The sequence below is a fragment of the Algoriphagus sp. SE2 genome (genome assembly GCF_039563885.1).
Taxonomy (GTDB): Bacteria; Bacteroidota; Bacteroidia; order Cytophagales; family Cyclobacteriaceae; genus Algoriphagus.
The window spans coordinates 1-115,343 of sequence record NZ_JBCLWJ010000008.1 but is presented as its reverse complement, the minus strand read 5'-3'; the positions used below and the strand labels follow the sequence as shown (position 1 = coordinate 115,343).

101 protein-coding genes and 1 pseudogene (1 of these 102 running past the window's edge) are annotated in these 115,343 nt (G+C 36.1%); 52 read left to right on the top strand and 50 right to left on the bottom strand.

Going from position 1 to position 115,343, the window contains the following annotated elements; translation table 11 throughout:
* Window positions 1–863, top strand: partial view of a glycoside hydrolase family 16 protein gene (locus tag AAGF08_RS11490; protein WP_343511311.1) — the 3' portion only. Its footprint begins 256 nt before the window's first position; the window shows 863 of its 1,119 coding nt (coding positions 257–1,119); its start codon lies beyond the left edge, outside the window; it ends in the stop codon at window positions 861–863.
* 6 nt (window positions 864–869) lie between these two features.
* Here the strand turns inward: AAGF08_RS11490 and menD are convergent, their stop codons facing one another.
* The 3 genes from menD to AAGF08_RS11475 are packed head-to-tail and all read right to left on the bottom strand — an operon-like array spanning window position 870 to window position 4,195.
* The gene (menD, locus tag AAGF08_RS11485) at window positions 870–2,558 is read right to left on the bottom strand and encodes a 2-succinyl-5-enolpyruvyl-6-hydroxy-3-cyclohexene-1-carboxylic-acid synthase (RefSeq protein ID WP_343511310.1); all 1,689 of its coding nucleotides are present in this window, start codon (window positions 2,556–2,558) and stop codon (window positions 870–872) included.
* Window positions 2,555–3,772, bottom strand: a complete 1,218-nt coding sequence (locus tag AAGF08_RS11480; protein ID WP_343511309.1) for a chorismate-binding protein — start codon at window positions 3,770–3,772, stop codon at window positions 2,555–2,557. The genes menD and AAGF08_RS11480 overlap by 4 nt, the downstream gene beginning before the upstream one ends.
* The gene (locus AAGF08_RS11475; protein ID WP_343511308.1) at window positions 3,773–4,195 is read right to left on the bottom strand and encodes a hotdog fold thioesterase; all 423 of its coding nucleotides are present in this window, start codon (window positions 4,193–4,195) and stop codon (window positions 3,773–3,775) included. It lies immediately after the preceding gene.
* 52 nt (window positions 4,196–4,247) lie between these two features.
* On the opposite strand from AAGF08_RS11475, the gene AAGF08_RS11470 reads away from it, so the two are divergent.
* Window positions 4,248–4,877 (top strand): histidine phosphatase family protein, encoded by a 630-nt coding sequence (locus AAGF08_RS11470; RefSeq protein WP_343511307.1) that lies wholly within the window; start codon window positions 4,248–4,250, stop codon window positions 4,875–4,877.
* On the opposite strand, the gene AAGF08_RS11465 is transcribed toward AAGF08_RS11470, so the two are convergent.
* The 3 genes from AAGF08_RS11465 to AAGF08_RS11455 form a co-directional block, all read right to left on the bottom strand.
* Entirely contained in the window at window positions 4,855–5,160 is a 306-nt protein-coding gene (locus tag AAGF08_RS11465) for a hypothetical protein (RefSeq protein WP_343511306.1), read from the bottom strand. The two genes, AAGF08_RS11470 and AAGF08_RS11465, sit on opposite strands and share 23 nt — an antisense overlap.
* A gap of 225 nt (window positions 5,161–5,385) precedes the next feature.
* Window positions 5,386–6,156, bottom strand: coding sequence for a C4-type zinc ribbon domain-containing protein (locus AAGF08_RS11460; RefSeq protein WP_343511305.1), 771 nt, complete (start codon window positions 6,154–6,156; stop codon window positions 5,386–5,388).
* A gap of 3 nt (window positions 6,157–6,159) precedes the next feature.
* Window positions 6,160–7,260: a Nif3-like dinuclear metal center hexameric protein gene (locus AAGF08_RS11455; RefSeq protein ID WP_343511304.1), complete on the bottom strand. Its 1,101-nt coding sequence runs from the start codon at window positions 7,258–7,260 to the stop codon at window positions 6,160–6,162.
* Window positions 7,261–7,301: 41 nt separating this feature from the next.
* Between AAGF08_RS11455 and lpxK the strand changes: the two genes are divergently transcribed.
* The 7 genes from lpxK to AAGF08_RS11420 all read left to right on the top strand — a co-directional run bounded on the left by lpxK (window position 7,302) and on the right by AAGF08_RS11420 (window position 15,779).
* On the top strand, window positions 7,302–8,348 hold the full coding sequence (lpxK, locus tag AAGF08_RS11450; protein WP_343511303.1) for a tetraacyldisaccharide 4'-kinase: 1,047 nt from the start codon (window positions 7,302–7,304) through the stop codon (window positions 8,346–8,348).
* A gap of 5 nt (window positions 8,349–8,353) precedes the next feature.
* Window positions 8,354–10,285 (top strand): putative porin, encoded by a 1,932-nt coding sequence (locus tag AAGF08_RS11445; protein WP_343511302.1) that lies wholly within the window; start codon window positions 8,354–8,356, stop codon window positions 10,283–10,285.
* Between the two features lies 1 nt (window position 10,286).
* Window positions 10,287–10,898: a tRNA-(ms[2]io[6]A)-hydroxylase gene (locus AAGF08_RS11440; protein ID WP_343511301.1), complete on the top strand. Its 612-nt coding sequence runs from the start codon at window positions 10,287–10,289 to the stop codon at window positions 10,896–10,898.
* A gap of 2 nt (window positions 10,899–10,900) precedes the next feature.
* Entirely contained in the window at window positions 10,901–11,380 is a 480-nt protein-coding gene (locus tag AAGF08_RS11435; protein WP_343511300.1) for a GyrI-like domain-containing protein, read from the top strand.
* 124 nt (window positions 11,381–11,504) lie between these two features.
* Complete coding sequence (locus AAGF08_RS11430) at window positions 11,505–12,749, top strand: ABC transporter permease (RefSeq protein WP_343511299.1); 1,245 nt, start codon at window positions 11,505–11,507, stop codon at window positions 12,747–12,749.
* Window positions 12,750–12,874: 125 nt separating this feature from the next.
* Window positions 12,875–14,563 carry a GMC family oxidoreductase gene (locus AAGF08_RS11425; RefSeq protein WP_343511298.1) on the top strand — a complete coding sequence of 563 codons (1,689 nt, stop codon included), beginning with the start codon at window positions 12,875–12,877 and terminating at the stop codon, window positions 14,561–14,563.
* A gap of 142 nt (window positions 14,564–14,705) precedes the next feature.
* A complete protein-coding gene (locus AAGF08_RS11420; RefSeq protein WP_343511297.1) occupies window positions 14,706–15,779 on the top strand; it encodes an acyl-CoA dehydrogenase in 1,074 nt (357 codons plus the stop codon).
* A gap of 15 nt (window positions 15,780–15,794) precedes the next feature.
* Here AAGF08_RS11420 and AAGF08_RS11415 read toward each other — a convergent pair whose 3' ends face one another.
* From AAGF08_RS11415 to mtaB, 3 genes are all read right to left on the bottom strand, one after another.
* Window positions 15,795–17,807 carry an alpha-amylase family glycosyl hydrolase gene (locus tag AAGF08_RS11415; protein WP_343511296.1) on the bottom strand — a complete coding sequence of 671 codons (2,013 nt, stop codon included), beginning with the start codon at window positions 17,805–17,807 and terminating at the stop codon, window positions 15,795–15,797.
* Window positions 17,808–17,958: 151 nt separating this feature from the next.
* Window positions 17,959–18,303, bottom strand: a complete 345-nt coding sequence (locus AAGF08_RS11410; RefSeq protein ID WP_343511295.1) for a DUF805 domain-containing protein — start codon at window positions 18,301–18,303, stop codon at window positions 17,959–17,961.
* 70 nt (window positions 18,304–18,373) lie between these two features.
* The gene (gene mtaB / locus AAGF08_RS11405; RefSeq protein ID WP_343511294.1) at window positions 18,374–19,693 is read right to left on the bottom strand and encodes a tRNA (N(6)-L-threonylcarbamoyladenosine(37)-C(2))-methylthiotransferase MtaB; all 1,320 of its coding nucleotides are present in this window, start codon (window positions 19,691–19,693) and stop codon (window positions 18,374–18,376) included.
* A gap of 233 nt (window positions 19,694–19,926) precedes the next feature.
* Between mtaB and AAGF08_RS11400 the strand changes: the two genes are divergently transcribed.
* The 5 genes from AAGF08_RS11400 to AAGF08_RS11380 all read left to right on the top strand — a co-directional run bounded on the left by AAGF08_RS11400 (window position 19,927) and on the right by AAGF08_RS11380 (window position 29,992).
* Window positions 19,927–22,089 (top strand): glutamine synthetase III, encoded by a 2,163-nt coding sequence (locus AAGF08_RS11400; RefSeq protein WP_343511293.1) that lies wholly within the window; start codon window positions 19,927–19,929, stop codon window positions 22,087–22,089.
* Between the two features lie 408 nt (window positions 22,090–22,497).
* Window positions 22,498–25,563, top strand: a complete 3,066-nt coding sequence (locus tag AAGF08_RS11395; protein WP_343511292.1) for a SusC/RagA family TonB-linked outer membrane protein — start codon at window positions 22,498–22,500, stop codon at window positions 25,561–25,563.
* A 2-nt stretch (window positions 25,564–25,565) separates the two neighbouring features.
* Complete coding sequence (locus AAGF08_RS11390; RefSeq protein ID WP_343511291.1) at window positions 25,566–27,164, top strand: SusD/RagB family nutrient-binding outer membrane lipoprotein; 1,599 nt, start codon at window positions 25,566–25,568, stop codon at window positions 27,162–27,164.
* A gap of 110 nt (window positions 27,165–27,274) precedes the next feature.
* Window positions 27,275–28,126 carry an ROK family protein gene (locus tag AAGF08_RS11385; RefSeq protein ID WP_343511290.1) on the top strand — a complete coding sequence of 284 codons (852 nt, stop codon included), beginning with the start codon at window positions 27,275–27,277 and terminating at the stop codon, window positions 28,124–28,126.
* Between the two features lie 6 nt (window positions 28,127–28,132).
* Window positions 28,133–29,992, top strand: coding sequence for an FAD-dependent oxidoreductase (locus AAGF08_RS11380; RefSeq protein WP_343511289.1), 1,860 nt, complete (start codon window positions 28,133–28,135; stop codon window positions 29,990–29,992).
* Window positions 29,993–30,003: 11 nt separating this feature from the next.
* Here the strand turns inward: AAGF08_RS11380 and AAGF08_RS11375 are convergent, their stop codons facing one another.
* The 9 genes from AAGF08_RS11375 to AAGF08_RS11335 form a co-directional block, all read right to left on the bottom strand.
* Window positions 30,004–31,446 carry a sulfatase gene (locus tag AAGF08_RS11375; RefSeq protein WP_343511288.1) on the bottom strand — a complete coding sequence of 481 codons (1,443 nt, stop codon included), beginning with the start codon at window positions 31,444–31,446 and terminating at the stop codon, window positions 30,004–30,006.
* Window positions 31,447–31,472: 26 nt separating this feature from the next.
* Window positions 31,473–32,807, bottom strand: a complete 1,335-nt coding sequence (locus tag AAGF08_RS11370) for a vanadium-dependent haloperoxidase (RefSeq protein WP_343511287.1) — start codon at window positions 32,805–32,807, stop codon at window positions 31,473–31,475.
* Window positions 32,804–36,091, bottom strand: a complete 3,288-nt coding sequence (locus AAGF08_RS11365) for a VCBS repeat-containing protein (protein ID WP_343511286.1) — start codon at window positions 36,089–36,091, stop codon at window positions 32,804–32,806. Before AAGF08_RS11365 ends, AAGF08_RS11370 begins: the two co-directional genes overlap by 4 nt.
* 20 nt (window positions 36,092–36,111) lie before the next feature.
* The gene (locus tag AAGF08_RS11360; protein ID WP_343511285.1) at window positions 36,112–37,359 is read right to left on the bottom strand and encodes an ROK family protein; all 1,248 of its coding nucleotides are present in this window, start codon (window positions 37,357–37,359) and stop codon (window positions 36,112–36,114) included.
* A 712-nt stretch (window positions 37,360–38,071) separates the two neighbouring features.
* Window positions 38,072–39,637 (bottom strand): hypothetical protein, encoded by a 1,566-nt coding sequence (locus tag AAGF08_RS11355; RefSeq protein ID WP_343511284.1) that lies wholly within the window; start codon window positions 39,635–39,637, stop codon window positions 38,072–38,074.
* A 126-nt stretch (window positions 39,638–39,763) separates the two neighbouring features.
* Window positions 39,764–40,339, bottom strand: a complete 576-nt coding sequence (locus AAGF08_RS11350) for a hypothetical protein (protein WP_343511283.1) — start codon at window positions 40,337–40,339, stop codon at window positions 39,764–39,766.
* Between the two features lies 1 nt (window position 40,340).
* Complete coding sequence (locus tag AAGF08_RS11345) at window positions 40,341–41,339, bottom strand: beta-ketoacyl-ACP synthase III (RefSeq protein ID WP_343511282.1); 999 nt, start codon at window positions 41,337–41,339, stop codon at window positions 40,341–40,343.
* Window positions 41,340–41,429: 90 nt separating this feature from the next.
* The gene (locus AAGF08_RS11340; protein WP_343511281.1) at window positions 41,430–42,128 is read right to left on the bottom strand and encodes an SOS response-associated peptidase; all 699 of its coding nucleotides are present in this window, start codon (window positions 42,126–42,128) and stop codon (window positions 41,430–41,432) included.
* Between the two features lie 34 nt (window positions 42,129–42,162).
* Complete coding sequence (locus AAGF08_RS11335; protein ID WP_343511280.1) at window positions 42,163–43,122, bottom strand: alpha/beta fold hydrolase; 960 nt, start codon at window positions 43,120–43,122, stop codon at window positions 42,163–42,165.
* 121 nt (window positions 43,123–43,243) lie between these two features.
* Here AAGF08_RS11335 and AAGF08_RS11330 point away from each other — a divergent pair, with 121 nt between their 5' ends.
* From AAGF08_RS11330 to AAGF08_RS11315, 4 genes are all read left to right on the top strand, one after another.
* Window positions 43,244–44,875 (top strand): pyruvate dehydrogenase complex dihydrolipoamide acetyltransferase, encoded by a 1,632-nt coding sequence (locus AAGF08_RS11330; RefSeq protein WP_343511279.1) that lies wholly within the window; start codon window positions 43,244–43,246, stop codon window positions 44,873–44,875.
* A 144-nt stretch (window positions 44,876–45,019) separates the two neighbouring features.
* Entirely contained in the window at window positions 45,020–45,559 is a 540-nt protein-coding gene (gene hslV, locus AAGF08_RS11325) for an ATP-dependent protease subunit HslV (RefSeq protein ID WP_343511278.1), read from the top strand.
* Between the two features lie 112 nt (window positions 45,560–45,671).
* Window positions 45,672–46,337: a TetR family transcriptional regulator C-terminal domain-containing protein gene (locus AAGF08_RS11320; RefSeq protein WP_343511277.1), complete on the top strand. Its 666-nt coding sequence runs from the start codon at window positions 45,672–45,674 to the stop codon at window positions 46,335–46,337.
* Window positions 46,338–46,340: 3 nt separating this feature from the next.
* Window positions 46,341–47,660: an AarF/ABC1/UbiB kinase family protein gene (locus tag AAGF08_RS11315; RefSeq protein WP_343511276.1), complete on the top strand. Its 1,320-nt coding sequence runs from the start codon at window positions 46,341–46,343 to the stop codon at window positions 47,658–47,660.
* A gap of 29 nt (window positions 47,661–47,689) precedes the next feature.
* Here AAGF08_RS11315 and AAGF08_RS11310 read toward each other — a convergent pair whose 3' ends face one another.
* Complete coding sequence (locus tag AAGF08_RS11310; RefSeq protein ID WP_343511275.1) at window positions 47,690–48,895, bottom strand: PQQ-dependent sugar dehydrogenase; 1,206 nt, start codon at window positions 48,893–48,895, stop codon at window positions 47,690–47,692.
* A 93-nt stretch (window positions 48,896–48,988) separates the two neighbouring features.
* Between AAGF08_RS11310 and abc-f the strand changes: the two genes are divergently transcribed.
* Both abc-f and AAGF08_RS11300 read left to right on the top strand, forming a co-directional pair.
* On the top strand, window positions 48,989–50,911 hold the full coding sequence (gene abc-f, locus AAGF08_RS11305; RefSeq protein ID WP_343511273.1) for a ribosomal protection-like ABC-F family protein: 1,923 nt from the start codon (window positions 48,989–48,991) through the stop codon (window positions 50,909–50,911).
* Window positions 50,912–50,952: 41 nt separating this feature from the next.
* On the top strand, window positions 50,953–52,224 hold the full coding sequence (locus tag AAGF08_RS11300; RefSeq protein ID WP_343511272.1) for a DUF5103 domain-containing protein: 1,272 nt from the start codon (window positions 50,953–50,955) through the stop codon (window positions 52,222–52,224).
* A gap of 37 nt (window positions 52,225–52,261) precedes the next feature.
* Here AAGF08_RS11300 and cas6 read toward each other — a convergent pair whose 3' ends face one another.
* The 5 genes from cas6 to AAGF08_RS11275 all read right to left on the bottom strand — a co-directional run bounded on the left by cas6 (window position 52,262) and on the right by AAGF08_RS11275 (window position 56,363).
* Window positions 52,262–53,161 (bottom strand): CRISPR-associated endoribonuclease Cas6, encoded by a 900-nt coding sequence (cas6, locus tag AAGF08_RS11295; protein WP_343511271.1) that lies wholly within the window; start codon window positions 53,159–53,161, stop codon window positions 52,262–52,264.
* A 94-nt stretch (window positions 53,162–53,255) separates the two neighbouring features.
* The gene (gene ychF / locus AAGF08_RS11290; protein ID WP_343511270.1) at window positions 53,256–54,353 is read right to left on the bottom strand and encodes a redox-regulated ATPase YchF; all 1,098 of its coding nucleotides are present in this window, start codon (window positions 54,351–54,353) and stop codon (window positions 53,256–53,258) included.
* A 7-nt stretch (window positions 54,354–54,360) separates the two neighbouring features.
* Window positions 54,361–55,446 carry an AI-2E family transporter gene (locus tag AAGF08_RS11285; RefSeq protein WP_343511269.1) on the bottom strand — a complete coding sequence of 362 codons (1,086 nt, stop codon included), beginning with the start codon at window positions 55,444–55,446 and terminating at the stop codon, window positions 54,361–54,363.
* A 79-nt stretch (window positions 55,447–55,525) separates the two neighbouring features.
* Window positions 55,526–55,846, bottom strand: coding sequence for a DUF3276 family protein (locus AAGF08_RS11280; RefSeq protein WP_343511268.1), 321 nt, complete (start codon window positions 55,844–55,846; stop codon window positions 55,526–55,528).
* Window positions 55,847–56,015: 169 nt separating this feature from the next.
* On the bottom strand, window positions 56,016–56,363 hold the full coding sequence (locus AAGF08_RS11275; RefSeq protein WP_343511267.1) for a 4Fe-4S binding protein: 348 nt from the start codon (window positions 56,361–56,363) through the stop codon (window positions 56,016–56,018).
* A 138-nt stretch (window positions 56,364–56,501) separates the two neighbouring features.
* On the opposite strand from AAGF08_RS11275, the gene AAGF08_RS11270 reads away from it, so the two are divergent.
* Window positions 56,502–57,518 (top strand): acyl-CoA reductase, encoded by a 1,017-nt coding sequence (locus AAGF08_RS11270; protein WP_343511266.1) that lies wholly within the window; start codon window positions 56,502–56,504, stop codon window positions 57,516–57,518.
* 131 nt (window positions 57,519–57,649) lie between these two features.
* On the opposite strand, the gene AAGF08_RS11265 is transcribed toward AAGF08_RS11270, so the two are convergent.
* The 3 genes from AAGF08_RS11265 to AAGF08_RS11255 form a co-directional block, all read right to left on the bottom strand.
* Window positions 57,650–57,790, bottom strand: coding sequence for a hypothetical protein (locus tag AAGF08_RS11265; RefSeq protein WP_343511265.1), 141 nt, complete (start codon window positions 57,788–57,790; stop codon window positions 57,650–57,652).
* A 123-nt stretch (window positions 57,791–57,913) separates the two neighbouring features.
* Window positions 57,914–58,489: a hypothetical protein gene (locus AAGF08_RS11260; RefSeq protein WP_343511264.1), complete on the bottom strand. Its 576-nt coding sequence runs from the start codon at window positions 58,487–58,489 to the stop codon at window positions 57,914–57,916.
* A gap of 11 nt (window positions 58,490–58,500) precedes the next feature.
* Window positions 58,501–58,980, bottom strand: a complete 480-nt coding sequence (locus AAGF08_RS11255; RefSeq protein ID WP_343511378.1) for a histidine kinase N-terminal 7TM domain-containing protein — start codon at window positions 58,978–58,980, stop codon at window positions 58,501–58,503.
* A 347-nt stretch (window positions 58,981–59,327) separates the two neighbouring features.
* Here AAGF08_RS11255 and AAGF08_RS11250 point away from each other — a divergent pair, with 347 nt between their 5' ends.
* The 3 genes from AAGF08_RS11250 (at window position 59,328) to AAGF08_RS11240 (ending at window position 65,897) form a co-directional block, all read left to right on the top strand.
* A complete protein-coding gene (locus tag AAGF08_RS11250) occupies window positions 59,328–60,635 on the top strand; it encodes a TIGR00366 family protein (RefSeq protein WP_343511263.1) in 1,308 nt (435 codons plus the stop codon).
* A 141-nt stretch (window positions 60,636–60,776) separates the two neighbouring features.
* Complete coding sequence (locus tag AAGF08_RS11245) at window positions 60,777–63,038, top strand: aconitate hydratase (protein ID WP_343511262.1); 2,262 nt, start codon at window positions 60,777–60,779, stop codon at window positions 63,036–63,038.
* 285 nt (window positions 63,039–63,323) lie between these two features.
* Complete coding sequence (locus tag AAGF08_RS11240) at window positions 63,324–65,897, top strand: ATP-binding protein (RefSeq protein WP_343511261.1); 2,574 nt, start codon at window positions 63,324–63,326, stop codon at window positions 65,895–65,897.
* Here AAGF08_RS11240 and AAGF08_RS11235 read toward each other — a convergent pair.
* The 7 genes from AAGF08_RS11235 to AAGF08_RS11205 form a co-directional block, all read right to left on the bottom strand.
* Window positions 65,885–66,838, bottom strand: coding sequence for a tetratricopeptide repeat protein (locus AAGF08_RS11235; RefSeq protein ID WP_343511260.1), 954 nt, complete (start codon window positions 66,836–66,838; stop codon window positions 65,885–65,887). The genes AAGF08_RS11240 and AAGF08_RS11235 overlap by 13 nt on opposite strands.
* The gene (locus AAGF08_RS11230; protein WP_343511259.1) at window positions 66,801–67,895 is read right to left on the bottom strand and encodes an AI-2E family transporter; all 1,095 of its coding nucleotides are present in this window, start codon (window positions 67,893–67,895) and stop codon (window positions 66,801–66,803) included. The genes AAGF08_RS11235 and AAGF08_RS11230 overlap by 38 nt, the downstream gene beginning before the upstream one ends.
* 62 nt (window positions 67,896–67,957) lie before the next feature.
* Window positions 67,958–69,994, bottom strand: coding sequence for a M3 family metallopeptidase (locus AAGF08_RS11225; protein WP_343511258.1), 2,037 nt, complete (start codon window positions 69,992–69,994; stop codon window positions 67,958–67,960).
* A 316-nt stretch (window positions 69,995–70,310) separates the two neighbouring features.
* A complete protein-coding gene (locus AAGF08_RS11220) occupies window positions 70,311–72,746 on the bottom strand; it encodes a zinc-dependent metalloprotease (RefSeq protein WP_343511257.1) in 2,436 nt (811 codons plus the stop codon).
* Between the two features lie 64 nt (window positions 72,747–72,810).
* Window positions 72,811–74,823: a helix-hairpin-helix domain-containing protein gene (locus tag AAGF08_RS11215; RefSeq protein WP_343511256.1), complete on the bottom strand. Its 2,013-nt coding sequence runs from the start codon at window positions 74,821–74,823 to the stop codon at window positions 72,811–72,813.
* Between the two features lie 86 nt (window positions 74,824–74,909).
* Entirely contained in the window at window positions 74,910–75,725 is an 816-nt protein-coding gene (locus AAGF08_RS11210; RefSeq protein ID WP_343511255.1) for a hypothetical protein, read from the bottom strand.
* 79 nt (window positions 75,726–75,804) lie between these two features.
* Window positions 75,805–77,265 carry a POTRA domain-containing protein gene (locus tag AAGF08_RS11205; RefSeq protein WP_343511254.1) on the bottom strand — a complete coding sequence of 487 codons (1,461 nt, stop codon included), beginning with the start codon at window positions 77,263–77,265 and terminating at the stop codon, window positions 75,805–75,807.
* 56 nt (window positions 77,266–77,321) lie between these two features.
* Here AAGF08_RS11205 and yidD point away from each other — a divergent pair, with 56 nt between their 5' ends.
* Window positions 77,322–77,549 carry a membrane protein insertion efficiency factor YidD gene (gene yidD / locus AAGF08_RS11200; protein WP_343511253.1) on the top strand — a complete coding sequence of 76 codons (228 nt, stop codon included), beginning with the start codon at window positions 77,322–77,324 and terminating at the stop codon, window positions 77,547–77,549.
* Here the strand turns inward: yidD and AAGF08_RS11195 are convergent.
* Genes AAGF08_RS11195 through AAGF08_RS11175 form a run of 5 tightly spaced genes read right to left on the bottom strand, consistent with a single transcriptional unit; the run spans window position 77,531 to window position 82,779 of the window.
* Window positions 77,531–78,649: a prolipoprotein diacylglyceryl transferase gene (locus AAGF08_RS11195; protein ID WP_343511252.1), complete on the bottom strand. Its 1,119-nt coding sequence runs from the start codon at window positions 78,647–78,649 to the stop codon at window positions 77,531–77,533. The two genes, yidD and AAGF08_RS11195, sit on opposite strands and share 19 nt — an antisense overlap.
* Window positions 78,650–78,651: 2 nt before the next feature.
* Window positions 78,652–80,496 (bottom strand): NAD(+) synthase, encoded by a 1,845-nt coding sequence (nadE, locus tag AAGF08_RS11190; protein WP_343511251.1) that lies wholly within the window; start codon window positions 80,494–80,496, stop codon window positions 78,652–78,654.
* 28 nt (window positions 80,497–80,524) lie between these two features.
* Window positions 80,525–81,265 carry a ribonuclease III gene (rnc, locus tag AAGF08_RS11185; protein ID WP_343511250.1) on the bottom strand — a complete coding sequence of 247 codons (741 nt, stop codon included), beginning with the start codon at window positions 81,263–81,265 and terminating at the stop codon, window positions 80,525–80,527.
* A gap of 7 nt (window positions 81,266–81,272) precedes the next feature.
* Entirely contained in the window at window positions 81,273–82,523 is a 1,251-nt protein-coding gene (fabF, locus tag AAGF08_RS11180; protein ID WP_343511249.1) for a beta-ketoacyl-ACP synthase II, read from the bottom strand.
* 19 nt (window positions 82,524–82,542) lie between these two features.
* Entirely contained in the window at window positions 82,543–82,779 is a 237-nt protein-coding gene (locus tag AAGF08_RS11175) for an acyl carrier protein (RefSeq protein ID WP_057940051.1), read from the bottom strand.
* Between the two features lie 152 nt (window positions 82,780–82,931).
* On the opposite strand from AAGF08_RS11175, the gene AAGF08_RS11170 reads away from it, so the two are divergent.
* Complete coding sequence (locus tag AAGF08_RS11170) at window positions 82,932–83,360, top strand: IPExxxVDY family protein (protein WP_343511248.1); 429 nt, start codon at window positions 82,932–82,934, stop codon at window positions 83,358–83,360.
* 8 nt (window positions 83,361–83,368) lie between these two features.
* On the top strand, window positions 83,369–84,799 hold the full coding sequence (pyk, locus tag AAGF08_RS11165; RefSeq protein ID WP_343511247.1) for a pyruvate kinase: 1,431 nt from the start codon (window positions 83,369–83,371) through the stop codon (window positions 84,797–84,799).
* A gap of 102 nt (window positions 84,800–84,901) precedes the next feature.
* Here the strand turns inward: pyk and AAGF08_RS11160 are convergent, their stop codons facing one another.
* Genes AAGF08_RS11160 through AAGF08_RS11140 form a run of 5 tightly spaced genes read right to left on the bottom strand, consistent with a single transcriptional unit; the run spans window position 84,902 to window position 88,659 of the window.
* Complete coding sequence (locus tag AAGF08_RS11160; protein WP_343511246.1) at window positions 84,902–86,482, bottom strand: NFACT RNA binding domain-containing protein; 1,581 nt, start codon at window positions 86,480–86,482, stop codon at window positions 84,902–84,904.
* A complete protein-coding gene (locus tag AAGF08_RS11155) occupies window positions 86,482–87,246 on the bottom strand; it encodes an MBL fold metallo-hydrolase (protein ID WP_343511245.1) in 765 nt (254 codons plus the stop codon). Before AAGF08_RS11155 ends, AAGF08_RS11160 begins: the two co-directional genes overlap by 1 nt.
* A complete protein-coding gene (locus tag AAGF08_RS11150) occupies window positions 87,243–87,521 on the bottom strand; it encodes a hypothetical protein (protein ID WP_343511244.1) in 279 nt (92 codons plus the stop codon). The genes AAGF08_RS11155 and AAGF08_RS11150 overlap by 4 nt, the downstream gene beginning before the upstream one ends.
* 2 nt (window positions 87,522–87,523) lie before the next feature.
* The gene (locus AAGF08_RS11145; RefSeq protein WP_343511243.1) at window positions 87,524–87,901 is read right to left on the bottom strand and encodes a response regulator; all 378 of its coding nucleotides are present in this window, start codon (window positions 87,899–87,901) and stop codon (window positions 87,524–87,526) included.
* Window positions 87,898–88,659 (bottom strand): response regulator, encoded by a 762-nt coding sequence (locus AAGF08_RS11140; protein WP_343511242.1) that lies wholly within the window; start codon window positions 88,657–88,659, stop codon window positions 87,898–87,900. Before AAGF08_RS11140 ends, AAGF08_RS11145 begins: the two co-directional genes overlap by 4 nt.
* A gap of 44 nt (window positions 88,660–88,703) precedes the next feature.
* Here AAGF08_RS11140 and miaA point away from each other — a divergent pair, with 44 nt between their 5' ends.
* On the top strand, window positions 88,704–89,615 hold the full coding sequence (gene miaA, locus AAGF08_RS11135) for a tRNA (adenosine(37)-N6)-dimethylallyltransferase MiaA (RefSeq protein ID WP_343511241.1): 912 nt from the start codon (window positions 88,704–88,706) through the stop codon (window positions 89,613–89,615).
* Here miaA and AAGF08_RS11130 read toward each other — a convergent pair.
* Window positions 89,600–89,863 (bottom strand): hypothetical protein, encoded by a 264-nt coding sequence (locus AAGF08_RS11130; RefSeq protein ID WP_343511240.1) that lies wholly within the window; start codon window positions 89,861–89,863, stop codon window positions 89,600–89,602. The genes miaA and AAGF08_RS11130 overlap by 16 nt on opposite strands.
* 73 nt (window positions 89,864–89,936) lie before the next feature.
* Window positions 89,937–90,911, bottom strand: coding sequence for a 6-phosphofructokinase (pfkA, locus tag AAGF08_RS11125; protein WP_343511239.1), 975 nt, complete (start codon window positions 90,909–90,911; stop codon window positions 89,937–89,939).
* A gap of 129 nt (window positions 90,912–91,040) precedes the next feature.
* On the opposite strand from pfkA, the gene AAGF08_RS11120 reads away from it, so the two are divergent.
* From AAGF08_RS11120 to AAGF08_RS11110, 3 genes are all read left to right on the top strand, one after another.
* Entirely contained in the window at window positions 91,041–91,931 is an 891-nt protein-coding gene (locus tag AAGF08_RS11120) for an aldo/keto reductase (RefSeq protein ID WP_343511238.1), read from the top strand.
* Between the two features lie 86 nt (window positions 91,932–92,017).
* Window positions 92,018–94,207: an acylase gene (locus tag AAGF08_RS11115; protein ID WP_343511237.1), complete on the top strand. Its 2,190-nt coding sequence runs from the start codon at window positions 92,018–92,020 to the stop codon at window positions 94,205–94,207.
* A 97-nt stretch (window positions 94,208–94,304) separates the two neighbouring features.
* On the top strand, window positions 94,305–94,457 hold the full coding sequence (locus AAGF08_RS11110) for a hypothetical protein (RefSeq protein ID WP_343511236.1): 153 nt from the start codon (window positions 94,305–94,307) through the stop codon (window positions 94,455–94,457).
* 30 nt (window positions 94,458–94,487) lie between these two features.
* On the opposite strand, the gene AAGF08_RS11105 is transcribed toward AAGF08_RS11110, so the two are convergent.
* On the bottom strand, window positions 94,488–94,871 hold the full coding sequence (locus AAGF08_RS11105) for a single-stranded DNA-binding protein (protein ID WP_343511235.1): 384 nt from the start codon (window positions 94,869–94,871) through the stop codon (window positions 94,488–94,490).
* Window positions 94,872–95,160: 289 nt separating this feature from the next.
* On the opposite strand from AAGF08_RS11105, the gene AAGF08_RS11100 reads away from it, so the two are divergent.
* The 6 genes from AAGF08_RS11100 (at window position 95,161) to AAGF08_RS11075 (ending at window position 99,316) form a co-directional block, all read left to right on the top strand.
* Window positions 95,161–96,339 carry an MFS transporter gene (locus tag AAGF08_RS11100; protein ID WP_343511234.1) on the top strand — a complete coding sequence of 393 codons (1,179 nt, stop codon included), beginning with the start codon at window positions 95,161–95,163 and terminating at the stop codon, window positions 96,337–96,339.
* A gap of 227 nt (window positions 96,340–96,566) precedes the next feature.
* Window positions 96,567–96,830, top strand: coding sequence for a TIGR03643 family protein (locus tag AAGF08_RS11095; protein WP_343511233.1), 264 nt, complete (start codon window positions 96,567–96,569; stop codon window positions 96,828–96,830).
* A 91-nt stretch (window positions 96,831–96,921) separates the two neighbouring features.
* Window positions 96,922–97,551 carry a flavin reductase gene (locus AAGF08_RS11090; protein ID WP_343511232.1) on the top strand — a complete coding sequence of 210 codons (630 nt, stop codon included), beginning with the start codon at window positions 96,922–96,924 and terminating at the stop codon, window positions 97,549–97,551.
* Complete coding sequence (locus AAGF08_RS11085) at window positions 97,548–97,694, top strand: DUF2256 domain-containing protein (protein WP_343511231.1); 147 nt, start codon at window positions 97,548–97,550, stop codon at window positions 97,692–97,694. Before AAGF08_RS11090 ends, AAGF08_RS11085 begins: the two co-directional genes overlap by 4 nt.
* The gene (locus AAGF08_RS11080) at window positions 97,678–99,168 is read left to right on the top strand and encodes a cryptochrome/photolyase family protein (RefSeq protein ID WP_343511230.1); all 1,491 of its coding nucleotides are present in this window, start codon (window positions 97,678–97,680) and stop codon (window positions 99,166–99,168) included. Before AAGF08_RS11085 ends, AAGF08_RS11080 begins: the two co-directional genes overlap by 17 nt.
* 1 nt (window position 99,169) lies before the next feature.
* The gene (locus AAGF08_RS11075) at window positions 99,170–99,316 is read left to right on the top strand and encodes a hypothetical protein (RefSeq protein WP_343511229.1); all 147 of its coding nucleotides are present in this window, start codon (window positions 99,170–99,172) and stop codon (window positions 99,314–99,316) included.
* A 451-nt stretch (window positions 99,317–99,767) separates the two neighbouring features.
* Here the strand turns inward: AAGF08_RS11075 and AAGF08_RS11070 are convergent, their stop codons facing one another.
* Window positions 99,768–100,151 carry a single-stranded DNA-binding protein gene (locus tag AAGF08_RS11070; protein ID WP_343511228.1) on the bottom strand — a complete coding sequence of 128 codons (384 nt, stop codon included), beginning with the start codon at window positions 100,149–100,151 and terminating at the stop codon, window positions 99,768–99,770.
* Between the two features lie 263 nt (window positions 100,152–100,414).
* Between AAGF08_RS11070 and AAGF08_RS11065 the strand changes: the two genes are divergently transcribed.
* The 7 genes from AAGF08_RS11065 to AAGF08_RS11035 all read left to right on the top strand — a co-directional run bounded on the left by AAGF08_RS11065 (window position 100,415) and on the right by AAGF08_RS11035 (window position 106,607).
* Window positions 100,415–101,197, top strand: coding sequence for a toll/interleukin-1 receptor domain-containing protein (locus AAGF08_RS11065; protein WP_343511227.1), 783 nt, complete (start codon window positions 100,415–100,417; stop codon window positions 101,195–101,197).
* 438 nt (window positions 101,198–101,635) lie between these two features.
* Window positions 101,636–102,229: a hypothetical protein gene (locus tag AAGF08_RS11060; RefSeq protein WP_343511226.1), complete on the top strand. Its 594-nt coding sequence runs from the start codon at window positions 101,636–101,638 to the stop codon at window positions 102,227–102,229.
* Window positions 102,230–102,497: 268 nt separating this feature from the next.
* On the top strand, window positions 102,498–102,956 hold the full coding sequence (locus tag AAGF08_RS11055) for an SRPBCC family protein (RefSeq protein WP_343511225.1): 459 nt from the start codon (window positions 102,498–102,500) through the stop codon (window positions 102,954–102,956).
* 12 nt (window positions 102,957–102,968) lie between these two features.
* Entirely contained in the window at window positions 102,969–103,400 is a 432-nt protein-coding gene (locus tag AAGF08_RS11050) for a DUF1801 domain-containing protein (RefSeq protein ID WP_343511224.1), read from the top strand.
* A 22-nt stretch (window positions 103,401–103,422) separates the two neighbouring features.
* Window positions 103,423–103,788 carry a DUF2200 domain-containing protein gene (locus tag AAGF08_RS11045; protein ID WP_343511223.1) on the top strand — a complete coding sequence of 122 codons (366 nt, stop codon included), beginning with the start codon at window positions 103,423–103,425 and terminating at the stop codon, window positions 103,786–103,788.
* Window positions 103,789–104,345: 557 nt separating this feature from the next.
* Entirely contained in the window at window positions 104,346–104,939 is a 594-nt protein-coding gene (locus tag AAGF08_RS11040) for a hypothetical protein (protein ID WP_343511222.1), read from the top strand.
* Between the two features lie 525 nt (window positions 104,940–105,464).
* A complete protein-coding gene (locus AAGF08_RS11035) occupies window positions 105,465–106,607 on the top strand; it encodes an ATP-grasp domain-containing protein (RefSeq protein WP_343511221.1) in 1,143 nt (380 codons plus the stop codon).
* A gap of 209 nt (window positions 106,608–106,816) precedes the next feature.
* On the opposite strand, the gene AAGF08_RS11030 is transcribed toward AAGF08_RS11035, so the two are convergent.
* Window positions 106,817–109,036, bottom strand: coding sequence for a molybdopterin cofactor-binding domain-containing protein (locus tag AAGF08_RS11030; protein WP_343511220.1), 2,220 nt, complete (start codon window positions 109,034–109,036; stop codon window positions 106,817–106,819).
* The gene (locus tag AAGF08_RS11025) at window positions 109,033–109,506 is read right to left on the bottom strand and encodes a (2Fe-2S)-binding protein (RefSeq protein WP_343511219.1); all 474 of its coding nucleotides are present in this window, start codon (window positions 109,504–109,506) and stop codon (window positions 109,033–109,035) included. Before AAGF08_RS11025 ends, AAGF08_RS11030 begins: the two co-directional genes overlap by 4 nt.
* 191 nt (window positions 109,507–109,697) lie before the next feature.
* Between AAGF08_RS11025 and AAGF08_RS11020 the strand changes: the two genes are divergently transcribed.
* The 8 genes and pseudogenes from AAGF08_RS11020 to AAGF08_RS10985 form a co-directional block, all read left to right on the top strand.
* Window positions 109,698–110,225 (top strand): alpha-L-fucosidase, encoded by a 528-nt coding sequence (locus AAGF08_RS11020; protein WP_343511218.1) that lies wholly within the window; start codon window positions 109,698–109,700, stop codon window positions 110,223–110,225.
* A 262-nt stretch (window positions 110,226–110,487) separates the two neighbouring features.
* Entirely contained in the window at window positions 110,488–112,269 is a 1,782-nt protein-coding gene (locus AAGF08_RS11015; RefSeq protein WP_343511217.1) for an SGNH/GDSL hydrolase family protein, read from the top strand.
* A 7-nt stretch (window positions 112,270–112,276) separates the two neighbouring features.
* Complete coding sequence (locus tag AAGF08_RS11010) at window positions 112,277–112,774, top strand: GNAT family N-acetyltransferase (RefSeq protein WP_343511216.1); 498 nt, start codon at window positions 112,277–112,279, stop codon at window positions 112,772–112,774.
* Between the two features lie 26 nt (window positions 112,775–112,800).
* On the top strand, window positions 112,801–113,952 hold the full coding sequence (locus AAGF08_RS11005; protein ID WP_343511215.1) for an aminotransferase class V-fold PLP-dependent enzyme: 1,152 nt from the start codon (window positions 112,801–112,803) through the stop codon (window positions 113,950–113,952).
* Between the two features lie 67 nt (window positions 113,953–114,019).
* Complete coding sequence (locus AAGF08_RS11000) at window positions 114,020–114,385, top strand: DUF2116 family Zn-ribbon domain-containing protein (protein ID WP_343511214.1); 366 nt, start codon at window positions 114,020–114,022, stop codon at window positions 114,383–114,385.
* Window positions 114,386–114,402: 17 nt separating this feature from the next.
* On the top strand, window positions 114,403–114,822 hold the full coding sequence (locus AAGF08_RS10995) for a VOC family protein (RefSeq protein ID WP_343511213.1): 420 nt from the start codon (window positions 114,403–114,405) through the stop codon (window positions 114,820–114,822).
* An 18-nt stretch (window positions 114,823–114,840) separates the two neighbouring features.
* Window positions 114,841–115,122 carry a GNAT family N-acetyltransferase gene (locus AAGF08_RS10990; protein ID WP_343511212.1) on the top strand — a complete coding sequence of 94 codons (282 nt, stop codon included), beginning with the start codon at window positions 114,841–114,843 and terminating at the stop codon, window positions 115,120–115,122.
* 12 nt (window positions 115,123–115,134) lie between these two features.
* Window positions 115,135–115,343: pseudogene (locus tag AAGF08_RS10985) on the top strand (GNAT family N-acetyltransferase); the annotation flags it as partial.

Sequence of the window (115,343 nt, the reverse complement as noted above, 5' to 3'; positions counted from 1 at the left end):
AAGGAGATTATACCATCGTAGTTCAAGCCCATTCTACCGAATCGATCTTCGTGGTTAGCACAAAAATGGTAAATATGAATGCCGAATCTTTGGGTTTAGGTCCAAATTCGGGATATACCAGCCCTGAATCCTATGAAGGTTATAAATTGGTATGGTCGGACGAATTCAACTCTCCTACAATTTCAGAAGATTGGACTTTTGAGTTGGGTGATGGATGTCCAGAACTTTGTGGTTGGGGAAATCAAGAATTAGAATATTATAAGAAAGAGAACACTTCAATAGTTGATGGAAACCTTGTTATAACCGCCAAAAGAGAAAGTGCTGGTGGAAGGCAATATACTTCCTCAAGGTTGATTACAAAGGGAAAACAATCATTTACCTATGGTAGAATTGATATCCGGGCACTCCTCCCTAAAGGTCAAGGTCTATGGCCTGCACTTTGGATGCTTGGAGAAAATATTGATGAAGTGAGTTGGCCAAAATGCGGTGAAATAGATATCATGGAATTGGTTGGAGGATCTGTAGATGACCGTGATAGAACTATCCACGGAACAGTCCATTGGGATAATGGCGGAAGTTATGCCAACTATGGAGGAAGCACCAAGCTTTCAACTGGAATTTTTAATGACGAGTTTCACGTTTTTTCCATTGAATGGGATCCGGAAAAAATAGTTTGGCTGTTAGATGGTGAAGAATATCATGTAATTGATATCACTCCAGCAGGTTTAGATGAATTCCATAAGCCAATGTTCTTTATTTTCAATGTGGCAGTGGGGGGGATTTGGCCTGGTAGTCCTGATGGATCTACCGTTTTTCCTCAAGAAATGAAGGTGGACTATATAAGAGTTTTTCAGGAAGAATAGTCAATTTCACCTTGACTTTAATACCTCTGAAATCCTTCCTTTGATCAATTGCAAAAGTTCCAGATTGATTTTGCTGGAGGTTTCTATTTCCAAAATTTTTGGATGTACGGAATCTGAGTAGAAATCCTTTAGAGAAGCCTGTAATTCTTCTTTATTTACCACTTTAGAATAATAAAATCCATATTCGGTTGCAAGATGCTGCGCAGTGAGATTTTGCTTGGTCTCAAAATACTCAACAAATTCAGGTTGATTTTTGGGGCCATCGATTATCCTGAAAATGCCACCAGCATGGTTGTTTAAAAGAATAATTCGAAGATTTGGCATCGTATAATTGTGCCAAAAAGCATTTCTGTCATAGAAAAAAGCAAGGTCACCGGTTACTAAAGTGACTAGTTCCTTGGTGGTAAAAGTACATCCAACAGCCGTAGAATTTGACCCATCAATTCCGCTTGTGCCTCTATTGCAGATAATTTCTTGATCTCTTTTACCAAGAAAATTTAGATATCTGACGGACATACTGTTTGCGACATGAATTTTTGAAGAAATGGGAGTTTTCTCCAAGGCAGTTTGTAAGGCAGCATATTCTCCAAATCCTACAGAGTCTATGATTTCTGGAAGTTGATCTTTTATTTTTTGTTCCAAACCATGCCAAGAATTGTAGAACTCTGAATTTTGATTAGTTAGATTATTCATCATCCATCCAAGAAAATAGCTTGGAGATGTTGGAAGGATTCTAGTCAAATTTTGGAATGTATCTTTTGCTTTACCATCAGGCTGTATAAGCCAATGCGATGCATCAGTATTTCTGAGGAATAATTTTAAGCTTTTGGAAATAATCGACTTACCAAAACTGATTATTAAATCAGGTTTTAAACCGGCCCAAATTTCAGCAGAATTTAACCAATGGTCATGAAGATTGATACTATAATCAGATTGTAAATTGCTTATGGTATCAGTAACTACAACTACTTTCTTTTGGGTTGAAAGTTTTGTTAGGGTTTCCTGAATCTGATTATTTGGCCTTTGTTGCCCTGCGATGATTAGAATTCGATTAAAAGATTCCAATCTACTTTTCAACTTCATGAAAGATTCTTCAGCAAGTTGAGAATAACTGTGGGCTTGATTAAAAATCCGAGGTTTTTCAGGAAAAATGATTTCCTCTTCATCAACTGGATAAAATGGTTCTTTTAATGGGATATTAATATGCACGGGGCCAGCAGGAAACTCCTTTGCCAGATTAATAGCCTCATTACTTATTCTATTAGCGAGCCATTCGTCATCTGGCGTTCCGACAAAATTTGGGAATTGGAAGCTTTTTTTCACATGTTTTCCATAAACCCCTTCTTGAAAAATTGTTTGCCCATCGTATTGGTCAATCCATTCTTTTGGTCGGTCTGATGTCAAAACTAATAAAGGTACTTGTTGGAAATATGCTTCGGCAATAGCAGGATAATAATTTAAAGCTGCTGAGCCACTCGTACAAACCAATGCCACTGGTTCTTCCAATTGTTGGGCCATTCCCAAAGCTATGAAAGCTGCCGAGCGCTCGTCGGAAATAGTTCTTGTGTGAATTTGCGTATGCCTTGCAAAAGAAATGGTAATAGGAGCACAGCGTGAACCTGGTGATAAAATGACATTTTTAATGCCTTTTTTAGCGCAGATGGCTACTAATTCGGTAATATGATTGAGGATCAAACTTTTGGGTTTTGGATGAATTTACCAATGATCTGACATTTGAGCTCAGTTTCTTCCCATTCTTTTTCTGGATCAGAATCTTCAGTAACCCCAGCGCCTGCATACAAAATTGCTTGTTTTTCTGATAGGGATGCAGTTCTTAAGTTCACATAAATTGAAGTTTGATCCTGAATGTTAACAGGCCCGATAAAACCGGCATAAAAAGAACGGTCAAACCCTTCATAAGCTTGTAAAAACTCATGGGATTCCTTCCTGGGCATTCCGCAAACTGCTGAAGTTGGATGTAGCAAGTCCAACATGATGGATCCTAATTGAGGAAAGCCCGTGGCTTGCATATCAATTCTGAAGTCAGATCTCAAGTGCAAAAGGTTACCAGCAACTACTGTTTTTGGCCCATGTTCCTCATATTCTCTTAATCGGATTTTTTTCAGACAAGAAACGATATATCTACTGACTAATGCCTGTTCTTCAATTTCTTTTTGAGTCCAAGCAGCCGTTTTCAAAGGATTGTCTCCCTCTGCCGGTTGGGTTCCAGCCAAAGACATGGTATAGAAAATATCTCCTTTTGTTTCAATCAGCACTTCAGGTGATGCTCCAATCCAAGTACCTACTTGAGGGATATGGAAAAAATTAATGAATGCAAAAGGATAGGTTTTCATCAGACTTAATAGAGTAAGACTCAAATTGAAATCTTCAGGGATTTCAATATGTTTTGTTCTTGCCGGTACTACTTTTTCCATTTTTCCATCCAAAACAGCCTGAACTCCCATTTCTACCAATTGCATAAAATGCTTTTTGTTCTGACTTTCGTCTTTCCCAGAACCCTGAATTGTATGTGGTTGCTGGGCAAACAAAGATTTTAATTCTTGAGGAGAAAGTAACCGTTCATTTTCTAGCCTGATTTTCGCCCATTCTGGCAATTCATCCTTCTCAAATGAATCATCCAATTTGATTTTCAGGTAATTGTTGGCTTTAATAAAATAAGCTTTTTTATCTTCCTGATCCGCGAAAGGATGAATGATAAATCCAGGGTCTAGTTCTTCTAAATTAATAGTGACTTTGGAGGGAATGGTACTATCATCTAAAACCATCTCTACGGTATTGCATTTTGGCTTTCTCCAAATAGCAAATGAACCGCCAGAACCTAGTCCTAATTGAAGTAGAAGTTGAATTAATTCTGTTTGTGTATGATTCGTGGATACTTCCGTATTCATTTACTTTTTATCAATTATTGCCATTGTGATTCTACTGATACAGGAAAGTTGACCTTTGTCGTTGGTGATTTTAATTTCCCAAATTTGAGTGCTTTGGCCAATATGAATTGGAGTTGTTGTTCCAGTTACCAATCCAGATCTAACTGCTTTGATGTGATTGGCGTTGATTTCCAGACCCACACAAGCCTTCTTTCCAATATCTATCGTTAAAGAGCTTGCAATACTTCCTAATGTCTCTGCTAGAACTACATTCGCTCCTCCATGCAACAAACCCATTGGTTGTTTTGTTCTCTCATCAACAGGCATAGTGGCAGAAATTGAATTTTCTGAAATATCAATAAAAAAAATCCCTAAGTGAGAAACCATTGTGTTCAAACTTTGATTATTCAATTCCTCAAGGGAAGGCTTTCTCTTAAATACCATGAAAATTAAAGTAAATGAGTTTTCTTTGGGATGAAGACAAAAATAGAGAATCTTGAATCGAAAAAAAATTTACTTAGTAAGACACGGGCAAACAGATTTTAACCTGAAGGGAGTTGTTCAGGGCAGTGGGATCGATGCTGACATTAACGAGACTGGTAAGAAGCAAGCTCAATTATTTTTTGAAGCATATAAAGATATTCCCTTTGATCATTTATACCATACTGCTTTGATTCGGACGAAGCAGTCGATTCAAGGTTTTCTTGAATTAGGAATTCCATTTGAGGCACTTCCTGAACTTAATGAAATTTCTTGGGGCGAATATGAAGGGACTCCCATGACCCCAAATGAAAGCCAATATTACCATCATATGCTAAATCAATGGAAAATTGGCAACCTCGATTATGCGATAGCTGGGGGAGAAAGCCCAAACGTTGTGGCAGCAAGAATGATTAAAGGAATTGAAAAAATTATAAATGGTCCAGGCGAGACCATTCTTGTTTGCATGCATGGAAGAGCAATGAGAATATTTCTGAGTTTAATTATGAAGCATGACCTGAAGCACATGGATAATTATGAACATCAGAACCTTTGCTTGTATCTATTAGAAGAAAAGGGAAATGGAGCGTTTGAGATTTTAAAAAGAAATGATGTGGGCCACCTTAAGGCTTTAAATCAACTTTAGCAGTTTTGTCATTTTTTCTGGCATGTTGCAAATCTTCGTATTCAGAGATAAAACTTTGCAACTCTTCCTTTCCTTCAGTTAAATCAAAAAGTCTAAAGGCCATATCCTGAAGTTTTAATTCTTTATCATCTCCCAATTCGATAATAAAGTCTCCAATCGTAGATAAATCAAATTGATTTGATGGAACTTCAATGAGCAAGGTGAGGTCAGAATTACCGGAATAGCTTTTTGTTTTAAAAATGGTGGAAAATTGAGCTTCAATTTTTTGAATTGATGTTTTCAAAGATTTGAGCTCTTTTTGTTTAAAAATCACCATAAACGTTCTAGAATCATCATTTTTAGCAAATGATGAGAGAGAAATAAAAAAGATTATGATTGCTATTCGGAAACTTTTCATATGCATCTAAGATACTAAAATTACAACCTAAGAAGCAAGGCCAAATCTATTAAAAAATAAAAACCCCAAGAGTAATTTTACTTTTGGGGTTTTTAAATATGGTATTTTGAATTATGCTTTTGCTCTTTTCTTTTTTGGAGCTGGAGTTGGATCTTCAATCTCGTCTTCAACACCTGCGAGGATTCTTCCACAATGTTCACATACGATTAATTTTTTCTTTTCTCTTATATCAGCTTGTCGCTGAGGAGGTACCGTATTAAAACAACCTCCGCAAGCTCCTCGCTTCACAAGAACAACAGCAAGACCATTTTTTGCATTCGCTCTGATCTTTTTGTAAGATTTGATTAGCCTTTCATCTACCTTCTTTAAAGCTTTTTCTCTATCAGAGTTTAACTTTGCTTCTTCAGATTCACTTTCTGAAATGATAGTAGAAAGTTCACTGTTTTTTTGATCAAGATCCTTCTGTCGGTCTTTCATTACAGCGTTTAGTTCATCAAGATCAATTTTCTTTTGATCTATCTTAACCGCAGCTTCTGCAATTTTTTTCTTTGAAACCTGAATTTCTAAATCTTGTAATTCCAGTTCTTTTGTGATTGCATCATACTCTCGGTTGTTTCGCACATTCATCTGCTGTTCCTGATACTTCTTTATCAGTTTTTCAGAATCTTTGATGCTTTCCTTGAGTTGTTTTATTTCCTCTTCGTATGCTTCAATCTCGTTTTGGAATTTCTCCAATCGGGTTTCATAACCGGCTATTTCATCTTCTAAATCTTGAACTTCCTCGGGAAGAGCTCCTCTAACTTTAATTAGAGCGTCAAGTCTTGAATCAATTAGTTGAAGGTTATGAATGGCCTCGAGCTTTTGTGCTACTGTACTTTCCATGTACTATCGGTAGGATGTGGGATTTGTAACTACTTTCGTCAAATAGAGTGCAATATTAGGAAAATTTTGTGACAATAACTCTCCTAGTAATTCTTTTGTGAAAATTTCACTTTCATAATGACCAATATCGCAAAGTATTAGTCTGTTTTCGGCATCGAAGAATTCATGATACTTCACATCGGAGGTAATAAATATATCTGCATGGGCTCTTTTAGCATCGGGCAAAAGGAAAATCCCTGCACCCCCACAGACAGCAACTTTTTTAATTTTCTTTTTTAGAAGAGTGGTGTGTTTAATTACCTGAAGTTCCATTTTCTTTTTCATATAATCTAAAAAGTCTGTTTCCTCCAGTGGTTCGGAAAGTTCTCCTATCATCCCGGCACCGACCTCCTGATTTTCATTTTCGATATTTGTTAGATAATAAGCTACTTCTTCATATGGGTGATTGGTTTTTAGTTCGCCAAGAATTTTACCTATCTGGTGATTGGGTACCAATACCTCAATTTTTATTTCTTCCAAACTTTCTGCTTTACCTTTTTCACCAATTGCTGGATTTGCATTCTGGGAAGGGGTAAATGAACCAGTTCCTTTTGTTTGAAAGGAGCATTCAGAATACTCTCCGATTTTACCAGCACCAGCTGTATGAATAGCTTTGAGCACTTTATCTTTTCCGGAGGGAGGTACGAAAAATTCAAGTTTGCTTAAGATTTGTTTTTTGGGTTGGAGAATCTTCGTATTTACTAAACCAAGTCTATCTGAAATTCTTTTATTGACTCCGTTTGAGACGTGATCTAAATTCGTATGAATGGCAAAAATTGCGATGTCATTTTTTATGGCTTTAATAACAGTTCTTTCTACATAATTTTTGCCGGTAAAACTCTTTAATCCTCTAAAAACAATCGGATGATGTGCAACGATCAGATTGGCACCTAAAGAAATTGCTTCCTCAACAACAGCTTCCGTACAGTCTAATGAACATAAGACTCCCGTAAGGACAGTGCTTCTATCGCCAGTAATCAAAGTAGCATTATCGTAGGACTCTTGATAAGATGGCGGTGCAAATGATTCAAGCCGTGAAATCAGTTCTCCAATCTTGTATCCCATAATTTTTCCGTTTATTTGGTCAAAAATAGTAAATCTAAGGAATGCGCCCCTACGCTTTTTTGCTTTATCCTTTTGCGGTACTTTATAATCTGATCACCAAGGTTAGAAATTGGTTTTTTGATTTGGGGTGGTTAGAAAGAACTAAATCTCCTCTAAAAAGCATTTTAGTAGGGAACTTAAGTATTGGTGGAACGGGTAAAACCCCAATGGTTGAATATTTGATTAGTAAGGTTAAATCCAGGCAAAAAACCGCAACATTAAGTAGGGGATACGGAAGAAAAACAAGCGGATTTCTTAAAGCAAAAAGAGGAGTACTACCTTCAGATATTGGAGATGAACCATATCAGATTTTTTCAAAATTTGGGAAGGAGATTTCTGTATTTGTGGGCGAAAAAAGAGTGGAAGCTCTAAATTCAATCGCTTTAAACTTCCCTGAAAATGAATTGGTTATTTTGGATGATGCATTTCAACATCGATACGTTCAAGTTGATTCAACCATTTTACTGACGACTTTTGATCAACCTTTTTATTCTGATTTTTTACTACCTATGGGAAGGTTAAGGGAAAGTAGAAGAGGAGCACAAAGAGCTGATTTGATTGTGGTGACGAAGTGTCCCTTGGGAATTTTAGAATCTGAAAAGATTGAGATGATAAAAAAGATTAGGAAATATAACAAGGTAGCTCCAATTCTCTCCAGTACAATTGGATATGGGCAACCCTACCCCATAGGCAAAGAAAGTACATTTTCTCAACAAGTGATCTTGCTAAGTGGTATTGCAAATGATGAGCAACTGAAGAAATATGTTTCGGCAAACTTCAATTTATTAGAAACCCTAAAATACCCAGATCATCATGAATATAGTTTGTCCGATTTTGATAAAATAAAAGACATATACGATACCTATTCTGAGCGAAGTCCAATAATTATTACTACCGAAAAAGATGCAGTAAAAGTTAAATCTAGTAGTCCTTCGGGTTTTCTAGAAGAAATTCCGATTTTTGTGTTGCCGATTCAAGTGGTTTTTTCACAAGAAGATGAGCGATTCATGGAAAGTTTTATCGATCAGGTAATTCTTCAAAAGAAATAGATTAGGTGAAAATCAAAGTTTTAGGCTTACTTATATTTTTGTCGTTTTGGCTTTCTCAGGCTTTAATGGCACAGCGACCTGTTACAACCAATCCCAATCAGCAGAGAACGCGGGAATTGGTAAACCCAGAAGAAGAGGAAGAGTTGGAGGGCAGAAGGTCACTTTTGGATGATAGTACAAAACAAGTCTATGGACCAAAAACCAGTCTTTATTTTTTTGAAAAGGATATCAAAAGAAACAATTTGATCCTATATCCTCAAGATACCTCACTTACTAATTTTCACAGCTATGATCCGGTTTCAAAAAGTGGATGGAAGTATCAGGATTTGGGAAATATTGGAAGTGCTGCAAAACCGGTGTTTTATCAAATTCCTGAATTAATTGGTACTCGATCTGGCTATTCAGCTTATGATATTTATTATCGATCTCCCGAGAATAACAAATATTTTGATACCAAATCGCCCTTTACTGAGATGTCAGCTTTTTTTGGTGGAGGAAATCGAAATATGCTTGATTTGGCTTTTGCCAGAAATATTAATCCACGCTGGAACGTGGGATTTGAGTTTCATACCATAAAGTCTAGAAAAACCCTAAACCCAGTAGCTAGAGATGATAACATGGTTGAACAAACCGCATATTCTCTTCACACAAATTATCGCTCAGAAAATGGAAAATATTGGTTCCTTGGGAATTTTTCAAGAATGAAACATAAGGTAAATGAGATAGGAGGGATTATTCCACCTGAGGTAGACAGTACTTCCATTTATTTTACCTATGAAGATGCAAAAGTTTGGCTCAAATATTCCCAAGCAAGAGATTTAAGGCAGGATTACCATTTCTATCATGAATATAAAGTTCAAGACGGATTGCAGATTTATCATGTTTTTGATAAAAAAAGCCAGGATATGACTTTTGAAGCTGATTTGACAACTTCAGATTCCCTGTTTTTTCCGAATACGAGATATAATCAACCTGATACCACCAGGAATTTTAATGAGTTTTCTGAATGGAGAAATGAAGTCGGTTTAAAGGGGACTTTTGGAGGCTTCTTTTATAATGCTTTTGCGAAATTCAGAACAGGGAGAATGCAGAATAAATTTTTTGATGAAGATGATAAATTCAATGAGGTTTATTTGGGGGGACAGTTGGTCGGTAAAATTTCCGATAAATGGTCTTTAACTGCCGATGGCGAATATTTGCTTCCAGGAGCATATAAACTACACGGTTTATTTGTTTCACCTTGGATAGAACTAGAATATACGAAAGCTTTATATAAGCCTACATCTGTTCAGCAAATATATAGAGGGAATCACTATCAATGGGAAAATGATTTTGATAATACCGGGGTTGACCAGATTAAAGGGAAGTTGATTTTAAATTTTGATAAAGTAAGGCTTAGACCTAGCCTGACAATCAATAGGGTAAATAATTACATCTATTTTGATGAAAATAGAATAGCAACCCAGAATGATGGAGAAGCATTTATGCTGATGCCGGGATTGATTGCAAATTTCCAAATAGGCAAAAAATTCAGATGGGATAATGAGATTGTATTTACCCAGGTCACAGGAGAAGGAAGTGATGCTTTTCGGATACCAAAATTCTTCGCGAATAGTAAGTTTTATTTTGATAGTCCTGCATTTAATGAGAACGTATTTATTCAACTTGGAATAGACGTGAGGTTCAAATCCGATTATTTTGCTGATGCCTATTTCCCTTCTACGCAGCAGTTTAATCTTCAAAACACTTTTAATATCTATGCATATCCCGTAGCAGATATTTTCTTGGATTTTAGGATAAATAGAACACGTGTTTTATTTAAATACAACCATTTGAATAATGGCTTGATGAAGCAGGAAGGCTATTTTGTAACACCCGATTATACGGGATATAAATCATTTATAGATTTAGGGATTACCTGGTATTTATTCGATTAATATGGAATGGGAAGAGAGCACTAAGCAGAAAATGCTTCATTTGAAGTTACCTACCGATCCTCGTTGGGTAAACATTGCTGAAATGCAAATTGAGGATATTTTAACTGACCATGCCTACTGTGAACAAAAAGCAGCATCTTCATGTATCTCATTGATTTTAAGGTTTTTTGACCTTAAGGAATTGGTTGATACTTTAACACCGATTGTTTCAGAAGAATGGGGACATTTTGAAAGGGTAATGGATCAAATCCGAAAAAGAGAACTGAGATTTGGAGAACCAAGAAAAGATGAATACGTGATTAAACTTCAAGGATTCGTCAAAAAGGGAGGAGACAGATGGCAACAATTGACAGAAGTTTTATTGTTGAATGCTTTAATTGAAGCAAGAAGCTGTGAGCGATTTAAATTACTGTCCAAGAATATTCAGGATCAAGAGTTGCAGAATTTCTATTATGAATTAATGATTTCTGAGGCAGGGCATTACGTGACATTTATTGAGTTGGCAAGAAAATATCAAGATCCTGAAAAGGTAAATGCAAGATGGCAAGAATGGCTTTCTTTTGAAGCCGAAGTTTTAAAGGAAATTGGAGTACGAGGAGATAGAATGCATTAAAGTTGAAAATTATAATATCTGAGATACCGACTAAAACCCTTTATGGGAAAAGGATAGAAACAAGTTTTGGGAAACAGGAAACTTCGAAGCTTTGGAGGCCTTTTCGAATAGCTATTAATCATTCTAAAAATCTAAACCCTACAAAATTTTATTCCATCCAGAGGTATGGAAAGGAGTTGAAGGAAGTGGCTTTAAGTTTGGATACGCCTTTTGAAAAATGTGCGGCCATAGATTGTAAAGTAGAAGAAATTCTCCCAGATTTTGAAGAAATAGTTTTGGATGGAGGAGTTTATGCAGTTTTTGAACATAGAGGAACACCTTTAGATTTTCAGAATAAACTTCAGGATTTTATGCAGAATTGGCTTCCAAAATCAGGATATGAATTGGATACTAGAAATCATTTTGAAACCTTTGATGAAAAGTATGATCCATTTTCTGATAATTCCGTTGAACTTGTTTGGATTCCAATAATTAAGGTTTAACAAATGTTATTGAACGGAAGCACTCATAATTTTTGCTAAGCTTTAGCCAAATCAATGTGAATTGATTATTATTAAAATTAATTAATCAGGAGAATTAAAAAACCTGTTCCAATTCGGACATCTTATGAATCTGATCGAAAATATTCGCGAAGCTATAAATTCTGTAAAAGTTAATTTACTAAGGACTATTTTAACCGGTGCAATCATTGCAATTGGAATTTCTTCTTTGGTAGGAATGCTTACTGCGATTGATGGGATAAAAACTCAGATTGCGGAAAGTTTTTCTGGTTTAGGTGCTAATTCTTTTGATGTTAGGAATAAAGGGTATTCTGGAGGAAGGGCAATCCAACAGGGAGTTACAGAAAAAACTTATCCCAAAATCACTTATAAAGAAACCCAATCATTTAAGCAGGAGTACAGCGCGATTGGAATCTCAACTGTATATACTAGAGTAGCGGGAGCTGCGGAGATTAAAAATGGATCAAAAAAAACAGATCCAAATTCACGGATTACTGGTGCAGATGAGAATTATTTGAATATTAAAGCAATGAAGATCGAGAATGGAAGAAATTTCAGTAATCTCGAAGTTCAATATGGAAATAATGTTTGCATAGTAGGGACAGAAATTGTTTCCATATTATTTGAACCAAACGAAAATCCCATCAATAAAAAAATAACTGTCTTTGGGAGACCATATGTTATTATTGGCGTTTTGGAAGAACAGGGAGGGGTAGGACAAGACCAGGGTGCGGATAGACAAGTAATAATACCTATAGAAAATGCCAGTAGGTTGGATAGAAATGGAAATTTCAATTATAATATTACCGCTCTTAGTTCAGACGGAACTAAAATAGAGTATGATATGGGGCAGGCTACAGGTATTATGAGAAAAATCAGACAGGATCGGGTAACAGATGAAGATTCTTTTGATTTAACAAAAAGCCGGTCAGTAGCAGAAAGCTTAGAAGAAGTTGCAGGATATCTAAGAATGGGAGGTTTTGGAATAGGCTTTATTACCTTATTGGGAGCTTCCATCGGACTAATGAATATTATGTTAGTTTCCGTAACAGAGAGGACCAGAGAAATTGGAATTAGAAAGGCGCTAGGGGCAACTCCTCTACGAATTCGCCAGCAATTCCTTTTAGAGGCAATTATGATTTGCGTATTGGGAGGAATTATGGGAGTGATTCTTGGAATCGCAATTGGAAATTTAATTTCTTTAGTGATAGGTGTAGGTGGCTTCCTAATACCATGGTTATGGATGTTTGTGGCATTTTTGATTTGTATAATTGTGGGCCTTCTTTCGGGTTATTTCCCGGCTTTCAAGGCCAGTAAATTAGATCCAATTGAATCTTTGCGATATGAATAATTGAGTTATATAAATGAATGATAAAAAAGACCTTTAGTTTATTCTAGAGGTCTTTTTTTATGAAAAAACATTTTTAAATCTTCAGTTTTTTATGGATTTCGATTGGATAGCTTTATTTTCCGGCAATGAAATCTAATGAATATGACGCGATAGTTGTTGGTTCTGGAATCAGTGGAGGATGGGCAGCAAAGGAGCTTTGTGAAAAAGGATTAAAGACACTTGTCTTAGAGCGGGGAATGAATGTAGAGCATTTAAAAGACTACCCTACTATGACCTCTGCTCCTTGGGAAATGCCTCATAGGAATCAAATCCCAAAAGCTGATAAAATAGCTAATCCTGTAGTGAACCGTTGTTATGCTTATAAAGAGGATACCGAACATTTTTTTGTTAAAGATTCTGAACATCCTTACATACAAGAGAAGCCTTTCGATTGGGTTAGGGGATACCAAGTTGGAGGTAAGTCGCTGATTTGGGCAAGGCAAACTCAGCGTTGGAGCAAGTATGACTTTGAAGGGCCGAGAAGGGATGGTTTTGCTGTTGATTGGCCAATACGATATGAGGATATTGCACCTTGGTACAGTTACGTAGAAAAGTTTGTTGGTATAAGCGGAAGCTATGAAGGCTTAGACACTCTTCCCGATGGGGAGTTTTTGAAGGCATGGGAGATGAACTGTGTAGAGAAAGAAATTCAGAAACGTATAAAAGAGGCCTATTCAGATAGAGATGTGATTATAGGTCGTTGTGCCCATTTAACCGATCCTAAGGAAGTTCATTTGGCGCAAGGGAGAGGTCAATGCATGGCTAGAAATCAATGCTATCGAGGATGTCCTTTTGGAGGGTATTTTAGTTCGAATTCCTCTACTTTACCAACCGCTGCGAAAACTGGAAATCTTACTTTGAGGCCGGATTCAGTTGTGCATTCTCTGATCTATGACGAAAAAAAGGAGAAAGTCACAGGCGTAAAGATTGTAGATAGATTGACGAAAGAAACCACTGAATATTTTGCTAAAATTATTTTCGTCAATGCTTCTGCCTTGAATTCAAATTTAATTTTATTGAATAGTGTCTCTAAGCGCTTCCCAAATGGATTGGGGAATGATTCAGGAGTATTAGGAAAGTTTATCGCTTTTCATAACTATAGAGGTACAATTGGAGCCTCCTATGAAGGGTTTAAAGATAAATACTATTTTGGAAGAAGACCGACTGCGGTGATGATGCCAAATTTCAGGAATGTTAAAAAACAAGAAATGGACTTCTTGAGAGGATATATGACTTTTTATTCGGCAGGTCGAGCTGGATTTGGACATGCAGATGTTCCTTTTGGTCCTGATTTTAAAAAGGAAAATACAAAACCGGGTCCTTGGTCTGTCTACATGATGATGCAAGGAGAGACGATCCCTAATGAAACGAACTACGTCAGTTTAAGTAAAGACCAAGTGGATGAATGGGGGATCCCTTTACTTGAAATTGATGTTGATTATGATCCTAATGATGAATTAATTCTTAAGGATTTCCATGAACAGGGAGAGGAGATGCTTACCAAGGCAGGCTGTATCAATATCCATAAATCAGATAGCAAACAAGCTCCAGGTTTGGATATTCATGAAATGGGGGGGGTGAGAATGGGGTATGATCCCAAAACATCCCTATTAAATGGATTTAATCAAATGCACCTGGCACCAAATGTATTTGTAACAGATGGAGCTTGTATGACATCGACAGGAACTCAAAATCCCTCGATTACTTATATGGCTTTGACAGCAAGAGCGGTTGATTATGCAGTAAAAGAATTGAAAAGGGGAAATATTAAATAATCGGGATAAACTAGTTATATATCTCCAATGGCCAATCAGTTACTATTATGGAGTGGATTTCAGCCCAAAAAAAGAAATGAGAACTATAATATCTTTGATTTCGGAACCTTTCGACTTAAAATAGCAAACCCTGACTTTATTAATGATTCCTAAATCTATTTTTGACTCCGAGAACTGTGCACTCGCTGAGAAATCTGGAAGTTTGTTACCGGAATGGCTTGAAAAAATTTACGAAGAAAAATGGTTTAAGCTTTTTGTTCCTAAAGATCTTGACGGGCTTGGGTGTAACCTAATTGAGGCATTGAGAATTGAAGAAAAGCTGGCAAAATTAGATGGGAGTTTAGGCTGGACGGTAACGCTTTGTGCCGGTGCTGGTTGGTTTGTTGGATTCATGGATGAGTCTCTTAGAAAGGAGGTATTTCCGAGGAAAGATTTATGCTTGGCAGGAAGTGGATTTGTCGGAGGGAAAGCAGATTTAGTTAAAGGTGAATTTGAAATAAATGGTAGTTGGACCTATGCTTCTGGAGCACTTCATGCCACACATTTTACCGCAAATTGTGAGGTTCTTGTAGAAGGGCATCCCAAAATAGATGCAGCGGGAAACCCGATTATTAAGGCTTTTCTTTTAGAAAGAAGTGAGTTGGAAATTCTGGACAGTTGGAATTACATGGGAATGAAGGCGACTGGAAGTCATGCTTTTCGAACTGAAAAACTCAAAGTTCCAATTTCTAGAGGTTTCGAAATTGATCCACTCAAAAATCAACTAGATGACCCATTGTATCAATTTCCGTTTTTACAGTTTGCAGAAATAACTTTGACGGTAAATATATTAGGGATTTCCTTCCATATGATCGATTTGATTGAGTCGGCATTTTGGCGTCGGAATGAGTATAAAAAATATGATAAAAAACACCTTACATACTTTGAGGAATTAGTTGGTAAGAAAAAAAGAAAGCTCCAAAAGCTAAAAGTGGAATTCTACAAACAAGTAGAGAATGCTTGGAATGAATTAGAGAAAAAGGGTGATATCTCTAAAAAAACCTTAAAAAAGGTAAGTAAAATCAGCCGAAATCTTACCCAAAAATGTCGCGAAATCAATTCTTCATTATATCCTTTTTCAGGTTTAGAAGCAGCAAGGACCGATACAGAACTAAATAGAGTCTGGAGAGACTTTAATACAGTTAGTCAGCATTCCTTGCTAATTTCCCCTTTTTAATAAAAGAACCAGAATTTATTCAATCAGCTTAAATACCATCATTGTTCTGTTTGGTATATAAGCTAATATGCACTGTTTTGGGTCTGTAAAATAGGTAACTGCTGGATCAAGCCTTTCGAATCCACCAAATTCTTTATCATCAGAATTAAGTATAATCTTATAAGTCCCATGGACTGGAACATATATTGGAAAACCAAAAAAAGACTGGGTAGGGTGAAATGAAAAAACGAAAATTAATCCTGCACGCTCATAAGCCAAAATTTTCTTGTCCGGGTCTAAATGTAGTTGAACTGCAGGTTTGGAAGCTAAGATTTCGTACTCATTAGCAAGCTTGATCATCTCTTTATCCCAAGTATTCAATTGGACATATCTTAATAGGGGGTCTGAAATTAAAGACCATTGACGCCGAGCATGTTGGTAACTCCAATTGTTTCCCTCTCTCGGGAAATCAATCCACTCAGGATGACCAAATTCGTTACCAATGAAATTTAAGTATCCCTCTCCTCCTAAACTCATGGTTATCATACGGATTAGCTTATGAAGGGCAATTCCACGGTCTACGATAAGATTCTGAGCTAGCACCGTCATTGAAAAGTACATTTCCTTGTCCATAAGTCGAAAAGCAAGAGTTTTATCGCCTACAAGCGCTTGATCATGACTTTCTGCATAACAGATGGACCGTTCCTTCAATGGGCGGTTTGATAATTGATGCCAAAGCTCAAACATGTCCCATTCTTCATCTTTTTTGTGCTTTAGCATTTTTATCCAATAATCCGGTACACCCATTGCCATACGGAAATCAAAGCCAATACCTCCATCTTCAATTTTCCTTGCGAGACCTGGCATCCCGCTTACATCCTCTGCAATTGAAATGCTGAGTGGTTTAAAATCATGAATTAGTTTATTTGCCAATTGTAGATAAACAATAGCATCATCATCTACTTGAGAATCAAAATAAAGATCAACCTTGTCAAAATCCATAAAAAGGCCATGGTGCTTGTACATTATAGAGGTAACACCATCAAATCTAAATCCATCAAAATGGAACTCCTCCAGCCAATAGCGAATGTTGCTGAGTAAAAATTGCTTCACTTCCCATTTAGCGTAATCAAAAACTTTTGAATCCCAGCCTTCATGATAGCCTCTCTCTCCAGGGTGGAAATATTGATGGTCACTTCCATCAAATTCATTCAGCCCTTCATTCGTATTTTTTATCGCATGGGAATGAACAATATCCATCACCACAGCTATTCCCATTTTATGGGCTTTGTTTACCAGTGATTTTAAGTCCTCTGGAGTGCCAAACCTTGAAGTTGGGGCAAAGAAATTGGAGATATGATATCCAAAAGACCCATAATATGGATGTTCCATAATAGCCATCATTTGGATCGTATTATAACCAGCAGCTTTAATTCTAGGTAAAGTGAATTCTTCAAACTCTTTATAGGTTCCTACCCCTAGTTTTTCTTGAGCCATCCCAACGTGACATTCATAGATTAAGGGTTGATGAAGGCTTTCCTTCGCTGAAAAGGATTGATCTGACCATTGGAAACTTTCTCCAAACCAAAGTTGCCCTGCAAAATCATGACTTTTTTCATCCTGAACTGCTCGCCTGATATAAGCAGGGATTCTATCTAGTGCACCTTTTGCCCCAATTACATGTACTTTAACTTTACTTCCATGTGTAAATTTATCTTTGTATTTATCGAATGGTAAAAATATCTCCCAATCGCCTCGGGTGCTTTTTTTCATAGGGTGGGATTTTCTGTCCCAATCATTAAAATCACCAAAAAAAAATAATTTATCTGCTTCAGGTGCCCATTCTCGGTATACCCATCCATTTCTCCAGGCTTCAAAATGAATTCCGTAGAAATCATGAATTCTTGCAAATTCTAAAATATTCCCACTGAAATCTTCAATTTCTTTTAGTGCAGATTTATAATTAAAGTATCGGTTTTTTATAACCTCCGCATATTCAGAGAGCCAAGGTTCTTCTTTTACCAATGCAAATTCAGTTGAATCTTTCACGTAATATTTTTTAGCCAATTTGAATTTAGAAAAATGTAACTGAATATAAGCAAGACTAGTAATTTTCCAGTTCTAAATCTTAGGGAAAATAGAAAAGTGGTCAGAAAGTAATTTCTGACCACTTTATTAATGTGAATCTTATATCTTAAAATTAGATTAAATCTGTTTTTCTCGGATTTGGTCCATATTCATTAACAGAATTTTCACCTTGCTTTGCAGCAAGCCAAATAAATCCGATAAAATTGATTGGTGGTGGGATCAATAGATATAATGCATATTTCCAATCTAGACCAATATCATGTAGTCTTTTTATTGCTTGTATGAGCAAAACACTAATTGATGCGATAAGTATAACACCTGAGCCATAAAAAACAAGCCAAGATTGTGATTGGAAGCTATCCCACAGGATTAACAAGCAAAGTATATTGATGAAATAAAAAATAATAAACATCACTAAATATTTTCTTCTTGTAATTCTACCTTCCGGGTTAAACATTGAACTCATAACTTTATAACAGTTAAGAGGTAGTATTGTTTAAAACTATAGGTATAAAACTAAAAAATAATTAGTGCTTTTCGTATACTATTTCAGGTTCTCTTACTTCCACATTTCCTTTCTCATTTATTTGATCCAAAGTCACTAATTTTAATTCATTTACTAGCATTGGATCATATTTTGCTGCAACACGAATATAATTTTCAGTAAACCCGTGGATTTTACCATCTTCAACATCTTCTTCAAATAAAACGCTAAACGTGTTCCCTAGATTTTCTTCATAAAATTTTCTTCTCTTTTTATCAGAAAGAATCCTTAACATTTTGGACCGTTCATGTCGCTTTTTCTTTGGTACTATTCCATTCATTTCGACCGCTCTGGTATTAGCTCTTTCTGAATAGGTAAAAACATGTAAATAGGAGATATCAAGCTCATTCAAGAAATGATAAGTTTCTAAAAAGAGCTCATCGGTTTCTCCTGGGAAACCAACAATCACATCGACGCCAATGCAAGCATGAGGCATCAGGGATTTTATTTTAGAAACCCTGTCTTCGTATAATTCCCTTAAATATCTTCTTCCCATCTTACGAAGAATAGTATTTGAACCGGACTGTAAGGGGACATGAAAATGAGGTACAAACCTTTTTGACTTAGCGGCAAAGCTGATTATTCCATTGGTCAATAGATTTGGTTCTATTGAGGAGATTCTAAAACGATTGATTCCCTCAACTTCATCTAATGCATAGACTAAATCAGCAAATCTTTCATTTCTCTTACCTTCTACTATCCCAAAGTCTCCAATATTTACCCCTGTGAGTACAATCTCTTTGACACCGGAGGAGGCAATTTCTTTAGCAGAGTTAATAACACTTTCGATTGTGTTACTTCTACTTTTTCCTCTTGCCAGAGGGATCGTGCAAAACGCACATCTATAATTACATCCATCCTGAACTTTTAAGAATGTTCTGGTTCGATCATTAATAGAATAGGCATTATTGTAACTAGTAGCCTCCTGAATTTCAGAAGCCAAAACTTTTGTTTCCTGAGCTTTTGCAAAATCGCCGAGAAGCTCAATCAAACGAAACTTTTCAGCAGCGCCTAAGACAGCGTCTACTCCATCAATTTCAGATATTTCTTTTGGCTTCAATTGTGCATAACAACCAATGATTGATACGAAGGAATTTGGAGAAATCTTTTTTGCTTCCTTTACAATTTTTTTACACTTCTTATCGGCATTTTCGGTAACGGAGCAAGTATTGATAATAAAAATATCAGGATTTTCCTGAAAGTCTACCTTTAAAAAACCTTTCTCCTCAAACTGTCTACTTATCGTAGAAGTTTCCGAAAAGTTGAGTTTACAACCAAGTGTATAAAATGCTACCTTTTTCACAATTATTCTCCTTCTTTAGAAAGTTGCAAAGGTAATTATTCTGATGATGTTTTCAATTCTATAATTTCCAACCTTAAAATCAGTTTTTTGAAGGAAATGGTATCAAAAAGACCATGATTTTTTAATAAAAATGTAAATTTTTCAAAAAATGAGCTCAAAAATTGACCATTTTCATTTTCGAGTCAGTATTTTTCTATTTTTGTGTGTATAATTTTAAACCACAAATTGTAGATATGGCAACACTCAGACAACAAGCCTTGTCAATGGTGCAGGCTAGACAGCGAGTAGCTGTAAAAGCACCATCCCCTAAAATTTCTAACTATTTTGGAGATAACGTGTTTGGAACAGCACAAATGAAGGTTTCTTTAGCTCCAACTGTTTTCAAAAAAGTAATGGAAGCAATTGATAAAGGAACTAAAATTGATGTTTCAACTGCAGAAGAAATTGCATCCGCTGTAAAAACCTGGGCTCTTGCTAAAGGTGTTACACATTATACGCATTGGTTTCAACCGCTTACTGGATCAACTGCTGAAAAGCATGATTCATTTTTTGATGCATTAGGAGGCTTGGAAAAATTTAAAGGAAGTGCATTAGTTCAACAAGAGCCGGATGCTTCTTCATTTCCAAATGGTGGTATTAGATCTACATTCGAGGCAAGAGGGTATACAGCTTGGGATCCATCTTCACCAATTTTTATCTTTGAAAATACACTTTGTATTCCAACTATATTTGTTTCTTATACAGGAGAAGCTCTTGATTATAAAACTCCTCTATTAAAGTCGATGGAGGCAATCAATGAAGCTGCTATTCAAGTCTGCCAATTATTTGATAGAAATGTAAAAAAAGTATTTCCTTCATTGGGTGTCGAGCAGGAATATTTTGTTATCGACAAAGCACTATTTGCAGCAAGACCAGATTTGGTAATGGCAGGTAGAACTGTCTTTGGTCACAGTCCTGCAAGAGGCCAGCAATTAGATGATCATTATTTTGGTTCAATTCCAACCAGAGTTAAAGACTTTATGGTTGATTTTGAAATTGAAGCTCATAAATTGGGTATTCCTGTCATGACAAGGCATAATGAGGTAGCTCCAGGTCAATTCGAAGTTGCTCCATTATTCGAGGAAATCAACAAAGCAACGGATCACAATCAACTTTTAATGGATGTGATGGAAAAAGTTGCAGAAAGACATGATCTGAAAGTTCTCCTTCATGAAAAGCCATTTGCCGGTGTAAATGGTAGTGGAAAACATAATAACTGGTCTTTGATTACTGATACAGGTGTTAATTTATTCCAACCAAGTAATTCTGCTAGAGAGAATCTTCAATTCTTGACATTCTTGGTTGCGACCATTAAAGCTGTCTATGATCATTCAGACTTGCTAAGAGCTAGTATTGCCTCCGCAGGTAATGACCATAGATTGGGAGCAAATGAAGCGCCTCCAGCGATCATTTCGGTTTTCTTAGGTGCTACCTTAACAGAAGTGTTGGACGAACTTGAGAAAAATGGAAATATCAAGATTGAAAAAGGTGACAATATGTATATGAAGTTAGGGATTTCTAAAATTCCTGAAATCATATTAGATAATACAGATAGAAACAGAACTTCACCTTTTGCTTTCACTGGAAACAAATTTGAATTTAGAGCAGTGGGCTCTCAAGCCAACGTTGCAGGACCAATGACTGCTCTAAATGTGATCGTTGCAGATGTCCTAAAAACGATGACAAAAGACATTGAGAAAGAAATGTCAGCGGGGAAAGAAAAGAAAATTGCGATTGTTAATGTATTGAGAAAGTATATTAAGGATAGCAAAAAAGTTAGATTTGAAGGAGACGGTTATTCTGAAGCTTGGGCTAAAGAAGCAGAAAAAAGAGGATTGTCTAATTTGAAATCTACTCCGATCGCTCTTGATGTATATTCAAGAAAAGCTACAACTGAGCTGTTTGAGAGACATAATGTGATGAATAAGATTGAGTTACACGCTCGTCATGAAATCATGCTAGAGAATTTTATTATGAAAGTTCAAATTGAAGGACGTGTGATGGGGGACTTGGCTTTGAATCATATTATTCCAACAGCCATTATTTATCAGAACAAAATGATCGAGAATGCGAATGGTTTGAAAGGCCTAGGTTTAGATCACACAGCTGCAGTTGATACAATTAAAGAAGTTTCCAAGCATATAGAATCTTTGAAATCCAACATCAACGCTATGGTTGAGGCCAGGAAGAAACTAAATAAAGAGGAAGATATCGTGAAAATGGCAAAAGGATATCAAACAGAAGTCAAAGAAGCTTACTTCGATAAAATCAGATATGCTGTTGATAAACTGGAGTTACTAGTAGATGATGAGTCGTGGCCATTAGTGAAGTATAGAGAAATGTTGTTTTTGAGATAATAAGACTCAAACTCACTTAAAAGCCTCTCAATTAATTGAGAGGCTTTTTTAGTTTTTATGCTTAGAATGCCGAAATTATGGGGGAATAATATTTTGTAAAATTCCATTAGAACAAAATGCATATCGATTTTTAGGTAAAACTTCATTCTACTTTTTGAAAAAATTCATTTAATTACACAATATTTTAAATAAAATATTGTGTAATTGTTTTTTATCTTTTTTAAAATATTTAGATTTACTAAAGAGGTCTTCGTTTAAGTGATACTTTTCAATTCGTAATTGTAAATCGCTCATTTACAGGTTTTTTTAATTCTTCATAAGCAGACTAAAAGTTGTTTATGTATTGTTTGAAGAAGCTGTTAGGCCTAAATTAAAATTTTAATTATTTCTAACCTTTAATTACCAACTATGAGGAAAATTTTATCAATTTCTTTTACTCTGGTCTTGATGTTAGGGGCGATAGCCTTTGCTCAAGCTCAAAGTAGAGTCTTGAGAGGAGTTGTGACCGCATCCCCAGATGGGCTACCTATGCCCGGTGTCACAATCCTGGACAAGAGCAATCAGACGGGTACTACCACCAATGTGGATGGGGAGTATTCGATTTCTGTAGGACCAAATTCAGTTTTGGTGTTCTCATTTATCGGTTATGCAACACAGGAGATTGCTGTAGGCAACAGAACCGAGTTAAATGTTAATCTGGAAGAGGATGCAAGTGAACTTTCCGAAGTTGTTGTTACTGCTTTAGGTATCAGCAAAGAGAAAGAGAAACTTGGATATTCTGTTACAGAGGTAAACAGTGAATCAATAAATAAAGCACGTGAAACAAACGTGGCAAACTCACTAGCTGGCCGTGTGGCTGGTTTAGTCGTAAAAGGGACCAATAGTGGTCCAGGTGGAACTTCAAAAATTACATTAAGAGGTTTGCCAAGTATCAGTGGTACAGGTTCTCCATTATATATTATTAATGGTATCCCAATGGACAACACCCAAAGAGGAAGTGCTGGACAATGGGGTGGTAGTGATAATGGTGATGGTATAGGTAACCTAAGCCCTGATGATATCGAAACGATGACCGTATTGAAAGGTCAGGCTGCTTCCGCACTTTATGGTTCAAGAGCTTCAAACGGTGTTATTTTGATTACCACCAAGAAAGGATCAAAAGGTAGCGATTGGAGTTTGAATTATAACCTAAACTACATGGCTGAGAATCCTGTGGATTTCACAGATTTCCAACAGGAATATGGTCAAGGAGTAGGAGGAGTGAAACCTACGACTGCGACAGATGCCCAAACAACCGGTAGGTTCGCATGGGGGGAAAGAATGGACGGAAGTTCTGTTATTGGTTTTGACGGAAATCAATATCCTTATTCACCAACTAATGACGGTTATCTTGATTTTTACAGAACTGGCTCAAATTTTACAAACACGGTTTCTGTTGCAAAGGGTCTAGGCGATGATGGATCATTCAGATTATCTCTTTCCAATTTGAATTCTAAATCTATTGTTCCAAATAGTGACGTAGATAGATTAACGATCAATTTGAATGTAGAACAAAACATCACCGATAAGTTGAATGTAACCGCAATGGTTAATTACGTAGATCAACAATCTACAAATATTCCATTCTTGAGTGATGGTCCTAAAAACCCTAATAACTTCCTGTTTTTAGCTCCAAATATTAGCCAAAGCATTTTTGCTCCAGGCTTTGAAGAAGGAACAGGTGCTGAGACAGTTTTCAGTGATGATATTTATGTTACTAACCCTTATTTTATTGTTAATCAAGGGATAAATGATAGAGGAAGAAAGCGTACCATTTCAGCAATTTCAACCAAATACAGTTTTACCAAGGATATCTATGCTATGGTAAGAATGGGTAATGATGTTTCTAATGATGACTTCTATAGTATTGACCCAACAGGATTGGCATACTCTGCAAATTTGAAAGGAAACTTGAATGGTAGAGGTCAATCTACCATATCAGAATTCAACATCGACGGTATTTTAGGTGCAAGAATTGATTTGACAGAAGATTTAGAGTTAGATGCTCTTGCTGGTGTAAACATGAGAAATAACAAGTTCGAATCAGTAGGTGTAGGTGGAAGCAGATTTGTTCTTCCATACTTATATTCGCCTTTCAACGTTGAGAACTTTTCAAGATCTTACGGGTACAATGAGCGTGAGGTACAATCTGCATATTATTCATTTGGGTTTGGTTTCAAAGATTACTTAACTATTACCACAACAGGTAGATACGATGTATATAGTACTTTGCCTACGAACAATAATAGTATATTCTCACCTTCTGTCGCAGCTGCATTTGTATTTGATCAGTTGATTGATATCCCAGCACTTGATTTTGGTAAATTTAGAGCCTCTTATGCTGTAACAAGCGGAGAACCATTTAATGCTTACCAAACTACATTCTATTATAACTCTGCAAACTCTTACAACGGGGTTCCTGCTGGTTCTTCTCCTTTATCTTTGCCAAATCTTTCCTTGAAGCCATTCACGACGGACGAATATGAGTTTGGTCTTGATTTGAGTTTCTTCAATAATAGACTGGCATTTGATATTGCATATTATAAGAAGACAACAAATAACGAAATCATGAATGCTAATTATAGTATTACTTCTGGTTTCAATAGTGCAGTAGTTGCAACAGGATCTACAAGTAATAAGGGGCTTGAAGTTTTAGTTACTGGTAAGCCAATCCAAACTCCGGAATTTACTTGGACTTCTTCTTTCAACCTTTCAAGTGTCAAAAATTTGGTTGTTAGTACAGATCCAAATAATAATCCTATCAATCTTGGGCAAACAAGAGGTACTTTGGGTAATGCAATTACGGCCTATGTTGTAGGAGAAGCGGGACCTCAAATTAGAGCCTATGATTACGCCTATAACAGTGATGGAAGCATCAGGGTTGACGAAGCTGGGTTACCTGTTAGAGGTGAACTTATAAATATGGGTTCTGTATTACCAACACTTTATGGAGGTTGGAATAACGAATTCAACTACAAAGGTGTTTCATTCTCTTTCTTGATTGACTACAGTTATGGAAACAAGGTGCTTTCTGCTACTGAGTTCTATTCAATTTTCAGAGGCATGAATCAAATAACTCTTGAAGGAAGAGAGAACGGTGTAACTAATGGAGGTGTGACCGCCCCTGCTGAAGATTACTATAGAGCATTAGCTCAAAATGTAACAAGCACAAGTGTGGTAGACGGAGACTTTATTAAGCTTAGACAATTGACATTAGGTTACTCTTTACCTGCAAATTGGTTTGGCAACAATCCAGTTTTGAAAGGTTTAGACATCTCCTTGGTGGCAAGAAACCTTGCGATTTTAATGCGTAAGGCAGATAACATTGATCCAGAAGCAAGCTTTGGTTCCAATATTAATTACACAGGTATAGAAGGTACCAGTTTACCAAGTACCAGGTCTTTCGGGTTTAACCTTAATTTCAAATTGAACTAATCATGAAAAAATATATTAGCATATTTCTTACCGCTATATTTCTAGTCGTAGCAGGCTGTGATGGTGATTTTGAGGAGATTAACACAGATCCAAACCGTGCTGGTGCAAGTGTTTTTGATCCAAACTTAATTTTACCAACCGTATCTTATAATTACGGTAATATGATGACCGGTTATTCTGGCGCGATACTTTTCCAAAGTATGTGGATTCAGATTATGGCTTCCACCTCAACTGGTGGGGCAAATTATTACTCTAATGCTGACAAATATGTCGCTTCCGGAAGTACAAATAGTTACATCCAAAATGTTTGGGGGGCTGGATATTCGGCAGCATCAAGAGTGTATCAAATGCAGAGTCTTGCAGAAGAGAAAGGTTTTACAAATCTGGCAGCAGTTGGTGAAATATGGAAAGTGTTGACTCTTTCCTTTGTTTCAGATATTTATGGTGATATCCCTTATTCTGAGGCTTTGAAAGCTGAAGAAGGAATTACTCAACCAAAGTATGATTCTCAATCTGAAATGTATATGGCTATGCTTTCCGACCTTGAAACTGCTTTGGGATCAATTAGCGAATCTGCTGATCCAATCAGAAATGATGTTCTTTATGGAGGAGATCTTTCTAAGTGGAGAAAATTAGGTTATTCTATAATGCTGCGGATGGCTATGAGACTAGTAGACGTAGATCCTTCTACTGCCCAGTCTTATGTACAAAAAGCTGTGGCAGGAGGAGTTTTTACCTCAGTTGCAGATGAAGCTGTACTAGTTTCAGATCAAGGAAATGGTTATTCTAACTCAAGTGCTAATGCATTGAATGTTACGGATGATGTTTATGAAGTGCGATGGTCAGATAAGTTGATTGATTTTTTGAAATCAAATGATGATCCTAGATTACCTATCATTGCTGAGGTTCCACCAGCTGGACTTGCTGCAAATAGAGATGGTAATGTTGTGGGTAATAATGATCCAAGTGTTCAAATAGGTTTACCAAATGGGTTCGATTTAAAAGGCGGAGAAACAGATATTACTAATTCTGCAGACTATCCTGGACCTACTGGTATAGGTGGTGATTTAGCTCCTATTGGTGCCTATTCTAGACCAACTGCTATTTATAGAGATAGAAATGCTCCAGTATTTATCCTGACTTATGCTGAGGTTCAGTTCTTGCTTGCAGATGCTGCTACTAGAGGCTATTCAGTTCCTGGATCAGCATCAGCTTACTATGCTGATGGATTAACGGGTGCGATGGTTTCTATTGGTAAATTTGGCGGTAGTAGTATTTCTGCTGGAGATGCCGCAGCTTTCGCAGCTGCTAATCCTTTGGATACAAGTAGCGATGCAAGTGCATTGAAAATGATTAATGAGCAGATTTGGGCTACAACTGGCTTGTTTGCGAATTTTGTTGAGTCTTGGAACAATTGGAAGAGAACAGGTTATCCTGATTTAACGCCTGTTAACTACACAGGTAATTTCTCAGGCGGTCAAATCCCAAGAAGACAACCATACCCTGCTTCTGAAAGTACAACTAACCCTGAAGGTTTAGCAAATGCTATTTCAAATATGGGAGGAGATACTTGGGTAAATACAGTATGGTGGGATAATTAATATTTCACAAAAATTTAATTAGAAAGAATACCGAAAGAGGTTTTGATTCAATTCAAAGCCTCTTTCTTTTTATTTTAAATTAATATTATCGTTTATAAAATCTTAAATCCATGTTAATAGGTGTAGATATAGGAGGTTCCCATATTTCTGCTGCCAGAGTTCAGTTTGGGAATGGGGAGGCAGTGTTATCGGATTTTCATGAAGCTGAAGTGGACACATTTAAAGACAAGAACTCAATAATAGCAGCTTGGTCAAATGTTATTTCAGCAGTAGCTGACAAGGCAAAGGATATCAAAGTTGGCATCGCAATGCCCGGACCATATGATTATAAGAGTGGCATATCCTTAATTAAAGATCAAAGGAAAATGGCATCTCTATATCAAAAATCTGTTAAGAATTTACTTGCAGAAAAACTTGGTGTTTCACCCGTTCAATTGGAATTTACAAACGATGCAGAAGCTTTTCTTCTGGGAGAGAGTCTTGCAGGTTCAGGAAAAGAGTTCCAAAATTCCATAGGAATAACTTTGGGAACCGGACTTGGTTCTGCAATCAAAGTTTATGACGTTGTTAAAGACGGGAAGCTATGGACAGCTCCTTTTCGTGACGGAATTGCAGAAGATTACCTGGGAACTTCTTGGTTTAAAAATATTGCTCAGGAACAATTTGGAATTCAAATTTCAGGAGTAAAAGACATTTTAGAAGAAGATTTCGATTCTGAAATTTCAAGAAAAATATTTGATGAATTCGGTAAATCTTTGGGTGAATTTTTATTTCCATATTTAATTCGACTACAGGCGGAAGGAGTTGTACTTGGTGGAAAAATAAGTTTGGCATCGGAAAAATTTTTGCCTTCAACCAATTCTTATTTAAAATTGATGGGATATTCAGTCCCTTTTAAAATTTCAGCCTTGGGGGAAAAAGCAGCTTTAATTGGAGCATGTTTACCTTTCCATCTTAAATAACCTTGTATGTATTTAAAAAAACTTTCCTTTTCAATCATCTTGATCTTCCTGTGGTGTTCCCACTTTTCAATTGCCCAAGAAAAATATGATTTAATCATTGTGGGAGGTGGTGCTAGTGGAACCGCTGCTGGTATCTCTGCAGGTAGGTTAGGCGCTAAAACTCTCATTATTGAACATACAACATGGCTTGGAGGTATGTTGACTTCTGCAGGAGTTTCTGCAATTGATGGGAATCATCGACTTCCATCGGGAATCTGGGGAGAGTTTAAGGAAAAACTAGAAGAATACTACGGCGGAGCAGATAAACTAGCACCTGGGTGGGTGAGTAACACACTTTTTGAACCTAAAGTTGGAAATGAGATTTTGCAGTCTATGGCTGCATCCGTTCCTTCCTTGACGGTTACATTTGAAAGTTATTGGAAGCATGCTTCTTACAACAATAAACTTTGGACGGTCAGCTATCTCAAAAATGGGGTAGAACAGGTAGTGCAAGCGCCGGTATTAATTGATGCTACTGAACTTGGAGATGTTGCGGCCACCCAAGGGCTTGAATATAGGTTGGGAATGGACGCAAGAGATGAAATCGGAGAAAGTTTTGCACCGCAGGAAAGTAACGATATCATCCAAGATCTAACTTATGTAGTGACACTTCAAGATTATGGTAAGGGTGTCGATAAGACTATCCCAAAGCCTTTAAATTATGATCCTGCTGAGTTTGCTTGTGCCTGTGCCCATGCTGATCCAATTACAGATAAAGACCCAACTTTGGATTGTGGGAAAATGATTGACTATGGAAAGCTACCCAACGGAAAACACATGATCAACTGGCCGAATTGTGGCAATGATTACTATGTGAATATCATTGAGAAGACTCCTGAAGAACGGATAGTAGCTTTAGAGGCAGCAAAGCAGGCTAGTCTTAGATTTATTTATTACATACAGCATGAGCTTGGCTATAGGAATTTAGGTATAGCGGAGGATGAATATCCAACTGAAGATAATCTACCCATGATTCCTTACCATAGAGAGTCAAGGAGATATTATGGTTTGGTTGATTTTACATTGCCTTTTGTCAGAACACCCTACCAAGCACCTAATCCTTTGTACAGAACAGGAATTGCGGTGGGAGATTATACAATTGATCATCATCACAAAAAGAATCTAGATGCTCCTGCAATTGACTTTATTAAGATTCGTGTGCCATCTTATAATCTGCCCTTGGGAGCTTTGATACCAAAAAACCATACTGCATTGATTCTAGCTGAAAAAAGTATATCAGTTTCTAATATTGTGAACGGGGCCACCAGACTGCAACCTGTAGTTTTGGGAATTGGGCATGCTGCAGGTGTTTTGGCTGCTTTAGCAATCAAAGAAGGAAAAGAGCTAAATGAGATTTCTATTCGAGAAGTTCAGACTGTTTTATTATCTCAAAATGCCTATATCATGCCATTTCTGGATATGAATCCATCAGCGGAGCATTTTATAGCAATGCAGAAAATCGGGGCAACAGGGATTTTAAAAGGGGAGGGAGTTCCCTACCTCTGGGCAAACCAAACTTGGTTTTATCCAGATCGATTGGTGACGGAATTTGAAATGGTAGATGGAATGAGGCCTTTCTATCCTGCGCTTAAAGATTATTGGGGCGCGTCAGGAGATTACTTGACTGGGGAGAGATTCCAGAAAATACTTGAAATAGTGAAGCCAAAAACGCCTTTGTTGGAAATTGCTCAAGCTTGGAAAAGAAGAGGATTAGCGAGTGAATTTACAACAGAGATAAAATTAACTAGAGAGCAGGTTTCAGTGTTGTTGGATGAGTTATTGGATCCATTTTCAATTGACGTGGATTGGGATGGTTGGATAAAATAAGCCATGTAGGTTTATTCTATCCTCCCATGTTTTCTTAATCCAGTTCCTTCTGATTCCGTCAACGCATCTCCCATATCTTCTCTGGCAGTATCCGCATACTGTTTTAATTTAGCTGCGATTTCAGGATTATTTTCTGCTACGTCGGTTGTCTCATTCGGGTCTGTTGAAAGATCAAATAATTCAGCTTTTTCCAGTTTCAGCATGTGATATTTTACCGGAATACCATCGTTTCTCATAACAGTACCTTCAGGTATACTTCTATAAGCATGTGGAAAAACCATTTTCCATTTTCCATAAATTACCGCTTGTAATTCATTTCTATTATAGTATGCAAAATAAGGTTTCGGTTCCATTTCTTTTCCCTCCAAAATCGGAAGGATGCTTCGGCCATCAATCGGTAAATCAGGTAATTTAGATCCAGTGATTTCTGCCAAAGTCGGTAAAATATCTATGGTCATAGCGGCTTGATTTTCTACCTTGCCTGCTGGAAAATGATGCGGCCATACAAAGATTCCTGGCTCACGGATTCCACCATCCCAAGAAGTACCTTTTCCCTCTCTCAAACCACCGGTAAGGCCCGCATGACCTCCATAGGATAGCCAAGGACCATTATCAGAAGTGAAAATAATAATCGTATTATCTGCCAGTCCTAATTCTTTTAGTTTTTGCCTAACCTGACCAACCGACCAATCTACTTCCATCATCACATCTCCATACAATCCTTGCTGAGATTTCCCTTTAAATTTATCAGAAACAAAAAGCGGAACGTGAGTCATACTATGAGCCAGATACAAGAAAAATGGCTTGTCCTTACTTTTTTCTATAAATTCTAAAGCCTCCTCGGTATAATTGGTCGTGAGCATACTTTGATCATCAATCGTATCGATTACAGCTGTATTTCTATATAATGGAAGAGGAGGATAATAATCCTTGACCCCTGGATGATGCGGCCACATATCGTTGGAATAAGGAAGTCCATAATAGGAGTCAAATCCTTGTTCTGTGGGAAGAAAAGGGGAAAGATGCCCTAAATGCCATTTACCAACCATTCCTGTCTCATAACCATTAGCTTTCAGCATTTCTGCGATGGTAGTTTCTTCCGGATTTAATCCATGTTTTGCAGTATGGTCCAGAGCTCCGAAGATCTCTAACCTGTTTGCATAAGTTCCAGTTAAAAGAGCTGCCCGCGATGCGGAACAAACCGCATGGGGTACATAAAATTGAGTAAAGCGTACTCCATCTGCCGCCAACTGATCCAGATTCGGAGTTTTCCATTCCCTAGCACCATAGACTCCTAAATCTCCGTAGCCCATATCATCTGCAAAAATCAAAACGATATTGGGTTTTGAAGTAGATTCTGTTGTCACTTTCTCCTCTGTTTTTTTTTGACAAGAGGTAAAAATGATTACAATTAAAAAGGCTAAAAAAAGATAAACTGATTGGCGAAATCTCATAATTAGATATTTACTTTTTCTGTGTTTTAATCCTGACTTCCAACCTTTGACCAAATCATATCTCCGATTTTCTCTCCTTGTTTCACTCCCTCTTCAATGGCATCACGAAAGTGAATTCCACCATATAATCTCGAAATAGCAGCTTCTTCTGAGGCATAAAGAAAAGAGGGGAATGGTCTTTCTGGTAAACCAAAGTAGGTTTCAGAGCTATCGATAAATTCAAAATTATCTCCAAAATAGCCTGTTAAAACAACTGCAGATGCTCTACTGATAACCGAGTGACCAGAAGTGTATTCGGGGAAAGGAGGCGTCTGTAAAAGCGGTCTCCATCGCTGATCCATTTTTTGATTGATTACAGTTTCAGGACGGATTCTATCGGTATCGTATTTTGCTTTCCAACAGGAAATAAAGGCATCATGCAATGCCATTCCAACCAATGCGTGTACAAAAGCTGTTTCTGTAAAAGAAAGATCGGATTTTTCGGCAGCGATCCCAGTGATACCTATCCAATGTCCTCCTGGTGATATTTTTTTAACACCAATTGCCATATGTCCTGAAAATTCAACTTTGAAAGGATTACAGTCCCAGAAATTGGCTATCAGTTTTTTCTCTTCATTTAGCTCATTGGTAGTATTGTATACTTCCATCAACTGTTTGTGAAATGAGCTCCCTTCTTTCATGTCAAATGGAGCCATAGGAGCTGGCTTAAAGTCTTCCAGATTTTGAATGAAAAAAGGCTTAATAGTTTCCCACTCAGGTTCTACTGCCGCGATATATGCAGGAGGAGTGGGGTACCAATACCCTTCCCCTTTTTGAGGGGTGTATCTGGTCAAAGTAGAAAGTTGGAGATAACCATCTTTTCTTGCTACTTCCATAATTTTCTTAGCAATTAAATCTGCTAAATTAATATGCTCTTGGAGCGACTTTTTTCGAATGATTTTATCTTTTAATGCCTTTTGAATCCATTCTTTTTGTTTTTCTTCCAATAAATAACCGGATGGCATGATAGCCTGCCCTACTTTTAGCATAGCCAAGATTCCGACAAATTCGGGAGAGGACACTTGACTTGTTGGAATACCCCATTCATGATTTTTCAAGTAGGAGCTTTCAATTAAGTCCCCATGTCTAAATGATTTTCCTTGACTTTTGACAACTAGATATGGGGCCAAGTTGGAATAGGCGTAAATTCTAGCTGCCACAGGAGGGCTTGCTACATCGGTGACCATAACTTCTGTTATATGGAATAGCTCCTCAGCATAAATTTTAGGCCAGTTTGGGTCTTTAGGACTACTTAAGACGGTATTAATATAGAGGCCACCAATTAAGAAAAGACCCGAACATATTTTGAATAAAAAACTCATTTGATTTGAAAGCTTTGCAAAGGCTGCTGGTTAATGCCAAATAGGATTTGGGTCGTACCGAGAGTTTTTACAGGAATGATTGATTTGATATCCCCCTTGATAGCCAGTCCGGATTCATTTGGTGAAATGGTTTGAAAGTTTCCTTTACCGTCTCCCAGCATGACTAATCCTAAACCAGCATCTATTTTTCCAATACGTATTCTAGCATACGTTTGATTTCCTCCAAGAATTAAATCCAAGTTTCCATCTCCATTAATATCAAAAGGCAGGATAGCATAAATCGGAAAAGATTGTGCCAGTTTCGGAAGTTTTTTAACAATGAATCCACTTTGAGTATTTTCTAAATAAACGGATTCGAGGATGTTTGCTTCGAGAACTTGGGCATTTTCAAGCTCCTTTTCTGTGAAAAGGTCCTGCATAGTTGCTGTAGAATAGGAAGCATAATCTGTAAATTTACTTCTCATACTGACCATTTGATCCAACAATTCATCCCTGCTTGGGAATGGGTACATTTTATCCCCAACAAAGCATTCTAAAATAGGATCTATCGAGCCATTTTTATCGAAATCAGAAGCATATAAACGCAGTACTTTGTTTTCATTTGCCTCAAATTGAGAGTTTAGTCCAAAATTACCTGCCACTAAATCCATATCTCCATCTCCATCAAAATCCCCTTTAGCAAGACTTCCCCACCATCCTGATAAACCAGATTGAAAATACTTTTGAGTTTGATTTTCAAAACCTGAGCCTGTATTAATCAAAATAGTAATTGGTAAAAACTCTCCGGCGAGAATTAAATCCATTTTACCATCGCGATTTAGATCAATTTTTTCAGAGCTGGTTATTAAACCTATTTTCCCTTCTTCAGGCAAATAATCTAACGTTTGATCCTTGAAATTTCCTGTTCCGTCATTGATAAGAATTTTACTTTCCGGAATTATTGGGTATTTGCCAGGGATTAATTTTGCACCAACAAATAGATCCAAATTCCCATCTGAATTGACATCGATTGCTTGAGCTGTACCTGTGCTAAATTTATAATCTGGAAAAAAATTTTGTTTGGACAGGTTACCATTGCCATCATTTAAATATAATCGATCTTGAAGGGCTTCATCAGAACCGATATAATCATGGTATCCACCACTTCCTATAAATAAATCTTGAAATCCATCCCCGTTGAAATCCTCGAAAAGAGCCACTGCATCTGTATATTCTGGCGTACTTCGAAAACCTGAATTCACTACCCAGCTATCGTTTTTGATGGAGTAGATTTCACCGGCTTGTCCTTTTGTTCCGCCAATAAAAATTTCAGGATTTCCGTCCTTATTCAAATCTCCTTGAGCCAAAACAGGACTGATATAACTTGGCATAGTTACCATTAAAGGTTGCCTTTTAAAATCATTAAACTCCATAGGAACTGGAGTGTATTTAGGAGCGAAATTACTTTTGCTAAGCAATGGAACTGGCTTTGAAGAGAGTTGCGAGCGACCAGAATTTTCTTTTTGAATCTTTAGATGCTGATTCGCAGGAACATTTTCAAGGAGTTGCACGGATTCATCCGGCCATGTTATTTTAATTGAAGTAACAGAGGTGATTTCATCTAATCCAAATTGAAGTCGTGGACTGACAGAGGATTGGAATCCTCTAACAGGTTGTAACTCTAAGGTTTGATTTTCTTTAGTTGTAGATACTTCTACAATAGCACCAATAGCATAAGTATTAGAAGAGTTTTCACTTAAGGAGATTTGTAGCCAATTATTGGGATTTGTATTGTTTTGGTAAATTGATGCGAAGTCATTCAGATTGTTTACTACTAAGTCCAAATCTCCATCATTATCCAAATCCGCATAGGCAGCTCCACTTGAAAACCCTTTCTCATCAAATCCCCAATCTTTGCTACGATCGGTAAATTCCAAGTTTCCCTGATTTTCAAAAATATAATTATGAATAGGGGTAGAGGTCATTGAAGTAACTAAATGAAGCGTATCCGCTTTTTCATTTGCAACTGCCTGTTTAAAGTAATAATCACCTTTGTACTTCAAGAAATCTCGATTTGTGTAATCACGAAAATACCCATTAGTAATAAACAGGTCTTTTTTTCCATTATTAGTTGCATCAAAAAACAGAGCAGACCAACTCCAATCTGTATTTGAAATATTGGCCATTTGAGCAACTTCAGTAAAAATTCCTTCGCCAAGATTTAACTGAAGCATGTTTCTCATGTTCTGATGATGAAATCCCTCTTTTATCATCAAAGCATACTGTTCGTAATTTTCTGGACCATATAATAATTTTTGCCTCTCATTATCCTCAGGTAGCATGTCTAGCGTATAGATGTCCAAATCCCCATCATTATTGATGTCTGAGATATCCGATCCCATAGAAAAGTGAGAAATATGCTGAAAATATTGAGGCATCAGATCTGAAAAAGTACCATCTTTTTGGTTGATGTAAACGTAATCCGGTTCTATGTAATCATTTGTAACCAATAAATCCATCCAACCATCCTGGTTGATATCTGAAGCAATAACTGATAATCCAAACCCTAGAGCAGAACCTTTTATTCCAGCCTTTTCGCTGATATCCACAAATTTCCCGCCGTCGTTTCTATACAGCTTATCTCCAGCATATGGATGTCTAATATCTTTTACATCACTAAATTCGAGTTCATTGATGACCTCAATGTTATGATTAAGCAGATACATATCAAGATCACCGTCTTTGTCGAAATCAAAAAATAATGCTTGGGTACTATTTGACTTATCATCCAAACCATATTCTGATGCTGATTCAGAGAAGGTGAAATCACCATTATTTATCCAAAGTTCATTGCCACGGTTAACAGGTTCTCCCTTACCCGAATAGCAAACATAGATATCTAATAAACCATCTGCATTCACGTCCGCCATACTTGCACCAGTAGTCCAAACTTCCTTTCCAGCTAATCCTGCATCTTTTGTTTTGTCTTCAAATTTCCAGTTTCCTAAGTTTTTATAGATTTTATTTGACCCCAAATTTGCCGTGAAAAACAAATCTTCTAGTCCGTCATTATCAAGATCTCCAATGGCAACACCCCCACCATTATAGAAATATTCGTAGCGGAGAATATTGTTCTTTTCATCTTCTTTTAATTGATTCTTAAAAGTAATTCCTGACTTCCTGTTTGAGATTTTTTCAAAGGATGTTGAGGAAGCACTTTGTGCTATTAAATTGTATTTTGGATTAAAAAGAAGTAAAAACCCTATGACGATAAAAACTGCCTTGGGTTTTAATAAGGAATTCATGATTTAAATTTTGAAGATTCTTAGCTCAATCGGTTTATTACATCTTCAAATAGCTTTTCATTGACGACAGCAACTCCGCCTAATAGCCCAACATCTTCACCAAGCTGGTAGAGTGCAAGCTCTGACTTTTCACGGGATTTTGCCATGCTATAAATATTCAAGGCTTGTTGAATTGGAGTTATTAAATATTGATTTGCTTCTGCCACTGATCCACCAATGATAATTAGTTCAGGATTTAAAAGCTGAATGAGAATAGAAATACCTCTTCCTAGATCAAGACCTGCTTCTGAAAGGATGGTTATCGCTCTTTGGTCGCCAGCTAGCGCAGCTTCCACTACCAGAGCTGGTTCAAGCTCCCCTTGATGATCTCTCACCATTCTAGCCAGAATACTGTCTTTATCAAGTTTGATGGCTTCTTCTGCCATCCTAACGATTGCTGTTCCCGAAGCAACTGCCTCTAAGCAACCTTTTTTTCCACACGTGCAAGTAACGTCTCTGGATTCGAAGATTGGGGAGTGGGAAAATTCGCCTGCAAAACCTGAAGCGCCTTGATATATTTTACCGTCAATGATAATACCAAGACCAATTCCCCATCCTACAAATATTCCTAAAACATTTTTGTGAGAATGGTCAGATCCAAATTTGAATTCCGCGAGGGTCATTGCCCTCGCATCATTTTCCAGGAATATTTTCTTCGAAAACCTCGCTTCTAAATTTTCAAGTAATGACTTTTTTCCGAATCTCAAATAGGTATAATTTACTCCTGTAATCGAATCTAACAAACCTGGCATGGATATACCAATTGCTATAATTTTTTCAGAACTAATACCGCTTTTTTGAAGATAAGTATCAATTAAATCACACAATCGGTCAAACGTTTCTTTTTCGTTATCTAAGGTGATTTTATGACTTTCCTTTTCGTAAGCTATTGTTTGATTACAGGAATACAAAGCTAGATTAGCTTGAAATCTTGATAAATCTACAGATAAGACATAGAATGCATCCTCTGCAAGTCGATATAAATCGGGTTTTCTCCCACCCTGAGACTCAGCTCTTCCTTGCTTTATTACTTCACCAGATCCCATAAGGTCACCTAGCAATGCATTTACTGTTGGAAGAGAAATTCCGACTTCTGAACATATTTCACTTGCTGTATTTGCACCTTTCAGATACAAATTCTTAATGATTTTGAGTTTGTTTAGGTAGCTTTTGATTTCGACGACTCCGTCCATTTTATCAATTACTTCCTGAGGGTTTATTAGATGCATAAGTCAAAATTATCCTTCAATTAAAGTATTTTTTAAGTTTGAAAAAAGTACTTTTTTAAAAAAATACATAAACTTAATTTGAAACATTGTGTAATTCGTGATTTATTGAATAAATAAGGGTATTTCGGTAAAAAGATTTAAGGAAAAAGCTGTTCAAGGATTGTGTCCCCCTTTTAATACTTCATTATTTTTAGCTAGATAAGTTAAAAAAAAATGAAATTGAACTAGTTCCTGACTTATTGAAATCCTTCTGGTGTTCAAGGCCAGGCAATCCCAATGAATTTTGGAGAAAGAGTTTCTCTTTAAAAAGGGGAGCGCCATAGACTGTTTGGGACTAAATTACAGGGTTTTGTTGATGAAATCTGAATGCATTCAGACCCAGTTAACCCATCTAATGAAGATGATATAGTCTAGTTAGAGGACGATTATGCTAGATCATATAAAAGCCCGGAATAACCGGGCTAAAAAATTTTGACAAATAGGTCCGTAGCTCAATCACCCTTAAAATAATCTAATACAGTTTAAAAAATCAGTCTATCGGACAAGATTAAATAGTTATCTAATTTAAGATAAATATCTAAAAATTAAAATATTACATTTGAAAATCATTTTAATTAATTTGAAATATTCTAATATATTTCGATTCTAGGATTAACAGAAATTCGATCAGGAATATATTTTTTTGATTTTCATTGATCAAAAAGGAGTTTGTCTAAAATCTAATTACCTCAGAATCCTCTTCTACAATTTCATCATCTTTATATTTTATAAGATCCTCAAGTCTTCCAGAAGGATTGTAATATCTCCATAAACCATCCTTTTTACCTTCTTTCATGTTGCCTTCAGAGGCTTTCCTACCATTTTCATGGTAAAAAATCCATAATCCTTCAGCTTTTCCTGATTTATAATTCCCTTCTGATTCTTTTTTTCCGGTTACATAATAGGTGATTCTTGTACCATTTCCATCTTTCAAAGTCCCCTTATCATATTTTTCTTCTCCATCAAAAGAATTATATGGGCCTACGTTCATTAATTTTCCCGAATCCCAGAATTCCTCTTGTGTAAGATTTCTATTATCGTAAAAAAGACCCCATACTCCATCTTCCATTCCTAATTTATAAGTACCTACGGACTTTAATTGACCTCCGTCATAATAGTAAAACCATTGACCCACTTCTAACCCTAAATTGAATTCACCTTCAGCAATGAGGATTCCAATTTTGTTAAAATATTTCCAATTTCCTGTTTTTAAATCATTTCTATATTCTCCAATAGAATAGATTTCTCCATCTGGAAAAAAACTTTTCCAAAGACCAGTTTTCATTCCAGATTTATACATTCCTGAAACAGAAAGCTCACCGGTGTTATGATATTCCACATATTCTCCTTCAGGAACTCCCAATACGTAAGTTTGCCTTTTTGAAAGGTCCTTATTCGGAAAATACTCTTCCCAAGTGCCTTCAGCTATATTATTTTTGTACTTTTCAATTCTCGCTATTCGCCCATTTTCATAGTAATAATTCCAAGTCCCGGTCTTTTTGCCATATTCATCATAAATTTCTTCTGCTTCAATCCTTTGATTTTCAGGGAAATACCTCTTCCAGACGCCGATTTTATTTCCATTGGAGTATTTACCTTCTTCTATGGCCCTATTAGGATAAAAATATCTCTTGAAGTCACCGTCTAATTGTCCGTTTTTATAGGTTGTCTCAATTAATAAAATTCCTTCTGGATCGTATTCTAGATAGGGTCCTTCTCTTTTGTTTTCCTTGAAATTTTCTACTATTGCGGGCTCTCCGAATTCATGATAGGTTACCCAAACACCAGTTTTCATCCCATTTTCATAAGTACCTTCTCGTTTGACTTGCTTCGGTCGAATATATCCTGGATTACCTGTTTTCCCATAATATTCAATATACTGCCCGACCAGTAAACTATCCTGGAAAATCATTTCATTTATCAAAGCTCCATCCGGATCATAGATTTGAGTAGGTCCAAAAAGTTTTCCATCCTTATATTCAGCAACAACTTTTTTTTGACCTCGTGAGTTGAAAGAGGTCCATTGACCTTCTTTTACGCCATTTTTGAACGTTCCTTCAGAAAGTAATTGATTAGTTTTTGGATTATAATATTTCCAAAGTCCTTCTTTTACAGGACCTTCCAAAACACCAGTGGCCATAATTGAAGAATCTTGACTGTATATTTTAACAACAGCGGGTTTCTGGGCAAAAAGCGACGATGAGTACAAAATCACCCCTAACAACAGGATATATTTCATAGAGATACTATTCTTTCAGGTGAATAGGTTATAAACGATTTTGACATAAAGTAATAAATTTTGAACTCTTATTAAGCAATTGATTTTATTTTACGTGATTACCCTGTTGCAGTTTTAAAAAAAATATTATTTCTCCTCTCCGAAAATTTTGGAAAATTGTTCTATGAGTGCACTGATATTCTGAGAGATTGTTTTAATTATCTCAGATTCATCACCTTCTATTTTTATTTCCTTAAGCCAAACTTGTAATTCTTCTTTCGAAAATTGATTTATATCGGGAGAATTTGTTTTTTGATTTTCAAGAATTAACCCCGGATAATCCCACGGACTATCTGTCATTCCATAAAAGAAACTGTTTTCATAAAGAAAATTATAAACCTTTTCTGAATTTTCATTTCCTGTCAAAATCTGTAAGTATAGTCCATTTCCAAACCAATTCAAGACTCGAATATTCAAACCTGATTTTGGGTTAAAATCTCTAATTATGTCTAAAACATGATATGGCATTCCAAGTAGATCATTACCTCTTGAAAGCTTTTTGGATTTGTGTTTAGAACGGATTTTTTGGAGAGACTTATCTGAAATATTTTCAGCGACTCTAGACAATATTTCCCAGAATTGGAGTTTTAACCTATGCTGTCTTTTAAAAAAAGAATTGTCTCTCCACAGTTTTAGGTCTACATGGTGTCGATCTGAACTCATATTACCATCTTAATAGAGAAGATGCCCAAGTAAACCCTGAGCCAAATGCTGCTAGGCAAATTAAATCACCTTCTTTTATTCGACTTTGTTCCCAGGCTTCACTGAGTGCTATAGGGATAGTAGCTCCTGTGGTGTTCCCCAAATGCATAATATTGTTGAAAACTTTATCATCCGAAAAATTCAATTTTTGCTGGATATATTGACTGATGCGGAGGTTTGCTTGGTGCGGAATCAAAAGGTCTATATCCTCTTTTTTTAATTTATTGAATTCTAAAGCTTCATTTATTACTTCTATAAACCTTACAATGGCATGTTTGAACACTACGTTTCCATTCATTTTCAAAAAGAAACTACCTGAATCAAATAATTCTTGGGAAAATCTGTCTTCTCTTGAACTTCCCGGATCCTTACAATATAGTTCTTCTGCAAAATTCCCGTCTGCATGTAAGTGAGTAGATAAAATTCCTGAATTTTCCTGATCAGTAGCCCCAAGTACCAAAGCCCCGGCTCCATCTGCAAAAATAACTGCACTTGATCGTCCTTCATTGCTTTTATCTAATCCAGAAGATTGAATTTCCGCTCCTACTACTAAGATTCGTTTATACATTCCGGTTTTTATAAACTGATCAGCTACAGAAAGTGCATAAATAAATCCTGAGCAAGCATTTCTTATGTCAAGAGCTCCAATTCCCGGTATTCCCAATTCCCGCTGTAACAGGACTCCATTTCCAGGGACATAATAGTCGGGCGTAATAGTTGCAAAAACAATGAAATCTAAATCTGAAGCTTGAATCCCAGCCCTTTCTAATGCAATTAGAGAAGCTTTCTTTGATAAACTAGTCACAGTATCGATTCCAGGTGTAAACCATCTTCTTTCTTCTATTCCCGTACGTTCTACAATCCACTCATCATTTGTATCCATTATTTGAGAAAGTTCCGTGTTGGTAACTACTCGATCAGGGACAGAATGGCCTACACCTAGAATTTTAGATTTCTTCATCACGAATTGGGTTTATTAAAAAGATATTCAAATATGAGAATATGATTACACTCAAGCAAAAGACCCTTTCATACAAGAAAATGTTTTTTACTACCCAAACAAAGTATAATTTCCATGTTGATCCATTGGAGAAGTTTTGCGCATTACAGCTGGTGTATCATTTTGCACAGAGTTAACCAAAGGTGAAACTGAAAAACTAACCATGGAGTCAGATGATAAAGGCTTAAGGATCTTTTTTAAATCCTCATCAGATGTGTAATTATCCAACCATATTTTTTCAGCCTCTTTTGTGAAAATAACTGGCATTCTATCGTGAATCTCAGATACAACCTCATTAGGAGTGGTCGTCAAGATCAAAAAGGTATGTTGTGTTTCTCCGGATACAGATTCGTATTCTTCCCAGATTCCGGCCATCGAGAATAATTCATTATCTCGGAGTGTAAATCGATAAGGGATTTTTGTCTTTTTGCCCAGTTTTTTCCACTCATAAAATCCATCTGCGGGAATGATGCATCGTCTTCTTTGGAAAGAGCTTTTAAAAGAGATTTTCTGATCTATCGTTTCAGATTTTGCATTGATTAGTTTCAGGGCGACCGGTTTGTTTTTTCCAAAATCTGGGGTGATACCCCAATAAAAAAATGAAAATCCTTTTGGACTTGCTGAAGTAATGACGGGGACTAACTGAGTAGGAGCAATATTATATCTAGGCTTAAAATCACTTAGCATTTCCGCTTGGAACCTTTCTTCTAGTTCGATTTTACTTTTACTCAGTGAATAGCGTCCGCACATAATTGATTTGATTTATTAAACCTAGAATTGGAAGTTAGATATCCTTACTTATAAATTCAACTGCCCGAAGTTCAGAATAGTAAGGTTTTTTAGATTCGGTTGAGGTAAATCCTACATGACCTCCTTTTTTAGGGAACTCAAAATACACTTTTTCTAGTTTTTCCGCAAGATCATATGGATAGCAAAGTTCACTTAAAAAAGGGTCATTTATTGCATTTAAGACCAATGTTGGCACTTTTATTTTTTCTAGGAAATATAATGAAGAGTTGATTTCGTAGTATTCTTCAGCATCTGAAAACCCATGAAGTGGGCCTGTTAAATAATCATCAAAATCTGTTAAAGTTTTTATGTTTTTCAACATTTGAACTGGAATTTCTTTGGGATGAGCTCTAGATTTTAGGACAACCTTTTCTTTTAATGTTTTTAGAAAACGTTTGGAATACATCGTATTCTCCAAAGAAGAGATTTTTTTACTGGAACTACTGAGATGAAGTGGGACAGAAATAGCAACGCCTTTTTTTATTTTTTTTGATAAATTCTGATTTTCTCCTAGATATTTTAAAATTAAATTTCCCCCTAATGAAAAACCTATCAAATTAACTTCGTCATAATTAGTTTCAGAATGGTTAATTACAGTCTTTAAATCATAGGTGGCTCCTGAATGATAAAAAATGGGTTTATGATTTAATTCCTCTCCACAGCCTCTATAGTTCCAAGTAAGAACATCATAATTATTTTTTAGGAAAATTTTAGTCATTCCCAGAATGTAGGCCCGGGAACTATTTCCTTCTAAACCATGGTTCAGAATTATTAGTTTTGAGCTCCCATGTTTATACCAATCTAAATCAAGAAAATCCCCATCAATCGTTGTAATTCTTTCACGAATAGGCTTTTCCAACTCAACATTTCTAAATATGGCAGGGTAAATGGTTTCTAAATGGCGGTTGAAAAGCCAAGTTGGTCTTTGATAATTATTGTTCTGAATTAAGGGCATATCAGGGTTTTGGAATAAGATGGCTGAAATGCATGGGTAAAATACTAGTTTTATATTTGATTAAAGATATTATAAAAACTATTTTTGGACACTATTAAAAACGAATAGAGCGCAATAACTCATGGCCGAAATTATCAGAATGCCTAAAATGAGCGACACCATGGAAGAAGGTGTGATCGCTGCATGGTTGAAAAAAGTTGGGGATACTGTAAAACCGGGAGATATTCTGGCAGAAGTAGAAACCGACAAAGCAACCATGGAGCTTGAATCCTACGATGAAGGTGTGCTTTTATATATTGGAGTAAAAGAGAAAGATTCCGTACCAGTTAACGGTGTAATTGCTGTCATTGGTGAGAAAGGAGAGGACTACGAACATTTATTGAATGGAGCTGAGAAGCCTGCTGAAGATAAAAAGGAGGCCGCTAAAGCTGAAGAAACTCCCGCAGAATCAAAACCTGAAGCTCCAAAAGAAGACATTGACGTATCAAATATTGATGCGACTGTTATCACGATGCCTAAAATGTCAGACACCATGCAGGAAGGGACTATTGCCTCTTGGTTGAAAAAAGTGGGGGATGATGTTAAATCAGGAGAAATAATCGCAGAGGTGGAAACTGATAAGGCCACCATGGAGCTGGAAAGCTACGATGACGGGACGCTATTATATATTGGTGTAGAGTCAGGGGATAGTGTTCCTGTAGATGGTGTTATCGCTGTGATCGGAGCAAAAGGAGCGGATTATGAGACTTTGTTGAAAGCCCATAAAAGTAGTTCTGCTGATTCAAATGCGGAACCAAAATCTGAGCCAACACCTACTCCAAAACCGGAACCTGTTTCATCTGAAAAATCTGAACCTACTACAAGTTCAACTCCTGCTATGACTTCTGAAGGAGAAAGGGTTAAAGCTTCTCCTTTAGCCAAGAAGATAGCTGAGGAAAAGGGATTTGATATTAGACTGATAAGTGGGTCAGGTGATGGAGGAAGAATAATTAAGAAAGATGTAGAAAACTTTGTTCCTGCTGCTGCAGCACCTCAGGCCACAGTTGCTTCAGGAGCTCCTGCTATAGGTCAGGAGAGCTTTAAGGAAGAGAAAGTTTCTCAAATGCGTAAAGTCATTGCAAAAAGACTTGCCGAAAGTAAATTTGGTGCTCCTCATTTCTACTTGACCATGGAAATAAACATGGACAAAGCTATTGAAGCGAGAAAGAGCATGAATGAGGTTTCTCCAGTGAAGATTTCATTTAATGATATGGTAATTAAAGCTGCAGCTGCAGCTTTACGCCAGCATCCCAAAGTTAATTCTAGCTGGTTGGGAGATAAAATCAGATACAATGACCACATTCATATTGGAATGGCAGTTGCTGTGGATGAAGGTTTACTGGTTCCTGTAATTCGATTTGCAGATAGCTTGTCTCTATCTCAAATTTCTACACAGGCGAAAGCTTTAGGTGGGAAAGCGAAAAATAAAGAATTACAGCCTAAGGATTGGGAAGGAAATACCTTTACTATTTCAAATCTGGGCATGTTTGGAATTGACGAATTTACAGCGATTATCAATCCACCGGATGCTTGTATACTTGCTGTAGGAGGAATTAAAGAAACTGTAATAGTTAAGGATGGTCAAATGCAAATTGGAAATGTGATGAAAGTGACCTTATCCTGTGATCATCGAGTAGTCGATGGATCTGTTGGATCTGCATTTTTGATTACCTTAAAGAGTCTACTCGAAGATCCTGTGAGAATCCTGGTATAAATATTAACTGTCAAAAAGTCCTGATTTCAGGACTTTTTGCTTTTTGTATGGTTATTGGTATAACCAAGAGAAATGATGAATTGCTAGGAGTAATTTTTCTAAGAGAGAGTTATTATTAATAGCGTAAGAAATAAACAAGTTTTTATGGAAAGAATTAAATCAACAACTGTTGTGGCTATTCGTCATAACGGCGAAGTAGTAATAGGTGCCGATGGACAGGCTACATTAGGAAATACAATAGCAAAAAGTACTGTAAAAAAATTAAGAGTTTTGCAGGGCGGAAAGATTGTTACTGGCTTTGCAGGATCAACGGCTGATGCATTTACCCTATTGGAAAAATTCGAAGAGAAATTAGGGGCTTTTGGAAATAATATGAAACGGGCTGCAGTTGAGTTGGCAAAAGAGTGGAGGACAGATAGAATGCTAAGCAAACTGGAAGCCATGATGATTGTTGCAGATATGGAAGATATATTAATTATTTCTGGAACTGGAGATGTAATCGAACCAGATATGGATATTGCCACAATTGGTTCAGGAAGTATGTACGCTCAATCTGCAGCCAGGGCTATGAAACAATTTGCTCCTCAAATGACTGCCGAGGAGATGGTTAGAGAAAGTTTAAATATAGCTGCAGATGTATGTATTTATACCAATCATAACCTTGTAATAGAGAAAGTGAATTAACTATTTTTGAATCTAACAATTCGGCCGGAGATAATTCTCCGGTTTTTTTTATGCCTTTTTATAAACCTGTTGACTCGTTTATATGTTACGCCTATGACATCAAGTAAAATCTATGACAACTACTTCAGCAAAAAAGACAACAAAGAAAGATTTTAAAAAAATAATTCTTGAAGCATTTAAAGCGTATGTTTTGGAGCATGGAACGATGCCCAAATCAATCTTTAAGTTTTCAAAGGACTTGAAAATGAAGGAAGAGGAGTTTTATACTTGGTATACTTCTTTTGATTCTATTAAGTCCGCCATTTGGCTTGAAATATTTGATGAAACTTTGAAGCAGATTGAAGCCCAAGAAGTTTTTAAAGAATATAGCGCAAGAGAGAAATTTCTAGGTTTTCTATTTACCTGGATCGAGGAACTAAAGAAAAACAGATCTTATTTACTGAGTCTATACTCAAGTAATACTCAAAAAGTAACTTCTCTTCCAAAAGAAGCAATCGCATTTAAAGAAAAGTTCAAGGAGTTCGCTAGCGATATCATATTAGAAGGTAAAGAAACTGAGGAGATAGCAAACAGGCCTTTTATAAGTGAAAGATATGATGAGGCAATGTGGATTCAACTCTGGTTTGTTTTTCAATACTGGTTGAATGACAGTTCCCCAAGATTTGAAAAAACTGACGCAGCGATAGAAAAATCCGTCAATCTAGCTTTTGATCTAATGGGCAAAAGCGCTTTAGATTCTTTTATAGACTTTGCAAAATTCATGTATCAATCCAAATAGGTAATGGCTGAAAAATTAAATGAACAGGAATCAATTCCGGTATCTAAAGTACAAAGAGCTGCCAAATTCATTTCAACTGGAGCTAGGGTTGGAGGAAATTATGTGAAGCATTATGCCAAGAAGGTTGTAAACCCAAGCATGAATAAAGAAGAGTTGCATCAAAATAATGCATCTGATATTTATAATTCCTTGAGCCAGTTGAAAGGTTCAGCTTTGAAAGTGGCTCAAATGATGTCGATGGATAAAAATCTTTTACCTAGAGCTTATCAAGATAAGTTTACAATGGCTCAATATTCTGCTCCACCACTTTCTTACCCTTTGGTGGTAAAGACATTCCAAAAATACTTTAGTAAAACACCTGACCAAATCTTTGAAACTTTCACTAAGTCGGCAGTGAATGCTGCTTCTATTGGCCAGGTTCATAAAGCAACTCAATCTGGAAAACCGTTAGCTGTTAAAATTCAATATCCTGGGGTAGCAGATTCAGTGAGTTCAGACTTAAAGTTAGTAAGGCCTTTCGCTCTTCGTTTATTAAATATGAACGAAAGAGAATTAGATCATTATATGGCTGAAGTAGAGGAGAAACTATTGGAGGAAACTGATTATATTCTTGAAATTCAACGTTCTAGAGAGATTTCAACAGCTTGCTCACATATCTCGAATTTAAAGTTCCCAACCTATTACGATGAATTTAGTTCAGATAGGATAATTACTATGGATTGGATAGAAGGGCAACATTTGAAAGAATGGTTGGATTCAAATCCAAGTCAAGATGCTAGAAATCAAATTGGACAAGCGTTGTGGGATTTCTATCATCATCAAGTCCATAATTTAAAACAAGTCCATGCGGATCCTCACCCAGGAAATTTTATTATTCAAGAAGGTGATCAATTAGGGATCATCGATTTTGGATGCGTTAAGGTTATTCCAGAAGATTTCTACAATGGGTATTTTGCTTTGATCAAAAAAGACCTTCTTATAAATCAAAGTGAACTTGATCAGATCTTTTATGGCCTTGAGTTTATTTCTTCCAAAGACACAGAAGAGGAACAAGCTTATTTTAAAGGTGTTTTTAAAGAAATGATTTCTCTATTAGGTAAACCGTTCCATGTGGATCGATTTGATTTTGCCGATGACGGTTTTTTTGAACAAATTTTTCAATTGGGTGATAGGATCTCCAATGACAAAATGTTTAAAAAATCAAGACAAGCCAGGGGTTCAAGGCATGGCTTATATGTAAATAGGACTTACTTTGGTCTGTATAATTTGTTAAATCAACTTCAGGCAGAAGTAATCACAACAAAACCTGATTGGTTAAAATAGAAAAAAGGGAAGCACCAGCTTCCCTTTTTTTATTCTGGAGATGAGTAAGTTACCCTGTAAATAACACCTGCCATGTCATCTGATATCAGCATACTGCCATCTGGCAATTCTTGAACATCTACAGGTCTTCCCCAAACATCCTGAGATGCATCATCTAACCAGCCTTCAATAAATATTTCTTCTCCTGTCACATTAGAACTGTCATCTAATTTTTCAACGGCTACCACATAACCTGCTTTTTTGCTTCTGTTCCAAGAACCATGCTTCGCTATAAAAATAGAATTGTTGTATGAATCAGGAAACATTCCGTCTTCATAAAATCTCATTCCCAATGGAGCATTATGAGGCCCCATCAATGCTGCGGGGGCAATGTAGTCTGATTGTGCACCACCAGCATCTCCAAACTCAGGATCTTTAACATCGCCTGCATGCCAATATGGGTAACCAAAATGCTGACCTGCTTCTGTAATTCTATTTAATTCACAATTCGGAATATCGTCTCCCATCATGTCTCTACCATTATCGGTAAACCACAAGTTTCCAGTTTCTGGGTTCCAGTCAAAACCTACAGAATTCCTAACTCCATGGGCATAAACTTCTGGTTTAGGATTCGCAGCATTTACATCTAATCGAGTGATGCTAGCAAATATTTCTTCTTCCGGATCACAAATATTACAAGGTGCTCCAACTGGAACATAAAGTTTACCATCTGGTCCAAATGAGATAAATTTCCATCCGTGATGTGTTTCTGTCGGGAATTCATCATAAATCACTTCGTAGGTAGGATTACCGAGATTGTTTTTGATATCTCTAAATCTTAATATCCTACTCACTTCAGCTACATATAAGTCTCCATCTTTATAAGCAACTCCATTGGGCATTTGCAGTCCTTCTGCCAAAATGAATTTTGAATCTGCTTTACCATCACCGTCTTCATCTATCACAGCATAGACTTTATCTTCTTGTCTGTTTCCAACAAAAACAATTCCCTCTTCACTGATAGCCATTGCTCTTGCATTAGGAATATCTGCAGCCCAGACATCAATTTTAAAATTTGAAGGCAGGGTGAGTTTATCTAATTGTACTTCAGCAACTGCATTTGATATATCTCTTTTATTCGCAGAATTAACGGTTTTAATGGGCTGGATTTTAACTTTTTCTTTTTGCTGACAACTCGCTGTAATACAGCATACTGCCAAAAGCATAGATAAGGATACAATTGAAATGGTTTTCATAATATTTTCTTTTCTTATTGTAGGTAAACTAATCAATTTCAGAATGTTCTTTTTTCAAAGGTATATGAACGGGTTAATCTTTATTTTTGGGGTATGTTATCAATAAGTAATCTATCATATTTCATAGGCGGTCGTCCTTTATACGAAAATGCCAACCTCCATATCAAGCCAAAAGATAAAATTGGATTGGTTGGGCAAAATGGTACTGGTAAATCGACACTTTTGAAAATTATTTCAGGAGATTATCAGCCTACATCAGGAGAAGTCCAAAAAGCAAAAGATTGTTCCATTGGATTTTTAAACCAGGATTTACTTTCCTACCAATCTGATGATAGTATTTTAAATGTAGCCCTTGCCGCTTTCAAAGAAACCCTTGAATTACAGGATGAAATAGATCAGGTACTCAAACAAATGGAAACTGATTACTCAGATGAAATTATGAACAGGCTTGCAAAACTGCAAGATATGTTTGAAGCAAATGAGGGTTATACAATTAAAGCCAAAGCAGAAGAAGTATTAGAAGGAATAGGGTTTAAAACTTCTGATCTTCAAAAACCACTGAGAACTTTCTCTGGAGGTTGGAGGATGCGCGTCATGTTGGCTAAGCTCCTTTTAGAGAAACCATCTTTATTGATGCTCGATGAGCCCACCAACCACCTTGATTTACCCTCCATACAGTGGGTAGAAAACTATTTGAAAACATATGAAGGAGCAGTTGTTGTAGTTTCTCACGATCAGACTTTTTTAGATAACTGCATCAGTAGTACGGTGGAAGTAGCGAATCAAACTCTTACGCTATATTCCGGTAACTATTCCTTTTATAAAGAGGAAAAAAAGGAGAGGATGGAAATTCAGCAAAATGCTTATGAGAATCAACAGCAAATGATCAAGCAAACGGAAAAATTTATTGAACGATTCCGTGCCAAGGCAACAAAATCCAATCAAGTTCAATCAAGGATAAAAGCCCTTGACAGGATGGAGAAAGTTCATGAAGTTATTGATGATCAAGTTTCAGTAAATTTTAAGTTTAAATTTTCTAAGCAATCAGGAAGAGATGTCGTTGTTTTAGATCATGTTTCCAAAGCTTATGGAGAGAATATTATTTTGAAAAATGCATCTGCAAGAATTGAGCGAGGAGATAAAATTGCTTTGATTGGGGCAAATGGTAAAGGAAAGTCAACATTATTGCGGGTAATAGATGGCTCTGAAAAAATTGATGGTAAAAGAGAAGAAGGATATAATGTAATCAAATCGTTCTTTGCACAGCACCAATTAGAGGCATTGACGTTAGAAAATGAAATTCTTCAGGAAATGGCTCAATCTGGAAGTGCTAAAACCGAAACAGAACTTAGAAACGTACTTGGCTGTTTTCTTTTTACCAATGATGATGTTTTTAAGAAGATAAAAGTGCTTTCCGGAGGTGAGAAATCTCGCGTTGCATTGGCTAAAACATTAATATCTGAATCAAATTTTTTACTCTTGGATGAACCGACTAACCATTTGGATTTCCAATCTGTAAACATATTAATTCAGGCTTTGCAGCAATACGAGGGTACTTTTGTAACTGTTTCTCACGATAGACATTTTATTAAAGGTGTAGCGAATAAGATTTGGTACATAGAAAATCATGAGATAAAAGAATACCCGGGAACCTATGCAGAATATGAAGTTTGGAAGTCTCAGCAAACTGAAGAAAAGGATACCGAAACATCTAAACCTACAAAAAAAGAGAAGCCTACTCCTCGGAAGAATCAAGTTGAATTAACTCAGGCAAAAAAAGATCTTCGAAAACTAGAAGAAGATTTAAAACAGGTGGAATCTGAAATTGAAAAACTGGAGAAACAAAAAGCTGATACTGAACTTGAGATGGCAAATCCTTCACTTTATACTAATGAAGAGGAATTAAAAAAAGTACAGGAAAAGCATCAAACTTTACATTCTAAGTTGGATAGTCTAAATGAAAATTGGGAAAATCTTGTGGATAAAATCTCTGCAATTCAAGACGTAATTGCCTAAATGAAGCTATAATAGACTTCAAATTGACTAATTTGGGAAACATGAAACAAATTCCGTTCGTACTTTTTTCTTTTCTATTTTACTATTGTCAGGAAGTTTCCGCACAAATTGAAGATAAAGTTTATAAAGATCACATTCAATCGGTCAGGTTATTTCCTATGGGACCTTTAACAGGAAGTCAACTTGATGCGCCTGTAGTCTCTGTGCTGGGAGGTAAAAAACTCGTTTTACTTTTTGATGACTTGGCTTATGATCCTGAAATGTATTCAGCCACTTTAATTCATTGTGATTCTGACTGGAAACAATCTGCATTAAAGAACAATGACTTTTTAGTCCCTTTTAATGAGTTTAATATCCAAGACTATGATTATTCAATAAATACACGAATACCCTATATACATTATAGGTTTGAAATTCCTCAAGTGACCAAGTCTGGTAATTATGTAGTCAAAGTTTATAGAAGGAGGGATGCCAGCGATGTGATTTTGACAAAACGATTTATGATTTATGAGGACTTATTGACTGTAGGGGCAGCAGTGGTTCCACCTACACAAACTGCCAATAGGAGAGGAGTGCAGCAAGTGAATACAGTAGTTAATTATTCAAAAGTAGAAGTAATTAATCCTGAGACTCAAATAAAAGTAGTAGTCAGGCAGAATCAGAGATGGGATAATGCGAAATTTTTGACAAAGCCAACCTTTATGAATCAAAGCTCAAAAATTCTTAGATATGAAGACTTTGATGGAGGTAATAGCTTTGATGCGAGCAATGAATTTAGATTTATTGATCTGAGGTTTATGAGAGCAAGTGGTCAAAATATTGCTTCAATGAGAGTTGAAGAAGATGTAGTTTTCGGTGAATCTCTCCTAAATCAGCCTAGAACAAATGAAGTATACTCACAATACTTGGATCTGAATGGACAATATATTGTAGATAATAATGATAGACCTGGTGGGGATCCTGAATTAGAAAGTCAATACGTATATATGACTTTTAATGTGGGTGTAGACCAATCTTCAGAACCGATTTATTTATTGGGTTCTTTAACAAACTGGGGAAAATCACCCGAAGCTAGAATGGCCTGGGATGAAAAGGATAAAATCTATAGAACTTCTATGCTCCTAAAACAAGGTTGGTATGATTACCAAATAGGCATTATGAAGAATGGAACCATCGAAACGAATTTATTTGAAGGTTCACACTTTGAAACAGAAAATGAATATGAAGTATTTGTATACCTGAGAGCTTTAGGTTCTAGGTATGATCAACTTGTAGGTTACGTCTTATTGCAACCCAATCGAAGAAGGCTATAAAAATTAACCCCTCTTAAATTTTTAAGAGGGGTTAATTTTAATCTTCTTTAGTTTCAGATTCCGAACTTTTATCTTCCTCTGCATCTGCAGGAGCTACGTTTTGTCTAACGCGCTCATTTGGCTTATAGGGAACGAAGCCTTCTCTCTTGAATTTATATGTTTTTGTTCTGGCGCCCGGAGGATGCGTTGCTAGGTCTAGCATACCGAAACCTTTATGAGTAAATGCTCCAAGACCACACTTGAAAACAAAATCTTGAACTTCCGGAGCTGCATATAAAGTAAATGGCAATGTATATCCACGTACCTCATATTTTACGTCCATGTCATAAACAGCATAAATTCGAGCAAACTTCTTCTGCTGTTCTTTTAATTTATTGACATAAACCATGTCAGGAACAACTTGAAACTTGAAGAAAGATTCCATTTGCTCCGGAGTATACCATCCAGACCTTTCCATACGGGTCAAGGTGGACTCATAAAGGAGATCAGAGAATTCGTCACTATCGGGACTGATAAATCTTTTGCCTGCTTCTTCATTAAATGCAGGAATTATCAATACCAAAGGTGAAATACAAACAAACTTGTTTGACGTTTCTAAGATTGGCTCTACTTCAATCTCTGTGTACTCAGGAACTAGAATAAGATTACCAAGTTCAACTTTTGGGGTCGCGAAAACTTGCTCCAATAAATAGTCCATGAAGTCTTCACTTTGTGAAGATAGAACTAATGTGACAAGACTGGAATAATAGTGCAAACCACTTCTACTTACTTTAGTCTGGCCTTTTAGTCCAGAAAAATTAAAGAAGTTGTAATTGTAAAATTCTTCACGTCCACCTTTTACGATTAATCCTTTCAAGAACTGAGCAAGGATATACTGGTGATGGAAAGGCAAATAACTGCCTTTGTTTTTTAGGGAAAATATAAGTCTAACTCTCACGGTGATTTAAAAATAAATTGAGACAATAGATAAATTAAAATATTTACTATTAGGGTGTTTAAGTTGCAAAATTACAACTTTTTTCAAGAAAATGTTAAACATTGAATCTAAAATGCATGATATCTCCATCTTTAACCACATACTCTTTGCCTTCAATGGATATTTTTCCATTTTCTCTGCAACCAGCTTCTGTTTTAAATTGTTGATAATCCGGTAGTTTAATTACTTCGGCTTTTATAAAACCTCTTTCAAAATCGGTATGAATAACACCTGCTGCTTGTGGTGCTTTCCAGCCTTTTTTGATCGTCCAAGCTCTAACTTCCTGAACACCTGCGGTAAAATATGTAATTAGATCTAATAACGAATATGCAGCATTAATTAGTCTATTTAAACCGCTTTCATTTAAACCATATTCACCCAAAAACAGTTCTTTTTCTTCAAAATCTTCAAATTCTGCAATTTGAGATTCAATAGCCGCACATAAAACAATAACCTCAGCATTTTCTTCCTTTACATTCTCTCTAAGCTGATCAACATATTTATTTCCTTCCAAAATGCTACCTTCATCGACGTTAGCAACGTACAACACAGGTTTTATTGTTAGCAAGTGCAGATCCTTAACAGCTTCGAGGTCTTCTTTCTCTACTTCTACTGAACGAGCATTTTTGCCGGAGGTTAGGGCATCCTTGAAAAGAATTAAGGTTTCTAATTCCTTTTTTGCTTTTGCATCTCCTGATTTAGCAATTTTTTCAGTCTTTTGTACCTTCTTTTCGATGGATTCTAAATCCTTTAATTGCAATTCGGTATCAATCACTTCTTTGTCAAAAATTGGATCGACACTTCCTGCTACATGAACAATGTTTTCATCTTCGAAACACCTGATTACGTGAATAACTGCGTCAACTTCCCGAATATTTGCAAGAAACTTATTTCCTAACCCCTCTCCTTTGCTAGCTCCTTTGACCAAACCAGCGATATCCACAAACTCAATGACAGTTGGGAGTACCCGGTGGGGATTTACAAGTTTTTCCAGAATTTGAAGTCTGTTATCAGGGACAGTAACTACTCCAACATTTGGTTCGATTGTACAGAAAGGAAAATTCGCTGCTTCTGCTTTTGCGCTGGAAAGAGCATTAAATAAAGTGGATTTTCCAACGTTTGGAAGTCCTACGATGCCACACTGTAAGGCCATTAATTCGTTATTTTATTTTAAAGATTCTATAGGATTTATACCCTTGGTAGAATTCCATAATGGAGACTCTAAAAATAGTATAAACCGGTATTGCAAAGATCATTCCTACGACTCCGGCGATTTTTGCCCCGGCAAAGATAACAACAAAAATTTCAAGGGGATGCGCTTTTACAGATTTAGAAAATATCATTGGCTGTAAGAAAATATTATCAACAACCTGAACTGCACCAAAAACAGACAAAATCTTCAATAATAAATAGTTTAAACCTTGATCTTCGGTAAAGTTTCCAGTGGATATGCCTACAATTATCCCAAAAGTTGCTCCCAAAATTGGTCCAGCATATGGGATAAGATTAGCAACAGCTGCAAATAGCGCAATAGTCAAAGCGTAGTCCACACCGACAATTGTTAAACCAAAACTTGCTAATGAAAAGATTGCTAACATTTGAAGGAGAAGTCCGGAAAGGTAATTTGAAAGTAATTTCTCAACTTTTGTAAAAGTAGCTACAGACAATTCAAAATAAGGGTTAGGTATTAAATGGAGGAGATTTCTACGTAAGAGTCCATTTTCGAGGAGTAAAAAAAAGGATATAAACAAAATAGCTAAGAGACCAATAAACAGGCTACTAGTCGTATTAAGAACATTAGAAATAAAAGCTCCTAAATCTATACTTGTTATAGCTTGGATCAATTGGGATTTTAATTCGTCAAATAAATACCCTGGTTGATTATCGAGTAATTGATAGCGGAATAGGAAGCTTTCTATTTTTGAGATCGGAGCATTTATCTCTTGGTAAATTGTTTCTAAATCTAACCCGCTCAAAATGATAATTTGGTTATTTATCAATGGGAAGAATAAAAAGCTTAGAAGGACTAAAATGATTACGATAGAAGAATAAGAAATAATAATAGCCAGCCAGCGGGGGATATGCTGTCCAAGCAAGTGAAAATCATTTAAATGATTTGTCATAGGCCGCAGAAGTGCAGCAATAATTAAAGAAATAATAAGGTATAAGGTGATATTTGAAAAATACCATCCAAACAAAAGGAAGCATATAATGAAAAGGACTATATAAATAAAAAAGCGCTGCATGTTCATAAAATAAAAGGAGGCATTTCTGCCTCCTCTAATATACTATTTCTGATTTTGAAAAAAATTTCAAGATCAGATGTTATTCCCATTTTAATTCATTTGAAGACTCTTCTTCTTGCTCATATTGATCAAAATCAACATCTGGTAATAGCTCATTTTTCACGTGATCTACTGATTCATTTAAAGCTTCAACAAATTTGAAAAAATCTTCCTTATAAAGGAAAATCTTATGTTTCTCGTAGGTAAAAGAATCACCATTAACTCTTCTTTTACTTTCTGTAATTGTTAGATAATAATCGTTAGCTCGGGTTGATTTGATATCGAAAAAGTAGGTTCTCTTTCCAGCCTTCACTTTTTTCGAAAAGATTTCTTCCCTGTCGTAACCTCTTTGATCTTCCACTGTTCTCTAGTTATTAATTAAATGATAAGGATAAAATACAACCTAAGATAAGGTAATTCAATGCTAGAATTCAAAGCAAATTTGCAATTTTTTGGAAAAAAATCTAAATAAGCTGCTTAATGAGTTAGAAATCAGAGCAAAAATTAATAATTCTCTAGTGTTGTATTTTTTATTCTCCGTGCATGAATGCCTTTTTGGCTAATAATTCTTCTTCTGTTTCTGGATGATCTGGATCATCTACGCAACAATCAACTGGACATACAGCAGCACATTGAGGTTCTTCATGGAAGCCATTACATTCAGTGCATTTAGCAGTGACTATGTAATAAAATTCATCTGATACAGGTTCCTGCTTTTCATTTGCGTCTACTACTGTACCATCTTCAAGAGTAACCTCTTTCAAAGTAGTCCCTCCTCCCCAAGTCCATTCTACTCCACCTTCATAAATAGCAGTGTTTGGACATTCAGGCTCACATGCACCACAATTGATGCATTCGTCGGTAATCATAATTGCCATAACTCAGTAATTTAAATTCAAAAGTAATAAGCCTAAAGGGAAGAGGCAATAAAAAATTGATAAGGCTAAGAATTTAAATGAATTCTTTTCTGATCCTTCCTACTAAAATCGGTAATTTTGCACCTTTAAAATTAAAATATGGATTTATCCCAAAGAATAGCTGCATTTGTCAAATTAGGTGAAAGTATCCGAGAAATGGATAATGAAACGAAGGAAGAACTTTTTTGGCGTGCTCAAAATGAAAATAACTGGTTTACCGAAGAATCAATTACATCCGCATTCGCAGGGGTAGCCTATATGCTTCAAGAAAATAAATTGAACAAGTGGTTGAGTTCTTATGAAATTCCTAAAAGATCAATTATAAAGTCTGTTGGAATTCTTATGGCAGGGAATATTCCTCTTGTGGGATTTCATGACTTTTTAACAGTATTGATTAGTGGAAATAAAGCGAATGTCAAATTGAGTTCTTCTGATTCTATATTGATGAATTGGATATTTGATAAATTAGTTGAAATCGAACCCCTATTTGAGCCTTTGATCCAAGTAGAAGAAATGCTCAAGGGAAAAGATGCCTATATCGCAACGGGAAGTGACAATTCTTCTAGATACTTTAATTATTATTTTGGAAAATATCCAAGCATTATAAGACAAAATAGAACCTCTGTAGCCATTCTTTCAGGGGATGAAGATATTGAAGATCTCGTATCTTTAGGTTTAGATATTTTTAGATATTTCGGATTGGGTTGCAGAAATGTTTCTAAAGTTTATGTTAAATCCGCGGACCAATTGCAAGATTTGTTAGGTGCATTGGAAATTTATTCCGCTGTGGGCAATCATCACAAATATCGTAATAACTACGATTATAATAAATCTATCTACCTGGTCAATAATGAGAAGCATTTAGATAATGGATTCTTGCTGTTGAAGGAATCTCAGGATCTAGTATCTCCAATTTCTGTGTTGTATTACGAAATTTATGATTCAAAAGAAGACCTTAAAAACAATCTTGAATCCAATAAAAGCAAAATCCAATGTATTGTTTCAAACCCAAATTTTTGGCCAGGAGCTATCCCGTTTGGATATGCTCAAAACCCTGAACCTTGGGAATACGCAGACGAAGTGGATACCTTAAAATTTTTAATTGAATTAAATTAAAAAGCTTTTGGGAGCCGAACACAGAATGTTGTTACCTGATTAAGTACAGAATTTACTTCTAAAAACCCCTTATTTTTCTCTTCCTATTCACTGACTAAAATAAGGCCCAGTCCTGTTCCAGTCTCGTTAAGTTATCCTTTTGTTGTGAAAGAGATTCCGTCTTTTAATTTTTGAAGATTTTCCTCTGATATTCCAACTCCATTATCTTCTACAAAGATATCGATATACTCTTTTTCCTCCTTTGCATAAAAGTTGATTTCACTCTTTGCCATTATTCAGCAGATTTCTTAGAACTAATTTGATCATGTTTTTATCTGCATAAACCCATAATTCCTTCGAATTATCCACTTTGATTTCTATTTCTTTTCCTTTGGCAATTCTATCTAAAAGATTTTTTAATGGATCATTAAAGGAACAATATCAAAGCTTGTTAACTGAATGAATTCTCCTTTAATCTGTGAACTGGTCCAAGCCAATAAATTTTCTAAAAAGATGGCTACATTTTTCATGTTCTTCGAAATTTCCGGCATCATTTCCATAAACTCTTCCTGTGAAATCAACCCGCTTTGAGTTAAGTGGATGAGCTCTTTGACACCTAAAATAGGACCTTTCAAGTCATGGGAAATTATACTAAAATACTTGTCTTTCAAGTCGTTTAATTGTTTCAGCTCAAGTGCCTGATTTTGGAGAGTTTCATTCGTTAGTACTTGTTTGGTGATGTCTTCAAATAGCAAGACTGTTCCAATAAAAACAGAGTTTCTCTCAAAAAGTGGTATGGATTCAATTCTGATTATTTTTTTAATATCATTTGATCCATCCTTTACCTCGATTGTATCATGATTTTTTGATTTTATTAAATTCAATATCGCAGGGAAATCCATCAAAATATTATCTAAGTTATTTGCTGTTTTGATAGAATCTGGATCCTCAAAGAAATTTTGAATTGCAACATTAAAGTCGATAATATTCATTTTGTTATCAATTACAAGGACTCCTCTTGTAATGGCTTGATATTGAATAAGTTGAACTTGATGATTGCATAGGCAAGAATCAAATAGGTAAATAAAAATGCAAATGGGGTTAAATCTATTTCGGTAAAGACTCGAATGGTTCCTGTTTGATATAGGAAGTTTAAAAGAATTGGTAGTGTCCCAGCAAGTAAAATCAATTTAGTCTGCATCTTATAATGAGGATTTGCAAACCGAAATCTTTTCCAAAGTATCAGGAGCCCGGTTGAAAACAAAGCATATGAGTAAATGACATTTACTAAATACCAGGGGCCGATTTTAATTTTTATAAATGGAAATGACCCAGAATTAAGAATACTTGTTTCAGCATAATGGAAATGGTGAAGGTCATTCGTTAAAAGAATGAGGTAGGAAATAAGTGGGATGAGAAAGATTGAAGAAAAAAATAATTTTGAGTTATTGGGTTCAATGCCAGTATATCTAAAAGTAAAAATAAGCTAAAAAACAGGTGTCAATAAAATGCCTATGTATTCAAAATTGATAAAAAAAGCATTAATTCCTTTGAAATCCTGGATAGTTCTAAGCCATAAAAAATCCCCAGATGGAGGCTGATAACTTTGTTAGTGCAATCCATCGGGTGGAATCCTTAATTTCTAGAGCAATAAAAGTAGAAAATCCGCCAACTAATAGGCTTGAAATTAAAAGGGTAATAGAGAAAGGGTTTAATATTAATTCCATCAAAGGATTTCCGCTAAGGAATTTTTTGGTATTGAGTATTAACTAGTAATTAAAGAATAATATTAAGTTTAAAATCTAATCTTAAAAAGGAGCATCTATCAAATTGATTAAAAACAAGAAAAAACTTTCTTTTCCAACTCCATTTGAACTTGTCATTTGGATCACAATTTTTTCTTTTTTTTTGGTGATAGTCCTATCAAAAGATTCTGGAGATACCATTCTGGAGAGATTAAATACCTCAATAAATTATTGGCAATTAGGTTTTTTTGGCTTGCTAGGTTTTACGCTTCAAATGATGATGATTTTAGTTTTTGGATATGCATTGGCTATTTTTCAACCTGTACATGATTTTTTAAAGAAGGTTTCCCAAATCCCAACAACTAATTTGCAAGCTATACTGAGTACAGGTACTATTACTATGTTTGCAGGGCTTTTGAATTGGGGATTTGGATTAATAATAGGAGCCTTGTTAGCGAGATTTGTTTCGGAAGCGCTTCAAGAAAAAGGAGAACGTGTAAACTATCCATTAATAGCTTCTGCTGGTTATCTTGGTATGGCAGTTTGGCATGGGGGGGTATCAGGATCTGCGCCATTACTAGCGGCAGAGTCCACTAATTTTTTAGCTGGAAAAGTTGGAGTTATCCCTGTAGAACTGACTATTTTCAGCTTTTCCAACCTTTGTATAACTGGGGGGTTGGTTGTTGTTTTTCTTCTAGTTTTGGGTTTTTGTGAAAAATATATTTCATGGCCAAATCAGAAAATAGATCCAGATTCCTTCAAACCTATAAACAGAACCAATTCTATTAAACTTGGAGGAATTATTGGTTTTGCAATACTTTTAATTTTAGGAGTCAATTTTTTTTCAGAAACTATCCTAGAAAATTCAACCATTGACTTGAATTTTGTGAATTTTGCGCTTTTTGGCTTAACACTATTGGTTTATAGATCATTCTCCAAGTTTACAAAAGCGGTTACCTCCGGACTAAAAACCTCTGTAGATATATTTATTCAGTTTCCTTTTTATGCTGGGATTTTAGGATTAATGACACAATCAGGCCTTTTGGTAGAGTTTTCTAATCGATTAGTTTTATTTTCTGATCAAGAAACAATCCCCGTAATTTCGTTTTTTTCAGCTGCTGTTATGAATACTTTAATTCCCTCAGGTGGAGGACAATGGGCTGTTCAGGGACCAGTTTTGATGGAAGCGGGAAAAGCTTTACAAGTACCGTTTGAACGGATAATCATGGCTTTTTCATATGGAGATCAAATTACAAACTTACTCCAACCATTTTGGGCATTACCACTATTAGCTATTACTGGTGTTAAACCAAAAAGTATGTTTAAATACTGTTTGATCCTATGTTTATCGGGAATGGTTTACTTAACTATAGCAATCTATTTTTTCCTTTAAACCTTAATAAGTATTTAAAATGGTTTAAAATTAGGATAAACCCCTTATTAGAGATTATATGTAGCTACCGAATATTGGGGTATATTTCTATATTTGCTCTCGTAAAAACAGAACCTTTTATTCAACATAAATTTCTATACAATGGCTTTTGATATTCAAATGATCAAAGAAGTGTACGATCGATACCCAGAAAGAATCGAGGCAGCTAGAAAAGCTGTGGGTCGTCCGCTAACTTTGACTGAAAAGATTCTATATGCTCACCTTAGTGAGGGATTGACCTCTAAGGCTTATGAGAGAGGAGCATCTTATGTTGATTTTCAGCCTGATAGAGTTGCCATGCAAGATGCAACCGCTCAAATGGCACTCCTTCAATTTATGCAAGCGGGTAAGAGCCAAGTAGCTGTTCCTTCTACAGTTCACTGTGATCACTTGATACAGGCCGAAATCGGTGCTGATAAGGATTTGACAAAAGCTAAAGACAAAAACAAAGAAGTTTATGACTTTTTAGCATCCGTATCTAATAAATATGGGATTGGATTCTGGAAACCAGGAGCAGGGATTATCCACCAAGTTGTTTTGGAAAATTATGCGTTTCCTGGAGGAATGATGATTGGAACAGATTCTCATACCCCCAATGCAGGTGGTTTGGGGATGGTTGCCATTGGTGTTGGAGGAGCTGATGCATGTGATGTAATGGCTGGTCTTCCATGGGAACTTAAATTTCCGAAATTAATAGGAGTCAAATTAACTGGTAAAATGTCTGGTTGGACTTCTGCAAAAGACGTGATACTTAAAGTTGCTGGTATCCTTACTGTTAAAGGTGGAACGGGCGCTATAGTAGAATATTTTGGTGAGGGAGCCAGATCTCTTTCAGCAACAGGAAAAGGAACCATATGTAATATGGGTGCTGAAATTGGTGCAACAACCTCTATTTTCGGATATGATGAAAAATCTGCAGCTTACCTTCAAGGCACAGGTAGAGCCGATATTGCTGAGTTAGCAAATGGTATTGCTACTCATTTGACAGGTGATGATGAAGTATATGCTAATCCTGAAAAGTATTTTGATCAAGTGATCGAAATCAACCTTTCTGAATTAGAACCTCATGTCAATGGTCCTTTTACACCTGATTTGGCTTGGCCAATTTCTAAATTTGCAGCTGCTGTTAAAGAAAATGGTTGGCCAGCAAAGTTAGAGGTTGGTTTGATTGGATCTTGTACAAACTCTTCCTACGAAGATATTTCTAGGGCTGCTTCTCTTGCTCAGCAAGCTGTTGATAAAAAGTTGAAAGCAAAATCAGAATACACAATTACTCCAGGTTCTGAACAGGTTAGATTTACTGTTGATCGGGATGGTTTCTTAGATACATTCGGTAAAATGGGCGGCGTTGTATTGGCGAATGCTTGTGGGCCATGTATTGGACAATGGGCTCGTCATGGAGCTGAAAAGCAAGAAAAAAACTCAATTATAACTTCCTTTAACAGGAACTTTGCTAAGCGAGCTGACGGAAATCCAAATACACATGCTTTTGTTGCTTCCCCTGAAATTGTAACTGCATTAGCGATTGCAGGTGATTTGACATTTAACCCACTTGCTGATAGTTTAATAAATGAGGAAGGTAAAGAAGTGATGTTGGATGAGCCAAGAGGACTTGAGTTACCAACAAAAGGATTTGCGGTAGAAGATGCGGGTTATCAAGCTCCTGCTGAGGACGGATCTAAAGTAAGTGTTGTAGTTTCTCCTACTTCAGATAGACTTCAACTTTTAGAGTCTTTCACTCCTTGGGAAGGAACTGATTTGAAAGGATTGAAGCTTCTTATCAAAGCAAAAGGGAAATGTACTACAGACCACATATCTATGGCAGGTCCATGGCTTAGATATAGAGGCCATTTAGATAATATTTCTAACAATATGCTTATTGGTGCAATAAATGCATTTAATGATAAAACTAACTCAGTAAAAAATCAATTAAATGGTGCTTACGGAGAAGTTCCGGCTACCCAAAGAGATTATAAGGCAAATGGAATAGGATCTATAGTGGTTGGAGATGAGAATTATGGAGAAGGATCTTCAAGAGAGCATGCTGCTATGGAGCCAAGATTTCTTGGGGTTCGAGCTATACTTGTGAAATCTTTTGCTAGAATTCACGAAACAAATTTGAAAAAGCAAGGTATGCTAGCTTTAACTTTTGATAATCCTTCTGATTACGATTTGGTACAAGAAGATGATTCCATAGATATCATTGGGCTGACAGAATTTGCTCCAGGGAAGCCTCTGCAAGTGGTATTGAATCATGCCGATGGTTCTTCTGATACTATTACTGTTAATCATACGTATAATCAGGGACAGATCGAGTGGTTTAAAGCAGGATCTGCGCTCAACTTGATAAAAGCCAAAGCATAAGTCTAAAACACTATATTTCAAAGCCGGAACATTACTCAGTTCTGGCTTTTTTTTTGAATTAGTCACTAATTTTGGAAAACATTGAATATTTTATTTGAAGAGAAATTAGCCCATTCATACTCAATACTGATTTAAAGTTTACTAATAATTGATTTTTTTATACAATAATCTGTATTTATAATTCAAAATATTTGTTATGAAATACAATTCAATGTATGTTTGCTGTTTAGGTTTTTACCTCGCCTTAAAACGTAATAAGATATCATACATTCAATTAATTTTACAATGCAAGAAAAAGGTATTAACAGCACCTTCAAAAAAATCATATCTGAGTCTTCGGAAATGGTATTCCTTGCAGATGGTACTTTCCCAAATAGTATTTTCTTCTCTAATCAGGCATTTCAGTCTCAGATTGGTGATTCCTTGAATGAAAAAACGTTGGCGGGTTTGGGCTTTGATACAAGTGCTTATTTATACAAAGAGGATTTGATTCTTTCCCATGATGGAAAAGATTACAGCTTTAAAATAGAATCACCTGATGAGAATGGATCCAACTATTTCCTTTTTCACAAGGGTAAGGAAATAATAAATGCTCATTTTCCTACTACAAAGGAATCTCAGCAATTTTTAAGTTCTTCTAAAGATATTTTTGTGATTGGCAGACGTGATAAGCTAACATTTATTAATGATGCTGTGACAAGTATTTTGGGGTATGAGGCTGGTGATTTATTAAATAAAAGTATCTGTAACTTGATCCCTGAGGCAGATTTAGAGAATATAAAGTCAATATGGGAAAATAATATTGGGAAAAGTCAAAATGTTTTTTTTGAGACAAGTATAATTTCAAAAGATGGGATCCCTAAAGAGATTGAATGTTCAGTCCAGTTTGTAAATGATCGTTTTTTTATCATTGGTCATGAAATTTTAGAAAAGTCAAGAAGCAAAATACTTGAAAAACTTTTAATTGAATCGGCAGAGCCATGTATGATCGTTTACGCTGATGGTAAAATATTTTTGGCGAATTCGGAAGTTTTAAACTTATTCGGTTTAGATAAGGAAAAGGAATTTAAGCATTTAAGTGAGTTGGGAGTTCTTTTTGATGATTCCGATATTTGGAAAGACTGGATTTATTATGGAGAGAAAGATGCCAATATTCAACGGTTTTCATCTTTGTTGTTAAATGCTCAAGGAAACCAACTGACATTGGAAATAGCTTCTAAATTTATTTCAATAGAAGATCAAGGGTTAATTAGTCTGACATTTAGAAATATATCAGAAAAGGTGAACCTTCAGAAAAATCTTGAGGAAAGCACCGAATTTTTGAAAAATTTGACGGATCAAGTACCCGGAGGTCTTTATCAAATGGTATTAGGAGGAGATGGGAAAATTAAATTTTCATTTTTATCTCAAGGAATCGAAAACGTTTTAGGAATAAACCCGGAAGAAATTAATGATTTTGAGGATATTTCTGATGCTATTTCTAGAATTCACTCATCAGATATTCCAAAAGTAATAATGAGTGCAGTGACTTCTGCCAGAACACAAGAGCCTTGGCAATGTCAATTTCGGGTAAAAGCAGATGCTGATGAAAATAAATACCGATGGATTCTCGGTGCAGCTAGACCACAAGTATTGACAAGTGGAGAAATGGTTTGGTATGGGTATTTGACCGATATAAGTAACCAAAAGGAGTTTGAGGCTAAGCTGGACGAGGCAAGAAAAACTGCTGAAAAAGCAAATCAGATTAAGTCAGATTTCCTATCCATGATTAGCCATGAGTTAAGGACGCCTTTAAATGCTATCTCCGGCTCCACATATTCCCTTCTTCAAGAGCAGCCAAGCGAAGCACAAAAAAACGAGTTGAATACAATTAATTTTGCTGTTGATAATTTGATCATTATGATCAATGATTTACTCGATTTTCAAAAGATCGAAGCAGGGAAATTAAAAATTGAGAAAAATCCATTTAATATTCAAATTCTAGTTAACCAGATTATTAAAGGTTTGTCTTTTCACGCTAGAGATAGTGAAAACAACTTAGAGCTTAAGATATCTAAGGGGTTGGATATTTGGCTGAAGGGGGATAAAACAAGGTTATCACAAATCTTAAATAATTTGATAACTAACGCACTTAAATTTACGAAAGCAGGAGATGTTGATTTAACTGTTTTATTGAAAGATTTTAAGGACAATAAAGTTAAAGTTTATTTTGAGATAAAAGACACCGGGATTGGTATTGACAAGGCAAATCAAGAGATGATTTTTAATGATTTTGACCAAGTCAAACCATCTTTTAGTACAAAATATGGGGGAACTGGATTGGGGCTCTCAATCACCCGTAAGCTTTTGAATTTAATGGGAGGAACTATTCAATTAGAATCAGAAGTTGGAAAGGGGAGTCGTTTTTATTTTGATCTAGAGTTTGACCTTGCTGAAGAGCAATTATCCTTAAATTCTCCTAAAAAAGAAGATTTTTTAGGATCCAGTACATTAAATTTATTAATGGCAGAAGATAATGATGTTAACGCCCTAGTCCTTGGTAAAATCATAAAGAAGTGGGGATTTTCCTTTGAGAGGGTTTACAATGGGCAAGAGGCAGTAAAAGCAGTTGAAAAAAAGAAATATGACTGCGTTTTAATGGATATTCAAATGCCGGTAATGGATGGGTTTGATGCAACTGTGGCAATAAAATCGTTTTCTGATATTCCAATAATAGCGTTAACGGCTGCCTCCAAATTGGAGATTATGGATAAAATTGATGAATGTGGTTTTGATGGGTTTGTCGCTAAGCCGATCGATGCTACTGAGTTACTTAAGAAAATAAATGAAATGGTTTTAGGTGAAAGTTATAGCGCCTGAGCTTTTTGAAGATATTCTTGGACTAAATCCATATCTGGATAATTTTCACTTAAATCATTTAAAAACTGTAATGCAGTTACTTTATCTCCTTTGAAAACATAATAAATCCCTTTATTTCTGAGTGCATAAGGGTTCTTTGAATCCATTTTTAAGCTTTGATTAATTAGTTCTAAGCCATCCTCCATTTTTCCCAAATACATTAAGTAAAGACCCTTGTTGTTATAGAAATAAGCCTGTCCCTTATCTAATGCTATTGCTTTTTCCACTGCTTCTAAAGCTTCCGGGTATAATTTAGCATCAAAATAAATCATGGACCTTAGATTGTGTAAGTTTGGCTCAGTTGGGTTGACTATTTCGGCTTTTTCTAAGATTTGCAATGCAGTCTCAGGCTGCTTTAAATAATAAAGTAATGTTGCCTGGTTAACTAAAAGATCTGAGTTTTTTGGATCTAGGCTTACAGCTTTTTCGAATGAACTTAAAGCTTCCGGATAATTTTTTAATTTTTCCTCAACAAGACCGGATAAAAAATAAGATTTCCAAGATTGATCATTAAGCTTTTTGAGTTTCAAGGCGTCTTCTCTGGATTTATAAAATTCTCCATTATCCAAAAAGGCTAGGCCTCTTTGAAAATAACTTTCAAAATCATCGGGTTTGACTTTAATAGCATCATCTAAAGAATGAATAGCTTCATCTAATTGATTGACCTTAAGATGTGCCATTGCTTTATTATAATAAGCATCAAAATATGAGCTATCTAGCTTAATGGCTTCTTCGTAGAAAGAAATGGCAGATTTCGAATCATTCTCATCCATTTTTTCATTTCCTTTTAAAAGAAATCTGCCTTTTTTATCTTCAATTGAATCGCAAGAAATAATGGAAAGAAAGGATAGAAAAGCAATATTTCTAATCGCTATCAGGTTCTTGTTTGTCAGTTTTATCATAAGTTTCTTCTTCTCCCAATAAAAGGGCAAAAGGACTTGTATGGTCACTTAATTCAAATATTTCTCTAAGAATTGCTAAAGTAGGAATTATCAAAATCATCCCTGCTACTCCCCAAATTGATCCTCCTACTAATAAACCCAAAAAAGTAATAAAAGGATTCAAGTTTACATTTCCACCAACAATTTTTGGAGTAAGAATATTTCCTTCAATTAGTTGAATAAGTTGATAAGCAGCCAAAACTCCTAATGGGTAAAATAGACTGTCTTTGGTTAGGAAAGAATATACCATAGGCATTAATGCGCCTATGAAAGGACCTACATATGGAATAATATTTAAGAAAGCTGCTATTAATCCGAAGAATATTGCATGCTTAATCCCAAGAGCTGAAAATGCTATCACGTTAAGAACGGCAAGGATACCCATTACCTTTAAAACACCTATAATATAGTTTTGAAGTAATTTTCTAAGACTTGTGATTCGCATTCTGACCAATTGCGGGTCTTTATCTCTGTAAATACGAATCATTACTTCTGTCAAATGATCTCTATATAAAAGAAAGAAAAACATAAAAACCGGAATCAGGATTGACCCTGAAAGAGAACCAACTGTTCTCAGGGCAAACCCGGTAATATTAGCACCGTGCTCTTGTAGTAAAGTTTTAATATAGTCGTCACTGGCCTTTTCTTCTAGATTCTCGTCAATACCAAAATTTTGATAAGTCCAATCATCAATTTGTTTCGCGTATGAAGTTAATTTCCCCGAAACATTATCAAAATCCTGTGTGAAATTTGAGACCGTTGTGATTATAAAGGACAATAATCCCACGACCAGTGCAATATTAATAAGCAAAGAAATGATGGAGGATAAAGTTCGGGGAACCTTGTTTTTTTCAAGCCAATTACTGAGTGGGGTGAATAAAACTGCAAAAAATCCTCCCATAAATAATGGTACTAAAAGACTTTTACCGACGATTAGGAAAAACACCAAAACGATAATGAAAATCAAAACAGAAAGTGCTTTGAGATAGGAGGGAGCCGTAAAATTATTGTTTGCCATATTATTCTTGTTTGGACTCGATTGTATGAATATATAGAAGTTTTTTAATCAATTAGATATTCTTAAGATTCAATAAGGCCCGCTCTTTTAAGAAGTGCATCTTGCTTAGGTTCTCTTCCTCTAAACCTTTTGTATAATATCGTAGGGTGTTCGCTTCCACCAGCAGACAAAATGTTTTTTTGAAAGGAAATAGCAGTTTCTTTATCAAAGACTCCTTTCTCTGAAAAAAGCTCAAAAGCATCGGCGTCCAACACTTCTGCCCATTTATAACTATAGTAACCAGCTGAATATCCGCCTTGGAAAATATGTGAAAATGAGGTTGACATTAAAGTGCCAGGAACTTCGGGTAGCAAATCGGTCTCTTTCATGACCTGCTTCTCAAAACTTGAAATATCTTTAATTTCTGAAGCTTTATGGCTATGAAATTCAATATCCAGTAGTCCAAAACTAATTTGTCTTAATGTCTGGTATCCCTGTAAAAAGTTCGCAGCTTTTTTGAGTTTATCTATTAATTCTGAGGGAATCTTTTCACCCGTTTCATAATGGTCAGCAAAAAAATCCAAGCATTCTTTTTCATAACACCAGTTTTCAAAAATCTGTGAAGGAAGTTCTACAAAATCCCAGTAAACACTTGTCCCAGATAAAGATTCATAGGTGGTATTTGCAAGCATTCCATGAAGCGCATGTCCAAACTCATGGAAAAGGGTAGTGACTTCATTAAAAGTCAGAAGGCTTGGTTTTGTTTTTGTAGGCTTAGTGAAGTTACATACTATCGAAACATGTGGTCGATTATTAATTCCATTTTGTATGTTTTGACCTTTATAACTTGTCATCCAAGCCCCATTTCTTTTTCCAGATCTTGGGAAAAAATCAGCGTAAAAAACAGCAATATGCTTCCCGGCTTCATCCTTAACTTCGTAAGCTTGCACATCAGGATGATACACTGGGATTTCTGGGTTCTTGACAAATTCTAATCCGAATAATTTATTTGCTGTTTTAAATACTCCGGATATGACTTTTTCTAATTGAAAATATGGTCTAAGTAATTCATCATCTATTGCATATTTTTCTTTTTTCAATAATTCAGAATAATAGGCAAAATCCCATTTTTTTAACTCTTGAATCCCGTCAGTTTCCTTAGCAAAGGAGGTTAATTCATCTAAATCTTTTTGGGCTTTTGGTTTAGCTTTAATTAAAAGGGATTCTAAAAATTTTGTAACTTCTTTTGGGCTTTTTGCCATACGCTCTTCAAGAATGAATTCCGCGTGATTTTTATAACCTAAGAGTTGAGCTCGCTTTTCTCGTAATTTAAGTATGTCTTTGATTATTTGCTGATTATCCAATTCATCTCCTTTAGCGCACTTTGTATTATATGCAATAAAAAGGAGCTTTCTTAATTCTCTGTTTTTAGCATAAGTTAAAGCAGGGATATAACTTGGATAATTCAATGTAAAAGCCCACTTCCCTGGTTGCCCTTTTTCTTCAGCAATTTGGGCTGCAGCTTCTTTAATACCCTCTGGCAGCCCTTCGATTGCATCTTCATCAGATTCAAAATGGACAAATTTATTCGTCTCCTCTAAAACATTCTCACCAAATTTAAGACTCAGCTGAGCTAATTCCTGATCAATTTCTCTAAGTGTATCTCCTTTTTCCGAATCTAATTTTGCTCCATTTCTGACAAAGGATTTATAGGTTTTTTCTAGTAAAGTCCTCTGTTCTGGAGTTAAAGAAAGATTGTCTTTTTTTTCGAAGACAGACTCAACTTTTTGAAATAATATAGGATCTAAAAGAATATCATTAGAATGTTTAGTTAGTAGAGGAGATATTTCTCTGGCTAACTTTTGTAATTCAGGGCTTGTTTCAGCCGAATTAAGATTAAAGAAGATAGAGCTAATGATATTAAGTTTATTACCTGATCGGTCGAGAGCCTCTAAGGTATTCTCAAATGTTGATTCTTTTTGTTTTTTAATATCTTCGATTTCAATTTTCGCCTCTTCGATCGCGGCCTTTATTGCAGGAAGATAATCCTCTGTTTTAATTCTTGGGAATGGTGCGGTATTAAATGGAGTGGTAAATTTTGCTAATAGTGGGTTTTGCATATAATAAGAAACTAATTGTAGTGTTTTATACGATACTTACAAGTCATGAATTCGGAAATAGATTTCCGGATTTACTTTACTCAACTTTAAATTTACCATTTTGATCTGAAAGCCCATCACTTTCAATTTGCAATGGAGATTTTTTTAGAGGATCTAGCATTTTTATAACATCAATCCCAGATCTCTTTAATATTCTGATTTCAGGTAAAAGGGATAAGAGTATAAACCTCTGTTATCAAGCTCCAACCTACGAGTACAATTTTGAATAAAAAAGGCAGTACTGATCTAGTACTGCCTTGATTTAAAATTGTAAAATTTAATAATCAAAATCACAGGTCATTGATTCTGATCCTATAGGTGATCCGTCTGGCGCTTTTAATGTTTCCTGAACAGTCAATTCCATAGGTAACTCTAAAAATGCATTGATTTTTGCGGCTAAATATTGAGAATGTTGCCCTAATAAAGCATTAGATGATCTTGAAATTAATCCGTCGTCACCATTTGCTAATTGGTCTAATCGAGCTCTAGTTATAGCTCTCACAGTATTAGAAGCATTGGCATTTTTTGAAAGATTGATAAGATGGTCGACCAGCTTTGTTTCTGTCATTAATTTAATTTCTGCTTGAAGTCCAGTAGGTAGATTCCCGGAAAATACCTGATTACTAATTTGATCCAAAACAGCTTGGTAGCCTGGTAGACTATTGTTTTGTAGATTTTGTAAGTACAGTCTATTCATTCGTGTTTCATTCAAAAGAAACGAGAAAGTTAAATCAACAACAGTTTCAGCCGGTGCGATAGGATCGAAAATAGGCCCTGTCCTTGAAACAAACGTTTCTCTTGTTCTTCCAAATCCATAAGGTCTTGGAGGAATTAATGCTAGAATATGACTTGGGACTTCCAATTGGGCAGGTGAAATTGTTAATAAAAGTGCGTCTAATGCCTCCAATTGATCATTTGCTGGTACCCAATTATGATTTGGCTGATTATCTCCCTTTACTTTGTAAGAATAATCCATACCTCCCACAATTTTTGTAGTAGCTTCCACCTGATATCTGTGCATTAGATAAAGAGGTACAAGAACTTCCTCTAACATGGCCTCCGGTGTCCCCGTAGGAATGGCATTCAACCCAAAAGTATTTAGCTTATTTGCTCTTAAATCCAGCATTCTTTTTAGCTCGTCTGAGGCAGAAGCTCCATTATCCCATAAATGTGAGCGAGGATGAGCTCCATTTGGATCTCTTGAATCAGAATCGGTAATGAATTCGTAGCCAGCTGCATAGGTGTCTTCCAACGTTTTATTCAAGAACTCTTCCTCAGTCATTCCAGAAGGGACAGTTCCGTAACCATATTTGATAGCCCATTTGTCCCATTCTCCAATCTTTTGATCATAAGCACTTGAAAGATCTAAATCACCATTTGCATTTTGAGTGATGACAGGATATGGATAATCCATTACAGAAGATCTTCCTTCAGCAGAGGTGGCATAGCTATGTGCCAATCCGATGGTGTGTCCAATTTCATGTGCGGAAAGCTGTCTCAAACGATCTAATGCGAGATTTAGCATTTTAGGGTCAGGTTCATCACCATTCTCATATGGTTGAATTAACCCCTGTGTAATCAAATAATCCTGACGAACGCGAAGGGAGCCTAAAGAAACATGACCTTTGATAATTTCTCCTGTTCTTGGATCTCTAACACTGCTCCCATAAGACCAGCCTCTGGTAGATCTGTGAACCCACTGGACCACATTGTATCTCACATCCATTAAATCCATTCCTTCCGGAGCTAATTCTACTCTAAAGGCATTCTTAAATCCTGCTGCTTCAAATGCCTGACTCCAGTAATTGCCCCCTTCTATTAAAGCGGAAGCTACCGGTTCTGGAGTTCCTCGGTCCAGATAATAAACTATTGGCTCAACGACTTCAGAGACAGCTGAGCTGGGGTCAGTTTTTTCTAAACGGTGTCTGGAGATAAATCTTTTGACAATGGGCTCGGTGATAGGAGTAGTGAAGTCCATGTAGCTGATAGAAAAATATCCGCCTCTTGGATCAAATTCTCTTTTCTCATAATCCAAATCTGGAAGCTCTATAAAAGAGTGTCTCTGACGAACGGTCACAGCATCAGATCCCGGTGTAACTGAACTCAACTCTCTGCCTGTGATTTGACCTGTCAAAGTGATCACCGCTTCTACTTCTGTGTTTTTAGGAAAGTTTTTAGTAGTTGGATAGTACAGGCTGGAGCGACTCGCATCTGTTCTGAATGTTCCTTGTCGGCTTCTGCTCAATCTAGTACCAACACCATGCGTATCTTCCATGTAGAATTTTGTCGCCTCGACAATGTAAGAGTCTCCATTTTCTTGGGTGACATCAAATCCCCAAAGAGTGGATTCTGCGAAGGCATCTCTGATCGATTTTACCTCGGCTGGATTATCAGAATAGGCCCGATAGTCGTAATTTTTCTGAACTAAAAAAATCTTGTTTCCAGTCTTTCTGAATTCAACTATCCTAGTTTGACCTAATTGTCCTCTATCAAGTCCAAGGTCATTTGACCCAACACCCGCAGTCAAGGAACTGACGTATAGAAATTCTTTCTCGAGATCCTCGATTTCCAGGTAGATTTTACCTTTTTCTTCATCAAGATAGAAATCGACAAATCCTTCCATCTTGGTGAATTTGCTTAAATCCACCTCCTGGGCAATTGCTGAAGATAGAGTGAGTAGTAAAATGAAACTCGCGTAAAGTATTTTTTTCATGGTTTAGTGGTTTGTTGACAAATTATTAAAAAAACAGCCTCAAGATTGTACCATTGATGGAAAATTACCGATGTAACATATATCTAATTAAAAATGTACTTTCTGTCTGATGTGATGACTTAATCATTTGAAGTCCGGATCCGATTTCTTTTCTATCAGCATAGCTTGTTTTGGCAAACCGAAAGTAGAATGTAAGCTGAGAGTTGAATTTGTATTGACCCAACAAATAATATCTTAATCCTTTTCCTGAAAATGCTGGAACTGAAAATGCCCAAAGCACATTGTTTTCAAAAGTATATTGTCGATTATCATAATCATCAGTATCAAATAAAGCTGCTCTGGCTGTGATCCTCCATTGATTTTGCCCGTATCGAACGTCTTGAAGGATCATGAATCCATTAGTCTTTTTTGAATTGAAATGGACTTTGCTTGATAAGATTCTTGACCTTAAAAACAATTTGTCGCTCAGTTGATATTCTAAACTTAGCATCAAATTGGATTTTTTAATCGGTAGAACTAGATAGGTGAGACTAGGCTCGCCAGAATCAGAGATATTCCTTTCTTTTGCTTCTGTTCGAATCTGTAGAAAGGTTACTACTCGTTTATTCGGGAGATAACTCAGTCTTCCTAACCATTCATAGCCTTGAGATGGAGAATATACCCGATACCTAAGCCAAGGGAATTTGAAAAAATCATAGTAGGCATTTATTTTCCAATTAGTCGAAGGCTTTATTTGGATTCCTATATACAGCCCTTTTTCGTTCATTGGCTTAGTTCCTTCTGAAAAAGCGTTGGCATAAAAGCTATGAAAATCCCTTGCATAATTCCTCCAAACAAATGAAATATCGACTTCCTTGCTAAGACTACTAATGAAGCCAAATACTGACCCTTTTCCTCCAGATTTTGAAATCCCTGTCTCTCCAAATAGAAAGAAATTTTTCCAGTTGTGATTAAAATAAATACTTCCAACCCAGTTGTTGATTCCTGAAAAATCGAATTGGTTATAAACTGTAGGTGTTTTTATCCAAGGTTTGTTGAATCGTGTAAAAAGTAGATTTCCCCCAAACTGTGTTTTTCTATTTATAGAATATTGAAGATTCCCTCCCAAATTTGACTCTCTGAATTGCGATTTGGTTGAAATTTCACTTGCGGTTCTATGTAGGCCACTTTGGCTTAGTGAGGAAATGGTTTCCATTTCATTTTGCTCTGAGTCTGTGGATATAATTGATCTTCCATCTCTTGGTGCAGATGACATAATTAGACTGCTTTCCCAATTGCCAAACTGATAAGTAGCTCCAGCTCCTCTGAAAAAACCGAACTCCAATGCAGCTGTGTATGGTAAAATCCCTACACTGCTTCTCCGGACAGTTGGGACTGTTTCCGAACCTTTCCCAAAAGAATATCCTGCTCCAAATACTAAACCCTGACCGAACTGTGCTTGGTAATCACCAAGACTGACTACTTTCCATCTTCCTATTTGGTACTTCGTGAAATGAAATGAAAAAAAATTAAAACCATATCTTTTTGTTTGACTGTCCCAAACGAATTGTTCACCAGAATCCTTATCAAGGGTAATTCCTAAGCTAAAATCTCTGCTATGTTGAATCCTAAAACGTAGATATAAATCATTAGGATCGCCAGCATAGCGACTATTCGGAATTCCTGAACTTGAACTATCTACAGGTGTAAATCCTTTTCTAGTTTCCCAAATTCGGCGATGACGAAATAATAAATAAGACTGATCTTCTTCAAAAATTCGTTTAATCAGATTATTAGGATATCGGATTTGTGAACCTCCCAATGTAATGAATGGTAGGATTTGATTGATTGTAGGTAAATCAAATTTTGGGATCGCTTGAAGTTCATATAGGGATAATAATGGGCCGGATTTTTCTCGATACTCCAAAAGGGAAGATATTTGATCTGGTGCTAATAAGTAACTTGCTAGCAGTACTTCGGAATTCGCCAGATTTATATTGATAGGGTTAGTATATAATTGAAAAAGTACTTCATAAATAGATTCGTAATCCAAGTCTTCATCTTGAACAGGGAATAGTCTTTCTATTAAGTTTTCCAAATTTACTTGCGGTTGGGGAGGGTTTTGGGCATAAAGATTTTGAACCAAAAAGGAAATCAAAAAAATAGATTCAAATTTCAATTTCCTCAATTCCATTTATATCCAAAACTTATTTGATGTGTACTTCCAAGCACATTGTTTTGTCCGAAACCATAATCGAAATGGAATTTTCCCGGGGTGACCCCGAACCCGAAATTTACTTTAGAAGGATTGCTATTGATCCCAGTTCTCAAAAAAAACCAGTCTCTAATACCATATTCTAAGCCTAATTTGACATTTGGTTTGAGTAAAATATCTTTCTCAACTTCTAAGTGGAATTGTAAACTTGAAACAGGGAAATAAGAAATCCCCATCGAAATCAGTGTGGGAAGCCGGTCTTCAGAATATCTGCTTATTTTGGAGTTATTTAAATTTGAAAAATAGGCTCCTAATTGAATTTTGGGACCTAAATCAGCAACTCCTCCAATACTCAAAACAAGTGAATTCCCGGTTCCGAAATCTTGAATTTGGGTTTGAAACCAATCTGCTTTTAATCCAAAGCTAGCTATTCCCAATTTTTGAGAATAACCAATTCCTAGCATTTGTTGGTTGAAAAGTTTGCCTCCAAATCTGGATAAGTTAAATCCAAAAGAACCGAGTTCTGTTTTTAAAGCAACAGCCAAGTCAAAAGTACTTAGTTCTTTAAGTCCATATCTATTTTCAACCCCAAGAACAATATGTGAGTCTTCAATTCGATCAAGTGTTCCTATATTATTAAAAATTGTCCAAGCATCTTGAAGGTTTACTTTTAAGTTGCCCATACTTTGACTTCTAGCCCCATGGGCCTGAGTTAATAGACCTGTTTGAGATTTGGAGTTGAAGCAAATCACAAAAGCGAAGAATAAAAAAGTCAATCGCTTCATAACTAGAAAAACTTAAATGAACTATAAATTTAAATAAAAATTCATTTATCTAGTTAATTTAACTAATATTTTTTTCTATCTAAAAAGCAGTTTTAAAGTTGAAGAAGAAATTTCCTTCTCCCACATTATTTAAAGAATATTCAAACCTTAGAACAGAATCATAAAAGCCTACCATGTCTATTCCTAGGCCATATCCCATTAAATATTTATTTGCTAATCTAGCATTTGCCGGAATCTCATTTCGATCTTTAACAAATCCATGATCAAAATTGGCGCTTAGGTAAAGTCTAATTGGGATGGTGCTAAACTGCTCTAGTGGAACTTGGTTGGAAATGTCAAAATCTCGATCAAAAAATTTCCATCTGAAACTATTCTTGTGAACATAGAGCTGCTGACCCTCAATTACATTTAATTCATATCCACGAATGAAATTTGGACTATAACCAATCCCTCTCACAAGAGTATAAGGTTGGTCTTCACTCAAAAACCAGTTTGCTGTTAAACCCGTGTTAAAGTGAAATTTATCGTTAAGCTTAATATATTTATTTGCGGTCAGGTTTACTTCAATTTCATCTAATTCATCCGTATAAAAAATTCCATACTTAGTTGCAGATAATACCAAAAGCTCTCCATTTGTTGCATATGCTACATTATCCCTTCTGTCATGTCGGAAAGAGTAAGTCATATACAAATACCTCAAGGTATTAGATCCATGCTGAAAATAATTTGGGTTTTCATCTAGGATCAGAGGGCTTACCCAGGTATGATTAAATCCAAGTGTAACAAAATGGAAATTGTAGAAGCTTCGTCTATAGGTATATCTAAGTGCTGCAGCAATATTTTTTCTAAGTATGTCCTCTTCTGGGGATGTGTAAAATACTTGTCTGTTATTTTCAGATCGGACTGCAAGTGTTTTATTATTGAAAAAAGTAAATTGAGCTGCTAATCCATGCTTTTGCTTTTTGTCAATATATGGTTTGCTATACTGAATATCCAGTGCTTTTGTGAATCCAAGCTGTCCAGAAAATCTAAGCTTCTCATTTCTTCCTGCAACGTTGCTGTGGCTCAATCGAATTCCATAATTTACTCTCGAGAAGTCACGTCCTTGATTCGTCCACCATTCCGCAAAGTTTCTGTCTGCCAATTTAAAAATAAGATTGGGTAAGATATACCACCTTTCTTTAACAGTAATAACTACCTCTACCTCTTCTTCACCAGTGATAAGTGGTGTGATTTCAACTTCTGTAAATAAGCGAAGATTGTAGATCTTTTTTTGATCAGCCTGAATAATTTCTAAAAAAGTCTCCCAGTCGTAAAAGAAATCAGTGGTAAAATCAAGCTCCCTAAGAATGATGCTCTTTTTGGTTTTTTCATTTCCAATAATAAATATATTATTCACCTTCACTCTTTCTGGTGTTCTGGTATTTGCAGGACTGAAAGAAGTGTCTATTTGCCCATAAGATTTATTTAGCCCAAAGCCGAGGCTGAGGGTTGAAATAAATAATAAGAGAATAAGTATATTTCTAATATTAATTGACAAGAGGGAATTCTGATTGAGTAATTTTGGTTAACTATAGTAATTCAACAGGGCGTTAGATGACTTTTAGAACTTTAATTCGAAAGATAGCCATATTTCCCGTTTTGGTGTACCAATACACCATTTCTCCTCTTTTTCCTGCTAGTTGTAGGTATACTCCAACGTGCAGTCAATATACCAAAGAAGCTATTTTGAAACACGGTATTTTCAAGGGGGGATGGCTTGGTATCAAGAGAATTTTGAGTTGTAACCCTTGGGGTGGTCATGGTCATGATCCTGTTCCATGATTTTCTTCTGGTTTCAATCCATTTTTTAAAGCCCGTACTACTAGGATTACTCCGGCAATGATTAGTGGAATACTTAAAAGCTGTCCCATATTTAAAGCCATAGTTTCTTCAAAATCTACCTGTACAACTTTAAAATATTCCCAAACAAATCGCATCCCGAAAACTGAAATCAAAAACAGTCCCAATAAAATACCTTCAGGTAGCCTAGATTTGTATTTATTCCAAATGCCTAATAGGATCAAGAAAATGACGAAATAGGAAACTGATTCGTAGATCTGCGTAGGATGTTTCGTTCTTCCAAATGTTTTTACAGTTGCCAGATAATAGTCGCCTTTGTCAGTAATAGTTAAATTTAATGGAGGTTCTATTGGCTCAGCTAAATACTCTTTAGAAGAATTAAATTGGGTCAATGCATATTTAATATCTCTTCTCAAAGTAGATTCTAAATCTGCCAAAGAATATCCCCCTTTTGTTATTTCTAAATCAAAATTTACAGGAACAATTCCGGTATTCATTAATTCGGAATCACGGCCTTTAGGTTTATAAGCATTGATTGATTCAATCGGCACCCTTAAAGTTTGTAATATTTCATCGGCATCCCAAGCATAGACAAATCCATAATCTGAACCTGTATCCTTTCCCCCAATTTCTGAATTCATCAAGTTTCCAAAACGGATGAGTGCTCCAGTCATGGCCGTAACGATTACGATTCTATCAACAACCCACAAGTAACTTTGGCCCGGGGTCCTTTTTGAGTATAACCATAAAGCAAAAAGAATGGCAATCGCCGCACCATGACTGGCCAGACCACCTTCCCAAACTTTCAATATTTCAATTGGGTTACTAAGGTATTTTTCCGGTTCATAAAAAAGAACATGTCCAAGTCTCGCTCCGATAATGGTAGCTAAAACCATATAAATAGTGAGTTTATCTACCAACATTTCATTATGTCCTTCTTTTCTAAAGAAATAAACCATGAATTGTTGAGAAATAATAAATCCCAATGCAAATAATAAGCTGTACCATCTTAATCGTTCAAATCCGGCAAATACTGCAGGATTCGGATCCCAGACGACATAATTTAGCATTGATTCAATCATAGTTACAGTTGATCTAATTGTTCTAGTTCTTCTTGATACCCCCCGGACAAAATTGGAAATCTATACCAGGTTTTTGGGTCTACATTAAATTCATCTAAGTGAAATGAAGGAGCAAGCCGTTCTCTTTTCCATTGATTTCTGGACCAAAGACTGAAGAATTTTTTAATATATGATTTTAGCATGGATGATTCAATGTCCAATTCATCTACTAAGATTGAATAAATATCCATTGGAGACCTTTTATCCCGAATTGCTAACTTTTCTATTTCTACTATCACCGAATAAGGCATTAAATCCTTTTCATCAGTTTGAGTTTTATCCAAAGGCCTTAACTCTGCACTTGGCTGTAAAGAGTTTACATATTTTAGTCCAGGCTGATTTAAATTTTCTTGGGCCCAAGATAGCCAATGCAAAATGAAATATTTGTCCACTGCTGCAATAGGAGAGATGCTACCACTGGTATCTCCATCCATTGTTGTATAACCTACATCACCTTCACTTCTATTCGAGGTGGAAAGCAATAATGCATTGTTTATGTTAGCCAGCATCCAGATGATTGGAGAACGACTTCTTGCTTGAATGTTTTGTAGTGTAATATCATCCTTTTCCCAGGTCAACTTTCTTCCTATAGCTTTTTCTATTTTACTAGTGTAGGATTTGATTTCCTCATCAATTTTCCAGTGATAAAATTTAGCACCAATACTCAAAGCGAGTGATTCGGCACTATTGAAAGTATCATCTGAAGAATTTACAGTTCCCTGATATGCAGTCGTAAGTAACTCCCCAACCAAGAATTTTTCAATGTTTTCGATTTGTGATGGAGGAAGTTGAATATTTAGTTTCCTACAAAAAAGAACAATTCCAAGTTCTTGAATTCCTCTTTTTACCATTTCAGAAACCAAGATAGCTATCGTTGAAGAATCGGCTCCTCCACTCAAAGAAAGGACAAAACCATGACTTTTACTTTTACGTAAATAATCAAATAAACCTAATGAAGCAGCTTGGACAAATTCTTCTTCCTTCGTTTGAATTTCTGCAGTTTCCTGAACTTTCTCTTCGAGGTAAAAACTTTTCACCTGAAAATCCTGAAAGGAAAGCAATTGATTTCTTGAGATGATTTTGCCAGATTTACCAAGCATTATTTCCCCATCAAAAATCATCCTCCCTGATTCATTTCCCAACAAATTTGCATAGCAGTAAAAGCAATCAAATTGTTTACTGCTTTTGGAAATCAATTCTTTCCGCTCTTTGGTTTTTCCCATTGCAAAATGGCTGGCACTAGGATTGAAAATCAGATCAACTTTTCTTTCATGCAGCCGATATCCCGGACGAATAGGACCTCTCCAAGCATCTTCACAAATCTCGAATCCATAATGAATATCCTGATGGTAAAATGTAAGATCTCCAAAAGGAAACTTTTCTCCTTCAATCTCAATCTGTATTACTTCATTTGCCTTCCAGGGAGTAAACCATCTGAATTCATAATGAACGCCATCAATAGCCATGTATTGTTTAGCCACGAAGCCTTTGAGCTTTGCATTCTCAATTACTGCAACTGTATTGAAAACTTTTTCTTGAATTCTCACAGGTAAACCAACGGCAACTGTGATTCCTTCACATTCAGGAATCAACTTTGTCAGTTGACTAACTGCTTTTTGTGGATACCAATAGCTTAAAAATAAATCTTCACTACCATAGCCTGTAATTGCTAGCTCCGGTAAACAGAGGATTTCTGCTTTTTCGGATTTTGCTTCTTTAATCGCTCGAATGATTCTGTCAAGATTTCCGTTCCAATCTAAAGGAGTTTGGTTGACGGTAGCAGCTGCAATTTTTATGGGTGACTTCATGAATTGAAATGAACGTAAAAGTAAGGCTCTAGTTGGTAATATTCAGATAATCACATGCATTTTTAGAAGCCTCTTGTTCAGCTTTCTTTTTGGTGCTGCCTTTTCCTTGTGCAGCTTCTTCTCCATCCACCTCCAAAGAAACTATAAACTCTTTAAATCTTTGATTTCCGTGAACGTGAAGAACTTTGTATTCAATCGCCCTATTCTCTTTTTGTGACCACTCAATAATTTTGCTTTTATAATTTGTGACTGTAGCGATCATTCCTTCTAAATCAAAGTGGAGCAAAATTCTTTTGAGAATAAAATTCTTTGTAAAATTATACCCCCTGTCCAAATAAATTGCACCTAAGAAAGCTTCAAGGATATCGCCATACAGAGATTTGTTACCAATAAACGTACGATCTCCAATTTCAAGATTCAATACTTTTTTCAAGCCTATTTTTATTCCTGTTGAATTGAGAGATTCTCTATTTACTAATTTAGAGCGAGTCTCTGTTAAGAAACCCTCATCTCGGTAAGGATATTTCTTAAATAGGTATTCAGCCACTACTGCACCTAGAATGGCATCTCCTAAATATTCGAGTCTTTCATTCGAAATCTTGAAACCTTTACGAGTTTCTTCTGCTAATCCGGAGGGTGTAAGGGCTAATTTGTAAAGTGTAATGTTAAAAGGCCTGCTACCCATCATCATCTTGATGTTTGCAGCAAGCCTTTTATCTTTTTTGTTAAAGAAGAGTGTATTGATTCCGAGTCTTTGAAGAATTTTCAAGTTCGGTTTAATTATATTTTTTGAATATGACGGAACAGTTATGACCACCAAATCCAAATGTATTGCTCAAAGCAAAATTTATTTCTCTTTTCTGAGCTTTATTGAAGGTCAAATTTAACCTTGGATCAAAGTTTTCATCATCAGTGAAATGATTGATAGTAGGAGGAACCAGACTATTTTTAATGGCAAGTATACATGCGATGGCTTCAACAGCTCCTGCCGCACCTAGTAAATGCCCGGTCATAGATTTTGTACTGCTGATATTTAAATTATAGGCATGATCTCCAAAAACTTGTCCAATAGCTTTAGTCTCACCCACATCACCAAGAGGGGTGGAAGTTCCATGGACATTGATATAATCAATCGCTTCTGGTGATAGACCTGCATCTTCAAGCGCAATATTCATTACTGTACTAGCTCCTAAGCCTTCAGGATGTGGTGCAGTAATATGATAAGCATCTGCAGACATACCTCCGCCTACAAGTTCTGCATAAATTTTAGCTCCCCTAGCTTTTGCATGCTCATATTCTTCGAGAATAAGAGCTCCAGCTCCTTCTCCTAAGACAAATCCATCTCTGTCTTTGTCGAATGGCCTTGAAGCCGTTTCTGGAGACTCATTTCTTTGGGATAATGCTTTCATTGCATTAAATCCTCCAATTCCTGCCTCAGTAACTGCAGCTTCAGAACCTCCACTGATAAAGATATCAGCTTTACCTAACCTGATATAATTAAACGCATCAATTAAAGCATTAGTAGCTGAAGCACAAGCAGAAACAGTTACAAAATTTGGTCCTCTAAAACCATATTTAATGGAAATGAATCCTGCACTGATGTCAGCAATCATCTTCGGAATAAAGAAAGGATTAAAGCGAGGAGTGCCATCACCATTGGCAAAATATGTCACTTCATCTTGAAACGTTCTTAGTCCTCCGATACCGGATCCCCAAATTACACCTGCTCTAGATTTGTCGATAGTTTCTAAATCGAAACCTGCATCATTCATGGCCTCTTCAACAGAGATCATGGCATATTGTGTAAATGGATCCATCTTTCGCGCTTCTTTTCTATCAATAAACTTTTCGACGTCAAGATTTTTGACTTCGCAAGCAAATTGAGTTTTGAAAAGAGATGCATCGAATCTGGTGATCGGCGCAGCACCGCTCACCCCATTAATCAATCCGGTCCAGAATTCTTCTACCGTATTGCCTATTGGGGTGAGGGCACCAATACCTGTTACAACAACTCGTTTTAAATTCATAAAATGAATTTATGGGTTATTATTTTACGTTAGCCTCAAGATAGGTAACAGCCTGTCCCACCGTGCCGATCTGCTCAGCCTGGTCATCAGGAATTGAGATGTTGAATTCTTTTTCGAACTCCATGATCAATTCTACGGTGTCCAGAGAGTCAGCTCCAAGGTCATTGGTGAAGCTTGCTTCTAAAGTCACTTCAGACTCTTCTACGCCAAGTTTGTCAACAATGATGGCTTTTACTTTTTGTGCAATTTCAGACATTTTGTGATCAGTTTAGTTAATAACACTTCGCAAAGAAATATATTTAATACCTAATTGACAAAGAAAAGACTCAAGTAAATTTAATTATAAATGACTCTTCTGTTAGGTTGGATTTAAATTTTTAACTTTGTTACCATCTATTTTCTTCCTTCATGAAGAAGTCAAAATTACTAATTGAACATACGTACGATTTTGAGCTACTTGGCCTCCAGTCCCCCGTAAAGGATTATAAAATGGCCTGGCTCATCAACCGTGACCTAGATTTAAATCTAGTAAAAAAAGAAGATTTGGAAATAGAGTTTCTTACCTCTCCAAGTCTGAAAATATCACAATATTTCCTTTCTTTACCACATGGATTTATCCAGTTACTTAAAAATAAGGCTTTAAACAATGAGCACCAAGTCACCTATTTGATTCCAGAACTTAAATTTATGGATTATTTCCTCTTGGTTCAGGATGAAACCTTTCAGACTAGTATTCATACATTTGTAAACCAATTGGCAAAAAATTCATTCGTTCAAAATATTGTCAAACTGGATATTTCAAAACTTAAATCAAAAGAGAACCTGTTAACTTATTAATATTCCAAATGAGCTATACTCAATTTAACAAGACTAAAATTCTTGCAACAATCGGCCCTGCTTCAAATAACTATGAAACTATTGTTAGTCTTGCTGCTGCAGGCGCAAATGTTTTTCGACTGAATTTTTCACATGGAAGTCATGATATTCATAAAGAAGTAATCGAAATTATTCGAAAAGTCAACAAAGAAAAAAAATTAAACCTAGGTATTCTCCAAGATCTGCAAGGTCCTAAAATAAGGGTAGGGGAAGTTGAAAATAATGGAGTTGAAATTAAACCGGGAGATGATATTACGATTACTAATGATCCAGTAGTAGGGACTAGTAGTCTAGTAAGTACAGTTTATCAAAATCTTCCACAAGACGTGGCTACTGGTGATAGAATTTTGATTGATGATGGAAATTTGGAAGTTTTGGTAAATGATACAGATGGTAAAAACGTTAATTGCACCGTGATCCATGGTGGTGTTTTGAAGTCCAGAAAAGGTATTAACCTTCCAAATACTAAGGTAAGTGCTCCATCTTTGACTGAAAAAGATATTGAGGATTTGGCATTTGGACTGGAGCAGGAAGTGGATTGGATTGCCTTGTCGTTTGTCCGGTCAGCGGAAGATATCACTGATTTAAGAGAGAGGATCGAAGCAAAAGGAAAGGTATGTAAGATTGTTGCTAAAATTGAGAAACCTGAAGCTTTAGAGAATATTGATTCTATCATAGCAGCTACTGATGCGATTATGGTTGCCCGTGGAGATTTGGGAGTTGAAGTTCCTATGGAAATTGTTCCACTTTGGCAAAAGAAAATCGTTGAGAAATGCAAATTGGCCTGTAAACCAGTAATCATTGCAACTCAAATGATGGAAAGTATGATCGTTAACCCCAGACCGACCAGAGCTGAAACCAATGATGTGGCCAACGCGGTTTTAGATGGGGCTGATGCAGTAATGCTTTCGGCTGAAACAGCTTCTGGAAAATATCCTGTCAATGCTGTGAAAGCGATGAGTAGCATTATTGGATACTTGGAAGCAAATGCTGATATCTATCACAATCTTTATAAAATCCCAGAAGATGATGAAACTTTCCTAAGCAATAATTTGATTTTGATGGCTTCCAGGCTTTCTAGAAATGTGAAAGCAAAGGCTATCGTTGGTATCACTTCATCTGGATTCACAGGTTTTAGAATTGCTTCTCACAGACCTCTAGCAAGTATCTTTGTATTTACAAGTAAGAAATCTTTAATCACTCAGATGTCATTAGTTTGGGGTGTTAGAGCTTATTTTTATGATCGGGTTATTTCTACAGATGCTACTTTTGCTGATATAGAAAATACACTGAAAGAAGATGACCATGTGAATTCAGGAGATATAATCATCAACACCGCAAGTATGCCTTTGAAAGGAGAAGGAAGAACAAACATGTTGAAAATACATGTGGTGGATTAATGAAAAAATAGATTTTAGTCTAAATGAATAATTGAAAACACCCTCTTAATAGTGGGTGTTTTTTTAATGCAATTTAGAAAATTGTTGAAACCCGAATTGAGATTATTTTTGAATTGAAATAAAATCATCAGGTCCAGTTGGTTTGACCATGATAACATTTTCCCTGTCCACTTTTACTGATCCATCTGGTGATCCTTTTGCCTTTCTGACAAATTTTGCTTCGGTATAAATTACTGGAGCTAAAGACTCGCTTTTATGCTTGGAGTAGAATGCTGCTAATTCGGCTGCTCTTTCCAAAACGGTAAGTGGTATACTTTTAAATCCTTTCATTTTAATGACCACATGAGACCCAGGTACTAGACGAGCATGGAGCCATAGGTCATCTTTATGGACAAAACCTCTAAGCATTTCATCATTATCTTTGGCAGATTTACCAACCCAAATAGGAAATCCTTCCACCTCAAAGGTCTTAAATGGCAATGAAACAGTTGATTTTAAAAGAGTCTTTTCCTGAATTTCCTCTTTTTTGAAAGCTTTCAATCCTCTAAACTCTTCAACTGCTTCGAGCTTTTCTATTTGTGTAATTAGACTGTTTTTCAGCTCAGTTTTATTTTGGATGGTTTTTTCAATCTGTTCCCATTCAAGCTTTCTGTTTTTACTTTTTCGATAGAGTTGAGAGGCAAAATCCTGAGGTTTTTGCTGAGGTTTCAGTTTAATTTTCACGGGTTTTCCTGTGTAAAAATCCAGTAATTCTACTTCAGATTTCTTTTCACCAAATTCATGAAGGTTAGCCATGATAACATCGGCTAACTTAGATGGGGGAGGGGAATTTTTTAATTCTTCGAGTTTTTGACTTGATTTTTTTAAGTAAGAATCCGCTCTTTTTAATTGATCTTGCAGTTTTTTTAGGAGTTCGTTTTTTTCCTTTTCAAAGTTTCCTTTTACCAAAGCAAGGTAAAAAAGATCATTTAACGCCTGAATCGGATCTGAAAATGTGGCAAGAGCATGGGACTCTGGAAGTAAGCTAAGGTGGATGCCTTCTTGGTCTTCGACTAAAGAAAATAATGGAGTATCTAAAATATCTATCATCTCTTCCATCAATTGCCATTTGGTATCCAAACTGGCCTCCGGATAGGCTTTTTCTTTTAAATAAGCTCTTGGTACTTTACCTAAAGTTGGAAGAAATTGCGAGGCATTTCCATTTAATTCTTCAAACCTATTTTTAGAAAGATCTAATTCTACTGCTAAAGTCCTCCAATCGAGATCCCTATCTCCTGAAATAATATTTTTGAAAATGTATTTTGGAGCATTCCCATTTTCATCATAAAATAAAATGTTGCTTCTGTTTGCATGAAGCTTAAAAAGTAGGATTTTATCAAAGCTTAATCTAAATATAAAAGACCTTTCGAAAGGTATGACTTCGCAGGATTCGATGGTCAATCCAACCATTTCCTGGAACAAGTTGATGCTATTTCTTTTTGCCCTCTTAAACCGATCTGGGAAGCTGTAATAAATTTGTGCTGGTTTCAGATGTGCCCTGATCCAGCCTTCCTCTACACCGAATTTTGTTTCAATGATTAATTCATCTTTGATTTGGGAAAAGCATGAAACAATGGTATGACCTTTATATTTTTTATCAAGGGCAGGGCAAAGAAATTTAAGAAAATGATAATTGATATGCATTAGGGCAAAGATACCTGGAGGCCGTCATAGGCCAAAGAAATACCTTCCGGTAATTCATTTTCAACTTCATCATGAAGCCCAAGCTTATGGGAAATATGGGTTAAATACGTTTTTTCAGCTCCAATTTCTTTAGCTTTTGAAACGGCCTCGTCTAATGTGAAGTGAGAAATATGTGATGTTTTTTGTAATGCATTAAGAACTAATACCTTACTCCCTTCAATTAGTTTCATTGACGCATCTGGAATAAAATTGGTGTCAGTGATATAAGTAAAATCACCTATCCTAAAGCCTAGGACGGGCAATTTATAATGTAAAACCGGAATAGGAATGATTTCTACTCCTTGAATAGAAAATGGTTTATCACTAATCTCAACTGGTTCAACCTGTGGGACTCCGGGGTATTTTTTACTTGAGAATACATAGGCAAATTCTCTTTTTATTTGTTCCAACACATTGATTCTGCCAAAGACGGGCATGTCTTTCTGTTGTTTGAAATTAAAAGGCCGAATATCATCAAGTCCTGCTGTGTGATCTTTGTGCTCATGGGTGAAAAGAACCCCGTCTAAGTGCTGAATGCCGGCTCGTAACATTTGGCTTCTAAAATCTGGGCCTGTATCAACCACCAAGCTTAAATCGTCTAATTCGAAGTGAATTGAAGATCTGAATCTCTTGTTTCTGAAATCCAAAGATTTACAGACCTGGCAAGTACAACCTATTACAGGGACTCCTTGTGAAGTGCCGGTTCCCAAAAAAGTTACTTTCAAAATTTTAAAGTGGTTTGTCTTAATTCTCGAAGAAAATCGTGATTGGCTTTATCTGAAAAATCCTGAGGATTAAAATTTAATTCAGTTAAAATGTCGATTAAAGCATTAATCTTTCCTTCCAAAGGAAAATATTTATTGATGATTACAATTTTATTTTCATTAAGTACACAATATCCAGATTTGAAATTTCCTTTTTCATAGCGCAAAGTGTATTGTGATGCAGCAAAAAGGTTTTCTAATTTATCCAGGTAATTTTTTGTGTATTTAATAGCCATATTTAACTCAGATGTTTTTTGACAGTTGCCAATACTTTATCAAAATCCAGTGGTTTCTGAATAAAATCATCAAATCCGAATTTACGAAATTCATCCATCGTGTAATTATTCACATTACCCGAGATAGCTATGATTGGTAGTTTAGATTTTTTAGGATCATCTAATTTACGAATTGCCTGAGTGCAGGAAGCTCCGTCCATTATTGGCATACTAATGTCCATCAAAATCAAGTCAAAATTTTCTTTTTCCAACAATTCTAAAACCTGCTTCCCATTCCGGGCTGCTTTCATTTCATAATTTTCAAAAGCAAGAACGCTTTTTGTCAGGTTAATGATAACTGAACTGTCTTCTCCGACGAGAATTTTTTTAGTAGTACTCATGATATAAAAATAGTTTCTTCCAGAATATATTTTTTAAAATTAAGAATTTCATCTTGTAAGCTATGTAATGTCTTTTTTGTTTCGGTCCATTTCTCTTCTATTGCATTTTGCTCTCCTTCTTTTGATAGAAGAAATATTTTATTCGCACCAAGCGTACCGCTATTACCCTTAATTACGTGAAGATTCTCGCTTATGATTTTCAAATCTGATCGGTTAAAGGATGCAAGTGAGTCCATTACCAGTTTTTCGCACTCATCCAAGAATTCTAAATAGATACTTTTTATATTTTCTACTTTGTTGTACCTCAATAACTGATTTACAACTTTTCGATCTAAAATCACTTTCTCAATTGAATTTTCGCTGTGAGTATTATTCTCATTACTTGGTGAAGCTTTTTCTCTTAAGAATTTATTTATGCATTCCAGTAATTCTTTGGGTCTAATTGGCTTGACTAAAAATTCATCAAAACCCTGCTCCAAAAAACTATTCCTATCTTCAAGTTCTGCAAATGCGGTTACAGCTATGATAATGCAGTCGGAATGGTTTGAGAGTCTTGCTTGCTTCATAGCAGTTATTCCATCCATCTTTGGCATTTGGATATCCATAAGGATCAGATCAAATGAATCTTGTTGTAGCATTTCCAGTGCTTCAACTCCATTTTTTGCACTCTTAAAAAAACAGATTTGACCTATAAGATTCTCAAACAGTTTACGGTTGATATCATTATCATCAACAATCAGAACCCTTTTGCTTTTCATCTTTTAAGTTTGGATTTTTGATCTCAGCCTAAGCTATTAAAACATTGGCAAAACAAAATTATCTTATTCTAGTAGTTGGCCCAACCGCAGTAGGTAAAACTGAAATATGCTTAAAACTAGCCAAAAAATTCAATTCAGAAATTATCTCTTGCGATAGTAGGCAATTTTATATGGAAACTAATATCGGGACGGCCAAGCCTTCTGAAAATGAACTTCAACAGATTCCTCATCATTTTGTCAACAGTCTTTCGATAGAGGATTCTTATGATGTGAAGATGTTTGAAAAAGAAGTTATTGATCTTTTGGATAAGCTTTTTAAAAATCATCAGGTTATCATTATGACTGGAGGATCAGGTTTATTTGCAGATGCAGTTGTAAATGGATTAGACGATATGCCTGAAATCGACTCTGGCATAAGAAAGGAAATAATTAGGATTTACGAAGAAAAAGGTCTGGAGTTTTTACAGAAAGAGGTTGGGAGAATAGACCCGGAGTACTTACAGGTCGTAGACCAAAACAATCCTCAGCGTTTAATGAGAGCAATTGAAGTTTTTAGAGGGACCGGGAAGCCTTTTAGTAGCTTTAGGGTAAAGAAAAAAGCAAAAAGAAATTTCCAAACTATAAAGATTGGATTGGAAAGGAATCGAGAGGAATTATATCATCGGATCGATAAAAGAATGGACCAGATGATAATGGAGGGTTTATTTGAAGAAGCTGAATCTTTTTTTGATAAAAGAGGATTAAATTCCTTACAGACAGTAGGTTATCAGGAAATATTTGGTTACCTGGAAGGGAAATATGATCGTGAAGAGGCCATACGATTACTTAAAAGAAATTCCCGAAGATATGCAAAAAGGCAATTGACTTGGTTTCGAAAAGATGTTGAAATCAAATGGTTTAAACCTAATGAAGAAGAAGAGATTATAACATATATATCTTCTCAGATAGGAGAATAACCGGAGATTTTAGCAACCCAGTTATAAGGCGCTTTTTTGATCAATTGATTATATTGTAGTCGGTTGATTTTTAAAGACCGAAGAGCCTCTATACTCTTTTTAGGAAGCTTTTTATCTGAATGAATTTCCTTCCATTTTTTTGCGATTTCGTCTGGGTCAGCGATCTCTCCCAGAATAATTTCCAATTCCGGATGATTTAATCCGAGTTTGGAAGTCAACTCTCTTTGCAAATTTAATTTGCGCTGCATCGAAGTTCTCACCGTAAGAAAAAATAGGAGGCAGGCGCCTCCCATTGTCAAGAATATTGGAATAAATCCCATACTAAATACTTAAAATTTCCATCAATTTTAAATGCCCTTTATTTAATGGCTTTTCTTTTCCAATGCAATCCGCAAAGGAAGTATAGACAATTGTCTGATTCATAACTCCAGCCATGCAGTTTCTTCTTCCATCGATCAATCCTTCCACAGCCGCCATCCCACAAAAACTTCCTAAAACACGATCTCTTGCAGTCGGACTACCACCTCTCTGAATATGACCTAATGTGGTAAATTTGAAATCTTTGTTTGGATCATTGATCTTTTCTTTGACTTTTCGCATGATGGTTTCAGCATTACCTTCTTCATCTCCTTCGGCAACAACTACAATACTGGAACTCTTGCTTTTCCTAAGGTTCTTCAAGCTTTTTACTACAATATTTAAATCTGTTTTGGTCTCTGGAACCATAACAAATTCAGCTCCTCCTCCTATACCGGATTCTACTGCAATAAACCCTGCATCTCTTCCCATCACTTCGATAAAGAAAATTCTATCATGCGCTGCTGCTGTATCTCGAATTTTATCAATAGCCTCCAAAGCGGTATTTACAGCTGTATCAAATCCAATCGTATAATCTGTTCCAAAAAGATCATTGTCAATAGTTCCTGGGCAACCAACAGTAGGAATTCCATATTCCTCTTCAAATATTTTTGCACCGGTAAAAGTTCCATCTCCACCTATGGCAACAATACCTTCTATTCCTTGTTCAACAAGGTTTTCATATGCTTTCTTACGGCCTTCGGGAGTTTTAAACTCCATTGACCTCGCTGACTTTAAAATTGTTCCTCCGCGTTGGATGATATTACTGACCGAATGAGAATACATTCGCTTGATATCTCCTTCAATCATTCCTTCATATCCTCTATAGATTCCATAAACTTCAAGTCCTTTATAAATTGCCGTCCGAACTACTGCTCTAACGCAAGCATTCATGCCAGGACTATCTCCACCAGAAGTAAAAACTGCGATTTTCTTCATTTCAATAGGTTTAAGTTTTCAAAAATAGGGATTCTGAAAGTAATAAAGGAATACATAGATTTTAAAAGCCCAAAAAATTAAGCTTTATTGAATAAGGAGTTATTGAGATTAAAAACAAGTTAAATTTTCATGAAATATTTTACACTTTCTGGGTCTGAAGTTCAAATTTCAACCATTGGTTTGGGCTGTATGTCACTTCCAGAAGATTTCGGTCAAAGTAAGGAAATTATAAATGCCTGTTTGGATGAAGGGATTAATTTCTTGGACACGGCGGATTTATATCAAAATGGAAAGAATGAGGAAATGATTGGAAAAGCGATCAAAGATAAAAGGGGTAAGGTTTTTTTAGCAACTAAAGTTGGAAACCAAATGAGGCCCGATGGAAGTGGCTGGGACTGGAATCCAAAAAAATCCTACATTTTGGAAGCGGTTGACAAAAGCCTTAAAAGGTTACAGACTGATTATATTGACTTGTATCAATTGCATGGTGGAACGATTGAAGATCCATGGGAAGAAACATTGGATGCATTTGAGATTTTAAAAAGTCAAGGTAAAATCAGGTCATTTGGAATTTCTTCCATCCGTCCCAATGTGATTAGAAAGGTACTATCTGATTCGAACCCTGCCACCATTATGATGCAATATTCGCCATTGGATAGAAGGCCAGAAGAAGAAGCATTTTCATTGATTTCTGACACTTCCACAAAAGTTTTGGTTCGGGGTAGTTTTGCTAAAGGCATACTGATCAATAAACCTGAGGTAGATTATTTGGACAAATCCAAAAGTGAGGTTCAGGCTATTAAAAGAGCAATTCAAGAATCGGGCTATTTCCCAGAAGCATTTTTAATCAAATTTGGTTTGATTCAAACAGCTGTTGGTGCATTGATTATTGGGGCTAGCTCTGTTTCTCAAGTCAAGAAAATGACCAAAGGTTTTGAAGAAAATTTAAGTATTCCTGATCAGGTGATTAGAGAATTTAAAGAAAATTTCAGTCCAAATTATTACCAGCAACATCGGTAAAATTTCTGTTGCCCACTGAAAACAAATAGTTTATTTTCGGCAACCATGGAATTATCTCCTAAACGCCACCCAAATTTTAAATAAATATGAAGTTTCGATTACTCTATTTGGCCTTGCCAATTTTGGTCTTTGCCTGTCAACCTAAAGAACTTACTGAAGCAGAGCGCTGGGAAGCTACAGCAGAACGCGTGGAAATCATTCGTGATGATTTTGGGATTCCTCATATTTATGGAGAATCAGATGCTGATGCAGTCTTTGGGATGCTTTATGCACAGTGTGAGGATGATTTCAGAAGGGTAGAGAGGAATTATATTTGGGCGACGGGAAGGTTGGCAGAGTTGGAAGGAGAAGAAGCTATTTATTCTGATCTTCGAGCAAATCTTTATATGACTGAAGCGGAAGCTAAAGCAGCATATGAAACCGCACCAGATTGGTTAAAGAAGCTTTGTATGGCCTTTGCTGATGGGGTTAATTATTATCTGGCTACCCACCCAGAAGTGACTCCACAAGTAATTACACATTACGAACCATGGATGCCTATGTTTTTTTCAGAGGGATCGATCGGTGGGGATATTGAGCAGATTCCGACCCGCAGAATTGCTGCTTTTTATGGAGATAACCAATCTTTAGCTCTGAATGAATTTGGGAGTGGTCTAAATCCTGTGGATTTGACTGAGGAACCCAAAGGCTCAAACGGGATTGCAATTTCAGGAGATTTGACTGAGTCAGGTAATGCTATGTTGCTGATAAATCCTCATACCTCCTTTTATTTTAGACCGGAAATCCATGTTGTCAGTAATGAAGGATTAAATGCATATGGAGCAGTTACTTGGGGACAGTTTTTTGTGTACCAAGGATTCAATGAAAAAACAGGATGGATGCATACTTCAACAGGAGTGGATTTTATCGATGAATTTGTGGAGGACGTTACTGAAGGTGAAGGGGAATTTACTTACAAGTATGGAGAGGAAACCAGATCAGTAACCGAATTGCCCATTACCCTAAAATACAAGGATGGAAATGAAATCAAGCAAAAATCATTCAGGATGTATCGAACCCATCATGGTCCGGTAACTCACAAATTGGATGATAAGTGGGTTGTGACCAAAATAAACTGGGATCCTGTCAATGCCTTGACACAAAGTTTTACGAGAACCAAACTAAGCAACCATGCGGAGTTTAAAGAGATGATGAATATCCGTACAAACTCTTCTAATAATACGGTTTATGCAGATGCAGATGGAAATATTGCCTATTTCCATGGGAATTTCATACCGAAAAGAAACGAGGGATTTGACTTTTCAAAGCCTGTTGATGGGTCAGATCCAGCTTCAGACTGGCAGGGATTACATACCGTAGATGAAAGCATAACTATTCTTAATCCTGGAACAGGCTGGATTCAAAACTGTAATTCAACCCCATACACAGCAGCAGGTGAATTTAGCCCGAAAGCTGAAAACTATCCGGTATACATGGCTCCAGAATCAGAAAATTATCGTGCTGTCCATGCAGTAAGAGTCTTAAAAGATGCAGATAATTTGAATTTGGATAAGTTAATTGATTTAGCCTATGATCCTTATTTACCGGCTTTTGAGAAATTGATACCAATGCTTTTGAAAGCTTATGATCAAAAAGGAGTAGGGGATCCTATTTTGTCCGAACCGATGAAAGTACTGGAGGAATGGGATTATAGAACGAGTAAAGAATCAGTGGCTATGTCCTTGGCCCATTTCTTCGGAATGAATTTTATGCGAAATCATGGTAATATCAACAACCTGTTGGAATTCAATCAAGGAAAAGGGGAAGTTCCAGCTCCTACCGCAACAGAACTATTAATTACTTTCCAAAGTACAATTGAACAAATGAATCAAGATTTTGGTACCTGGAATACGCAATGGTCAGAGATCAATAGATTTCAGCGATTATCCGGCGCTATTGATCTAAAGTTTGATGATAATAAACCTTATGTTCCTGTTGGATTAGCTTCTGGAACATGGGGAGCCTTGGCAGCATATGGTGCTCGATCAACTCCAGAAACCAAGCGATTATATGGTTACAGAGGAAACAGTTTTGTAGCTGTAGTAGAATTCGGAGATAAAGTAAAAGCTAAATCTATATTAGCTGGTGGTCAAAGCGCTGATCCTAATTCACCACATTTTGACGATCAAGCACAGCGGTATGCAGATGCTGAATTTAAAGATGTAGCCTATTATAGAGAAGATATTGAAGCTAGAGCAGAAGAAAAATATCAGCCAGGAAAAAGAGGAAGGAAGTAGGATGAAAGTCAGAAATCTAAAGTGAGAAAACTGAAAGAGTAGGAGTGTACTTTGTACTTCCCTAAATAACGTTGACCGTTTTAAATCTATTTTTAAAATGTTAAAAACGGCAAAAAGGATCAATTCTTATCGGAAGTATTCTGAAGATTTCAAGCGTAAATTAGTTGAGGATCATGAAAGAGGAGTCATGTCAGTTCCTCAAATGCAGCGTAGCAATTTTCAAAATTTGTATAAAAATAGACCGGGATAATTAACGATCCCGGTCTTTTCTATTTAGAAATCAAAACGGCAAATCATCTTCTGTTTCAGCTCCTGCAGGAACATTTGCTTTTCGATCTCCCATAAGTAAAATGCTATGGACTACTACTTCAGAAATATAGCGCTTAACACCTTCTTTATCCTCGTAAGAGCGATTGCTAAGCTTGCCTTCGATGGCAATTTCAGAACCTTTGTCGGTATACTTATCTAATAATTCGGCCTGCTTACCCCAAGCCACAATGTTGTGCCAAGTAGTTTCTTCTACACGTTCACCTTTTTGGTTTTTATAGTATTCGTTAGTGGCAAGGGATACTTTGCCGAGGATCTTCCCGCCATCCAGATTTTTGATTTCTACTTTGGATCCTAGACGTCCGATTAGCTGTACTTTGTTTCTTAGCGTGTTCATAATGTTTGTTGTTTTGTTGTGAAAAATTCGTTTTTCGTTTTCGCTAGAGGAATTCGATGAGTCAAAGTTGGGGGAGAGGCAAGGCAGTAGTCGGGAGTTAGTCGTTTGTATCCGTTTGTAGTCGTTTGTTGTCGGATAATCTTCGTTTGAAGGCATTATAAGCTGACCGTATGAATAAGTTGTAGTTCCAAAAAAAGCTGTAGTTCTGATTTTAAATGATCAGAATTTGAATAAAAAATGATTTTTTTGAGTATGATTGGAAAATTAATTCCTAGTGAATGTCGCTAACATGAAAAAACGCCTTGTATTAATTGTTATTTATTTGGCATTCATCAGTTTAGGATTACCTGATTCTCTTCTTGGGGCGGGTTGGCCATCTATGTACAAGAGTTTGGGTACGCCCGTTCATTTTGCAGGTATTTTATCAATGATTGTAGCGGCTGGTACAGTTATTTCCAGTTTATTCAGTGCAAGATTTATCAAGCGCTACGGGGTAGCAACAATAACTACTTTGAGCGTGTTAATGACAGCTTTGTCATTATTAGGATTTGCTTACTCAGAGAATTTTATTTTCCTCTGTTTGTTGTCGATTCCCCTTGGGTTGGGTGCTGGTTGTGTGGATGTGGCACTTAACAATTATGTCGCCTTATATTACCAAGCAAAGCACATGAATTGGTTGCACTGTTTTTGGGGTGTTGGGGCAGCGATTGGTCCCTTTTTAATGGCTAGATATTTGGCTATGGGAAATTCTTGGACAAGTGGATACAATACAGTAGGTTGGATTCAGATGGCATTAGTCTTGGTTCTATTTTTCTCTTTTCCTCTTTGGATCAAAAAATCGAAAAATGAGAAACATTTAGAAAGTCATGAAGAAAAGGCTTCATTCAAAAAATTACTTACTATTCCAGGTCTCAAGTCTGCCCTTCTAGTTTTCTTTTGTTATTGTACGATTGAAGCGACATTTGGCCTTTGGGGCGCTAGCTATCTTGTTTTTGTAAGAGATTTTAATCCTGAAGATGCAGCAAAATTAGTTTCATTTTATTATGCGGGGATTACTGTAGGTCGGTTTCTTGCAGGATTTATTTCTTTAAAATTGAGCAATCAAAAACTAGTTAAACTGGGACAAGTCGTCATTCTTTTAGGTCTAGTACTACTATTTTTACCCTTCGAAATCACACAGTTACCCAGCTTCTTTCTGATTGGTTTTGGATGCGCACCTATTTTTCCGGCTCTTTTACACGAAACCCCCAGGAACTTTGGTGAAAAGTATTCGGAATCAATCATGGGTTTACAAATGGCAAGTGCTTATGTTGGTATCACCCTGATGCCTTTAATTTTTGGGAAAGTTGCATCCAATGTAGGCTTTACCTCGCTCATTTGGTTTCTAGGAATCATTTTAAGTTTAAAAATCTACTTGAATTTTGATATGAATAGGAGAGTTTTAAAAAGAAAAGTTTCAGCGGTTTAGTTATGTCAGATCCTTAAAGATAAAATCATTGTCATTCTTAATTTCCTCTGTATTTGATTCTGAATACTTTTATTTGCTTCAAAAAATTATAACTTTTTTTCTTATTCGATTCCAATATAAAAGGCTTCTCAATCAAAACATTTTCACTGTCTGAAGCTTTATCTATTTAGTAATAGAACAAGATGATTTCAACTCGAAATCAAGTCTTCAGTGAATTTAAATTGCATATGACCGATAGAGAAATAGATAGAGTTATTGAAATGGCTTGGGAAGACAGAACACCTTTCGAAGCAATAGACGCACAATTTGGACTTTCTGAATCTCAGGTGATCAAACTAATGAGGAAAGAGCTTAAAGAAAGTTCATTCAAAATGTGGAGGAAACGAGTAAACAGCGGAGTCAGTCAAAAACACTTGCAAAAAAGAAATTCGGAAATCTCACGATTTAAATGCTCCAGACAAAGAAGTATCTCAAACAACAAGATCACCTAAATGTGATTCATACGGTGTTTTCCATCTTTTAAATACAAAGCCTTGAATCATAAATTTCCCACAATTCACCCGCAAAATATTTCCCTATAAAATGCAACTACAAAAAGAAGAAATTGAGAATCTTGAACGTAAGTTTAGATTGAATTTAATCAATTCGATTTCTGGAATTAAACCCGCAAACCTGATCGGTTCCAAATCATTGACCAATAAAGAAAATGTGGCTATTTTTTCTTCCGTAGTTCACCTAGGTTCGAATCCTGCGCAACTTGGGTTTATCATGCGCCCACAAACAGACGTTCCTAGAGATACGTATCCGAACATTGTAGAAACCGGATTTTACACTATTAATCATGTTTCACAATCATTTATTAAAAAAGCACACTTCACATCTGCCAAATTAGAAAAAGGAGTTTCTGAATTTGATCGGATGAAATTGGAAAAGGAATATGTCAAGGGGTTTCATGCCCCTTTTGTTAAGGAAAGCCCGGTTAAAATTGGGATGAAGCATATGGAAAGTATCCCATTACCGAATAAATGCATTCTTGTCATTGGGACAGTTGAGATGATTATTCTGCCTGATAAGGTAATCAATGAATTGGGCCAATTGAATCTTGAAGGCTACTCCGGAGTGGGGATTTCAGGGTTAAATACTTATTATGGATTGAACATGTTGGAAAGCTTTCCTTATGTAAGAGAGGATGAAATTCCGGAGTTTGAATGAAGAAATCTGATTTGCCGGTCAAAGTATGTATCGTCTGTGACAAACCATTTTCCTGGAGGAAAAAGTGGGAGAAAAACTGGTCAGATGTAAAATACTGTAGCGAAAGATGTAGAAGAAATAAAGCAAATGTCAAAAGCCATTAATCTGATTTTCCCCCACCAGCTTTTCTATTCTGGTCCGTTGGTAGAAAACGAACATGAGATTTATCTGGTAGAAGAATATCTTTTTTTTAAGCAATTTGGCTTTCATCAACAGAAGATCGCTTTTCACCGCGCTTCAATGAAAGCCTTTCAAAACTTCTTGCAAAATAAGGGGAGAAAGGTTCATTATATCGAATCCAATTCTGAGCTTTCTGATATTAGAAAATTCAGGAAGGAAATCGATCAAAATAAGATTAAGGAGATTTATTGCATTGATCCAGTTGATTATTGGTTGGAAAAAAGGGTCAGGGAAATGGCCGGTTCCTGTGACTTGACATTTTATGAAAATCCAGCTTTTTTAAATTCCAAAAAGGATCTTTCAGGATTTTTCAAACCAGATAAGAAGTCTTTTTTTCAAACCACTTTTTATAAGCAGCACCGAAAAGAGCGAAACATTTTGCTTGAAAAAGATCATGAGCCAGTGGGTGGAAATTGGACTTATGATTCTGAAAACAGAAAGAAATACCCCAAAGGAAAAACCCCTCCATCCATTCAGTTTCCTGATGCCACGGGTTTTTGGGAGGAGGCATGCGATTATACCAGAAAGCATTTTCAGAAGAATCCCGGCAAATTGACTAAACAACCGATTTATCCTATCCAGCCTGAACAGGCCGAAGCTTGGTTTAAGCAGTTTTTAAAATCCCGTTTTCATGAATTTGGACCATACGAAGATTCCATTGTCAAGGAAGAATCTTATCTCAATCACAGTCTACTTTCTCCTCTGATCAATGTGGGGTTATTGCTTCCAGAATATGTCTTGGAGGAAAGTTTAGCCTTTGCCAAATCAGAAAATGTACCCATAAATTCAACTGAAGGGTTTGTACGGCAGATCATCGGGTGGAGAGAATTTATCAGAGGGATGTACATATGCAAAGGCAACTTTTCCAGAACCCGAAATTTCTGGGGTTTTACCAGAAAGATCCCAGCTAGCTTTTATGATGGGAGTACGGGGATAGAGCCGGTAGATCAGACAGTAAAAAAGGTTTTGAAGACAGGTTATTGTCATCATATCGAACGCTTAATGATATTAGGCAATTTTATGTTACTCTGCGAATTTGATCCCGACGAAGTCTATCGCTGGTTTATGGAGTTGTTTATCGATGCCTATGATTGGGTGATGGTACCCAATGTCTATGGGATGAGTCAATTTGCAGATGGAGGGCTTTTTGCCACCAAACCCTATATCGCAGGATCCAATTACCTGAAAAAAATGAGTAATTATCCGAAAGGAGAATGGGAGGCAGTTTGGGATGGGCTGTTTTGGAGGTTTATTGATGCCCATTCGGATTTTTTCAAATCAAACCCAAGGCTTTCGATGATGAATCATACCTGGAATCGAATGAGCCAAGAGAAAAAAGAAGAGCATTTGAATAATGCGGAAGAGTTTTTGGAAAGACTTTTTAAATCAGAAGGATAAAGTGAGAAGTCTGAAAGTGGGAAGGAGGGAAGTAGGAAGTGGGATGTATTTCACGAATCTAATGTCAACATTGATTTTCCTGGCGAAAGTAGATGGCTTTTTGGAAACGGGTCAAATCCCCCTTGGAGCAAGATCTCTGATTGGATAGAATTTTTTATCAAAGGGGGCTAGGGGGATTTTAGAAAGGATTGGAGGAAAACCGGTAAGATGTAGGAAATACGAGATACGAAATTAGAAAGTCAGTTTTCAGTTGACAGTCCCAGTAAGCAGTTGGAATCTAGGGAAGGTTATCTTTTTTTAGATAGCCTTTGGGCAGATAAATCCAGATAGGGCCGTTGCCCAGATAGGGTGGTACGAGAACTATCTCGCCGAAGGCATTTTTCAGGAGCGCTTGCCTACCGAAGGTAGGAAGCAACTTTATCTTACGAAGCGTATTTCTATTTTAAGGTAGCCCTTTTGGGAAGATAAATCAAGATAAGGCTGTCGCCCAAATAGGGTGGTACGGTAACTATCTCGCGAAGTATTTTTCACACAATTTATTTCAAAAAAAGCTAATAAAACCGGAATTGATTTAATCCCGGTTTTGGTTTACACAGACCTTAAAAAGGCAAATCTTCTTCCGATTCTGCTCCTACCGGAACATTTGCTTTCCGGTCTCCCATTAGCAAAATGCTGTGGACCACGACTTCGGAAATGTAGCGCTTATTACCTTCTTTGTCTTCGTAAGATCGATTGCTGAGCTTGCCTTCGATGGCTATTTCAGAACCCTTATCCGTATACTTATCCAATAGTTCGGCTTGCTTTCCCCAGGCCACAAGATTGTGCCAAGTGGTTTCTTCTACACGTTCGCCTTTCGCGTTTTTATAGGATTCGTTTGTGGCAAGGGATACTTTTCCGAGGGTCTTTCCACCATCCAGATTTTTGATTTCTACTTTAGATCCTAGGCGACCGATTAGCTGTACTTTGTTTCTTAGCGTGTTCATAATGTTTGCTGTTTTGTTGTGAAAAATTTGTTTTTCGTTTTCGCTAGAGGAAAATCGATGAGCCAAAGTTGGGGGATAGGGAAGGCTGGATTCGGGAGTTAGTCGTTTGTATCCGTTTGTAGTCGTTTGTAGTCGGATAAACAAGGAATGGAGCCATTTAAGGCTGATTAGTTATTTAAAAAAGTTTAGTAGGTTTAAAGATAAAAATCAAGAATTGTGGAAGTGTTGGTTGCAATACTCCATAAAAAGTTATTAATGAGAATATGACTGAAGACCTAAATGGAGCATGGATTTTTGTTTCACATAGCTCAAGAGACTGGAGAAAAGTAAGAGAAATTAGAAACATTCTCGAGGATAAAGGTCATAATCCTTTATTATTTCATCTAAAATGTTTAGAGGATGAAGATGAAATTAATGAACTTCTTAAGAGAGAAATTCAGGCAAGAAATTGGTTTGTATTGTGTGACAGTGATAATGCTCGATCGTCTAAATATGTTTCTAATGAGATTGAATTCATCAAAAGTCTCCAGGACAAAGTTTTTGAAATAATTGATTTAGAAAAGGAAATTGAAAGCCAACTTAGCAAGCTGGATAGACTTTCCAAAAGAGCGACCATATTTATTTCTTATTCACGAAAAGATGAGGAATTAACTATGAAGATGGTAAAAATTCTGCGTGACAATGACTATCAGGTTTTAATTGATAAAGAGTTCCTTAAGCCCGGTGATATTTTTGAATCCCAAATTAAAAATGCAATCGAAAACTCTATCAAGAATGGTTTTTTTATACAAATAATCACAGAAAATTCATTGAACAGCCCTTATACAAGAGATGAAATCCAATATGCTTTGTCCATACAGAATAAAATGACCATTGGCGCAAATGTTATACCCATTTCCTTTATTAATTTAGATAAGCTTTTCGGCTCCTTGGATAGTGACGGTTTTTCTTATTCTGATATCAATGTTGTTGATTTCTCAGAAGGACTATTGGTGGATAACCTCGACAATTTGATAAGAGAACTTAAATTCAAGGATATGGCATAATTTACATAGTATTTGGAAAATACAACAACCAACACAATTTAGTCAATAAGGGTTTCAGTGGTATACGAAGGTTTATTGCTCGCTATAACAATTCATGTGCCTTGATAGAGAATAGCCAACCAACTCTTACTGTCCATATTTTCAACCGTTATTTTTCATCATAACAATTCACTAACCAATGATAAAATTTTTTAGAAAAATTTGACATAACTTGCTAATGGATAATAAAACAGGAGAAGCAAAATTTATCCGATTAAACACCCAAAGAGTTTTCTGCTGAACTTAAGATTGCCTGCCTATTGACTGGTTTAGAGATGTCGTTGTGGAAATCAACGAAGAAAAGCCATAAATAGTAAAGGGTTTTTTTATTCCAGAAATCAGTAAATTCCGAACCTTTCTTATCCAATTAAATTCATTTAAAAACATAACTCTTAAAGCATGTGGTGGCAGTACTTTTTGGTTTTCCTAGGAGCGTTATTTTTTGATATCGTCCCTTTTCCTTTCCCGCCTGCTTTTACGATTATGGTTTTTCTACTGATCTTATTCAAGCTGAATGTCTGGCTGGTAATCATTATTGGAGTGCTAGGCTCCGTTTTAGGGAGATATATTCTTCTTTTATATGCTCCTATTCTCGCTAACATGTACTTGAAAGAGTCTAAGAATAATGATATTCAGTTTTTAGGAGACAAAATGAGAGAAAATAAATGGAAGGGCATCCTGATTATTCTTTCTTATTCTCTTTTACCACTTCCTACAACTCCGCTGTTTTTAGGGGCAGGGATTTCTAAGATCAAAGCTATTTATGTGATCCCTCCTTTTCTTATTGGGAAATTCACGAGTGATACCATCGCTTTACTTTTAGGTGCTTATGCAGTGGATAACGTCCAGGCGATCATGGATCAGGCTTTTTCTCTAAAGTCTGTTGCCAGTCTTATTCTCGCTCTGTTTCTGCTTTTTTGCCTATTCTTTATTGATTGGAGAACTTTGATTCAGACCAAAAAACTGGTATGGAATTTTAAAATTTTGAAATAGGAAGGGGCAGTAAATTGAATGCTTACCAAGAGAGAATGGAATTAGGTGCCTTTATAGGGCATTTTGTTTTTAATGAAGTTTCCTATGATGAAATTAAATCTTTGCATCATATTGGATTGAGCTTTTGTTTAGAAGCTTTAGATTAACTTTTTAATTTCTTTCAGATTCAGATTTACCTAAGTCATTGATTTTGTTTAAATTAGTTAGGCTTCGATTCTGCTTCTTGTATTTTGAAGTTTTAATAAATGTCAAACCTTATAATTAAAGCATGGCAAGTGAAATGATTGTTGAGAAGTCGGTAGTGATTGATCAACCCAAAGATGTTGTTTTTGAATACTTGAGGTTTTCTAAAAACATGGATCAGTATAGTGTTTGGAACATAAGAGATCCTTATAAAAAAGCCGAATATTATGGGAAAGACGGGACAGTTGGGTTTGTATATAAATGGGATAGTAAGGATAAAAACGTAGGGGCTGGAGAGCAGAAGATCACAAAGTTAGTCCAAAATGAGCGGATTGAATACGAGATGAAATTTGAACGGCCGATGAAAAACACCGGTACTTCTAAATTTATACTTTCCGATGTCAATGAAAAACAGACAATGGTAACCTGGGACTTTAGAGGACCTGTCAAGTTTCCGATGAGTCTTTTCAAAGGATTCTTTCAAAAAATGCTAGGTAAAGATTTGATGAAGAGTCTGGAAAATCTAAAAAAGCGACTCGAGTAATAAGCATGGATAATGGCAAAAAAGAACAAAACTATTGAGACAGAAGTCTCCGTTTCGGATTTTATCGAATCATTTGTTTCCAGTGAGTCAAAGAAAGCTGATACTTACAAACTCAAAGAGTTGATGAAGGAATGGTCAGGATTTGAAGCTAAAATGTGGGGTTCCAGTATCATTGGCTTTGGAACATATCATTATAAATATGAAAGCGGTCACGAAGGGGATATGCCCTTGATTGCATTCTCACCTCGAAAAGCTGCTTTTTCATTATATGTTTATACAAATTCTGAGGATGGTAAAATACTCTTGGCAGAGCTAGGGAAATTTAAAATGGGGAAAGCTTGTATTTATGTGAATAAGCTTGCCGACATCGATTTGAAAGTTCTTGAAAAGCTATGCAAAGCGACAATTGTTTATCTCCAAAATCATCCGAAATCAATTTGCTAAAAAATTACATTTTATTTTTAAGATGAACACAACACCAGAACACGATGAACGAATAGCTAAAATGACTTTTGGGTCAGTTTATCCGCATTATGTTACTAAAGTAGAAAAGAAGGGTAGAACCGGGGATGAATTGCATCAGGTTATTGAGTGGTTGACTGGGTTTGATGAAGAAAAAATCCAGGAATTGATTACTTCAAAAGTGACGTTTGCCGAATTCTTTTCTAAAGCCAATCTCAACCCAAAGGCGAGTTTAATCAAAGGTGTTATTTGTGGTTATCGTATTGAGGATATTGAGACACCATTAACTCAGCAAGTCAGATATTTGGATAAACTGGTTGATGAGTTGGCCAAAGGAAAAAAGATGGAAAAGATACTTAGAGAAGGGTAATGCTTATATAAAACCTTTTGAATAATTGATCGATCAAACAGTCTTTTTCCAATTGAATGTCGATGCCTTACAATTTGGAAGGTTGGCCTAATTCTTTGACTGTCCACATTGTTTAAATTATTACTGGACCACTTTCTAGTTCACTTTTTTAAAGAATTGATACAATAAACAGTCATTTACCGATGGGATGAAAAAGAGAAAACCATCAATAAAAATGCAATGAAGTTTTGGGTGATTTTCCTTGAAGATCCTATTGAAATTAAGTGTTTCATACCCTTGCCCTTCGAGACGAATAAATCATAAGATATTAGCGTTATTTGCAGTTTTTTACGGCTTTATAATTTTTTTTAAACTTCTGAACTCCTGTAATTAAATGCCAATTAATGTCTGAAAATACCTTTAAAAAAAACTGAAATTTATTTTATTAGTTTTTTCAGTAGGGCTAAAATTTATATTATTGCCCAACCAAAATTCACTTTATTTTGAATCAGCTGACTTTCCAGAAACTTTTCAAGAAAGATTCAATCCTTCTTTTATTGAAAATTTTTATCCCAACTATGGCTTTTATAGCCATGCTCTTCTTTATTGGAAAAGCAAATGATATTAGTTTCAGCTATTTTTCAAGGGATGCAATTCAAACAATTTGGCACGTACCCAATGTCAGTGTTGAATTTTACATAGGATTTCTGTCTAACATTGGAATTACATTTTGGTGCTTTACTGCTGCCATTCTATTCTTTTCCTCCAAAATTGCCCGGGATTTCGATAAACCAAAAGCTATGTCCCAGTTTTTCTTTTTTTCCGGGTTATTGACATTATTTATGTTGATAGATGATCTTTTTTTGTTACATGATGTGATTATCCCATATTATCTGAATATCAGCGAAAAATTCTTCTATTTATTCTATGGTTCATCAGTAATTGCTCTTTTATACCTGTTTCGAGAGTTTATTCTAAAAACAGACTATATTTTGTTTTTACTAGCTTTTGGGTTTCTGGCCAGTTCGGTTATCACTGATATTTTAGCCGCTTTTGGGATTAATATTAGTGACATATATTTATTTGAGGATGGGTTTAAATTTATGGGTATCATAAGTTGGTTTATCTATTTTTCAAGAGCATGTTATATTGGAATCAAACCAATTAAATAAAAACTTTAAGTTCATTTATTCATTTGAGTTAGCTTTAAATAATAATTAAACCTTATTTGATGTGAATTTTCATCTAATGAACTATGAATTCTTCATCAAAAAGGTTTTTCGGATAAGTTAATCTGGAGTATTATCCGCATTGGATAATTTAACCTTTTGGAAAATGAACAAATAAAAAAAATGTTGGGAAACTCCATCCAATCTTAGTATTTACAGCAAATTCCCAACTCTAAAAGTCTTGAAGCTTTAATTCTAAATATCAGTGAAAATTTAATAATCTTACTTTCATTGATTCAATGTAACCATAAGAAAAAAGGGATGATTTCTAAAGTCAAATAAATTCCAGTGAAGTTTTATCCTTGGCAATCTATAGGATCATTCATTCGACAAAATTTCACTTGTTTTTTTAGTTTTGATTAGGATTAAACAATTAATATTAAATATTTTTAGGTACAATTTATAATAAAGCAAAATTTAGATTGACTTGAACGAAAAGGCCAAATTAACTTGATTTATAACGATTAGATGAAAAAATTAACTAATACTAATTCTTTTTCGGTTTTGATTCCTGATGGTGATGGGGCAAATGCATTATCCGTTATACGCTGCTTGGCCCAAGAGAAGAATATAAAAGTATTTGTCTTATCAAGAGATAAAAATGCATCCCTTCGTTTTTCCCGACACGTAACAAAATTTATTTATTCACCTTATGGCGATACAGATGAAGAAAAAATTTCAGCAATAAAAGATGCGATAAAAAAAACAAAAGCTGATATTTTGTTACCAGTGGATATTAAAGCTATTCGCTTGATAGCGAAGCATAAGTTGGAACTTTCGGAATTGATCTCTCTACCTCCGCTGCCAGAAGTTAGTTCATTTGATATAGCAGATGATAAATGGTTACTTTCATTATGGCTAAAAGAAAATAAGATAGCCCATCCGGATACTAAGCTTTTCAGTCCTAATGATAGTCTGGATAACCTAATCTCATCTACTACATTTCCCATAATTGTAAAGCCTCGTAACGGCTTTGGAGGAAAAGGGATCAAGATATTTGAAAACGCAGCAGACCTTCAAAACTGGTATAAAGAATATGATCATGAAGTAGATCTTATTGTACAGTCTTATATCAATGGATACGATATTGATTGTAGTATCATTTGTAAGGAAGGTGAAATTCTTGCACATACAATTCAAAAAAGTATAAAATACTCGGTGGATTACCCTTGGCCTTATGGGTTGGAATTTATAGACCATGACGAAATTTTCAGTATCGTAAAAAAATTGGCTGAAAAATTCCAATGGTCAGGTGTAGTTCATATTGATTTAAGGTATGATCAAGATGAAAAAAGATCAAAGGTAATAGAAATGAACCCACGTTTCTGGGCAAGTGTCACAGCTTCCATATTTGCAGGGGTTAATTTCCCATTTCTTTCTTGTCTTTCTAGCTTAAATCTTGAGCTTCCTACTATTGAACCTGAGAATAAAATAGTAGTTAGGACTGGCCCAGCTGTAAAAATTACATTCAATAGATTATTCAAGAATAAAAAAGATTTTTATTTCGATAACACATTTCTTGAGTTCATACTAAAAGATCCTATCCCGACAATTATTGAAGAGACGATTTACTATTATGAATTGTATAAAAACAAGTTGTCCCCAAATTAAAATGTTGAGCAGTAATTGAATATAAGAATATCCAGACTTCAACTTTTTTAGGGTTTAAAATGAGCTTACTTTTTAATGAAAAAAAATAAAAGCAATTCTTGAAAACAAAACATAGAGGAGTTTTTAACTAATGGGAAAAAGAGGGGATTTGACGCACGTTAATCCAAGAGGAAAATGAAAGAGAATGAGATGTATATTTCTTTCACAAATTACCCTAATATCTTTTCAGGTGTTATAGGTAGATCATAAAGCCGCTTCCCAGACGCACGATATACAGCATTCGCAATGGCAGCACCTGTTGGGGGCATGGAAACTTCCCCGCCTCCTTCAGCTCCTTCCTCAGGTCGATTTATCATTACCACTTCCACTTCAGGGATTTCTGGAAAACGAAAAATAGGGTAGCTCCCCCAATCTTCACTTGTGATTTTATTTCCCTCAAATGTCACTTGTTCTTTGAGTGTCCAGCTTGCAGCCTGAATCATTCCGCCCTCCATCTGATTTATGATTCCATCCATATTGATGATTTCTCCCACATCTACAGCTGCCCACATATTCAATACTTTAATAGTTCCTGTATCTTTGTCAACTGTGACTTTGGCAGCTATAGCAGCATACGCGGTAGTGTTTTTATATCGGGAAAAAGCATAACCGATCCCTTCTCCATTTTTTAGTTTTTGATTGGATGAAATTTCTTTAATTTTTTTTATAACATCAATTGCTCTAGGGTCATCTAGGTGTGCTAACCTGAATTCAATAGGGTCTTTACCCGCTTTTTCCGCGAGCTCATCCATAAAAGATTCTATAGAAAAAATAGTGGTGTAAGCACCTAAACTTCTCAAGGAAGAAACCCGCAATGGACCATCGAAAAAATGGGCATTAACTTGCATGTTGGGAATTGAATAATAAGGATCAGCATTTCTATGACCACCTCCCAAATATCCTCTTCCTTTCAGTTGCATTGGGGACTCCAAATATCGGGTATCCAGTAATGTTGCAGGATCACTATCGGGACGCATACTATGAGTATCAGTCCATACATTAGAAATCCATGTATTAATTTTACCATTGTTATCTAATTCAGCTTCGAGCTCCATCATCATCGCACTTCCATAAGGCTCCCAAATATGCTCGTCTTCCCTAGACCATTGGACCCGAATGTGTTTTTCAGGTAATGCCATTGCCAGAATTGCTGCATCGGCGGCGGCATCGTCAGCCGTACTATGACCAAAGCATCCTGCACCGGGAACAGACACGATATGGATTTTCTCCTCTTCCATTTTTAGCATTCCGGAAATCGCTCTTCTCATAGGATAGATTCCCTGACTATGAGACCAAATATGTAGTATTTCACCATCAAACATTGCAATGCCGCAGCCTGGACCTATGGATCCATGCGTCAAATAAGGTTTCGTATATCTTGCTTTATATCTTGTATTTTGACTTTGTGATAATTCCACATTTCCCTTATTTCTGACTTTTTGGGGTTTATCAGCAATTTCTTTCAGGTGTGAATAAAGATTTTCTTGATTTGGAAATGCAGGGCTTTGAGACCATTCAGAACGCCTTCTTAGATATTCCACAGCTTTTATAGCTTCGTATTCTCTTTCTGTAATTACCCCTACAAAGCTACCGTTGATAACGGTTTTGATCAGACCAGAAACCGCCGAGCCAAGTCCTGTATCATCCAGTTTCAATAATTTTGATTGGTAACCTGAAGGTCTTAAAACCCGGGCATGAAGCATTCCTGGAAAGCGTAAATCCTGCAAATAGATAGATTCAGCACGAACCATTTTAGGAATGTCTTTTCTTGGGAGAGCTTTGCCAACATAGCGATAACCTGATTTTACTTTTACAGGTATTGGGGTACTTACCTCCATATCTATTTGTGCTCCATCTAATAGCTCGGCAAAATTTAGAGATTGATTTCCATTCTTTGATTTTACAAGACCATTAAAAAGTATCAAATCACTTTCAGGGGCATTCAATTTTTTACTGGCTAGCTCCAATAATTTTTTTCTTGCAGTAGCAGCTGCATATCGAACTGACATAGCACTGTTTGGTACAGACCCACTGCCTGCAGTGTAGCCTTCATCTGGTGTTAATCCAGTTTCTGCTAAGTGAACTTCTACCTGATCCAATTCCAAATCCAATTCCTCTGCTGCTACTTGACAAATAGCCATTCTAATTCCTTGACCTAACTCTACTTTTCCTGAAAAAACCAGGACGCGTCCATCCTCCAAAACATGGAGCCATGCGTTGACAGTTCCTGCATTTCGCATACTTCCTGGGAGATTTCCCTCAGAGGGAACTCTTGATGCTATAACGGGGTCTTGCTCTTTAAAAGAAAAGCCAAGTAATGGAAATCCAACGCTGATATATCCAATATTTTTCAGGAAATTTCGTCTAGTTGTTTTTTGAAATTCTATCATGACCCTGCTTGGATTTTAGCTGCTCTTTTTACTGCTTTGATAATTCTGGAATGGGCGCTGCATCTGCAGAGGTTTAATCTTAATGCCTCTTTAATTTCCTGATCACTGGGATTGGGATTTGATTTAAGTAAACCCACAGAAGCCATGACCATTCCATTTAGACAGTATCCGCATTGTGCTGCTTGCTCCTGAACAAAAGCTTCTTGAACAGCATGAAGTTTTCCGTTTTTTTCTGCTAGTCCTTCCAAAGTTAGGATTTCAGCATCTCCAACAGAGGAGATCGGTCTGATACAACTTGTACTTGCTTTTCCATTAATCAAAATCATACATGCGCCACACTGCGATAGACCACAGCCAAATTTTGCTCCATTTAACTCAAGATTATCTCTGAGCACATAGAGTATAGGCGTGTCCGGTTCGGCATCAACTGTTTTCGTAGATCCGTTGATGTGTATTTGATATTTTGGCATAGCTAAAGAAGTCAAATTCTAAGATAAGGAATTGAGAGGGTAATTTGGAAGCCATTAAAAAAAACGAAGAAGACTTTTGACAATCCCCAATCCTGAATACTTCTTTTTTACTTGCCTTCCCATTGATTCCATTTTACCTTTGGCTATGGGTTAAAACCCCATATTTCACATTGATTATCATTCTAGCACCTATGAACCAGAAATCTTTTTTATTAATGCTGCTTGCTTTTGTATTCAGCTTTGGAGCGCAAGCTCAAAATACCATACACCCTACCTCTTCGGAATACGAATATCCCACTGACCCAAAAGTTGCCGAAAAATTAGAGCATTGGAGAGATCAGAAGTTTGGAATTTTGATTCACTGGGGGATTTATGCTGTTCCTGGAATCGTTGAGTCTTGGAGCATTGTCAATGAAGATTGGATCAATAGAAGAGATACCACCCAAAGCTATGAGGATTATAAAAAATGGTATTGGGGTTTAAGCGAGAAGTTTAATCCGCAAGGATTTGATCCGACTCAGTGGGCAGATGCTGCAGCTAAAGCAGGAATGAAATACGGGGTTTTTACCACTAAACACCATGATGGGTTCAATATGTTTGACACCCAGTTTACAGATTATAAAATTTCCAATGGCCCTTGTAAGGATGGAAAGCTTTACTTCACTAAAGGAAAAGAATATGAATTGTTTGCTATTTTGCTTTTGGAAGAAGGAGATTAACTTGAACCAAGCATTTCTATTGGTGTCAACGCGCCTAAAGAAGGAAATAAGATCCAGATTTTAGGAGAGAAAGGATCCTTGAAATGGAAAATGAAAAACAGTGGTTTCTATACTAAAAAGCCCTAAGAAAGCTTTCTGAATCTCCAGCAATTGTCTTGAAATATAAAGGACAGTAAATAAAAATAGTCCAAATTTATTTTGACCAATAAAAAAGAGCGAACTATTGCGCATAAACAAAGAAAAATTTGATTTTTAGACGGTTATGAAAAATAAATATCATCTCAATCGGGGTATCCTTACCCTTTCCTTTCTCTTCAGTTTTTTAGGTTTTGCGCTAGCTCAGGAAGAAAACAGTTTGAAATGGTGGAACCCATCCCAAAGTGATTTCCCTGTTATTTCTGGGCAAGCTTGGGCAAATGAAGTGTCTTCGCCTTATCACAGACTTCCTGCCAGAGCTGAAAAGGATGTGCGAACTCCCGTTTGGAATCTTTCAAGGCAATCAGCTGGTTTGTCGATTCGATTCTGGAGCAATTCGGATACGATTCAGGTCAGATATAAAGTCAAAGGAAATATTTCCATGCCACACATGCCTGCCACAGGGGTCAGTGGCTTGGATCTTTATAGTAAATCTTACGATGGAGAATGGACACGAAGTTGGGGAAGATATTCCATTAAAGAAGAATCCACTTATACGTTTGTGGTCAATGAAAATTCGACTAAGTATTCAACATATGGGAGAGAATACCAGCTTTTTTTGCCCCTTTATAATGAGGTAGAAGACCTTGAAATAGGAGTGGAGGAAACGGCCTTTTTTGAGGTGCTTCCGGTCAGAAGAGAAAAACCCATCGTGGCTTATGGTACTTCTATTTGTCAAGGAGCCTGTGCCAGTAGGCCGGGTATGGCTTGGAGTAATATTCTAGAGAGAAAACTGGAAAGACCCGTTTTAAACCTAGGCTTCTCAGGTAATGGAAAAATGGAAACAGAGGTTCTGGAGTTATTGACAGAAATAGATGCCAAGGTTTATATTTTGGATTGTCTGCCCAACTTAAGTCCTGATCGGGATGATGTTTATAACCTTACTATAAATGCTGTCCGACAACTAAAATCCAAACGCCCAGATGTACCCATCATTTTGACGGAGCATGTTGGATATGCTGATGCATTTGTCAATATTAAAAATCATGAAGTAGTAAAAAGGCTGAATGAGCAGTATAAAAAGGCCTTTTTACAACTAAAAGCGGAAGGAGTCTCAGGAGTTTTCTTACTGGAAAAAGAGGAGTTGGGACTTGGGTTTGACTCATTTGTGGATATTATTCATCCCAATGATTATGGAATGATCCAATATGCAGATGCCTATGAATCATTGATATTAGAGGTTTTGAGCCAAGAAAAAGGTGATATTTCTACTACCATTTCCACAAGCCAAAGCAGGGATATCGCTGTCTATAAATGGGAAGAAAGGCATCAGGAAATCCTAAAAATGAATCAGGGAAACCCTCCGAAAATCTTACTATTCGGAAATTCTATTGTTAATTTTTGGGGAGGTGAACCTAAGATCAAAACGGTAAATGGTCCTAATTCTTGGGATAATATGCTAAAACCTGCCGGTGTTCGAAATTTTGGCTATGGATGGGATCGAATAGAAAATGTGCTTTGGAGAGTATATCATGATGAATTGGATGGATTTGAAGCAAAGCAGATCATCTTGATGATTGGAACTAATAACCTAGGAATAAATACTCATGAGGAGATTATCCTTGGTCTTAAAAACCTCATCGGGGAAATCAGAGAAAGACAACCAAAAAGTGAGATTTTAATGATAGGAATTTTACCAAGAAGAGGCATGGAAAAGGAAGTGGTAGAAATCAATCTGAAAATTTCCCAAATGGCAGATTTGCAAAATGTGCCTTATGCTGAAGTTGGTAAAGGATTGCTTCAGTCCGATGGAAAATTGAATGAAAGTTTATTTTCTGATGGCCTTCATCCAAATGAAGAAGGGTATCAGTTGATTGCAAATGAGTTGGCTCCGAAACTTTATAAATAACTTGTTGATGAGCTTAATTCGACCTGCTGAATTTCTAAATGACTCGGAAGGAATTTGGGAAATTTTTTCCAAAGTAATCCAAACTTCCGACACTTATGTTTTTGAACCGTGTACCCCAAGGGATAAGTTAAAGGAATATTGGTTTGCTCCTTATATGGATAGTTTTGTTGCTATAAATGAGAAAGGTGAAATTTTGGCAACATATATCATCAAACCTAATCAGATAGGATTGGGAAATCATATTGCCAATTGTGGTTATATGGTTCACCCGAATCATCAAAGGAAAGGTTTGGGAAAATTGCTTTGTGAACATTCGATTTCCTTTGCGAGGGAAAAGGGGTATACTGGAATACAGTTTAATTGTGTAGTCAGTACGAATTTACCAGCAGTTCATCTGTGGAAGAAATTTGATTTCTCCATAATTGGAGTTACCCCAAAAGGATTTAGACATCCTGAAAAGGGATTAGTCGATACTTATATTATGTTTAAGAGTCTTGAAGAATAAATTACCATTTCGATAAAAAATAAGCTATGCTTTCATGCCAAAAAGAATTTTTTAACCTTAAACCGGAGGTTCATTATTTAAATAATGCTTATCGAGCTCCATTGTTAAAATCCTCTGAAGAAGCAGGAATTCAGTCTCTTATCAAACAACGAAACCCCTTTGATTTAAAGCCTGATGACTTTTTTGATGGAGTATTGGAAGTGAGAATGTCCTTCGGGAAACTGGTGAATTGTAGGCCGAGTGAAGTAGCGGTGATGCCCTCAACTTCTTATGGTTTTACTTCGGTATTGAATAACATCAAGGCGGGTAAGAAAAAAAAGGCAATTGTAGTGAAGGAAGAGTTTCCCAGCGGGTACTTTTCCATGGAAAGATGGGCAAGAGAAAATGATGCTGAATTGCAAATTGTAGAACCTGACCCTTCGGCAGAGCAAAAAGGAGAAAATTGGAATCAGCGAATTATTGATGCAGTTGACGAAAATGTAGCAGTGGTATTGATTAGTTCGATTCATTGGATGAGTGGGGTGAAGTTTAATCTAAAGGCGATTGGAGAAAAATGTCAGAAAGTCGGAGCATACTTTATTGTGGATGGTACCCAGTCTGTAGGGGCGATGCCGATGGATATAAAGGAATTTAGAATCGATGCTTTGGTTTGTGCTGGATACAAATGGCTTTTGGGACCCTATTCCATAGCCTTGGCCTATATAGGAGATAAGTTTGTTAATGGCATTCCGCTGGAAGAATCCTGGATGAATCGGGTTAATGCCAGGAATTTTAGTTCTTTGTCTGACTATGCTTCCGAATATGAGCCTGGTGCAGGAAGATTTAATGTCGGAGAGACCAGTAATTTTATCATGATGCCTATGCTGAAAGCAAGTTTAGAACAGTTGCTGGAATGGAAACCTGAGCGAATTCAAGAATATGCAAAACAGTTAGACTTGCCCTTGAGAACATTTATCAAGGAAATAGGTGGAGAAGTCGAGGAAGATGATTTTTTAGCATTTCATTTAATTTCTCCAAAACTCCCAAGCTATTTAGATGTGGGAAGATTAAAGCAAAAATTAGAAGAGAATCAGGTGTTTCTTTCTGCAAGAGGTAATAATTTGCGGATTTCTGTAAATGTTTTTAATACAGTAGATGATATTCAGAAGCTTATAGAAGTAGTTAAAGAGAAGTTATAAACTAATTTTATAAAATTCACGCATGAATGATTCATTTATTTCTTAGATTAAGGTTAATTTTTTAGGTATGAGTATAGAAAAAAGAACTTGTCTTAACTGTGGAGAACCTATTCGAGGTAGGGTGGATAAAAAGTTTTGCGATGATTCCTGCAGAAACAATTTTAATAATCAGCAGACCGCTTTAACTACCAATTTGATCCGAAATACAAACAATGCATTAAAGCGAAATCGGAATATTTTAGAGAAATTTATTCCTAGCGGGGAAAACCTTGGCAAAACTACAAGAGATCGATTGATGCGAGCAGGTTTTAATTTTAAATATATCACACATTTATACACCAATAAAAAAGGGAATCAATACCACTATTGTTATGATTTTGGCTATTTGGAATTGGATGGAGATTGGTTTTTGATAGTCAAAGGAATAGAATAAAATTAATCCACAAAAATATGAAAAAGCGAGTCACTGCAATTGGAGGGATATTTTTTAAAGTAAAGGACCCTACAAAAACAAAAGATTGGTACAAAAAGCATTTGGGACTTCAAACCGATGATTATGGAACTACATTCGAGTGGAGAAGTTCCGAAAATCCAAACCAAAAAGGCTTTACCCAATGGTCTCCAATGAAAGATGATACCACTTATTTTAAGCCTTCAGATAAAGATTTTATGGTGAATTATTGTGTGGAAAATCTGGTGGAGCTCGTTGAGGAACTAAAGAAAGAAGGAGTTACCATTCTCGATGAAATTGAAAGTTATGATTACGGTAAATTCGTCCACATTTTGGATCCCGATGGGCATAGTATTGAGTTATGGGAGCCAGTCAATGAGGTTTATGACGAGATGGTCGAAAAGAAAACAGAAAGTTAAAAGAGGCAATTGTTGAATATGGAGATACAACATGAATTTGATGGAAGAAAAGGTTCTTTTTTTATAGAAGAAGGACCAAGAAGATTTGCTGAAATGGTCTATGTCATGGCAGGATCAAAAAAAATGATTATAGAACATACAGAAGTAGATGAATCCCTGAAAGGACAGGGAATAGGGGCAAAGCTTTTGGAGGTATTGGTAGATTATGTCAGAAAAGAAGAGATAAAAGTGTTGCCTCTTTGTCCATTTGCCAAGGCTACTTTTAAAAAGCGAAAAGATCTTCAGGATGTTTTAACTTGATTGATACATTTAATGATTTCTTATCAGAAAGAACCGATTATTTCCCTTAAAGAATTTATTCAAGTTCTAGAGGAGTCCACTCTTTCTTTACGTAGACCTATGGATGATATTTCTCTATTAGAGCAAATGGTTTCTGGTGCCAATCTTTGGGTAACCGCTCGCGAAAATGGTCGATTGATCGGTTTCATGAGAGGAATATCTGATTATTGTTACCGCACTTT

Coding starts and splice junctions, on each gene's coding strand:
- AAGF08_RS11410 (WP_343511295.1), bottom strand. CDS start 18,303: ATGTTTAACCCGGAAGGTAGAATTACAAGAAGAAAATATTTAGTGATG.
- AAGF08_RS11455 (WP_343511304.1), bottom strand. CDS start 7,260: ATGGGATACAAGATTGGAGAACTGATTTCACGGCTTGAATCATTTGCA.
- AAGF08_RS11040 (WP_343511222.1), top strand. CDS start 104,346: ATGGCTTTTATAGCCATGCTCTTCTTTATTGGAAAAGCAAATGATATT.
- AAGF08_RS11245 (WP_343511262.1), top strand. CDS start 60,777: ATGGCTTTTGATATTCAAATGATCAAAGAAGTGTACGATCGATACCCA.
- AAGF08_RS11210 (WP_343511255.1), bottom strand. CDS start 75,725: ATGAAGCGATTGACTTTTTTATTCTTCGCTTTTGTGATTTGCTTCAAC.
- AAGF08_RS11380 (WP_343511289.1), top strand. CDS start 28,133: ATGTATTTAAAAAAACTTTCCTTTTCAATCATCTTGATCTTCCTGTGG.
- AAGF08_RS11100 (WP_343511234.1), top strand. CDS start 95,161: ATGAAAAAACGCCTTGTATTAATTGTTATTTATTTGGCATTCATCAGT.
- AAGF08_RS11390 (WP_343511291.1), top strand. CDS start 25,566: ATGAAAAAATATATTAGCATATTTCTTACCGCTATATTTCTAGTCGTA.
- AAGF08_RS11195 (WP_343511252.1), bottom strand. CDS start 78,649: ATGATTGAATCAATGCTAAATTATGTCGTCTGGGATCCGAATCCTGCA.
- fabF (WP_343511249.1), bottom strand. CDS start 82,523: ATGAATTTAAAACGAGTTGTTGTAACAGGTATTGGTGCCCTCACCCCA.
- AAGF08_RS11440 (WP_343511301.1), top strand. CDS start 10,287: ATGGAATGGGAAGAGAGCACTAAGCAGAAAATGCTTCATTTGAAGTTA.
- AAGF08_RS11375 (WP_343511288.1), bottom strand. CDS start 31,446: ATGAGATTTCGCCAATCAGTTTATCTTTTTTTAGCCTTTTTAATTGTA.
- AAGF08_RS11335 (WP_343511280.1), bottom strand. CDS start 43,122: ATGCCCTTAATTCAGAACAATAATTATCAAAGACCAACTTGGCTTTTC.
- AAGF08_RS11240 (WP_343511261.1), top strand. CDS start 63,324: ATGCAAGAAAAAGGTATTAACAGCACCTTCAAAAAAATCATATCTGAG.
- AAGF08_RS11020 (WP_343511218.1), top strand. CDS start 109,698: ATGAACCAGAAATCTTTTTTATTAATGCTGCTTGCTTTTGTATTCAGC.
- AAGF08_RS11425 (WP_343511298.1), top strand. CDS start 12,875: ATGAAATCTAATGAATATGACGCGATAGTTGTTGGTTCTGGAATCAGT.
- AAGF08_RS11025 (WP_343511219.1), bottom strand. CDS start 109,506: ATGCCAAAATATCAAATACACATCAACGGATCTACGAAAACAGTTGAT.
- AAGF08_RS11235 (WP_343511260.1), bottom strand. CDS start 66,838: ATGATAAAACTGACAAACAAGAACCTGATAGCGATTAGAAATATTGCT.
- AAGF08_RS11065 (WP_343511227.1), top strand. CDS start 100,415: ATGACTGAAGACCTAAATGGAGCATGGATTTTTGTTTCACATAGCTCA.
- AAGF08_RS11120 (WP_343511238.1), top strand. CDS start 91,041: ATGAAATATTTTACACTTTCTGGGTCTGAAGTTCAAATTTCAACCATT.
- AAGF08_RS11145 (WP_343511243.1), bottom strand. CDS start 87,901: ATGAGTACTACTAAAAAAATTCTCGTCGGAGAAGACAGTTCAGTTATC.
- AAGF08_RS11050 (WP_343511224.1), top strand. CDS start 102,969: ATGGCAAAAAAGAACAAAACTATTGAGACAGAAGTCTCCGTTTCGGAT.
- AAGF08_RS11230 (WP_343511259.1), bottom strand. CDS start 67,895: ATGGCAAACAATAATTTTACGGCTCCCTCCTATCTCAAAGCACTTTCT.
- AAGF08_RS11260 (WP_343511264.1), bottom strand. CDS start 58,489: ATGAATATTATCGACTTTAATGTTGCAATTCAAAATTTCTTTGAGGAT.
- AAGF08_RS11220 (WP_343511257.1), bottom strand. CDS start 72,746: ATGAAAAAAATACTTTACGCGAGTTTCATTTTACTACTCACTCTATCT.
- AAGF08_RS11030 (WP_343511220.1), bottom strand. CDS start 109,036: ATGATAGAATTTCAAAAAACAACTAGACGAAATTTCCTGAAAAATATT.
- AAGF08_RS11285 (WP_343511269.1), bottom strand. CDS start 55,446: ATGCAGCGCTTTTTTATTTATATAGTCCTTTTCATTATATGCTTCCTT.
- AAGF08_RS11475 (WP_343511308.1), bottom strand. CDS start 4,195: ATGGTATTTAAGAGAAAGCCTTCCCTTGAGGAATTGAATAATCAAAGT.
- AAGF08_RS11345 (WP_343511282.1), bottom strand. CDS start 41,339: ATGAAGAAATCTAAAATTCTAGGTGTAGGCCATTCTGTCCCTGATCGA.
- AAGF08_RS11385 (WP_343511290.1), top strand. CDS start 27,275: ATGTTAATAGGTGTAGATATAGGAGGTTCCCATATTTCTGCTGCCAGA.
- AAGF08_RS11095 (WP_343511233.1), top strand. CDS start 96,567: ATGACCGATAGAGAAATAGATAGAGTTATTGAAATGGCTTGGGAAGAC.
- AAGF08_RS11080 (WP_343511230.1), top strand. CDS start 97,678: ATGTCAAAAGCCATTAATCTGATTTTCCCCCACCAGCTTTTCTATTCT.
- AAGF08_RS10995 (WP_343511213.1), top strand. CDS start 114,403: ATGAAAAAGCGAGTCACTGCAATTGGAGGGATATTTTTTAAAGTAAAG.
- nadE (WP_343511251.1), bottom strand. CDS start 80,496: ATGAAGTCACCCATAAAAATTGCAGCTGCTACCGTCAACCAAACTCCT.
- AAGF08_RS11130 (WP_343511240.1), bottom strand. CDS start 89,863: ATGCAGCGCAAATTAAATTTGCAAAGAGAGTTGACTTCCAAACTCGGA.
- AAGF08_RS11115 (WP_343511237.1), top strand. CDS start 92,018: ATGAAGTTTCGATTACTCTATTTGGCCTTGCCAATTTTGGTCTTTGCC.
- hslV (WP_343511278.1), top strand. CDS start 45,020: ATGGAAAGAATTAAATCAACAACTGTTGTGGCTATTCGTCATAACGGC.
- AAGF08_RS11395 (WP_343511292.1), top strand. CDS start 22,498: ATGAGGAAAATTTTATCAATTTCTTTTACTCTGGTCTTGATGTTAGGG.
- AAGF08_RS11340 (WP_343511281.1), bottom strand. CDS start 42,128: ATGTGCGGACGCTATTCACTGAGTAAAAGTAAAATCGAACTAGAAGAA.
- AAGF08_RS11105 (WP_343511235.1), bottom strand. CDS start 94,871: ATGAACACGCTAAGAAACAAAGTACAGCTAATCGGACGTCTAGGATCC.
- AAGF08_RS11085 (WP_343511231.1), top strand. CDS start 97,548: ATGAAGAAATCTGATTTGCCGGTCAAAGTATGTATCGTCTGTGACAAA.
- AAGF08_RS11265 (WP_343511265.1), bottom strand. CDS start 57,790: ATGGCAAAGAGTGAAATCAACTTTTATGCAAAGGAGGAAAAAGAGTAT.
- AAGF08_RS11460 (WP_343511305.1), bottom strand. CDS start 6,156: ATGGAAAGTACAGTAGCACAAAAGCTCGAGGCCATTCATAACCTTCAA.
- AAGF08_RS11355 (WP_343511284.1), bottom strand. CDS start 39,637: ATGAAATATATCCTGTTGTTAGGGGTGATTTTGTACTCATCGTCGCTT.
- pfkA (WP_343511239.1), bottom strand. CDS start 90,911: ATGAAGAAAATCGCAGTTTTTACTTCTGGTGGAGATAGTCCTGGCATG.
- ychF (WP_343511270.1), bottom strand. CDS start 54,353: ATGGCCTTACAGTGTGGCATCGTAGGACTTCCAAACGTTGGAAAATCC.
- AAGF08_RS11140 (WP_343511242.1), bottom strand. CDS start 88,659: ATGAAAAGCAAAAGGGTTCTGATTGTTGATGATAATGATATCAACCGT.
- AAGF08_RS11005 (WP_343511215.1), top strand. CDS start 112,801: ATGCTTTCATGCCAAAAAGAATTTTTTAACCTTAAACCGGAGGTTCAT.
- AAGF08_RS11400 (WP_343511293.1), top strand. CDS start 19,927: ATGGCAACACTCAGACAACAAGCCTTGTCAATGGTGCAGGCTAGACAG.
- AAGF08_RS11370 (WP_343511287.1), bottom strand. CDS start 32,807: ATGAGTTTTTTATTCAAAATATGTTCGGGTCTTTTCTTAATTGGTGGC.
- AAGF08_RS11070 (WP_343511228.1), bottom strand. CDS start 100,151: ATGAACACGCTAAGAAACAAAGTACAGCTAATCGGTCGCCTAGGATCT.
- AAGF08_RS11320 (WP_343511277.1), top strand. CDS start 45,672: ATGACAACTACTTCAGCAAAAAAGACAACAAAGAAAGATTTTAAAAAA.
- AAGF08_RS11350 (WP_343511283.1), bottom strand. CDS start 40,339: ATGAGTTCAGATCGACACCATGTAGACCTAAAACTGTGGAGAGACAAT.
- AAGF08_RS11015 (WP_343511217.1), top strand. CDS start 110,488: ATGAAAAATAAATATCATCTCAATCGGGGTATCCTTACCCTTTCCTTT.
- AAGF08_RS11150 (WP_343511244.1), bottom strand. CDS start 87,521: ATGGCTATTAAATACACAAAAAATTACCTGGATAAATTAGAAAACCTT.
- AAGF08_RS11360 (WP_343511285.1), bottom strand. CDS start 37,359: ATGCATCTAATAAACCCTCAGGAAGTAATTGATAAAATGGACGGAGTC.
- AAGF08_RS11275 (WP_343511267.1), bottom strand. CDS start 56,363: ATGGCAATTATGATTACCGACGAATGCATCAATTGTGGTGCATGTGAG.
- AAGF08_RS11045 (WP_343511223.1), top strand. CDS start 103,423: ATGAACACAACACCAGAACACGATGAACGAATAGCTAAAATGACTTTT.
- yidD (WP_343511253.1), top strand. CDS start 77,322: ATGACTTTTAGAACTTTAATTCGAAAGATAGCCATATTTCCCGTTTTG.
- AAGF08_RS11010 (WP_343511216.1), top strand. CDS start 112,277: ATGAGCTTAATTCGACCTGCTGAATTTCTAAATGACTCGGAAGGAATT.
- AAGF08_RS10990 (WP_343511212.1), top strand. CDS start 114,841: ATGGAGATACAACATGAATTTGATGGAAGAAAAGGTTCTTTTTTTATA.
- AAGF08_RS11000 (WP_343511214.1), top strand. CDS start 114,020: ATGAGTATAGAAAAAAGAACTTGTCTTAACTGTGGAGAACCTATTCGA.
- AAGF08_RS11300 (WP_343511272.1), top strand. CDS start 50,953: ATGAAACAAATTCCGTTCGTACTTTTTTCTTTTCTATTTTACTATTGT.
- AAGF08_RS11175 (WP_057940051.1), bottom strand. CDS start 82,779: ATGTCTGAAATTGCACAAAAAGTAAAAGCCATCATTGTTGACAAACTT.
- AAGF08_RS11420 (WP_343511297.1), top strand. CDS start 14,706: ATGATTCCTAAATCTATTTTTGACTCCGAGAACTGTGCACTCGCTGAG.
- abc-f (WP_343511273.1), top strand. CDS start 48,989: ATGTTATCAATAAGTAATCTATCATATTTCATAGGCGGTCGTCCTTTA.
- AAGF08_RS11310 (WP_343511275.1), bottom strand. CDS start 48,895: ATGAAAACCATTTCAATTGTATCCTTATCTATGCTTTTGGCAGTATGC.
- AAGF08_RS11225 (WP_343511258.1), bottom strand. CDS start 69,994: ATGCAAAACCCACTATTAGCAAAATTTACCACTCCATTTAATACCGCA.
- AAGF08_RS11060 (WP_343511226.1), top strand. CDS start 101,636: ATGTGGTGGCAGTACTTTTTGGTTTTCCTAGGAGCGTTATTTTTTGAT.
- AAGF08_RS11055 (WP_343511225.1), top strand. CDS start 102,498: ATGGCAAGTGAAATGATTGTTGAGAAGTCGGTAGTGATTGATCAACCC.
- AAGF08_RS11035 (WP_343511221.1), top strand. CDS start 105,465: ATGAAAAAATTAACTAATACTAATTCTTTTTCGGTTTTGATTCCTGAT.
- AAGF08_RS11170 (WP_343511248.1), top strand. CDS start 82,932: ATGAAGAAGTCAAAATTACTAATTGAACATACGTACGATTTTGAGCTA.
- AAGF08_RS11090 (WP_343511232.1), top strand. CDS start 96,922: ATGCAACTACAAAAAGAAGAAATTGAGAATCTTGAACGTAAGTTTAGA.
- AAGF08_RS11315 (WP_343511276.1), top strand. CDS start 46,341: ATGGCTGAAAAATTAAATGAACAGGAATCAATTCCGGTATCTAAAGTA.
- AAGF08_RS11110 (WP_343511236.1), top strand. CDS start 94,305: ATGTTAAAAACGGCAAAAAGGATCAATTCTTATCGGAAGTATTCTGAA.
- AAGF08_RS11480 (WP_343511309.1), bottom strand. CDS start 3,772: ATGAATACGGAAGTATCCACGAATCATACACAAACAGAATTAATTCAA.
- AAGF08_RS11365 (WP_343511286.1), bottom strand. CDS start 36,091: ATGAATTCCTTATTAAAACCCAAGGCAGTTTTTATCGTCATAGGGTTT.
- AAGF08_RS11160 (WP_343511246.1), bottom strand. CDS start 86,482: ATGCATATCAATTATCATTTTCTTAAATTTCTTTGCCCTGCCCTTGAT.
- AAGF08_RS11270 (WP_343511266.1), top strand. CDS start 56,502: ATGGATTTATCCCAAAGAATAGCTGCATTTGTCAAATTAGGTGAAAGT.
- pyk (WP_343511247.1), top strand. CDS start 83,369: ATGAGCTATACTCAATTTAACAAGACTAAAATTCTTGCAACAATCGGC.
- AAGF08_RS11330 (WP_343511279.1), top strand. CDS start 43,244: ATGGCCGAAATTATCAGAATGCCTAAAATGAGCGACACCATGGAAGAA.
- AAGF08_RS11430 (WP_343511299.1), top strand. CDS start 11,505: ATGAATCTGATCGAAAATATTCGCGAAGCTATAAATTCTGTAAAAGTT.
- lpxK (WP_343511303.1), top strand. CDS start 7,302: ATGCGCCCCTACGCTTTTTTGCTTTATCCTTTTGCGGTACTTTATAAT.